The organism is Mesorhizobium oxytropidicola (genome assembly GCF_056174625.1).
Genome location: NZ_JBWBWK010000003.1, coordinates 230686 through 346028 on the forward strand (window position 1 = coordinate 230686; position 115343 = coordinate 346028).

Annotated in this window: 100 protein-coding genes and 15 pseudogenes (1 of these 115 running past the window's edge); 60 read left to right on the forward strand and 55 right to left on the reverse strand. The window is 58.6% G+C overall.

Going from position 1 to position 115343, the window contains the following annotated elements:
• Positions 1–27: 27 nt before the first annotated feature.
• The 3 genes from AC0V8S_RS40520 (at position 28) to AC0V8S_RS40530 (ending at position 1288) form a co-directional block, all read left to right on the forward strand.
• On the forward strand, positions 28–228 hold the full coding sequence (locus AC0V8S_RS40520; RefSeq protein WP_475439205.1) for a hypothetical protein: 201 nt from the start codon (positions 28–30) through the stop codon (positions 226–228).
• A 61-nt stretch (positions 229–289) separates the two neighbouring features.
• Positions 290–490: a hypothetical protein gene (locus tag AC0V8S_RS40525; RefSeq protein WP_183454850.1), complete on the forward strand. Its 201-nt coding sequence runs from the start codon at positions 290–292 to the stop codon at positions 488–490.
• 525 nt (positions 491–1015) lie between these two features.
• A complete protein-coding gene (locus tag AC0V8S_RS40530; protein ID WP_475439206.1) occupies positions 1016–1288 on the forward strand; it encodes a hypothetical protein in 273 nt (90 codons plus the stop codon).
• Between the two features lie 736 nt (positions 1289–2024).
• On the opposite strand, the gene AC0V8S_RS40535 is transcribed toward AC0V8S_RS40530, so the two are convergent.
• The 3 genes from AC0V8S_RS40535 to AC0V8S_RS40545 form a co-directional block, all read right to left on the reverse strand.
• Positions 2025–2225 carry a hypothetical protein gene (locus AC0V8S_RS40535; RefSeq protein ID WP_475439207.1) on the reverse strand — a complete coding sequence of 67 codons (201 nt, stop codon included), beginning with the start codon at positions 2223–2225 and terminating at the stop codon, positions 2025–2027.
• Complete coding sequence (locus tag AC0V8S_RS40540) at positions 2185–2322, reverse strand: hypothetical protein (RefSeq protein ID WP_475439208.1); 138 nt, start codon at positions 2320–2322, stop codon at positions 2185–2187. The genes AC0V8S_RS40535 and AC0V8S_RS40540 overlap by 41 nt, the downstream gene beginning before the upstream one ends.
• Before the next feature lie 62 nt (positions 2323–2384).
• Positions 2385–2582, reverse strand: coding sequence for a WGR domain-containing protein (locus AC0V8S_RS40545; RefSeq protein ID WP_475439509.1), 198 nt, complete (start codon positions 2580–2582; stop codon positions 2385–2387).
• Positions 2583–3218: 636 nt separating this feature from the next.
• On the opposite strand from AC0V8S_RS40545, the gene pmtA reads away from it, so the two are divergent.
• Positions 3219–3812 (forward strand): phospholipid N-methyltransferase PmtA, encoded by a 594-nt coding sequence (pmtA, locus tag AC0V8S_RS40550; protein ID WP_475439510.1) that lies wholly within the window; start codon positions 3219–3221, stop codon positions 3810–3812.
• Between the two features lie 190 nt (positions 3813–4002).
• On the opposite strand, the gene AC0V8S_RS40555 is transcribed toward pmtA, so the two are convergent.
• Entirely contained in the window at positions 4003–4140 is a 138-nt protein-coding gene (locus tag AC0V8S_RS40555) for a hypothetical protein (protein WP_475439209.1), read from the reverse strand.
• A 135-nt stretch (positions 4141–4275) separates the two neighbouring features.
• Between AC0V8S_RS40555 and AC0V8S_RS40560 the strand changes: the two genes are divergently transcribed.
• The 4 genes from AC0V8S_RS40560 (at position 4276) to AC0V8S_RS40575 (ending at position 7081) form a co-directional block, all read left to right on the forward strand.
• On the forward strand, positions 4276–4632 hold the full coding sequence (locus tag AC0V8S_RS40560; RefSeq protein ID WP_475439210.1) for a hypothetical protein: 357 nt from the start codon (positions 4276–4278) through the stop codon (positions 4630–4632).
• 153 nt (positions 4633–4785) lie between these two features.
• Entirely contained in the window at positions 4786–5172 is a 387-nt protein-coding gene (locus AC0V8S_RS40565; protein WP_475439511.1) for a hypothetical protein, read from the forward strand.
• Between the two features lie 504 nt (positions 5173–5676).
• Positions 5677–6631, forward strand: a protein-coding gene (locus tag AC0V8S_RS40570) for an IS630 family transposase (protein WP_123170691.1) whose coding sequence is annotated in 2 segments (ribosomal slippage) — positions 5677–6015 and positions 6017–6631 — 954 coding nt in all. Because the reading frame shifts where the segments join, the coding sequence is not laid out codon by codon here.
• Between the two features lie 237 nt (positions 6632–6868).
• Positions 6869–7081 (forward strand): cold-shock protein, encoded by a 213-nt coding sequence (locus AC0V8S_RS40575; RefSeq protein WP_258598170.1) that lies wholly within the window; start codon positions 6869–6871, stop codon positions 7079–7081.
• A gap of 250 nt (positions 7082–7331) precedes the next feature.
• On the opposite strand, the gene AC0V8S_RS40580 is transcribed toward AC0V8S_RS40575, so the two are convergent.
• Positions 7332–7790 (reverse strand): Ros/MucR family transcriptional regulator, encoded by a 459-nt coding sequence (locus AC0V8S_RS40580; protein ID WP_258598168.1) that lies wholly within the window; start codon positions 7788–7790, stop codon positions 7332–7334.
• 613 nt (positions 7791–8403) lie between these two features.
• A pseudogene (gene ald / locus AC0V8S_RS40585) lies at positions 8404–9518 on the reverse strand (alanine dehydrogenase).
• A 1087-nt stretch (positions 9519–10605) separates the two neighbouring features.
• Here ald and AC0V8S_RS40590 point away from each other — a divergent pair.
• Positions 10606–10779 carry a hypothetical protein gene (locus tag AC0V8S_RS40590; RefSeq protein ID WP_475439211.1) on the forward strand — a complete coding sequence of 58 codons (174 nt, stop codon included), beginning with the start codon at positions 10606–10608 and terminating at the stop codon, positions 10777–10779.
• Positions 10780–10843: 64 nt separating this feature from the next.
• Here AC0V8S_RS40590 and panD read toward each other — a convergent pair whose 3' ends face one another.
• The 10 genes and pseudogenes from panD to AC0V8S_RS40640 form a co-directional block, all read right to left on the reverse strand.
• Positions 10844–11296, reverse strand: a complete 453-nt coding sequence (panD, locus tag AC0V8S_RS40595) for an aspartate 1-decarboxylase (RefSeq protein ID WP_475439212.1) — start codon at positions 11294–11296, stop codon at positions 10844–10846.
• Positions 11297–11361: 65 nt separating this feature from the next.
• Positions 11362–12345: a beta-ketoacyl-ACP synthase III gene (locus AC0V8S_RS40600; RefSeq protein ID WP_475439213.1), complete on the reverse strand. Its 984-nt coding sequence runs from the start codon at positions 12343–12345 to the stop codon at positions 11362–11364.
• Positions 12342–13607 carry an adenosylmethionine--8-amino-7-oxononanoate transaminase gene (locus AC0V8S_RS40605; protein ID WP_475439214.1) on the reverse strand — a complete coding sequence of 422 codons (1266 nt, stop codon included), beginning with the start codon at positions 13605–13607 and terminating at the stop codon, positions 12342–12344. The genes AC0V8S_RS40600 and AC0V8S_RS40605 overlap by 4 nt, the downstream gene beginning before the upstream one ends.
• Positions 13607–14242 carry a dethiobiotin synthase gene (gene bioD, locus AC0V8S_RS40610; protein ID WP_475439215.1) on the reverse strand — a complete coding sequence of 212 codons (636 nt, stop codon included), beginning with the start codon at positions 14240–14242 and terminating at the stop codon, positions 13607–13609. Before bioD ends, AC0V8S_RS40605 begins: the two co-directional genes overlap by 1 nt.
• Positions 14243–14295: 53 nt before the next feature.
• Positions 14296–14529 (reverse strand): annotated as a pseudogene (locus tag AC0V8S_RS40615) (8-amino-7-oxononanoate synthase); the annotation flags it as partial.
• Positions 14526–15467: a biotin synthase BioB gene (gene bioB / locus AC0V8S_RS40620; protein WP_475439216.1), complete on the reverse strand. Its 942-nt coding sequence runs from the start codon at positions 15465–15467 to the stop codon at positions 14526–14528. The gene bioB and the pseudogene AC0V8S_RS40615, both read right to left, overlap by 4 nt.
• A gap of 158 nt (positions 15468–15625) precedes the next feature.
• A complete protein-coding gene (gene nadC / locus AC0V8S_RS40625) occupies positions 15626–16480 on the reverse strand; it encodes a carboxylating nicotinate-nucleotide diphosphorylase (protein WP_475439217.1) in 855 nt (284 codons plus the stop codon).
• Positions 16477–18021, reverse strand: coding sequence for an L-aspartate oxidase (locus tag AC0V8S_RS40630; RefSeq protein WP_475439218.1), 1545 nt, complete (start codon positions 18019–18021; stop codon positions 16477–16479). Before AC0V8S_RS40630 ends, nadC begins: the two co-directional genes overlap by 4 nt.
• Positions 18018–18992 carry a quinolinate synthase NadA gene (gene nadA / locus AC0V8S_RS40635; protein ID WP_475439219.1) on the reverse strand — a complete coding sequence of 325 codons (975 nt, stop codon included), beginning with the start codon at positions 18990–18992 and terminating at the stop codon, positions 18018–18020. The genes AC0V8S_RS40630 and nadA overlap by 4 nt, the downstream gene beginning before the upstream one ends.
• A 66-nt stretch (positions 18993–19058) precedes the next feature.
• Complete coding sequence (locus tag AC0V8S_RS40640; RefSeq protein ID WP_475439220.1) at positions 19059–20018, reverse strand: NUDIX hydrolase; 960 nt, start codon at positions 20016–20018, stop codon at positions 19059–19061.
• Positions 20019–20244: 226 nt separating this feature from the next.
• Between AC0V8S_RS40640 and AC0V8S_RS40645 the strand changes: the two genes are divergently transcribed.
• The 3 genes from AC0V8S_RS40645 (at position 20245) to AC0V8S_RS40655 (ending at position 21846) form a co-directional block, all read left to right on the forward strand.
• Positions 20245–20493: a hypothetical protein gene (locus AC0V8S_RS40645; protein ID WP_475439221.1), complete on the forward strand. Its 249-nt coding sequence runs from the start codon at positions 20245–20247 to the stop codon at positions 20491–20493.
• Between the two features lie 72 nt (positions 20494–20565).
• Entirely contained in the window at positions 20566–21165 is a 600-nt protein-coding gene (locus tag AC0V8S_RS40650) for a cold-shock protein (RefSeq protein WP_475439222.1), read from the forward strand.
• Positions 21166–21525: 360 nt separating this feature from the next.
• On the forward strand, positions 21526–21846 hold the full coding sequence (locus AC0V8S_RS40655; protein ID WP_258598202.1) for a hypothetical protein: 321 nt from the start codon (positions 21526–21528) through the stop codon (positions 21844–21846).
• A 662-nt stretch (positions 21847–22508) separates the two neighbouring features.
• Here AC0V8S_RS40655 and AC0V8S_RS40660 read toward each other — a convergent pair.
• Together AC0V8S_RS40660 and AC0V8S_RS40665 are read right to left on the reverse strand one after the other, a co-directional pair.
• The gene (locus AC0V8S_RS40660; protein WP_475439223.1) at positions 22509–22970 is read right to left on the reverse strand and encodes a hypothetical protein; all 462 of its coding nucleotides are present in this window, start codon (positions 22968–22970) and stop codon (positions 22509–22511) included.
• Between the two features lie 895 nt (positions 22971–23865).
• Entirely contained in the window at positions 23866–24327 is a 462-nt protein-coding gene (locus AC0V8S_RS40665; protein ID WP_475439224.1) for a phasin, read from the reverse strand.
• A 131-nt stretch (positions 24328–24458) separates the two neighbouring features.
• Here AC0V8S_RS40665 and AC0V8S_RS40670 point away from each other — a divergent pair.
• The 5 genes and pseudogenes from AC0V8S_RS40670 to AC0V8S_RS40690 all read left to right on the forward strand — a co-directional run.
• Positions 24459–24715, forward strand: a pseudogene (locus tag AC0V8S_RS40670) (transposase); the annotation flags it as partial.
• A 159-nt stretch (positions 24716–24874) separates the two neighbouring features.
• The gene (locus AC0V8S_RS40675) at positions 24875–25537 is read left to right on the forward strand and encodes a DUF6946 family protein (protein WP_475439225.1); all 663 of its coding nucleotides are present in this window, start codon (positions 24875–24877) and stop codon (positions 25535–25537) included.
• A 13-nt stretch (positions 25538–25550) separates the two neighbouring features.
• A complete protein-coding gene (locus AC0V8S_RS40680) occupies positions 25551–26000 on the forward strand; it encodes a hypothetical protein (RefSeq protein ID WP_475439226.1) in 450 nt (149 codons plus the stop codon).
• 296 nt (positions 26001–26296) lie between these two features.
• Positions 26297–26545, forward strand: a complete 249-nt coding sequence (locus tag AC0V8S_RS40685) for a type II toxin-antitoxin system Phd/YefM family antitoxin (RefSeq protein WP_475439227.1) — start codon at positions 26297–26299, stop codon at positions 26543–26545.
• A 3-nt stretch (positions 26546–26548) separates the two neighbouring features.
• Complete coding sequence (locus AC0V8S_RS40690) at positions 26549–26983, forward strand: PIN domain-containing protein (RefSeq protein WP_027038690.1); 435 nt, start codon at positions 26549–26551, stop codon at positions 26981–26983.
• 479 nt (positions 26984–27462) lie between these two features.
• On the opposite strand, the gene AC0V8S_RS40695 is transcribed toward AC0V8S_RS40690, so the two are convergent.
• The 3 genes from AC0V8S_RS40695 to AC0V8S_RS40705 all read right to left on the reverse strand — a co-directional run bounded on the left by AC0V8S_RS40695 (position 27463) and on the right by AC0V8S_RS40705 (position 30743).
• A complete protein-coding gene (locus AC0V8S_RS40695; RefSeq protein WP_475439228.1) occupies positions 27463–28389 on the reverse strand; it encodes a LysR family transcriptional regulator in 927 nt (308 codons plus the stop codon).
• Positions 28390–28437: 48 nt separating this feature from the next.
• Positions 28438–29559 carry a helix-turn-helix transcriptional regulator gene (locus AC0V8S_RS40700; protein WP_475439229.1) on the reverse strand — a complete coding sequence of 374 codons (1122 nt, stop codon included), beginning with the start codon at positions 29557–29559 and terminating at the stop codon, positions 28438–28440.
• An 86-nt stretch (positions 29560–29645) separates the two neighbouring features.
• Entirely contained in the window at positions 29646–30743 is a 1098-nt protein-coding gene (locus tag AC0V8S_RS40705; RefSeq protein ID WP_475439230.1) for a helix-turn-helix transcriptional regulator, read from the reverse strand.
• Positions 30744–31748: 1005 nt separating this feature from the next.
• Here AC0V8S_RS40705 and AC0V8S_RS40710 point away from each other — a divergent pair.
• Positions 31749–32348: a hypothetical protein gene (locus AC0V8S_RS40710; RefSeq protein WP_475439231.1), complete on the forward strand. Its 600-nt coding sequence runs from the start codon at positions 31749–31751 to the stop codon at positions 32346–32348.
• 154 nt (positions 32349–32502) lie between these two features.
• On the opposite strand, the gene AC0V8S_RS40715 is transcribed toward AC0V8S_RS40710, so the two are convergent.
• From AC0V8S_RS40715 to AC0V8S_RS40770, 12 genes and pseudogenes are all read right to left on the reverse strand, one after another.
• Entirely contained in the window at positions 32503–32787 is a 285-nt protein-coding gene (locus tag AC0V8S_RS40715) for a PAN domain-containing protein (RefSeq protein WP_475439512.1), read from the reverse strand.
• Positions 32788–32838: 51 nt separating this feature from the next.
• Positions 32839–33378: pseudogene (locus tag AC0V8S_RS40720) on the reverse strand (PAN domain-containing protein); the annotation flags it as partial.
• A 97-nt stretch (positions 33379–33475) separates the two neighbouring features.
• Complete coding sequence (locus AC0V8S_RS40725) at positions 33476–34126, reverse strand: PAN domain-containing protein (protein ID WP_475439232.1); 651 nt, start codon at positions 34124–34126, stop codon at positions 33476–33478.
• Positions 34127–34495 carry a hypothetical protein gene (locus AC0V8S_RS40730; protein WP_475439233.1) on the reverse strand — a complete coding sequence of 123 codons (369 nt, stop codon included), beginning with the start codon at positions 34493–34495 and terminating at the stop codon, positions 34127–34129.
• Positions 34496–34523: 28 nt separating this feature from the next.
• Entirely contained in the window at positions 34524–35591 is a 1068-nt protein-coding gene (locus AC0V8S_RS40735) for a PAN domain-containing protein (protein WP_475439234.1), read from the reverse strand.
• Positions 35592–35635: 44 nt separating this feature from the next.
• Entirely contained in the window at positions 35636–36535 is a 900-nt protein-coding gene (locus tag AC0V8S_RS40740) for a glycoside hydrolase family 3 protein (RefSeq protein ID WP_475439235.1), read from the reverse strand.
• A complete protein-coding gene (locus AC0V8S_RS40745; RefSeq protein WP_475439236.1) occupies positions 36523–36819 on the reverse strand; it encodes a hypothetical protein in 297 nt (98 codons plus the stop codon). Before AC0V8S_RS40745 ends, AC0V8S_RS40740 begins: the two co-directional genes overlap by 13 nt.
• Before the next feature lie 3 nt (positions 36820–36822).
• Complete coding sequence (locus AC0V8S_RS40750; RefSeq protein ID WP_475439237.1) at positions 36823–37695, reverse strand: PAN domain-containing protein; 873 nt, start codon at positions 37693–37695, stop codon at positions 36823–36825.
• A gap of 52 nt (positions 37696–37747) precedes the next feature.
• Positions 37748–38500 carry a PAN domain-containing protein gene (locus AC0V8S_RS40755; protein ID WP_475439238.1) on the reverse strand — a complete coding sequence of 251 codons (753 nt, stop codon included), beginning with the start codon at positions 38498–38500 and terminating at the stop codon, positions 37748–37750.
• Positions 38501–38560: 60 nt separating this feature from the next.
• Entirely contained in the window at positions 38561–39508 is a 948-nt protein-coding gene (locus tag AC0V8S_RS40760; protein ID WP_475439239.1) for a hypothetical protein, read from the reverse strand.
• Entirely contained in the window at positions 39505–40686 is a 1182-nt protein-coding gene (locus AC0V8S_RS40765; RefSeq protein ID WP_475439513.1) for a virulence factor SrfB, read from the reverse strand. Before AC0V8S_RS40765 ends, AC0V8S_RS40760 begins: the two co-directional genes overlap by 4 nt.
• Positions 40601–41653, reverse strand: coding sequence for a S1C family serine protease (locus tag AC0V8S_RS40770; protein WP_475439240.1), 1053 nt, complete (start codon positions 41651–41653; stop codon positions 40601–40603). Before AC0V8S_RS40770 ends, AC0V8S_RS40765 begins: the two co-directional genes overlap by 86 nt.
• A gap of 166 nt (positions 41654–41819) precedes the next feature.
• Here AC0V8S_RS40770 and AC0V8S_RS40775 point away from each other — a divergent pair, with 166 nt between their 5' ends.
• The 3 genes from AC0V8S_RS40775 (at position 41820) to AC0V8S_RS40785 (ending at position 45437) form a co-directional block, all read left to right on the forward strand.
• Positions 41820–43448 carry an IS1634 family transposase gene (locus AC0V8S_RS40775; RefSeq protein ID WP_475439241.1) on the forward strand — a complete coding sequence of 543 codons (1629 nt, stop codon included), beginning with the start codon at positions 41820–41822 and terminating at the stop codon, positions 43446–43448.
• A gap of 302 nt (positions 43449–43750) precedes the next feature.
• On the forward strand, positions 43751–44335 hold the full coding sequence (locus tag AC0V8S_RS40780; RefSeq protein ID WP_475439242.1) for a hypothetical protein: 585 nt from the start codon (positions 43751–43753) through the stop codon (positions 44333–44335).
• Between the two features lie 463 nt (positions 44336–44798).
• Positions 44799–45437, forward strand: coding sequence for a PAN domain-containing protein (locus AC0V8S_RS40785; RefSeq protein WP_475439514.1), 639 nt, complete (start codon positions 44799–44801; stop codon positions 45435–45437).
• Positions 45438–45651: 214 nt separating this feature from the next.
• Here AC0V8S_RS40785 and AC0V8S_RS40790 read toward each other — a convergent pair whose 3' ends face one another.
• Complete coding sequence (locus AC0V8S_RS40790; RefSeq protein ID WP_475439243.1) at positions 45652–45873, reverse strand: hypothetical protein; 222 nt, start codon at positions 45871–45873, stop codon at positions 45652–45654.
• 852 nt (positions 45874–46725) lie between these two features.
• Between AC0V8S_RS40790 and AC0V8S_RS40795 the strand changes: the two genes are divergently transcribed.
• Together AC0V8S_RS40795 and AC0V8S_RS40800 are read left to right on the forward strand one after the other, a co-directional pair.
• Positions 46726–48687 carry a putative bifunctional diguanylate cyclase/phosphodiesterase gene (locus AC0V8S_RS40795; protein WP_475439244.1) on the forward strand — a complete coding sequence of 654 codons (1962 nt, stop codon included), beginning with the start codon at positions 46726–46728 and terminating at the stop codon, positions 48685–48687.
• Positions 48688–48885: 198 nt separating this feature from the next.
• Entirely contained in the window at positions 48886–49032 is a 147-nt protein-coding gene (locus AC0V8S_RS40800; RefSeq protein WP_475439245.1) for a 2OG-Fe(II) oxygenase family protein, read from the forward strand.
• Positions 49033–49580: 548 nt separating this feature from the next.
• Here the strand turns inward: AC0V8S_RS40800 and AC0V8S_RS40805 are convergent.
• Together AC0V8S_RS40805 and AC0V8S_RS40810 are read right to left on the reverse strand one after the other, a co-directional pair.
• Entirely contained in the window at positions 49581–51209 is a 1629-nt protein-coding gene (locus AC0V8S_RS40805; protein WP_475439246.1) for an IS1634 family transposase, read from the reverse strand.
• A 240-nt stretch (positions 51210–51449) separates the two neighbouring features.
• A pseudogene (locus AC0V8S_RS40810) lies at positions 51450–53079 on the reverse strand (IS1634 family transposase).
• A gap of 307 nt (positions 53080–53386) precedes the next feature.
• Between AC0V8S_RS40810 and AC0V8S_RS40815 the strand changes: the two are divergent.
• The 3 genes from AC0V8S_RS40815 to AC0V8S_RS40825 all read left to right on the forward strand — a co-directional run bounded on the left by AC0V8S_RS40815 (position 53387) and on the right by AC0V8S_RS40825 (position 54332).
• The gene (locus AC0V8S_RS40815; protein ID WP_475439247.1) at positions 53387–53566 is read left to right on the forward strand and encodes a hypothetical protein; all 180 of its coding nucleotides are present in this window, start codon (positions 53387–53389) and stop codon (positions 53564–53566) included.
• A 166-nt stretch (positions 53567–53732) separates the two neighbouring features.
• Positions 53733–54014, forward strand: coding sequence for a type II toxin-antitoxin system RelE/ParE family toxin (locus AC0V8S_RS40820; RefSeq protein ID WP_475439248.1), 282 nt, complete (start codon positions 53733–53735; stop codon positions 54012–54014).
• A gap of 12 nt (positions 54015–54026) precedes the next feature.
• A complete protein-coding gene (locus AC0V8S_RS40825) occupies positions 54027–54332 on the forward strand; it encodes a HigA family addiction module antitoxin (RefSeq protein WP_475439249.1) in 306 nt (101 codons plus the stop codon).
• Positions 54333–54717: 385 nt separating this feature from the next.
• Here the strand turns inward: AC0V8S_RS40825 and AC0V8S_RS40830 are convergent, their stop codons facing one another.
• Together AC0V8S_RS40830 and AC0V8S_RS40835 are read right to left on the reverse strand one after the other, a co-directional pair.
• Complete coding sequence (locus AC0V8S_RS40830) at positions 54718–55746, reverse strand: sulfate ABC transporter substrate-binding protein (protein WP_475439250.1); 1029 nt, start codon at positions 55744–55746, stop codon at positions 54718–54720.
• 403 nt (positions 55747–56149) lie between these two features.
• Positions 56150–57779, reverse strand: a pseudogene (locus tag AC0V8S_RS40835) (IS1634 family transposase).
• Between the two features lie 648 nt (positions 57780–58427).
• On the opposite strand from AC0V8S_RS40835, the gene AC0V8S_RS40840 reads away from it, so the two are divergent.
• Positions 58428–58730: an RES family NAD+ phosphorylase gene (locus AC0V8S_RS40840; protein ID WP_475439515.1), complete on the forward strand. Its 303-nt coding sequence runs from the start codon at positions 58428–58430 to the stop codon at positions 58728–58730.
• 245 nt (positions 58731–58975) lie between these two features.
• On the opposite strand, the gene AC0V8S_RS40845 is transcribed toward AC0V8S_RS40840, so the two are convergent.
• Positions 58976–59563, reverse strand: coding sequence for an RES family NAD+ phosphorylase (locus AC0V8S_RS40845; protein WP_475439251.1), 588 nt, complete (start codon positions 59561–59563; stop codon positions 58976–58978).
• Complete coding sequence (locus AC0V8S_RS40850; RefSeq protein ID WP_475439252.1) at positions 59560–60249, reverse strand: hypothetical protein; 690 nt, start codon at positions 60247–60249, stop codon at positions 59560–59562. Before AC0V8S_RS40850 ends, AC0V8S_RS40845 begins: the two co-directional genes overlap by 4 nt.
• 312 nt (positions 60250–60561) lie before the next feature.
• On the opposite strand from AC0V8S_RS40850, the gene AC0V8S_RS40855 reads away from it, so the two are divergent.
• The gene (locus tag AC0V8S_RS40855) at positions 60562–61902 is read left to right on the forward strand and encodes an IS1380 family transposase (protein WP_258597197.1); all 1341 of its coding nucleotides are present in this window, start codon (positions 60562–60564) and stop codon (positions 61900–61902) included.
• A 170-nt stretch (positions 61903–62072) separates the two neighbouring features.
• Here the strand turns inward: AC0V8S_RS40855 and AC0V8S_RS40860 are convergent, their stop codons facing one another.
• On the reverse strand, positions 62073–62318 hold the full coding sequence (locus AC0V8S_RS40860; RefSeq protein WP_475439253.1) for a DUF982 domain-containing protein: 246 nt from the start codon (positions 62316–62318) through the stop codon (positions 62073–62075).
• Between the two features lie 611 nt (positions 62319–62929).
• On the opposite strand from AC0V8S_RS40860, the gene AC0V8S_RS40865 reads away from it, so the two are divergent.
• Positions 62930–63214, forward strand: a complete 285-nt coding sequence (locus AC0V8S_RS40865) for a hypothetical protein (RefSeq protein ID WP_475439254.1) — start codon at positions 62930–62932, stop codon at positions 63212–63214.
• Between the two features lie 10 nt (positions 63215–63224).
• Here the strand turns inward: AC0V8S_RS40865 and AC0V8S_RS40870 are convergent, their stop codons facing one another.
• The 3 genes from AC0V8S_RS40870 to AC0V8S_RS40880 all read right to left on the reverse strand — a co-directional run bounded on the left by AC0V8S_RS40870 (position 63225) and on the right by AC0V8S_RS40880 (position 66161).
• Positions 63225–63887 (reverse strand): GGDEF domain-containing protein, encoded by a 663-nt coding sequence (locus tag AC0V8S_RS40870; RefSeq protein ID WP_475439255.1) that lies wholly within the window; start codon positions 63885–63887, stop codon positions 63225–63227.
• Positions 63851–64258, reverse strand: a complete 408-nt coding sequence (locus AC0V8S_RS40875; protein ID WP_475439256.1) for a PAS domain S-box protein — start codon at positions 64256–64258, stop codon at positions 63851–63853. Before AC0V8S_RS40875 ends, AC0V8S_RS40870 begins: the two co-directional genes overlap by 37 nt.
• 85 nt (positions 64259–64343) lie before the next feature.
• Positions 64344–66161 carry a sensor domain-containing phosphodiesterase gene (locus tag AC0V8S_RS40880; RefSeq protein WP_475439516.1) on the reverse strand — a complete coding sequence of 606 codons (1818 nt, stop codon included), beginning with the start codon at positions 66159–66161 and terminating at the stop codon, positions 64344–64346.
• A gap of 270 nt (positions 66162–66431) precedes the next feature.
• Between AC0V8S_RS40880 and AC0V8S_RS40885 the strand changes: the two are divergent.
• Positions 66432–66702: pseudogene (locus AC0V8S_RS40885) on the forward strand (DNA -binding domain-containing protein).
• Positions 66703–66800: 98 nt separating this feature from the next.
• Here AC0V8S_RS40885 and AC0V8S_RS40890 read toward each other — a convergent pair.
• The 3 genes and pseudogenes from AC0V8S_RS40890 to AC0V8S_RS40900 form a co-directional block, all read right to left on the reverse strand.
• Positions 66801–67064 (reverse strand): hypothetical protein, encoded by a 264-nt coding sequence (locus tag AC0V8S_RS40890; protein ID WP_475439257.1) that lies wholly within the window; start codon positions 67062–67064, stop codon positions 66801–66803.
• Between the two features lie 373 nt (positions 67065–67437).
• Positions 67438–68335, reverse strand: a pseudogene (locus tag AC0V8S_RS40895) (MFS transporter); the annotation flags it as partial.
• A gap of 725 nt (positions 68336–69060) precedes the next feature.
• Positions 69061–69636: pseudogene (locus tag AC0V8S_RS40900) on the reverse strand (ABC transporter substrate-binding protein); the annotation flags it as partial.
• A gap of 187 nt (positions 69637–69823) precedes the next feature.
• Here AC0V8S_RS40900 and AC0V8S_RS40905 point away from each other — a divergent pair.
• Complete coding sequence (locus tag AC0V8S_RS40905; protein WP_475439258.1) at positions 69824–70117, forward strand: hypothetical protein; 294 nt, start codon at positions 69824–69826, stop codon at positions 70115–70117.
• A gap of 766 nt (positions 70118–70883) precedes the next feature.
• Here AC0V8S_RS40905 and AC0V8S_RS40910 read toward each other — a convergent pair.
• Positions 70884–71138, reverse strand: coding sequence for an exopolysaccharide production repressor protein (locus tag AC0V8S_RS40910; protein ID WP_475439259.1), 255 nt, complete (start codon positions 71136–71138; stop codon positions 70884–70886).
• Positions 71139–71648: 510 nt separating this feature from the next.
• Here AC0V8S_RS40910 and AC0V8S_RS40915 point away from each other — a divergent pair.
• Together AC0V8S_RS40915 and AC0V8S_RS40920 are read left to right on the forward strand one after the other, a co-directional pair.
• Complete coding sequence (locus AC0V8S_RS40915) at positions 71649–71858, forward strand: hypothetical protein (protein WP_475439260.1); 210 nt, start codon at positions 71649–71651, stop codon at positions 71856–71858.
• Positions 71845–72282: pseudogene (locus AC0V8S_RS40920) on the forward strand (carbohydrate kinase family protein); the annotation flags it as partial. The gene AC0V8S_RS40915 and the pseudogene AC0V8S_RS40920, both read left to right, overlap by 14 nt.
• Positions 72283–72683: 401 nt before the next feature.
• Here the strand turns inward: AC0V8S_RS40920 and AC0V8S_RS40925 are convergent.
• Positions 72684–73826, reverse strand: a pseudogene (locus AC0V8S_RS40925) (IS701 family transposase); the annotation flags it as partial.
• Positions 73827–74548: 722 nt separating this feature from the next.
• Here AC0V8S_RS40925 and AC0V8S_RS40930 point away from each other — a divergent pair.
• The 5 genes from AC0V8S_RS40930 (at position 74549) to AC0V8S_RS40950 (ending at position 79142) form a co-directional block, all read left to right on the forward strand.
• Positions 74549–74797, forward strand: a complete 249-nt coding sequence (locus tag AC0V8S_RS40930) for a hypothetical protein (RefSeq protein WP_475439519.1) — start codon at positions 74549–74551, stop codon at positions 74795–74797.
• Positions 74713–75123, forward strand: a complete 411-nt coding sequence (gene nusG / locus AC0V8S_RS40935; protein ID WP_475439261.1) for a transcription termination/antitermination protein NusG — start codon at positions 74713–74715, stop codon at positions 75121–75123. Before AC0V8S_RS40930 ends, nusG begins: the two co-directional genes overlap by 85 nt.
• A gap of 140 nt (positions 75124–75263) precedes the next feature.
• Positions 75264–76538: a nucleotide sugar dehydrogenase gene (locus AC0V8S_RS40940; RefSeq protein WP_475439262.1), complete on the forward strand. Its 1275-nt coding sequence runs from the start codon at positions 75264–75266 to the stop codon at positions 76536–76538.
• Entirely contained in the window at positions 76538–77572 is a 1035-nt protein-coding gene (locus AC0V8S_RS40945) for an NAD-dependent epimerase (RefSeq protein ID WP_475439263.1), read from the forward strand. Before AC0V8S_RS40940 ends, AC0V8S_RS40945 begins: the two co-directional genes overlap by 1 nt.
• A gap of 307 nt (positions 77573–77879) precedes the next feature.
• Positions 77880–79142: an ABC transporter permease gene (locus tag AC0V8S_RS40950; RefSeq protein ID WP_475439264.1), complete on the forward strand. Its 1263-nt coding sequence runs from the start codon at positions 77880–77882 to the stop codon at positions 79140–79142.
• 162 nt (positions 79143–79304) lie between these two features.
• On the opposite strand, the gene AC0V8S_RS40955 is transcribed toward AC0V8S_RS40950, so the two are convergent.
• Positions 79305–80648: an IS1380 family transposase gene (locus tag AC0V8S_RS40955; protein ID WP_475439265.1), complete on the reverse strand. Its 1344-nt coding sequence runs from the start codon at positions 80646–80648 to the stop codon at positions 79305–79307.
• 223 nt (positions 80649–80871) lie between these two features.
• Between AC0V8S_RS40955 and AC0V8S_RS40960 the strand changes: the two genes are divergently transcribed.
• The 19 genes and pseudogenes from AC0V8S_RS40960 to AC0V8S_RS41050 all read left to right on the forward strand — a co-directional run bounded on the left by AC0V8S_RS40960 (position 80872) and on the right by AC0V8S_RS41050 (position 107959).
• Entirely contained in the window at positions 80872–81678 is an 807-nt protein-coding gene (locus AC0V8S_RS40960; RefSeq protein ID WP_475439266.1) for a P-loop NTPase family protein, read from the forward strand.
• Positions 81679–81982: 304 nt separating this feature from the next.
• Complete coding sequence (locus AC0V8S_RS40965) at positions 81983–82888, forward strand: KpsE/RkpR family capsule polysaccharide export protein (RefSeq protein WP_475439267.1); 906 nt, start codon at positions 81983–81985, stop codon at positions 82886–82888.
• 216 nt (positions 82889–83104) lie between these two features.
• The gene (locus tag AC0V8S_RS40970; RefSeq protein ID WP_475439268.1) at positions 83105–84262 is read left to right on the forward strand and encodes a polysaccharide biosynthesis/export family protein; all 1158 of its coding nucleotides are present in this window, start codon (positions 83105–83107) and stop codon (positions 84260–84262) included.
• A gap of 266 nt (positions 84263–84528) precedes the next feature.
• On the forward strand, positions 84529–86016 hold the full coding sequence (locus tag AC0V8S_RS40975; RefSeq protein ID WP_475439269.1) for an AMP-binding protein: 1488 nt from the start codon (positions 84529–84531) through the stop codon (positions 86014–86016).
• Positions 86013–86264 (forward strand): acyl carrier protein, encoded by a 252-nt coding sequence (locus AC0V8S_RS40980; RefSeq protein ID WP_475439270.1) that lies wholly within the window; start codon positions 86013–86015, stop codon positions 86262–86264. Before AC0V8S_RS40975 ends, AC0V8S_RS40980 begins: the two co-directional genes overlap by 4 nt.
• Before the next feature lie 58 nt (positions 86265–86322).
• The gene (locus tag AC0V8S_RS40985) at positions 86323–86925 is read left to right on the forward strand and encodes a GNAT family N-acetyltransferase (RefSeq protein WP_475439271.1); all 603 of its coding nucleotides are present in this window, start codon (positions 86323–86325) and stop codon (positions 86923–86925) included.
• Positions 86926–87057: 132 nt separating this feature from the next.
• On the forward strand, positions 87058–89409 hold the full coding sequence (locus tag AC0V8S_RS40990; RefSeq protein ID WP_475439272.1) for a hypothetical protein: 2352 nt from the start codon (positions 87058–87060) through the stop codon (positions 89407–89409).
• A gap of 30 nt (positions 89410–89439) precedes the next feature.
• Complete coding sequence (locus AC0V8S_RS40995; protein WP_475439273.1) at positions 89440–90810, forward strand: tetratricopeptide repeat protein; 1371 nt, start codon at positions 89440–89442, stop codon at positions 90808–90810.
• A gap of 69 nt (positions 90811–90879) precedes the next feature.
• Positions 90880–93033, forward strand: a complete 2154-nt coding sequence (locus AC0V8S_RS41000) for a glycosyltransferase (protein ID WP_475439274.1) — start codon at positions 90880–90882, stop codon at positions 93031–93033.
• A gap of 217 nt (positions 93034–93250) precedes the next feature.
• Positions 93251–95320 (forward strand): glycosyltransferase, encoded by a 2070-nt coding sequence (locus AC0V8S_RS41005; protein WP_475439275.1) that lies wholly within the window; start codon positions 93251–93253, stop codon positions 95318–95320.
• Positions 95321–95637: 317 nt separating this feature from the next.
• Positions 95638–96076 (forward strand): annotated as a pseudogene (locus tag AC0V8S_RS41010) (transposase); the annotation flags it as partial.
• A 71-nt stretch (positions 96077–96147) separates the two neighbouring features.
• Entirely contained in the window at positions 96148–97803 is a 1656-nt protein-coding gene (locus AC0V8S_RS41015; RefSeq protein WP_475439276.1) for a tetratricopeptide repeat protein, read from the forward strand.
• Complete coding sequence (locus AC0V8S_RS41020; protein ID WP_475439517.1) at positions 97752–98144, forward strand: glycosyltransferase; 393 nt, start codon at positions 97752–97754, stop codon at positions 98142–98144. Before AC0V8S_RS41015 ends, AC0V8S_RS41020 begins: the two co-directional genes overlap by 52 nt.
• Positions 98141–99712 (forward strand): tetratricopeptide repeat protein, encoded by a 1572-nt coding sequence (locus AC0V8S_RS41025; protein WP_475439277.1) that lies wholly within the window; start codon positions 98141–98143, stop codon positions 99710–99712. The genes AC0V8S_RS41020 and AC0V8S_RS41025 overlap by 4 nt, the downstream gene beginning before the upstream one ends.
• A 287-nt stretch (positions 99713–99999) precedes the next feature.
• Entirely contained in the window at positions 100000–101046 is a 1047-nt protein-coding gene (locus AC0V8S_RS41030) for a polysaccharide lyase domain-containing protein (protein WP_475439278.1), read from the forward strand.
• An 811-nt stretch (positions 101047–101857) separates the two neighbouring features.
• The gene (gene glmS, locus AC0V8S_RS41035; RefSeq protein ID WP_475439279.1) at positions 101858–103684 is read left to right on the forward strand and encodes a glutamine--fructose-6-phosphate transaminase (isomerizing); all 1827 of its coding nucleotides are present in this window, start codon (positions 101858–101860) and stop codon (positions 103682–103684) included.
• 767 nt (positions 103685–104451) lie between these two features.
• Positions 104452–104847 carry a hypothetical protein gene (locus AC0V8S_RS41040; RefSeq protein ID WP_475439280.1) on the forward strand — a complete coding sequence of 132 codons (396 nt, stop codon included), beginning with the start codon at positions 104452–104454 and terminating at the stop codon, positions 104845–104847.
• A 401-nt stretch (positions 104848–105248) separates the two neighbouring features.
• Entirely contained in the window at positions 105249–105599 is a 351-nt protein-coding gene (locus AC0V8S_RS41045; RefSeq protein WP_475439281.1) for a DUF2958 domain-containing protein, read from the forward strand.
• A 1019-nt stretch (positions 105600–106618) separates the two neighbouring features.
• Entirely contained in the window at positions 106619–107959 is a 1341-nt protein-coding gene (locus AC0V8S_RS41050; RefSeq protein WP_183456652.1) for an IS1380 family transposase, read from the forward strand.
• A gap of 263 nt (positions 107960–108222) precedes the next feature.
• Here AC0V8S_RS41050 and AC0V8S_RS41055 read toward each other — a convergent pair whose 3' ends face one another.
• The 3 genes and pseudogenes from AC0V8S_RS41055 to AC0V8S_RS41065 form a co-directional block, all read right to left on the reverse strand.
• Positions 108223–108720 (reverse strand): hypothetical protein, encoded by a 498-nt coding sequence (locus tag AC0V8S_RS41055; protein WP_475439282.1) that lies wholly within the window; start codon positions 108718–108720, stop codon positions 108223–108225.
• 362 nt (positions 108721–109082) lie between these two features.
• On the reverse strand, positions 109083–110021 hold the full coding sequence (locus AC0V8S_RS41060) for a hypothetical protein (RefSeq protein WP_475439283.1): 939 nt from the start codon (positions 110019–110021) through the stop codon (positions 109083–109085).
• A 597-nt stretch (positions 110022–110618) separates the two neighbouring features.
• Positions 110619–110777, reverse strand: a pseudogene (locus AC0V8S_RS41065) (IS110 family transposase); the annotation flags it as partial.
• Here AC0V8S_RS41065 and AC0V8S_RS41070 point away from each other — a divergent pair.
• A pseudogene (locus AC0V8S_RS41070) lies at positions 110761–111639 on the forward strand (Mu transposase domain-containing protein); the annotation flags it as partial. The pseudogenes AC0V8S_RS41065 and AC0V8S_RS41070 sit on opposite strands and share 17 nt — an antisense overlap.
• Before the next feature lie 12 nt (positions 111640–111651).
• Positions 111652–112428: an IS21-like element helper ATPase IstB gene (gene istB, locus AC0V8S_RS41075; RefSeq protein WP_475439284.1), complete on the forward strand. Its 777-nt coding sequence runs from the start codon at positions 111652–111654 to the stop codon at positions 112426–112428.
• A 40-nt stretch (positions 112429–112468) separates the two neighbouring features.
• Here istB and AC0V8S_RS41080 read toward each other — a convergent pair.
• Positions 112469–113338: pseudogene (locus AC0V8S_RS41080) on the reverse strand (ISNCY family transposase); the annotation flags it as partial.
• Positions 113339–113718: 380 nt separating this feature from the next.
• On the opposite strand from AC0V8S_RS41080, the gene AC0V8S_RS41085 reads away from it, so the two are divergent.
• Positions 113719–114489 (forward strand): sulfite exporter TauE/SafE family protein, encoded by a 771-nt coding sequence (locus AC0V8S_RS41085; RefSeq protein WP_475439285.1) that lies wholly within the window; start codon positions 113719–113721, stop codon positions 114487–114489.
• Here AC0V8S_RS41085 and AC0V8S_RS41090 read toward each other — a convergent pair whose 3' ends face one another.
• Positions 114490–115343, reverse strand: the 3' portion of a protein-coding gene (locus AC0V8S_RS41090) for an ISNCY family transposase (protein WP_475439286.1). Its footprint extends 589 nt past the window's final position; 854 of the gene's 1443 nt are visible here — the last part of the coding sequence; its start codon lies beyond the right edge, outside the window — the gene reads right to left on this strand; the stop codon is at positions 114490–114492.

The following is a 115343-nucleotide window of genomic DNA, read 5'->3' on the forward strand; positions in this document are numbered from 1 at the left end:
GCTTCGCGTTACAACAGGGAGAGAGCGATGACCAATTCGGAAAAATCCCCAAGCGGCATAGCCTACCCTGACGACCTCGCGTTGCTGAAGCGGGTCTATGATCGGATCTGCGAAGAAAGAGGACTCCGCGCAGGCTCTGCTGAAGCGGATCGGCTGGCCGCTCGAGCTATGGACCTATTTGGTATGGGCATTTTCGAAGAAGATGCTCTTTACAAGAACCTGGCATAGCCAGCTAATCATTTTTTGGGCCCAAAGAGGGGATAGTCGCGAACACGGGAGGAAATGATCGATGGACTACGAACTTGGTATTGGCAATCAAGATGACGATCAGCCTTACGAGCTTACCTGTTTCGCTAAAAAGCATGGCCTGACGCTCCCGATTGCGGATGCCGTACTGTTCGCAAAAGGGCACTCTCGAACGGCGTGTGACACCGCTGCTTTGGCTTTCCTCTGCGCTGTCGCCATTGCCAGAAAGCAATCGGCGCGCTAGTTTTCGTCGAAAATCCAAGTAGCGAAGCGCGGCGCAAGTCCGGTTTCCCTGACAGGTGTCTGATACGGCCGCTCAGGCTGCCTTCACCCATTGTGTGGCCGGCGCCTCAGTCTTTCCGTACTAGGCGGGGGCTGTCCTCTACGTGCTTGCAAAGCCAATCCGGCATCTCCCGTTCAAATTGATTAGGCGCTGCCGACATGACGGTCGGATTTGGCGCTCCGACATAGGCGCAAAAGCCGGCTGAACTCGCGTTTGGACGCCAAGCAGATCGTATCAACGATCGGGGAGGTCATCTCGCCAGCCGACGGCAGACCCGGGCCGTTCATCTTGCCTTCAACCACGTCATCCAAGGTGCATAGTTGTGGGAGCCCGGGTTCTCGCTTGTCGTTTCACTCATTATGCTTCATCAAAGGTCACTTTGCTGAGCGATGCCTTTTTGCGAGACGCGACCATGTTCTTTCGTTGGAAACTCACTCACCAGCGGTGTTCGATGCGCTGAGTATGTCTTGGGGAGAGTGAGGACGCTTGCAGATCTTCGACAGAATTGACTCGCTGATTGACGCAGAAGATTTCGGGGCCGCGATCGAAGAGACGCGTGCCCTGCTGCTTCAGCTTGAACAAAGGTCTGACGCGCTCACTCATGCGAACGACGACTTTCTGCTCGATCTGATGACGCTGGCTTTCATTGTTGAATGTTACGGACGGGGCTTTGAACTTCTGGCGCGAACGCTTGCCCGTAGAAGACTGGCAAAGGTCAGGCTTCTGTCGGGAGGGGTCGACGCCGCCAGGCAGAAATGACCCAAAAGTCTGATGGCTGAAGCGGCGGTCGCCCGGCGTTGCGCACAGCGACGAAGGTAATGGTACCGCCAAAAAAATAGGGCCATCGGAAAACCGAGGCCCTTTAGGTGCGAAGGTTAAAAACCTCCAGAGGAACAGCTGATACGATGGAATGGGAGGAGACCATCGCGTGCATCAGCCGTAGGCTTAATGGCTAAAAATTGTGCGATGCGCAAACACATTTTGTGCAGTGCAGCTATGCAAGAACGGTGAGGCTCCCCGCCGGCCCCAAATTTGCGCCTGGAATGTTCGTGCTGTCCGCTCTGTGCGTGCCCGGCGCAATGCGGGGGTCACCTGAAAAGCGTGATCCCGGCAGGGAGGCTTTGCCTCGTGCGGCTCGCAAGATTTGGCTACATAGGCGCTCGTCCAGCTCCCACAAGAAGGTGAACCATCATCGCTCGATCGGCGGCTTCGATCTCGAATATGAGGGTCAGCGCTTGGGTATCGCTATAGCACCATCCTGATGTGGACCGGCGCGGATTACGACATCGAGCTCCGCATGACGGTGACGCCGCTTGGAGCCGTCTCCCTGCCTCGATCATGCTCTCGACGATTTCGAGGTGAGGGGGCGCTTGCGCGGTTGTCAGCGCCAAGGTGGAGGCAGCGCTAGCGACCGACATCGATCTCGGCATCGAAGGCAAGGTCACTTGAACGAAGGGCGACTCCGATCGGGCAGATGAGGGGATCGCGTTGCCCATCAATGCACTGCCGGCTTGGACAAGGGCAGCTCCCTGAGTATCTTGTTAATGACCTTGCCGAGCTGCCGCCAGATGGGGAGGTTTCGTTCGTCCACCCGCTCCTCAATGGCCGTCAGCGTCCAACCGACGCAGGCAATATCGTCCACCTCCCTATAGGTATCAGACCGCTTGAAGCAGGCGCGCAATGCGCGGGCGAGCATCGCCACTATCCTTCGGGATGCTGGCAACCAGGGTTTGCGCTTCCTGATAGGCGAGCGCGATACGCTGCCGATCCTCGGGACCGCTTTCCAGGATCATGCGGCAAGTCCACGCGAGGGTGTTCGATATTTCCTCGGATTCATCGCAAGCAAGATGCGCCCTCAGGCGGCGCCGTTATCGCGATATCCACGTCGGCGCTTCGAGCGTTCAAGTCGCTTCGACGCGGTACCGGCATCGTCGCTGCTGTCGAATGTCTCCATCATCGATTGGCCATTCGTGCCGATCCGGCCCCAGTTGCGGATCACGGAGGCGCCGCCAAACAGGGTAGGCTGGATCGCGAGCGTATAGAAGCGCCGCATGTTCTGCGCCGGATCGATGCGGCGAAGATGAACCGAGCCTGTCTCCTCTTCTCCATGGCCGGAGTCTCGCTTCCTTTGGAAGCGGCGTCCAACGACTTTCATGAATCGGTCCGTCGCCATCGGATTCTTCATCTTGATGGATCAGTGGCACGAGCGTCAGCGCTCACGCCCTTTCGCCATTCGCGGATGATGCGTTTCATGATCGCTTTGAGCATCTCGCGGTCTTCGCTGCGACAGCGAACACCGACGCGCGCCATTTCGAGTGTCCAATCGAAAACCGAGGCTTAAACTCTTGCATTGATACCGGCGTCAGGCTCTCTCCAGACTATAAGCAAGGGTTGCTCAAGTCGCATGTGCTGCCGTTCACGCCGAAGCTCGCCGACAAGAGTGGGCTTTGTAGGAGCTGCGCTGGTCAGGAAGTTCGCCGGCGCAACAAGGCGTGGACTTCGCCTCGAATATCTGGGGCTTGCCGGCGCTATGCGGCATAAGGCAGCGATTGCCGCTTCGATCGGCAAGGGCGTGCCGGCCGGCATCACAGACGGTGGGCGGCGATCATCTCGCAGTGTCAGGCTTGTTTATGTAGCAAAACTTCGACAGAAAGCCGCTCGGACTCAGGATCGGGAGAAGGGAGCAGATATGGTCTTTCGATTGAAAGAGCGACTTGGCAAGAAATTTGAGGAAGAAGTGCAGTTCTTCAAGTGTTGGCAGAAGGATAAGAAAGGTGTGGGCGCACTCATGCCCACCTCGATCCATACGGCGCGCCGCATGGCTGGTGTGGTCAACCCGCATTCTGGATTGCCGGTCTTGGAGCTGGGTGCCGGGACGGGCGTCATCACCAAGGCCATCCTGGAAAGAGGCATCAAACCGCATCAGTTGACTTCGGTCGAATATTCCAAGGATTTCTATGATGGCCTGGTGCGACGCTTTCCGGGGGTGGATTTCCGCTTGGGCAATGCGTTTGCCCTGGAAGAAATTCTGGGGGAGCGCCGGGAACAATTCGATTGCGTCATAAGCGCGGTGCCTATGTTGAGCTTTCCGATGCAACAGCGCATCACGCTGCTGGAGGACTTGCTTGCGCGAATTCCCGCCGGGCGGCCCGTGATTCAAATCACCTACGGACTTCTGTCACCGGTGCTCAAAATGCCCGACCGCTACATCGTTTCTCACCATGATTTCGTCGTCCGCAACGTTCCCCCCGCACAACTCTGGATCTATCGACGAGCTGTGTGACCACAGGGGGACACCAGCAACAAGTGGGCTTTTGGAATCCTCGTACAGGACCGCAGGCCGAACTGAACTTGGTGCTGGGCGTGCCTAGGTGGCCCGCCTTTCCATTGCGCATTTTGCCGGGGATCGATTGATCGCAATGGAGAGGTGAGGTTCGCCATACAAGCATGCTTGGCGTCCAACTCGTCAAGGGCTATTGAAAACGTTCCAGGCAGACGGCGCGGCGGCTCTGAGGCAGCAGCTGCGGGTCGATAGTATCGGGCACGTCCTCGTAGACGACATAGGCAAGAGTGCCGATGACGAGCAGACAGAACATGGTTGCAGGCTGCATTGGGCTTCCCCTCCGACCAGGTCGCACCAGGGCAGATTGAGAGCGGCGAAGCTTCCGCTAACGCGCCCCTCTCTCCGATATTCCGGCGATGCATTCCTCCAGGCATTCGAGGCGGAACTTCGCATTGCGGAGTTCATGTCCGGCTCCGAAACGTCGATGGCGTCCTTGAGGTGTGGTCGCCATGAGGTCGCGCTCCAGTTCCGCAATGCGCGCACGCACCTGCCGAGCGTCGTCCTGACGCAATGCCTTGATCCATCCACGCCCGCGCATCGGTCTTCCTGCCAGTACCCCAAAAGCCATGCGGATTTATCCACCGAGACCCTAATTTCCGCCAAGCCGAAACGCTCGAAATTTAACTTTGGCTATTTTAGCGAAGACAAAGAGGTTCTTGGGAGAAGGGCGGCGGCGCTTGGGAGGACGAACGAAGTGATATCAGAAGGTCGTCCGTCCTATCGGCCATCTTCGGCTCTGATGCCTGCGCAATCTGTTTGAGGAGCGCTGCAACGGCTTTGGGCATGCCGCGGACAAGCGAAGTAGCGCCGGTCAAGCGCAGTTGCGATGTAGGCATCGGGAGCGCGGTTGGTGTGTGGATAGTCAGCCCTGGCCTATTGTCCATTGAGCCAGCCGGCGCGCATTTTCGCAGCCATGGTGGCGGAGCATGTTGAATTGGCATTGTTTGAGCAGTCACTCGGCAATATCGAAGGCCTGCATCGGCCGTTCTGTGATCGTGTGGCTGACGCTGCGGAGAAAACTGCTGGATCGGTTCTTTTCGATGTCCGTGTCGACGGCGATATCTGCGTTCAGCGCATGGCTGCGATTGGATATGGCGTGACCGGCACGGCAATAATCGTAATGGAGAAGAATGGACAACTCAAATGCGCATCAGTAAACGGCGACACCGCCCTTTTGGTGGCAGAGTTGGCTGCCTGGGAAGCGTCTCCGCTGCGTGATCAAGCGAAGATTGACCCCTGCGGAACGGCCATCATCCTGCTAGCGAAGCTTCGGAGCTCAGGTCACTTCGCCCTTTTCTAACCGGGTGAACGCCGCTTCCTGCCTTGCGGGCCAAGCAGCGGAGAAATCATGTCCGGCTGCAAGTGTGCCTGGCGTCCAACTCGTCAATTTCACTGGCTATCGAAAACGTTCCAGGCAGATGGCGCGGTGGCGATGAGGCAGCAGGCGCGCGAACGGCAGCCAGCAGCAGCCTCTCGGCAGTGAGACCCGGCTTCGTCCCCGTCCTCAAACTGCTCACGTTGAACGCGAGACGCGACGGGCTCGATCCGAACCACCCTGGCATCACCGTCGGGCCAAGAAACCGGCCGTGACCTGAGACCCTGGCGCATCCTAATTGCAAAGGTTTACGGTCACCTGCAAGGACTATGTGTTGCGGCGAATGCGCCGGACGGCTGTCCTCGGGGGAGATCAGTCTTCAAGAGCCATAGACATGGCTCTGCTAGAGCGTCGGACACTCAGGTTGAATCGCAAGGGATTCCGCTGATGTTGGGTTTGTGATTCACTTCCCTATGGAGGTGATTTGCCATGCCCAAGCCCTATTCGCTCGATTTGCGTGAACGTGTGGTGCGGTTTGTCGAGGCTGGTCACTCACGGCATGCGGCGGCGGCACATTTTGGGGTGTCGGTTTCGTTCGTCGTGATCCTGATGAGGAACTATCGAAAGACCGAGAGCTTGGCGCCCAAGGCCAGCGGTGGTCGCCGCCATTCCAAGCTCGACCCGCATCGTGCGTTCCTGCTTGGCCGCGTGGCCGCGAAGGATGACATCACCATGCCGGAGCTTGCCGCCGAACTGGCCGCTGCTGCAGGCGTCCAGGTCGCTCCTGCCTCGATCTCGCGCTGGCTCATCAGGAACGGCTATCGCTTCAAAAAAAACGCTGCTGGCCAGCGAGCAAGATCGTCCCGACATCAGCAAGGCGCGACAGGAGTGGCAGGCCAGGCGTCAGCCGCGGATGCGGCTTGAGCCGCACCGGCTGGTGTTCATCGACGAAACCGGAACCACTACCAAGATGACACGCCTGCGCGGCCGCTGCCTGAAGGGCCAACGGCTGCGCTCAAAGGCACCGTTCGGACATTGGAAGACGCAGACCTTCATCGCCGGGCTGCGCTGCCATGGGCTCACTGCCCCTTTCGTGATCGACACGCCGATGAACCGGCGCATCTTCGAAACCTACGTCGAAACGCAGCTCGCTCCGACGCTGGCAAAGGGCGATGTGGTCATCCTCGACAATCTCGCTGCCCACAAGAGCCCGGCCGCCGAGAAGGCCATCCGGGCCAGAGGTGCATGGCTGCTCTTCCTGCCGCCTTACAGCCCAGATCTCAACCCGATCGAAATGGCCTTCGCCAAGCTCAAGGCGCACCTGCGCGCAAAGGCCATCAGAACCATCGACGCCCTGTGGCAGGCAATTGGCGATATCTGCAATCTTTTCTCTCCAACAGAATGCAGAAACTACTTCGCAGCCGCAGGATATGGACTCACATGAAAGTCCGACGCTCTAGGCTTCAGATCCCGCGGTTTCTTGGGCCATGTGAGCGGCGAAAACGGAGGACGTGCCTCCTGGCGATAGGGTCATGATGGAGCGCGCGAGTTGCTGCCGCCCGATCAAACCGGGCCTTGCAAATTTTTCGTTTTTGCTGCGCCTAACGCAGAAGTTTCGGTTATGAATCGGGACTGGCCTAACGGCCTGCCCACGTTGCAATTGTTAAAAAGGAACGCACATATGGCGACCGGAACCGTGAAGTGGTTCAACAGCACCAAGGGATTTGGATTTATCCAACCCGACAATGGCAGTCAGGATGTTTTCGTCCACATTTCCGCCGTTGAAAGAGCGGGCCTTTCGACCCTCGCTGATGGTCAGAAGATCAACTATGAAGTCGAACAGGACCGCCGCACCGGCAAGTCCTCAGCTGGCAGCCTCAGCAAAGCTGGCTAATTTTCTCCTGCCTGCTGGCAACCGCCGGATGGACGCGGTACGTCGAGGAAGGACTGATGGCCGCCCAATAAGAAGCGGGCGAGAACAAGGCTCGACCGGAACGCTGGAGCAGGAGATTGCTGCAAGCCGGCGCGAATCCTGGGGAAACCAAGCTGTTTGAAAGGGAAGGCGGGGTTGGTTCCCCGCCTTTTCATATTCCGCGCAGACTTTGTTCTGTTGCGCGCGCCACAACGAACCTCGAGAGATAAAGTCAGGCTGCGGCTTTCTTGCGGGTCTTCGCCGGCTCCGTTTCCGGCTCTTTCGGTTTGCGGCCGAGCCCCATCGTCTTGGCCAACGCCGAGCGCGCTGCGGCGTAATTCGGCGCGACCATCGGATAATCTCCCGATAGACCCCATTTGGCGCGATATTCGTCCGGCGTCAGCCCATAGTCGGTCGACAGATGGCGCTTTAGCGATTTGAATTTCTTTCCGTCCTCAAGGCAGATGATGTAGTCCGGGGTCACCGACTTCTTGACCGGGACTGCAGGCTCGAGAGCCTCCGGCTCTTTTGCGGAAACGCTGCCGGCCGTGCCTTTCAGCGCTGTGTGAACCTGGCCGATCAGGGCAGGGAGTTCACCTACCGGGACCGGATTGTTGGAGACATAGGCTGAGACGACATCGGCGGTGAGCTCGATGAGGACGTCGATGTTGTTGTCGGCTTCTTCTGTCATGGAACTCTCCGGGTCGCTTGAAAGACAGCTGGCGAAGTGTCGCTACATAGTGGCGGTTGCTGTTGAAAGCAATAAAGCCCCGGCAAGACTTTTGCCATGCTCGTCCTGCACCGTGGTCAATAGCGACGCATCCCGCCGTCTTTCGTGCTGATCCGACCGCGGTTGGAGCATCCATGCTCGATGTGATGAGGAGGCGATCCTGAAACGCTGCCAAGCCCGTTCTAGATCTCTTCTATGCTGAAGATCGGAATAGATCATTCGGAGAATTCATGTCCGGCGCGCTCGACAATGGCTACCCCGAGAGCAGAGCTGGCCGCCTGTAAAGCAGCAGGATCGAACTCACAACGATCTGGGATCTGGTCGAGACGGCAACGATTGAACAAGCACCTCGGGCGCCAAGGCGCGTGCTCACGGGGGAGGGGCCCGGTGCCCAGCATCTGGAAGAGCCGGCGGCTGGCGCGTTCAGCTTCATCCTCGACCAGGCTTCGCCCCGACGAGCTGCACCGCGACATTGATGAAAAGGAGAGGGAAAGACGCCTCTGGCCAATCGTCGCCAAAAAAAGCCCGCCGGAACGAACCGGCGGGCGACGGGAGGAAACTCTTTTTGTTGAAATCAGGCTGCGAGCACCGCCTTCGGCTCGACCAGTTCATAGCCGAGTGCTTCGGCCACGGCGCGGTTGGTGATCTTTCCCTTGTGGACGTTGAGGCCGTTGCGCAAATGGTGATCGTCGACCAGCGCCTTCAGGCCCTTGTCGGCGAGCTGCAAGCCATAGTGAAGCGTCGCGTTGTTGAGCGCGTGGGCTGAGGTGACCGGCACCGCGCCGGGCATGTTGGCGACGCAGTAGTGGATGACACCGTCGACTTCGTAAGTCGGATCGGCATGGGTGGTGGCATGCGAGGTCTCAAAACAGCCGCCCTGGTCGATGGCGACGTCGACCAGCACGGAACCCTTCTTCATGCCTGACAGCATTTCGCGCGAAACCAGCTTTGGTGCCGCGGCGCCGGAATGAGCACTGCGCCGACGACGATATCGGCCGAAAAGCACTCTTCTTCCAGCGCTTCAACCGTCGAGTAGCGTGTGTGGACTCGACCGGCAAAGAGATCGTCGAGCTGGCGCAGTCGCGGGATCGAACGGTCGATGATGGTGACGTCGGCGCCGAGACCCACTGCCATCCGGGCCGCATGCAGGCCGACGACGCCGCCGCCGAGCACGGTGACCTTGCCGGGCAGCACGCCGGGCACACCGCCGAGCAACACGCCGCGACCGCCATTGGCTTTCTGCAGCGCCGTGGCGCCGGCCTGGATCGACAGGCGTCCGGCGACTTCCGACATCGGCGCCAGCAGCGGCAGGCCGCCACGGTCATCGGTCACGGTTTCATAGGCGATCGCGGTCACGCCGGAAGCGAGCAGGCCCTTGGTCTGCTCCGGATCCGGAGCAAGGTGAAGATAGGTATACAGGATCTGGCCCTCGCGAAGCTGCGCCCATTCGTTGGGCTGCGGCTCCTTCACCTTGACGATCATGTCCGACTTGGCGAACACGTCGGCAGCCGTCTTGGCAATCACAGCACCCGCGGCGCGGTAGGCGTTGTCATCAGCGCCGATGCCGGCGCCGGCGCCGGTCTCGACCAGCACTTCATGGCCGTGGGCGACATATTCGCGGACCGAGCCGGGTGTGAGGCCGACGCGATATTCGTGGTTCTTGATTTCCTTGGGGCAGCCGACGCGCATTGTCTTCTCCTGATCCGGCCCATTGGGGCTCGTTCCCTGTATGGGTGGAGTGAACCACGAATCGCTGTGCAGGTGTTTGCGAATGCGCTTGCACGAACAGCCCGGTTTCGATAATCGTTGCGCGAAATAGCGAAATATTCGCAGGATTCACGACAAATGCCGCTCGACACGATTGATATCGCCACTCTCGACAGGATCGATATCGCCATTCTTTTGGGACTTTGCAGAAAGATGCGCGCCGGATTCAGTCCGGCGTGAACGCCATGGCTGCGCATGACGGCTCGGCAAAACCAGGGCGATCGTGACGGGCTGCTGTGAAAACCACGGCTTGCTGACGATGTCCTGCTGCCCGCCGGTCGCGACCTGTTTGCGGCGCAGCGATTAGATTGCACCGCCTTCTCCGCGCCAGCGTTTCACAGCCGAAAAACCCGCCACTCTTGGGCACGAGCGGCGGGTTTTTACAGCGTTACTCGGACTGAATACGCGTCCTCAATCACATTGACCGCGCGTAGTTAAGTCTGCATTAACATGCAAGATCCGGGCATCTAAATCGATACGAGCGCAAGATGCCGCGCGGTCGGACGTTCCGGGCCCAAATCCTTTTCGCCGTCAAATCGGCAAGGCGTCAGCTGTCACAAAATCCGCGCTTGACGTTACGTAAGCTCTCGTGTTTTTCGCTGTGCGGGGAACGCCTTCCAGTCTCGGTCGAGGGCGACGAAATGAGGGGCAGCGATGGTGGTTGGCGAGCCAAATGACGTGCGCGTCAAACGCGCCGGTGGGGGATGGGTCGTTCATATTGTCGAGGACGGCAAACTGACAGTTCTTCGATTCATGACACAGCCTCCCGCCGAAAATTCCGCCGATGAGCAACGAGCCAGGCTCGGCCTTGCTAGCAAGCCACCAATTGACGAACGCTGATGTCTGCACCGGATTTGGGGAGACGTTGGATGGCTGGTGAGCCTTTACGCCGGCGGGAGGAACACATCGCCGAAGGGCCATTTCAACGCTCTTTGCGGCCGTTCGGCTGGCCATATTCACGATGATGGTTGGCGCCGCTGGCGATGGGGAAGACGACTATGGGACCCGCTTGATCGACACGTCGGCAAGGATCACGAAAAGCCAGATCGTCAAGGACCCGGCCGCAGCGCTGGAAAAAGCAGCAGGAATTTGCAAGCGGCCGCCGCAACTGACTTCAGACAGGGAATCGAGCCGCGGGGCTGTTGGCTCAGCCGTGGAGATGCCGACATTGCGCGATCCGTGAGGCTCCTCTCTTCAGCGCTGGGCAAGTTGCAACGGGCGGAGACTTTCTCACATGTGCGGAGGTGTCACGCCCCGGAGACCAGGGCAGGAATGGCCAAAGCCTCATCCGCCTCATCAAGGATCGAGAAACTGTAACGGCCGTCGGCATCGAGATCGACGGAGTAACTCAGGCGGTCGAGTATGTTGTTATCCTGGTCGAACGTAACGATCCGCGGCTTCAGAGAGGTAATGTGCGCTTCGTCCAGATAGATGGAGTTGCAGACAATGATCTGGTCCTCGGGCTGGCAGGTGCGGGCAGCTGCTCCGTTGAGAATACAGCATCGTGACCCGCGCTCACCGAGGATGACATAGGTCGAAATCCGCGCTCCGGAATTCTTGTTCCAAATCTCCACGAATTCCATCGGCAGGATCCCTGCTTCTTCGCAGTGGTCAGGGTCGAGCGTTATCGAGCCGTGGTAATTGAGGTTCGCTTCGGTGATGTAGATGCCGTGCAGCTTGCCGGCGACTAGTTTTCGCATTGGTCTGTTGTCCTATCCGTCATGAATGATCAGTCCTGCCGCCCTCGGAGCAGCCAGTTATTCGGCTAAATTCCGACGACGAGTGCGCCGCCGCTGAGACCGGCACCCGCGGCGGCTAGGAGAATCTTCTCGCCCTGCCGGAACGGCTCCGCTTGGTTGGCCAGCGACAGCGACAGTGGGATCGTCGCGGCGGAAGAGTTGCCGTAGTCGACGATCGTCTTGACGATCGCATGATCTGCTATGCCGAGGTTTCTCCCAACGGCATCGAAAATGCGGGCATTGGCCTGATGCGGCACGAACCGGTCGATGTCCTGCGGCCGCATTCGGGCAGCAGTGAGCGCGTCCTGCGAGCAGGCAGTCATCATCTCGACCGCCTTGGCGAACACTTCACGGCCGTCGGTGATCGTCATTCGAGTCTCCTCGAGGTCGAGGTCGCCGTGGAACGGCTTGTTGCTTCCTCCAGCGGGAATCTGGATCAGCCCGTAGCGCGAGCCATCGGAATCCACCGAGGCGCTGAGAATACCGCGATCCGGGTCCTCGCAGGGACCAATCACCACGGCGCCGGCGGCATCGGCAAACAGCACGGCGCTGGCACGCTCAGCGGGATTGATGCGACGGCTAAGGATGTTGGCGGCGATGATCAGCGCTGGTTTGCCGTGCAGGCAGGTGAAGCCGTCCGCGAACATCAGCGCATAGATGAAACCGGCACAGGCGCCGGTCAGATCGACCGCGCCCGTGCGGCCAAGGCCTAGCTTGTGCGCGACCAGGGGTGCGCTGGGCGGCAGAAGGTGATCGGGCGTCGAGGTGGCAAGCAACAACAGCCCGATGTCGCTGCGGTCAATACCGGCGTTCGCCAGCGCCATGTCGCCAGCCTGCGTGGCAAGACCAGACAGCGTGTCTTCGTCCGTTGCCCAGAAGCGCGAGCGAATTCCGGTGCGCCGTTCGATCCACCCGGGTTCGAGGCCGAGACTGTTCTCGATTTCCGGGTTCTCGACCCTGCGCGCCGGCGCATGATGGCCAAACCCAAGAATGCGCGACGATCTGCTCATGGCTTTGAGCCGAAGCGTTCACCGGCCTCCTCGATTGCGTCATAGAGTCCGTCCAACTCGTCTCCGGTGATGCAATAGGGCGGGAGAAGATAGAGGACATTGCCGAGCGGACGAACAAGCAGCCCCCGGTCGAGGAAGAACGCGCGCAGCTTCGGCCCGATCTCGGCGAGATAACCTGCGGAACCGGTTCGGAGGTCGAGCGCTGCGATCGTTCCCGTGGCTCGGCAGTCGGCAAAATATGGATTGTCGCGAAAGCGTCGAAGCCCGGCGGCCTGCATCGCACTCAACGCCGCGATCCGCTCGGCCACGGGCTCGTCGCGCCAGATCTCGACATTGGCAAGTGCTGCCGCGCAGGCAATCGGGTTGGCGGTGTAGGAGCTCGAATGGAAAAGCGTCTTCTTCCGGTCCACCGAATAATGAGCCTGAAAGATCGCATCCGTGGCAAGCGTTGCGGCCAGCGGCATTACGCCGCCAGTCAAGCCCTTCGAGGTGCACAGGATGTCCGGAGAGATGGACGCCTGCTCGCAGGCAAACATGGTTCCGGTGCGTCCCCAGCCGGTCATAACCTCGTCGGCGATCAGCAGCGTGCCGGAGGCCTCAGTGATCTTCTTCAATTCAGCCAGAACCCAGGCCGGATACATCAGCATGCCGCCGGCGCCAAGCACGAGTGGTTCGACGATCAGCGCGGCGGCGCGCCGGTCGCGGCTGACGGCCTCGAAACGATCCAGCGTTTCCTGTTCGTGCCCGGCGGCCGGGAAGGGGATGGTGTCGACCTCGAACAGCAAAGGCTCGTAGGCGGCGTTGAACACGCCGCGGGCGCCAACGCTCATCGTGCCGATGGTGTCGCCATGATAGCTGTGCTCCATGACGACGATGCGCGAGCGCGGCGCGCCGATGTTGCGGAAATAACCGAGCGCCATCTTCAGCGCGACTTCGACGCAGGTCGAGCCGCTGTCGGAATAGAACACCCAGTCGAGGCCCGATGGAGCGAGACCGACAAGCGCCTTGGCCAGGCGTTCGGCCGGCTCGTGGGTGAAACCTGCGAAGATGATCTGGTCGAGGCTCGACGCGGTCGTCTCGATGGCCTTCATGATGCTGGGATGGCGGTGGCCATGGGTGACGACCCACCAGGACGAAATGGCGTCCAGGATGCGCGTACCGTCGGCCTTGTGGAGATAGGCGCCTTCGGTCAGGACGATTTCAGGAATCGCCGGCTCGAGCGCATGCTGGGTGAAGGGGTGCCAGACATGGGACTGCGACATCAGTCACCTCCCGCAATCGAGGCGAAGGCGAAGCCGGCAATCATTGCGTCTCGCAGCGTTTTGTCCGTCAGCGGATCGAGATAGGGCAGCCTGCCGAGCTGCGGCACCCCGCCCATTTCCACGATTGTCCGTTGCGTATCGGCCATCTCATCGCCGATGAAAGCGATGCCGGCTAGCGGGATGGAGCGCGCCCGCAGCGCCTCGATCGACAGCAGCGTGTGGTTGATGGTGCCGAGCGTGGTGCGGGCGCACAAAATGACTGGCAGCCGCCACTCAGCGAAGATGTCGATGAACCTTGTGCGCCGGTTGAGCGGCACCATCAGCCCACCCGCGCCCTCGATGACGAGCGGTGTCGGCAGGACGGGAAAAGTAAGATCGGCAGCCTTGATCGCGACGCCGTCGATCTCGGCCGAACGATGCGGCGACAGCGGGCTCCGCAAGCGGTAGGCTTCCGGCAGCACGCGACCCGACGGCAGGCCGGCAAGTCGCGCGACCACCTCGCTGTCTGTCTCGTCGTCGAGGCCCGATTGCACCGGCTTCCAGTAAAAACCGTCGAGCAGACCGGCGAGCCCAGCCGCAAATACGGTCTTGCCAATTCCGGTGTCTGTTCCGGTGATCACGATGCGTTGGGTCATGCCTTGCCCATCACCTCGACGATCGTGTCGACCATGGCGGAAATGTCCGGTTCGGCGACATGCTCAGGTGCATTGCCGCGCAACAGCCTCGACCCGGTGGCGCCAACCGGCGTGCCCCGCGCGATCGCCGCCGCGACCGCATCGCCTAACCTTTTGGAGGCGGCAAGCCCGAGATAGTCGTTCGACGAGAAGTCGAGGCCGGCGCGCGGCACAATCGTCCGCAGCCGGTCCTTGCGCGCCAGTCCCTGCAAGGTCGCCTCGTACCGGGCCAGCGGTGCCCCCTTCACTGCGCCTCCAGTTCCATCGGCTCGATGCCGAGGCGCCGGAACAGAAGGGTATCCTTGTCCTCGCCGGGGTTGTCCGCCGTCAGCAGCGTGTCGCCGACGAAGATCGAATTGGCGCCGGCAAAGAAGCACAGCGCCTGCATCTCGTCGGTCATGGCGGTGCGGCCGGCAGAAAGACGCACATGCGATTTCGGCATCATGATGCGCGCCAGCGCGATCACGCGCACGAATTCGATCGGCTCGATCGGCTTGGCTTCGGCAAGCGGGGTGCCGGCGATCGGGATCAGCATGTTGATCGGAACGCTTTGCGGATGTTCCGGCAGGTTGGCCAGCGTCACCAGCATGTCGATCCGGTCCACCGGCTCTTCGCCCATGCCGACAATGCCGCCACAGCAGACCTTGATGCCGGATTGGCGAACCTGTTCGAGCGTCTCCAGCCGGTCGGCAAAGCTGCGCGTGCTGATGATCTCGCTGTAGTAGCGTTCCGACGTATCGATGTTGTGGTTGTAATAGTCGAGACCGGCTTGTTTCAGACGAGCGGTCTGCTCAAGATCGAGCATGCCGAGCGTCATGCAGGTCTCCATGCCCAGCGCCTTGACGCCTTCGACCATCGCCACCACTGCATCCATGTCGCGCGCTTTCGGGTTTCGCCAGGCCGCGCCCATGCAATAGCGGGTGGCGCCAGCATCGCGCGCCTTGGTGGCTTCGGCGATGACGCGCCTGACCTCCATCAGCTTCGAGGCCTTCAACCCGCTTTCGTGATGCGCGGACTGGCTGCAATAGCCGCAATCCTCCGGGCAGCCGCCTGTCTTGATGCTGAGAAGCCGGCTGAGCTGGACCTTGTTGGGATCGAAATTCTCGCGGTGGACGGTTTGCGCGAGGAAGAGGAGATTGTTGAAGGGCGCGTCGTGAACAGCCCGAGCCTTCTCCAGGGTCCACATCCCGCCATCGTTGCATTGCGCCTGTGGCATTGTCTTCGTCGAATTCGATGCGTGCATCCCTGTCCTGTTCCCTGGGTTCTGGCGTTACGGCTTCTTTGCTGGCGGATTGACGGCGACTGGAAGGCTTATCGGCCCGCTGCCGTCCGTTTGTCAGTCGATCATGAGTCCCGATAATCAAGGCCGATATCCAGGATCGGCGCGCTGTGGGTAAGCCAGCCGATGGAGATCATATCGACGCCGGTCGCGGCGACTGCTGGCGCCGTGGCGGCGGTGATACTGCCCGATGCTTCGGTGATGCATCGACCGGCGACCATCGATACCGCATGGCGCAATTCGTCGACCGACATGTTGTCGAGCAGCACAGCGTCGGGGGCGAGAGCCAGGACATCTTCCAGCTGGGCCAGGGTATCGACTTCGACCTCGATCTTGACGAGATGGCCGACACTCGCACGCGCTCGTTCAATGGCCGGGCGGATTCCTCCGGCCATGGCGATATGGTTGTCCTTGATCAGGATGGCGTCGTCGAGGCCGAAACGGTGATTGGCGCCGCCACCAGCGCGCACCGCGTATTTTTCGACTGCCCGCAAACCGGGCGTCGTCTTGCGGGTGCAGACGATTTTCGCCTTGTGGTTGTGGATGGCATTGACGATCGATGCCGTCGCCGTGGCGATGCCGCTCAGATGGCTGAGGAAATTAAGCGCGGTGCGTTCGGCGGTGAGAATGGCTCGGGCTGGCCCGCTCACCGACGCTATGGTCTGTCCTTGCGCCACCTCGCTGCCGTCCGGGCACTCAAGCGTACTCTCGATCCTCTCATCGATCAGCCTGAAAGCGAGCATCGCCAGATCGAGCCCCGCGACAACTCCACTCTGCCGTGCCGAAAGCACGGTCGTTGCCCGAAGGTCCTTCGGAACGATGGCGTCGGTCGTCAGATCACCGGCCCGGCCGAGATCTTCCAGAAGCGCTGCCCGCACCAGGGGCTCGAGCATGATTGCGGGAAGCGGCGAGAGGTTCATGGCTCGACCTCTTCAAGCGTTGACGAACATGCGAGTTCGTCGGATGTCGCTAAAGCTTCATCAAGCCTGAGCCTGGAGCGGCGGGCGATGGCAGCACGATCGGGAAAGTCCGTGCGGTAGTGAGCGCCGCGGCTTTCCTGGCGCAGCAAGGCGGCAACCGCGATCATCAGTCCCACTGCGGCGGGATCGGACGCCACATTGTGGCGTCTGGCCAGCGGAAGCAATGTCCGAACGGTCTCGCGCAACATCTCGCCATCACGCTTCACGCCAAGGGCGCGTGTCAGGAGGGGACGCAAGGAGACTGAATCGGGCGCCGGAATTTCGCGTGCCGTCGATCGTGTTCTGACGCCGATCGCAGATCCCGCCACGCTTTCGGCGACCCAGCGCGCGCACACCACAGCTTCGGTCAGCGAGTTGCTGGCAAGCCTGTTGGCGCCGTGCAGTCCAGTCGAGGCGACTTCGCCGCAAGCCCACAGTCCGGCAACGGAGGAGCGTCCCTCCCGATCCACCGCGACGCCTCCCATGTGATAGTGCTGGGCCGGCCGTATCGGAATGAGGTCGCGCTCTGGGTCGATGCCGGCGCGCCGGCAGGTTGATGCGATCGTCGGAAACTGCCGTGCGAATGTCGGGCCGGGCTTTTCTCGTCCATCGAGAAAGACGCGGTGGCCCTTCGAAAGATGGGTCCAGATGGCGCGCGCCACGACGTCGCGCGGCGCGAGTTCTGCGTCATGCAAGTCTTCGAGGAAGCGTTGGCCAGTCTCATCGACAATCGTCGCGCCTTCGCCGCGAACCGCTTCGCTGATCAGCGGCATCGGGCGAGCCGGCCCGTCAAGCGCCGTCGGGTGGAACTGGATGAATTCCAGATCGGCAAGGACAGCACCCGCGCGGGCTGCAAGTGCTAGGCCTTGCCCGCAGCTGCCGAGCGGGTTTGTCGAGTCGCGGAACAGGCCGCCAATCCCGCCGGTCGCGAGGACGACCCGTCCCGTACCCAGGAACACAGGGCTCATCGAACAGCTTGCCCAAACGCCCCGGACCGTATTGTCCTCGACCGCCAGCCGCCGCGCCTCCACACCCTCGACCACCACAATCGACGGAGCGTTTCGTACGGCGGCGACCAGCGCGCGCATGATTTCCTGTCCGCTGCCGTCGCCGCCGGCATGAACGATGCGCCGGCGGCCGTGCGCGGCCTCCAAGCCAAGACGCAGTGCTCCTTCAGGCGTCCGATCGAAGCGGACCCCAAGGTTTTCCAGGGCCTCAATCGCGTTAGGAGCCGCATGGAGAATGCGGCTTGCGATGTCTGCGTCGCACAGCCCATCCCCGGCGGCGAGCGTATCGGCGAGGTGCAGCGCCGGATCGTCGTCAACGCCAAGACTGGCAGCCAGCCCGCCCTGTGCCCACGCGCTCGATGCTTCAGATCCGAGCGGCGTCCTGGACAAAACAAGCACGGGTTCTGGCGCCAGATGAAGCGCGGTCAATAATCCAGCAATGCCGCCGCCAATGATGATGGGCCGGCCAAAGAAGCTGCGCACATCCGCACTCATACGGCGAGCATCCGCTCGACGGCAAGTCGCGCGCGCCCGGCGATCTCCGGCTCGATGGTCACGATATGGCGGTTCTCTTCGAGTGCGGCGCGGATGTTGGCAAGCGTGATGCGCTTCATGTGCGGGCACAAATTGCAGGGCCGGATGAACTCGAGCTCTGGATGCTGAAGCGCCACATTGTCGCTCATCGAGCATTCCGTCAGCAGCACGACGCGCGGCGGCTTTTGCAGCCCGACATAATCGGACATGGCGGCGGTAGAACCGGAGAAGTCCGCTTCCGCGACCACTTCGGGCGGGCACTCGGGATGCGCCAGCACGATCACACCGGGATGGTCCTCGCGCAGCTGGCGGATGTCGGCCGGCGTAAAGCGCTCATGTACCTCGCAATGCCCTTTCCAGGCGATGATTTCGACGTCGGTCTGGGCGGCGATGTTCTGGGCCAGATACTCATCCGGCAGCATGATCACCCTGGGAACACCAAGCGATTCCACGACGGCTTTCGCATTGCCTGACGTGCAGCAGATGTCGGACTCTGCCTTCACTTCGGCCGACGTGTTGACGTAGGTGACGACAGGCACGCCCGGATAGCGTTGCCGCAGCAGCCGGATGTCCTCGGCGGTAATCGAGTCCGCCAGCGAACAGCCTGCGCGCAAATCGGGAATGAGGACTGTCTTTTGCGGGTTGAGCAGCTTCGCCGTCTCGGCCATGAAATGCACGCCGGCAAGCACGATGACATCCGCTTCAGTCGACATCGCCTTGCGGGCAAGAGCCAGGCTGTCGCCGACGATGTCGGCGACGCAGTGGAAGATCTCCGGCGTCTGGTAGTTATGCGCCAGGATGACGGCATTGTGCTGCCGCTTCAGATCGAGAATGGCATCGATATCGCCGGCAAATACCGGCCATTCGATCGCGGGGATAACGCGCCGGACGCGGTCGTACAGGGACGCACCCGAAGGCAGGACGGCGCTCATCGAGCCTCCAGTTATAGTCTACATGAATATAAGTGATCTATATATTCGTTGTGACTATAAGCGATGTCAAGCCCGCGCAAGCGGCAATTTTGTCCCAGCCACGGGCCTCTCGTCGAGAATGTCGTGGCGGAAGCGGTAGAGGCGCGCCGGCCGGCCGCCGGTTTCCGCCGTCGTCTCACCGGTCTTCTCAACGAGGTCCTGCTGCTCGATGAGCCGGCGGAAGTTTGGCTTGTTGATGAGCCTGCCGGAGAGCGCCTCCACGGTTCGCTGCAGCTGCAGAAGTGTGAAGAGCGGCGGCATCAGCTCGAACACGACCGGCCGGTATTTGATCTTGGAGCGCAGCCGCGCCATAGCCGTTGCCAGGATGCGGCGGTGATCGGCGATCATGGATTTGCCAGATACCGAGGTAGGCGCCGCCGAATGTCCGCCGCGCATCGCTTCCTCCACCAGGGCGGCTTCGTAGAGCAGCTCATAGCGTTGAAGCGTGAGTTCCTCGTTCCAATGGCGGTCGTCGAAGCCGAAGGCGATCGCCGCCCGCCGTCGCCGGTCGAGGCGCGTCGCGCCGTCGTCAGCGCCGTCTGCCCATTCGATGAGGCGCAGCCGCAATTCGTCCACGACCGCGGGTGTGCCGGAGCGGTGATCCTCCCACGGGAAATAGTCGTACCAGCTTCCCCAGTGGCGCCCGTCCGAGCCGCCAGCTTTGTCTGGATGGGTGAGCGCGAGGTAGCTGATCGAAATCACGCGCTGTTCACCGCCGATCCGGTCGCGATCGGCGAAGGTGTAGAGCTGTTCGATATAACCGAGCGGCTGGCCTGTCTGTTGTTCCACCCATCCCCTGAGGCCCGACTGCGGCGAACGATGAGCAAGCTCGAATGGCCCCGAGGGCAGCGCGGCTTCCTGTCCAACGGTGAGAACACAAGGTCCCCCACCGTTCATTGCCACAACGACGGCGATCAGGTCGGCTTTGACGTCGTTGGCCTTAACTGCGGCCTTGCCTTTCCTGATGCCTTTTGCGCGATCGTCCATGGTCCCCGAAGTGGTTGGGCAGAGCTTTGCCGCGTAGGCGGCTGAACCGATTTAATTCGGTATTTGTACGATAATTGTCGGCCCGTCAACACCACGCGTCGTGGCGATTTTCGGCTTTTGGCGGCTACACAAAAATGTGCCAAATGCGACAGCCGTGGCTGGTAACGTTGGGGAAGGACGCGTCCATCGAGTGCGGTTGCTAACTCCAACGCGATCACGCCGCCAGATGTTCGTTCGAAAAAGGCGGGACGACGTTCGTCTGCTGACCGCCTATGCCACGCCGATTGCAAAGCTCGTCGATCGACATTGCGACATTCTTCTCCAGTTCGCCCGCGCCGCCATCAATGCATTCGAGCACAACCTGTACGAGTCAATAAATCGACTCGCCGGCACTATTGTTTCAGGTGAAATGAATCTAGTTTCAAAGGGTTCGACCGATAGGCCGGGCACAGCTGCGGCCATCACGGCCATTTGACATAAACGCGTCGCCCGATTGAGATTGTCTTGACGGTAGCGTAGTTCGCCATCCATGCCAGTCGAGATGATCATGGGCAAATATCGAGACCATCGCGAGCCACGCGGGCATCGCCATGACGATGACCCCGTTTCCTTTTCGGGACGGACCTCCGAGCCAAGCTACTTTCAGCGCCCGGCGACCGTGACCGCGCAACCCGTCGACGCCGAGGTATTGTGGTTCACAGTCAGCAAGGGTTTTGGCTTCGTCAAACTGTCGGACGGCACGGAGGCCTATCTGCACGTCCGAGTGTTGGAGGCTGCCGGAAACCGAGATGTTGCCGAGGGGACGCTTCTGAAGGTCACGGTCGAAAAAAGTCCAAAAGGTCATCAAGTCGCTCAGGTGCTGGAGATCGGCGATCCGATCGCGAAAACTCCCTCGCATACCCGCGTCCCTGGAGAGACGAGCGTCGAGACGGGTGCGCCGCCAGAGAGCGGGGGCACGGTCAAGTGGTACAAACCCGAAAAGGGCTTCGGCTTCATAGCTCCTGACAACGGTGAGAAGGACGTCTTCGTTCATGCCAGCACCCTGACCCGTTCAGGGCTCAGTGCGCTGGTGGAGGGACAGAAGGTGGTTGTCGCATGCGGGCAAGGCAAGAAAGGCTTGGAAGTCCGGAGCATTCGCCTCGCCTAGTAAAAATTGAGCCCGATTAAGATGCCGATATCGGCCAACCTCGCACCGAGACTTTGGCTAGGCTGTGGCGCAACGGCCGCTATGCTCTCAAACTGGAAGGCGAAGGCGGTACGGGCGACAAACAGAGCAGCAAGAATGGTCCAGCGGCTTCGCATTTGGATCTTCCCAAGTACTGTGAACTATGCCGTTGGCTTGGCATTTGAGTGTCACGCACCCGGTCCTTGCCGGTCTTGGCATAGACGCTTCCGGCCTACATTAGCGCCGACTTATGATGTATAAAGGCTGTGACGACCTTAGCCGCCGCTTAGGGGACCATTGGTGAATGCGGTCGGAACACGACGCATAGCGGGCTTGGCAGGCGTGATCGTCGCGGCTGCCGCGCTCAAGGATGTCTCTGCGTTTGCGCATAGCGCTGATAGCTGGACCTATCCACCGGCCTGCTGTCACGGCGACCCGGTGACCGGAGAGTGCGGTAAGATTCCCAGCAAAACAGTAACACCGCGACCCGATGGCTATGAGATCATCTTGCGACCAGGCGACCATCGGAAAGTCACTCATCAGAATCGCTACTTCGTGCCATACGACGTGGTCATTCCGTCCGGCGACGACAATTTCCACATCTGCCTGCATCCGACCGAGGAGCACGAAAACTGCTTCTTCGCACCTGCAAACGCGATGTAGGCTCGGTTACATCCCGTCGATCTAACCTGTGCCCATTGGTGCGAAGAAGCACGTCCATCTGAACCTGTGAAAGGTCTCGTACTTCATATGTGGAGTGACCGTCCGATAGAACGTCATCAAACGCTCGCAGATATGGTATCGATCATCCGGCGCCGCCTGGACGCGCTCTCTGGGGATAAACCACTCCCCTCCTTGTGGCTCATTCATGTAGGTGGGACGAGTTAGCCTGACGTAATAGCCGTCTTTGGTCGCCCTGACGTCGCTGGAATCGATTGGGTGACAGTCTTTGTTGCCGCAGCAGTTATAATGAAGAATGGGATCAGTCTTGCCGGTGTACCAATCGTGGGCCTCCGCATCGCCAGCCAGGATAAGCCACATCAGTGCAATATGCCTTTGCGACTGCCCCATGGAATTAACCCCTCACATTTTTGCATATAGCATATTAGTAATCGCTAAAGGAACTGGCAGAATGCTGGCAGGCACCAGATCATGACCGGTCGCGATGCCATTTGATGTTGCTCTTGATGTTGCAGCCGGCGGATGAGCCGATTGCGCTTACCGCGATCACCAGATCGGATGAGTTTCTGCCATAAGCAATTTCCAAACCCCGCGTCCGCCAAGGCACCGACAAAGATCCAAGCATAAGGCGCCGGCGAACGTTGCTAATTCTTCGATGTCGAGCCATCGCCGCGTTTTGACCTGACAAGGGACGAAATCCTCTTGTCCAGTTCATCCAAAGTCGCCATCAGACGATTCACTTGGGACAACGTGTTCGTCATCTCCGGACCGTACCGGGTGACTACATACTCCCGTGCGGATGTCATCTGCTCGAGATGCTGCTGCGTGCGCTTGCGCAGAACCAGACCGGACTTCTTCGCACGTTCCACCCGCTTGGAAAGGTCGTGCTGGAAGCCACGTATTTCGGCGGCATGAACGCCGGCTTCCCGAAGAAAAACGTTTAAATAGAGTTCAATGGCATGAACAGCGACAAGCCGGCACGGCGCTAAGGATAGCCCATTCAGTTTACGGGCGAGGAGACTGTGCGCAGCCTCACGATATTCATTTGCCAGCCGAATGATCTGCGCTGTGTCGGCGCCTTCGCCTGGGTAAGCCCCTTCGCCCATCTACTGCCCCCACGGTATGCTCTAGTGGCGAGCATTGCCCAACTGCTGCTGTTCCGCAAGGTGAATGGTTCCGTTCGTACCCGCACAAGCTGTGCTTGACGCCGAGGCCGACGAGCGATCATCATCTCGCGAGTCTATAGGGCGCGCGGCAATGCTTATGTTGGTTGCTGACAGGTGGCCAATCTATGAAAGTCGATGGATCCTACATCGATCGACGAGGTATTCCACAAGCGCAATTCCTCCTACCGTTGCTTAGAGTGCGATCCGGCGAGGTGCTATTTCCCGAAGCAGAGCTCGTCGTCGCCGCTACCGACTACGCCTTCTGGCAGAAGGTCAGCACGCCGTTGATATGGTCGGGATGCATGAGTGATCAGCAAAGTATCGACCTGGTCCGGAGGGACGGCCGGCAGCCCGCATAGCCGCATCCTCGTCAATGCCTATCACGCTAATCTAGGCAACCCTGTGCTCATCGACGCCGGTATGTCGGACAGCAGGGCCGGCGCTGGGCCGTCCCCCGGCGTGCTCCGGGCTTGTTGAGGCTAGCCGCTCTTGTTCGCGAAGGGTAGTCGCGGCAATGTACCCTAGCTTCCAGGCGAACACGTCGCTGTCGACCTTGGTGCATTGGCAGAGACCCCGAAGCGGTGCGCAGCGCGATTGTCGAGACGGCGACAAGCGGTGCATTCCCCGACTTGCCGCGCACCACCTCATTGCATGAAAAAATCGCACGGCTTGTCCGCCTACAGCGGGGAGAACCAAGAAGCGCCGAAAACCGTGAGGACGACGTCACTGCGATGAGGTCGGGCAGACAAAGCCGTCCGACCAAATGGAAGAAGACGAGCGCGAGGTGCCCCAGTGGACGAGGTACTGACTTTCGGTCTCGCGTTGCCTGAAAGAATCAGGCGGCCTTGTGTACCTTCAAAGTCTTCTCAAAGGCATCCTTGATCGGCTTGGACACGTCCTCCGTGGCTCTCAACATCAATGCCTGGAGGGCCTTGGCCTGCTCGGCGGACTTCTCGATCTGTTTGCGCAGGAATGCGGTCTGCAGTTCGAAAAACTCGGACGGCGACTTCACGGCAACCAGTGCTTCGAGGTGCGTGAAGCCGGCTTCGGCATTGGCTTGCAAAGCGGCAATCGTCTTCAGGAGCATCTCGTTGCTGGTGGTCTTGGCCATTTCAAAGGTGGAGTCGAAAGCCCTTTGAGCCGTTTCGGCGTCCGAACTCAATTTGGAAAATGCCTCCTTCGACCGCTCAATGCCCTGTTCGGCGACAGCACGGATTTGCTCGACAGACTTGGAGGGGTCGAAGGCAGAGGAGCCGGCGTTTTCGATCGTTTCGGTATTTCCGATGATCTTGGACATTGTTCCATCCTTTTCCAGGGGCGGCCTCAAAACAAAGCCGTCTCCTTCATCTACGAAATCGCCGCAACGGATTTATGAAGCTGCCATGAATTTGCGCGAGCGGCTGTGCCTGGCGCTACACAAATACCCCCAAGAACATTCTCGAACGCTGGCCGTGGCTGCGACACGTCTTTGCCGACGGCGGCCATGTCGGACCGAAGCTTAAGGGCGCGATGCAAAAGGCTGGCACGTTCACCCTGGAGATCGTCACGCGGACGGATAAAGCCAAAGGCTTCGGGATCCTGCCGCGCCGCTCGGTCGTTGAGCGCACATTCGCACGGCTGGGGCGTGCCGCAGGCTCGCCAGGGACTGGGAGAAATCCATCGCTTCCATAGAAGCCTGGATGTAAGTCGCTCGCCTTCGCCTGCTCACCGCAGGCTCGCAAGAGCTTGATGGTTCCAGCCCTCGTTTTCGTGAAGCCAAACCTTCCAATTCTAACAATCACATCAACTGAGTTATGATCTGATTATGATAGCCATGGCTCGCATAGTTCGAGAGGCTTGTCGGCATGTCGCAAATTTATGTTCCCAGCTCAGGGCCGGATAGCTGGCAGGCGTTCTTGGCTGATCCCGCCAAGCATTGGCGAATGGGCTATTCGGCTCGAACGCTCGCGCACAGCTGGGAAAAGGCGAAGGGTCTGCCGTCCGAAATCGCCGCCATGTTCGACAAACCAGCTGAACTGTTGGCTGCCTTTCCCGAGCACAAGGTGCCGTTGGCCGGTGGGGGCCGTGACAGCCAAAGCGATGTCTTCGCTTTGATCCGATTTGGCGAAGAGACATGCGCGGCTACCATTGAAGGCAAGGTCAAGGAACCATTCGGGCCAACAGTCGGCGAGTGGTTTGCAGAACCCTCAGTTGGCAAGCGACTTCGCATGCTTCAAATCCGCGATCTGCTGGGTTTAGACGCCGTACCCCCATCGGACGTGCGCTACCAACTGCTGCATCGAACCTCATCAGCATTGTTGGAGGCGAAACGCTTCAAGACGGACGAAGCGGCGATGATCGTACATTCCTTCTCCGTGTCCCGGATGTGGTTCGCTGACTTCGAGCGGTTTGCCAGCCTTTTCGGCGTGTCGGCTCGACCAGACCAACCAATCATCATCGTTTTGAAAAGTGGCCGACGCCTTCGGTTGGGTTGGGCGACCGGAAATCCAGAACATCTCTCACATTGAAGGCTCCATCATCTTGCAAACGAGACTGTACACGTCAAAGCAGATGGGTGACGCCTGCGAGATGGTGGTCGCCGCTGAACTGACCCTTGCCGGAGTGCCGGCTCTCAAAGTTCCTGACAACTGGCCTGGCTATGATGTCATCGCTCAGCCAGTCGGGCATTCCCCGCAAAGGGTGTCTGTAAAATCTCGAACGTTCAAACACGGGCCGTCCTACGTCACCTACGACGACTTCGATCAGTTCGATTGGCTTGCAATCGTTATCCTTCTGCCAGATGTAACAAATGGCAGGGCAATTTACCTGATCCCGAGAGACGTTTCCGACGCCCTCGCGCGCAGGGATAAACCAACCAGCAAGACGGCTGCCGAGCGCTATTTCCGGGTCGATCAAGTTGAGAGTTTGTTTGAAAAATATCGCAACAACTTCGTTCTCAACCCTGTCGGGCGAGACCTTGTGGCAGCGTAGTGCCGTAAGATGAGATACTTTCGACTAACCGGCTCCGCGATTGCGGAGCGGCAAGGAGGGAGTGCCCCGCCGGCGTGGTGATTGTGGCAGCCTTGAGGTGTCGTGCTGCTCTCGGAACGTGAGTACGACTGAGCTCGCCGAGCAGAATCGGCGGCAAATTCCATCGTCCGGGGTTGCGGCGATTTCCGCCCACGGCAGCACTCCAGACGTCAATTGAAGATAGGACAAAGATCCTATCTCTTGAACCTGTCAACAAAACAGACTATGACCATTGGTAGTCATATGGAGACGTCGACATGAGAGAGATTCAGCTGAAGGACGCGAAGGCCACCTTGTCGGCGGTGGTCGACCAGGCCGTTGCCGGGGAGCCTTCCGTGATCACCCGCCACGGCAAGCCGGAGGCCGTGCTCGTGTCTTTCAAAGAATGGGAGAGGGTTTCCAAGGTGCCCAGCTTTGCAGACCTCCTGCTAGCCTTCCCGGGCGACCCCGACGACATTCCGGAACGGAGGCGGAAGCCCGCCCGCGCTTTGCGCAAGGGCTTTTAGCCCGTGTATCTACTGGACACGAATATCGTGTCGGCCGACGCGCCGACGAAAAAGGAAGTCGGCTTGCAGCCGTTCGCCGACTGGCTGCACAAGAACAATAACCATCTGTACATGTCGACGGTCACGGTCGCGGAAATCGAGGCGGGTATTACCCGCGCCGTCAGGATCGGCGCGACGACGAAGGCGGCACGGCTGCGCCGCTGGCTCGCCGCCGTCGAGCAGCTCTATGCTGGCCGCATCCTGCCGTTCGGCATCGAGGAGGCCCGCCACGCCGGCGCGATCATTGACCGGGCGCGGGCGCATGATCCCGGCTTCGAAGACATCGCGATAGCCGCCACGGCGGCAGCGCGAGGCTACACGGTCCTGACGGCAAACGAGCGGCATTTTCAGCCGCTCGGGGTGCCGTGGGCGAACCCGCTCAAGGAACTCCCGGCTTAGTCCACGCGCTCGAAACGAGCGACCGCGAAGCGGGGTGGTCTCGAACCAAGATTGATCGCGGTCGTAGATGTAATCTGCCCCCACTGATCGCGGTGGTTCGCCCGCGCCGAAATTCGCACCGCGAGGATACTTGTTTTCTTGCGGCGCGCGGGTCGTTCCTTCCTCAAGTTGAGGTAGCCGAGATCGCCCGGCGTTGTAACTTGGCTCGTTTCGAACAACCTTCAGGTAACCGTTCAATGGCCAGAAAGCCCCCATAATCCCCTGATGACCGTGCCAGCTCGATGGATATCAATCCATTTCCTGCCAGATACGAGAACGGCCGATATCCGAACCGAGCCTCGCTGTTCTGCGATTTCATCGCGATAGTCGCATGCGGTCAAATATCGTATGTCGCCCAAAACCATCTCGAATCCACATTAATGCGGCTCAAGCAGTGGCGGAGGAGCGGTAGCAGCTGGAACTTGGTTTGAAGGATGGGCCTAAACCCGGTCCGGAAGCGTGGCTGACCAGTGCCTGCTCTCGATCAAAGTCCTTACGACCTTGGGGATCAGCCTGCGGACCGCGGACACGGCTGGAGAGCGCTCATCTTTTGGGTTGACGGCAAGCACAACGGAACGGGTGATCACTGGATCAATGATCTGAACCGTGCGGACTTGGCCTTGAGACGCCTCTTTCTGAATGGCCGACGGGGTAAGGATGGAATACGCCTTTCCTTCCATGACCATATTGATGATCGTGGAAAGGGAGTCGACTTCGAATCTGACGTCCAGCACACAGCCGTGCTGGGCAACGACATCAGCCACCGAACGCCTGGCATTGTTGTTGCGCATGGGAACCGCCAGCGGAAACGCGTGCAGGTCGGCGAGCGCTATTGACCCTTCGAAAGGAGGTTGACCAGGCGGCACTACAAGGCAAAACTCTTCGCGGGCCAGCACCGTCATTTGCCGCACGCTCTCGGCGGTGCGGTACAGCACAGCCAGGTTAAAACGGCCGCCCGCCATCCACTCCTCAAGCGGTCCCGTCATGCCCTCGATCATCTTAAGCGAGATCCTCGGCAATTCGCTCCTTACCGATTCAAGCAGGGGACCACTAAGGACGCGAGCGGCGCCAGACGGAATACCAATGGTCACCTCTCCGGAAGGAGCCGCCACCGAGTTGGTCAGTTCCGCCTCAGTGAGCTGAATTTCCCTAAGGATGCTCCGACCGCGCTCAAGCAATTTTGCACCGGACGCCGTGACACTAACGCCGGTCCTATCGCGAACCAGCAGCTGGGTGCCAAATCCTTCCTCCAGTTGCCGCACATGCAGGCTTAGAGCACTTTGAGCAACGTTGAGGGTCGCAGCTGCCTTCGTGAAACTGCCGGCTTCGACGACGCCGACAAAGTATCTTAACTGCCTGATGTCCACGATGAACAAATCCAAACGGGGCATGATCCCCAGTGCTTTGATCCCAAATCAGGGTTCTGTTCTCCTGCCAAACGACGGCAGATTTTCCAGGCGCACCTGAAGGGCTGAGCCAGCTTTCATCCCCGAAAGTAACCGAACAAGATCCACCTGCCGATGCATACCCGTCTTCTCGAATATCACCTTAAGTTGCCCACGAACGGTATCCATTGCCACCCCCCGAATGCTGGCGATGTCGCGGAGTGTCTTGCCCTTTGAAAGCTCGCGTGCGACGGCTGCCTCAGCGGCCGTCAAATCAAACAGTCCCTCCAAGATTTTTGGGTCTATTGCAGCATCTTCTTCTGCGGAAGTGATGATCAAGAGCAAGTCAGCAATCGCGAAAATATCGCGGCTCGCACCGACGATCGGCAAGGCATGTACGATCATGGCGCCACGCTCGGGGCCGGCCGCGATTGGAAAGGTGCCTCCGCGACAGAGCGATGCTTCAAGCAAATTATGCCAACTCACATCGGCCGCGGATTGCGTGAATGTCAGCCGCGCCCTTCGATCCTGCACGACGTCAGGCAGCAGCCTTTCGAAACCTTGGTTGGAGGCGACAAGGCGTCCGCAATTCAGGGCGGCGGTGGGCAGGCCGATCATGTTAAAGGCTTCGACGGCCCCTCGGACCTGTTCGAAGCGCAGGCGCGCGGTTATCAAGGAAGAGCGGGCCAGATGCGGCCGCAATGCCGTCAAGCGATTGGTTACGTCTGCACCTAGCGGGCCCTCATCGTATTTCCGATGCACGGACAATTTGATGACGTCGCCGGTTGGCGATGTAATCGACGTGCCGGCATGCCAATAGACTCCTTGAGGTCGCATGAACTCCCGGTAGTATCGGCTCTGCTGCATTTCCTCGATGGACATGACCTCAGTATCCAGAAGGAATCTCGGTTCATCAAAGCGCGCTTGCCGCTCCGATGTGAGATATGGGTTACTCGCAACCCAATTCTCGCGAACGTAAACTTCCATCTTTTGAAGACAGGGCTCGTTCGCCGTCCAGCCGCTAATCCCCTTCGTGTTCACCGCGAAGAAGGCGGTATCCGTGCAATCACCGACCTTGGCGAGCAGATCCAGGACACCGCGACCCGTCCAAAGGCTTGGCACGACTGCCGCCTCGTAGATACGATCGATCAAGTCGCCATCCATGACCAACAATTCCCTAAAATGTGTCCCAAGCCGGCCGAGTTGTTTTCTTCACTGTGCGCTCACGCTTGAAGCGATCAACGCCGGCCGATCGTCAGCCCCCCTAGCAGAGCTACAAGCTCCGCCTGCCTATGCGTCTCGGTCTTGGCGAAAACGGCCTTGAGTTGGGTGCGGGCAGTCTCATATGAAATTCCCAACTGGTCAGCGGCAATCGTAATTTGTGTTCCTGAGCAAATCTTGCCAGCCAACTTCGCCTCGGCCAAGGTTAAGCCGAAACAGTCTTGCAAAACGGATGCGGGTGGCGCGCGACGACTGGCCTGATCCACAAGCACAATCATCGCCTGACAAGGCGCTAGGGGATTATACGAAACGGTCGCAAGACGCAGCAAATAAGCAAGTAGCGGGCGCTTGCCGATCCGAGGCAGCAGGACGGGCGTCGTGGAATCCGCCGGAACCGCCATCCAAAGTATTTCACGCAGCCTCCGTCTCAAGGCGTCCGTCGCGTTCTTGTCAAACGATACCAGTTGGCGATGGGTAATCTGAATATCGTGTCCAAGTAACTGGTCCGCCGGACGATTCGTCCGCAGCACACCACCCTCCCGGTCTAGCATTACTGCTGCTGTTCCGCTCACATCGAAGGCTTCGAGCGCGGCTTCCGCCCGAGCAAAGCCTAGCGCTCTTGCCACCGCTACCATTGAGCCTAGTCGCTTGGAAAAACCTGCCAGTTGTCGGAGTTCATCGTCAGAAAAAGGACCCTGTTCTCCAGATCGCTGGATCGACATGCACCATAGGTCGCCATCGGCGGCGGCCTTGACGCCAGCGAACCACCTGAGATCAAAAGGCGCCAGAAATTCTTGATAGTATGGATGCTTGTTCATTTCCTCGACTGTCAGCAGGTCAAGGTCTGTCGCAACCCCCCGACGCTCTATCAGGGGTACGATGCGATACCGCTCGTCGTGGTGGATCCAGCCGTCGCGGACATAGGCCTCGAACGAGGGCTGCATCGAAGCGCTGCGCGGGATGCCCGGCAAGCGTCCCTTGGTGTCGAAGAGGACAGCGCCGGCGCTGCCTGTCAGCTCGGTAACCGCCTCCATTGCAGCGTTCCATTGGGTAGGGTCAACTGCTGCTTTTGCGAAGGAAGCACCAATTGCGTCAAAATCAAACGCTGCGCCCACACTGGTTCCCTCTCAGATAACCCAAATGGGTCATGCACGGCCCAATACTAGCTGCTTATAGTCCTCATTGGCACTTCTGCCCACGATCAAAAATGGTCAAAACTGTGCGCAGCCAAGCCGCGATGAACAAAGGAAAAATGAAATGCGAGTTCTGCTCTCATGTACAGGCTTTGCTCTGTTGCTTTTAGTGGCAGGTAGCACTCTGGCTACGGCCGTTTCTCCCGCTCGCGCTTGCTCATGCGAACAGGGGAATGGTTGTCAAAAGGACGACGGAGGAGGCACCTGCGCGGCACGCTGAGAATGGGCATCTCAATCGCGCTGTGTTTCTCAATGAACCCCCTGGGGGTACTGTGCAACAATTGATTCGACAGATTTTGGCGATCGCGGCGGCAACAGCGCTAGCTCTGGCACTTCTGGCTGAGACAGGCTGTGTGTCACTCCCAGAAGATCAGGCTGCCTACAACGCCTGTACACCAAGCCACAATAATATCTTTCTGAGAAAGCCTGGACACAAGGCAATCGTTTCCGGAGTGTCAGGTAGCTCATCAAGATGTTACTGGAACTGGTCCCAGCCCAGTACTGACACGGCCATTGCCAGGGCAATGGCGGATTGTCACAAGTCGTATGGCCGATGCTTTCTCTACGCATCAGACCGAGGCTGGAACAACTGGGTTGCGCGGATATCAAACAATGGTGGCGTCACCAACGAGGCGCGCAACATCCAAGCGGACAACGACGCCGCCGCCAATGCAATTCTAGGCGGCTTGGCTGCAGGTCTTGCAGCGGGGAATGGCGGATATACACCACCGGCTCAAAGGCGATCCACGGGGGGCAGCAGCGGCGGCAACTGCGGGGGCAATGTCGCCGCTGATCCCGTAACGTGCAAACCGCTTCACTAACCTTCATGCAAGCACGGCTAGTGGAAGTGGATGATTGCGGCCAGGACGGAGCGGAGGCAGCAACTCTCCGCAAGCGCCCCTAGCCGAAACGAGGAGATGAGGGAACGTGAAGAAGCGTGATTCAGTCAGCATCGCCCCGAGGTTCGGTTTTCTCTACCGGATCGGCCGGTGTCCCAGATGCATGCGGGAGTCCCTCCTGTTTGCGGCTGCCAGCCTGTCGCTATGGGCGGCTAGCCTCGCGATCGCGGCCGTCTATGGCGATGCATTCCGCAATCTGAGCGTGGCCCGCCACCTGCTGGCGGCGCTGTCGGCGGTGGCGGTTCTCCTTTGGCTGTTGCATGTCGGCGTCTACGCCATCCGTAGCGCCTACGGCCACGCGTCCACCACACCATCCCTGGTCGAGCCTGCGGAGGGGGCCAACTCCAATCAGTTCGTCCGCTCCGCACGGCGCCACGCGTTGCGGGCGCTGGTCAAGGCCTTCATCGGTGCGGCCGCCGCCACCGTTCTGCCGTCGATTGCGCTGGCGTCCGGTGAATGCCCCGGGCGGCTGAATTGCGGCTGGTCCTCCTGCACGCCGCCCGATTCCACAGCCTACTGCTGTCCGAAGGGCTATCCGATACTCAGCCTCTGCGACTGCCGCTGCTACTCCAGCGTCCAGGGCATGCGGTGCAACCAAACCGGATCATGCTTCGACGAGAATTTCTGAGTTCGAATCTTGTCACGTCACAAATCTAAACGTCGAGAAACATCAACCGCCAGGTAGCATTGTCGGCAACGTCAGGCGGACAAACTCAGACGCTGCCGTCCACTGTGTCGTGGGTCGCGGTGTTCGGCGGCCGACGACGGCAAGCGTTAAGACCTCAGTTCTGGCGTTTTGCGCCACTGTCGGTGCCCCGGCTGCTGAAATATTCCCCGGGCTGCTCAAAGAGAACGCAGCGTCTTTGCGCAGGGGTGAACCCGAACGCCACGCATTGTTCCAGCTTCCAGCATTCATTTCCGCAGGCGTCCCGGTTCGGAGATGCCAAGACACGGAAGCCGTTTCCGGAAAAGGCCTTGTTGTTGAAGTATTCCATCTGCATTGGCGCGCCCGACGAGCTTGGTGTGCCGAGGTTTGAAATGGTTCCGCTTGTGGCGCGGGCGTTCATCAGGAGCTGGCCAGTTTCCCCCTTCAGGAAGCACTTTCTGTTCCAAGCGTCGTAAGTGTAGGCTCGACACGAGGGTCCCGCGTTTCGGCAAAACGCCTCGCACTGGTCGACATCCTGTGCCGCCATGGAGGCGGTCGAACTGCCAGTGAGGTCCCTGTTGCGGAATCGCGTGAAACTGGCCGACGGTGGGGGTACGGCAACCACCTGCTCCGGCGCGGGCGCCGCAGGCGGATTGGTCGGCGGCCGGTATCCAGCGATTAGGCCGCGGGTGCCGGCGGTGTGCGCCTGGCTGTCTCCTGCGCCCACGACGGCCGAGAAGAGCCTGCAAATGTCGCCGGATGACGAATGGTCGAAGCCGACGCAGCCTGATCGCGTGGAGCAGAGCTTCCTGCAGGACTCCGACGGGACTTTGACCGTCGCGCTGACGGGTCCGTTCAAGACAGTCTGAGGATAGTCGAAGAGGACCTCGACCGATTGAGCATTCGCCGGACGACTTCCAGAGCACTGGAGGGCAGTGGCCACAGAAGCGACGGCAAAAAGAAGTCGGGCTCGCCGAGCTTTCATTGGCAAAGGCCCATTTATGGTGAGCATAAGAACCTCATTCTAAGAATCGGAAGTCCCCTCGTGACGAGAATGATTGCCTTTGGCATGCAATCCGAGGCGTGACCGGCTTCCCACTGATCGGGGGTCAGGGGTTTTCATTGACTCTGGACCTACCCTGCGGACATTTCTGGGATGCCGGGATCTGAAAGAAACCTTGGCTACCGCCGCATGAATGGAACTTGATTTTCGGAGTGAGCGTGTCGGGGGCGACCGAATCTGCCGTTGACTGTGCGCCAGGTGGCCGCCGCTTCGCCTCTTTCTTCGGCTTCTCACCGACGAGTGGCGTGCCGGAGCGCGGCCGTTGCCGCTTCTTCGGCTCAATGTGCGGCTTCTTGACCTGAGCCTCCAAAGCTCGCTTGGCATGATCGTGTATCTTCGCCGCTGGTGGCGCAGGTGGACTGATCGGCGGGCGATACCCTTCGACAGGGCTTCGGGTACCAGCCGTGCGCAACGAACTTTCCTCAGCACCATCCACAGCCGAGAAAAGCCTGCAAATATGGTCGGAAGAGGAGTAATCGAATCCCGCGCAGCCTGAGCGATCGGAGCAGACCTTCCTGCAGGGCTCCAGTTGAATGTTGATCTTCGCGCTGGCGGTACCTTTCAAGCTGGTGTGCGGATATTTGAAGAGCACCTCGGTTGATTGAGCGCGACCTGGCCGGACTCCGGTCCAAAAGGTAGCGGCAGCAAATGCGATGCCGAAAAGAAGCCAGATTTGCGGAGTGTTGATTTGTAGCATTCAAGTTGCCTTTAATGGCGACTGGCCAGGAGAGCCCCGACCAGAGCTGTTAGTTAGTACTGCGCAAAACAGGGCTTTCCATCGCCATTCGTATATTGGTCGAGCTATGCGGACACGCGATTTTTCATCGTTGGTGCCAATGTCGCGAGCTCGCATCCCCAGGTAGACTGCGATCAGAAACAGGCTAATTGCGGCCCACCAGTGGGCGAAACTTGCATCTGCCATGTGGAGCTGTACCCAATTAACAAGGTCTTGGTCACGGATGAACAGGAAGAGGCCCGGAATGTAGATTGGAGCGCTATGTTGAAGCGGGAAAAGAGCCACCGTAACGACGAGAACGCCGAAAAGCCTTTCGAATTTCCATTTCATGGCGGCCTCTCCTTTAAACTTAAGCACCTCATTCGTACGGGTCGGGTGCCTGGCACGTCATGTACTTCGCGCTCGACCAGCCGCCCGGAACGGCTGCCCATGGATGCCCTCTCGGATCCCACGAGAACTGGGTCACCTTGATGGACCGGGAATTCTGGAGGACTTCTCCCGTCAGCTCCCCAAAGGGTCGGTTTCTGATGTTGAGCGGCGTGCCGCTTGGGTCCGTGATCCAGCACACCAGGGATGGATCGCGAAGTTCCTGTGGCTGAGTCGTGGAGACCGTCACTCTGGGATTGAGCTGGCGTAGCGCGACCGTTGCGTTCAATGCAGCGTCGGCGTCGCAGAACCGAAGCCTCTGTCGGCTCTTGCTGGCTTCGGCGGTCCAAGGTTGCCCGCCGCAAAAGCCGCGACAGTCGGTCGACAGGCTGGTCGACGAGAGGGACCGGATGCAACTGTCACCGTTGGCGCATTGAAGAGTGACTAGGTTTCGGTCAATCTCGACCGTCCCGAGCTTCGACAAATCTACCTGAAACGTTGTCTCCAACGACAGCGTAGTGATGACGTTCGCATCGGTGTTTCGGACAGTCTGAATCCGACGATCGATGAAAACGGCTTCGCTGTCGGTCTTCCTCCAGCCGCGGTCGAAAAGCACGTTCCACGATAGGTGCAGCTTATTGGAGTTTTCGCTTGCAGGCAGGCATGCCCAAGAACGGCTAAGCATCTCGGCTGCGGCGTCGTTCACGGGCGGATTGATTGGCGGGCGATACCCCGTAAGGCGACTGCGAGTGCCTGCCGTATGCGATTGGCTCTCCGTCGCGCCGACGATGGTCGCGAAAATCCTGCACATGCCATCATCTGGCGAATGGTCGAAACCAACGCACCCCGAACGTGACGAGCAGAGTTCCTTGCATTGGCCGAGCGGTACACTGATCTTGGCGCTGATGACCCCGTCGAGTGCAGTCTGGGGATAGTCGAAGAACTGCCCGTCCGACTGCGCTTTCGCCGGCGGAGCTCCGGACGCAAGGGCGATGGCTATAGCGACCGCCACGCCTGGAAGGCGTCCCGCGACCGCGTGAAGAGATGCAAATGCCGGCATGAATCTTGCTTTCCCCACCGGTTGGCTCACAGCCTGAAACAGCGCTACCGTTGCCGCACGAACGTCGCGTCCTCGGAAACGACCGACCCCAGCTTCCTTTTCAGGCGCATGACGTTTTCATAGGATTTCGTGATGCGTTCGAGCATTTCGGGATTCCGCCGCGCCTCTTCGGAAAGGAGCGTGGCGACCTTTTCCGGGATCGCAGGATCAGGGTGTTTGTCGTTGGCGAATATGAGGATGTCGTTCCCCGCGAAAACCGCTCTGAGCACTGAGTCCTCGAAGCTGACGTTGTCGGTGATGGCCTGCATCTGCATGTCATCGCTGATGATCACGCCCTTGAAATGCATGTTGTCCCGCAGAAGCCCGGTCAGCGTCGCCCGGGACAGCGAAGAGGGGATATCGTACGAAAAGGACAGCTTCTCGTTTATGACGTGCGCGGCCATGACCATGTCGACGTCCCCCGACGCGATCAGACCCTTGTAGGGAAGAAGCTCCTTCTCGCTCCATGTCTTGGTGACGTCAGCCATTCCCTTGTGGCTGTCCTTGGTGCTAGAGCCGTGTCCAGGGAAGTGTTTCAGGGCCGTCAGCACTCCCTTTGTCCGATGCGCTTCGATAAAGGCCCTGGCGTACGCTTCAACCTTCTGCGGATCGGCGGAAAAGCTCCTGCCAAGCTTGCCGATGATGGGATTCGCCGGGTTGACGTTGAGGTCGACGACGGGAGCCAGATTGAGGTTGAATCCCAAGCTGGAGAGATCAGACGCGAGGTTCTGGTAAACCACGACGGCCGCGTCGGGACTCATGGTCTTTGCGACTGTCGCCTCGCTGGGCACCTCCTTGAACCCGACCTCGCCCGTAAGCCTCTGGATGCGGCCACCCTCCTGGTCGATGGCGACAAGCAGGCGGGTCGTGGCGTATTGCTGCAGGCCTTTGTTCAGTTGCCGCACTGCCTCAAGGCTCGAGATCTGCGCCCCAGATAGATGACGCCAGTTATTTCACCTGCCTCTGCCTGTTTGACGACCCGCTTGTATCCATCATCGTCCGGACTGTCGCCGACGAAGCCGACCAGCACCATCTGCCCGATCATCTGCCGCAGCCTGCCATCTTCGACGGCGCGGTACAGGTTGGCCTTCCGCAGGTGGGCTTCCGGCGCCGGGTCAGCGCGCAGCGGTGCGGAAATGCCAAGGAGCGTGCAAGCGACAGCAATGAAGGTTGCGATCCATCGCGACATGGTTCAATTCCTTGGGCTTACAGGACGGACGAAGTCGGGCATGACTGTCCGGCTGTTTTTCCGCGCCGAGGTCATGCCCTTTCTGCGCACTGGATAGAGGTTCGAGCCGTAGACCAGATAGCATCGGTTCGGCCGCGCGATGGTCCATGTGAAGCCTCCGCAGCGGCCGTCCGAGTCACATTGCTGCATGCATTCCTGGTACGAGACTGCGGATGACTGCGTGCCATCTCCGATGAAACCGCTTGTCGTGAAAAGTTCCCATCCAACGGTCAGGCTTGGGGGAGGGGCCGCGGGCGTGGCCTTGAAGTAGAGGCCGGATCTCCCCAGCGAGTAGGACTGCACGAACTCGAAGCCCGATTTCAGGAAGCAACGGTTGGCTTCGAGGTTGTAGGTGAATGCCCGGCAGGAGTTCTGGCTGTCACATATCGCCCGACAATTTTCCGCATCGCGCGCTGCCATGCCTTTCGGAACGAGGTCGCCACCCCAGAGGTCGACGCCGCTGTAGGACGCGTAGTACCAGGACTCGGCGTTGGCGGGATCGTGATAACCCGGAATGCGTTGGCGAGTGCCAGCCGTCGAGAGCGTATCTGCCTGCGCCGAATTTATTCCGGCGAACAAGTGGCAGATATTGGTTGCCGAGGAATGGTCGAAGCCTGCGCAGCCTGAACGCGCCTGACAGATTTTCCGGCAGTCATCCAGGGGCCGGCGGAACTCTGCGCTGGGAGAGCCGCTCAGCGCGGTACCGGGATAGTCCAAAAAATCTGACTGCCCTTGGGCCGACACCCTTGGCGCAATTCCAGAACCAGTTAGCGACAGGAAGAGCAGCGCGAAAGCGATCCCTGCTGCGCGCGCGCGGCCCCGACGACTTTGTTGCATCCCCTCAGCTTCCCCAATTGCCCAAACCACTACCGATATGCATCGCGCTCGGTCAGGGATTGATCGACCCCTCGCAGTAGGTGGTGCGAAGGAAGCTTTCGTACGCCGCGGCATGGCTCGAACTGCTGTCGGTTGCATCCTGGCAAAGCGAGGCGAGGAGCTTGTTGGCTTCCGAATTGCCCTCCAGGGCAAGTTCGAAATAAGACCTGCCTGCCTTGTTGGCATCTGCGGCGTCTACGCGGTCCTGCGCGAACGTCCTCGGGTCGTACCAGCGCGCGATTTCGAGCTTGGCGTCCTGGCTGCCTCTCTGCATCGCAAGGTTGATCGCTTGCATGCCGACATCGCGGTTGCCGCGATCGAAGGCCACTTTGCTCAAGGCGAAGAGCTCATGGCCATCCGAGTCTGTCGTCTTGAGCTTTTCCAACCTGGCCGCGAGCGGAGGGTTAGTTGGATCGCGGTAGTTCGAAAGCAAGCTTCGTGTTTCCGCGGTCGATCCCGTATCGGAACGACCTCCACCTACGCTGGCGAACAGGCGGCATTCGTTTTTCGGAGAATGGTCGAAGGCCATGCAGCCTGTGCGTCCCTCGCAGAGTTTTCGGCATTGTTCCAGTGACAGGGAAACCTGTGCGCTGGTGATGCCGTTCAGGAGCGTGTCAGGGTAGTTGAACAGTTCTTCCGCGGGAGCGTTCTGCGCAGTCGTTGGCGCGGACGCTCCCAGTAGCAATATCGCGGCCATGGTCGCGACGGGCATGCCGAAGGACATCGTTCGCAAGACAAGGCACTTCGCCAATCCGTTCTTCCACATGCCTCTATCCTCCGATGGCTTCGTAGGCGGCGGGTTGCCGCGCCATGCCGTTTCTGGTTGTCATTCCAAAGTTCCCTCGCAATAGGTGTTCGTCAGGAACCCGTTGAAGGTTGGGTCTTGAGGGGAGCTCGCGCTCTTCGCGCAAAGGGAGCGAAGCAGGTTCGCTGCCTCCGCCTTACCCTCGATCACCAGCTCGAAGTAGAACCTTGCGGCCTTGTTTGCGTCCGGACGGTCTGCCTTGGCCGGATCGAAGGAGTTCGGATCGTACCAGCGCGCGATTTCGAGCTTGGCGTCCTGGTCGCCCCGTTCCATCGCAAGATTGATGGACTGCAAGCCAATCCCTCCGTCGCCTTCGCGGTATGCGTCGCCGCTTAGCGTGAACAGTTGAGCTCCGGTGGTATCCGTCCGTTTCAACCTCTCGAAACGCGCCTGTAGGCTCTCTGGCTTGGGCATCAGCTTATACGCTTCGTAGCCTCCCGCGGCCGCCACGAGCAGTGCCAGGGGGATCAGAAGGTATAGGTATCGCCACCTGCTCTTCGACGGCAGGACAGGTGCCGGGTCAGGCACCTTGATTATCGGAGGAGGCAATGGCGGGTCCGGCACCAGATCGATGATGCGTTCAGGCAAAGCAGGGAGGGCCGTCGGAGGAGCGGTCAGCTCCTGTGACCACCCACCAGGTTGTGGCGTAACCGGGGGCCAGAACGCATTGCCCCAAACGTTCTGGCCGTCGACTTCGATCTTCACCTGTTGGTCGACCGGAATTCGATCGCAGACTTCAGGCCCCACGGACAACGTGGTCGAACCCGCGGTTCGGTTTGCGACCTCCGCCGCCACGGTAGCCGGGCGCGCCTGCCATCCGCCATCGCCGAGGTACGGTGTGTCCGCGGACTTGCGCGTGATCGAAAGGCGCAAGCGCTGGGTACTCCCCAGTTCTTGCGGAAACACGATCAGGGCATGCCCGAACAGGCGTGACTCATCCTCTGTTACTTTCAGCGGAACCTGCGTCATCGAGCCGTCTCTGTGGACTCGGCAGAAGACAGCGACGACGAATTGAGAGTCTCCAGGATCGCTCTCAGCCGTTCGTTCTCGTCGACGTTCACTGTGATGCCCTCGCCCGAGAGGACATTGTCGGTCACGAGCTGGTTAAAGGCGTACATCCATTCCGAGAGCGCCAGGTAGGAGAAGTTCCGCCGTTCCTTGCCAAGTCCGTCGCAGTTCGAGACGTTTGGTCGGCGGGCGAATACCCTGATCTCGCCGTCTTCGGTGCCGTCCGGGGCCATTGGCCGCTTCTCCTCGGGCAAGGCCTCGAAGCCAAGCGTGCTGACGAAACGGTTGATGCGGCTCGTCGCGAGGAAACCTGCCCTCTCGAGCAGGATGTCAGGCCTCTCGACCGAACTTCCAGAGAGCTTGGCGAGATCGTCGGCTATCTGCTCCTCGACCCCGGTGCGGCGGGCCGCCGCGACAAGCTCGGCGATCAGCTCTCCTGCCAGTTTGTGGGTAAGGCCAACGGCCTGAAGCGCGCCGTCATTCCTTGATAGCGCCAGAAGCCCATCCAGCCAGTGGCGCATCGCCGAGCGGGCGAGGTAGGCTTCGCGGGGCAGCGCCTTTTGCGAGACCGACGGCCCGGAAGGCGCCGCGGCGGCGACCGTCTTCTTCTTGTTCCCTGGCAGGGGAGGGGCGCCCGGCCGCAGTGGCGGAGTGACGCGCTTCTTCACGACGGTATCGGCTCGGCCATCCGAGCCGTCGTCGGGGGCGTTCTGGCGCTTGATGCGGTTGCCGTACTCGATGTGGAGGTGCTCGGAAATCCCGTTCTGAGAAATCTGGAGCATCTTCATCGCCACGCCGAACTGCTCCCGCTCCCATGTCTCGGTGAGACACGCAAGAATCTGGTCCGATACTTCCCGGCGCTCGGCGATACGCTTGTTGATGTCGCTCTCGACGAAATAGGGAGCGAGCACGCGACGTATTTCGTGGGCGATGTTCCCGAGGCGGCCCCGTATCTGCCCATACTTAATCTCGGGACGGCAGATCGCCGCGAGGTTTTCCGCCAGATATCGTTTCGGCGAGGAAAGCCCGGTCGCAGCCTCGGTGCCTTCCGATTCACCGCGCAGGCGCGATGCCTCCGGGCCGATGCGGAGCAGGCTTGGCCAGAAGAACGCCCGGGGACGGCCAGATCGCCTGGCGATGCCCTGGGGTTATGCCTGCTGTCGGGATGCATGGCTTGTCAGCCGTGGTTACCGTCACGCCGTTTGACGACAGAAAGCGGATTGCGTCGCGAGCGCTGAGAGAGAAGTTCAGCTTCTGGGCGTTCTCTCCGTCGAGGATTATGAAGGTGTTCACCCCGACCGCCCGGCCGCAAGCGTCCGAAAGCGGGCCTCCGCTGTTGCCGCGCGAAATGTTCGCGGAATGGGTAATGACCTTCGTGGCGCCGTCCTGGGGCATGGCCATCACGTTGCCTTGCGTGACCACCATCTCGAGATTGCCTATGCCGCTGGTGTCGCCATTGATGATGTCCCGGTACGTCTTGTCCATGGACATCACGAAGCCAGGAAATCCGCCTGCAATTACGCTGTCGAGCCTTCCGATTCCGGTCGAAAGCTGCAGGGCCGTCACGCCGCTGGGCGCGTCGTCCACGCGCAGGAGGGCGAAGTCCGGGTCTCCAGTCGCGCTTGCGGCGGCTTTCGCGACGACATGCGCGGGAACCGCGCGCCCAAGCGCCTTGCTGGCGACGAACACTGTTTCGCCTGCGCCTTCGACGACATGGTTGTTGGTGAGAATCTCTCTCTTGCCTACGAAGAAGCCACTTCCGGTGCTGAGCGTGTTCCCCGTGAGAGGCGCGAGCACCAGGACGGTGGCCGAGTCGAGGGAGGCTAGAAGGGCTTGTGGTGAACCGGGCGGGGCAGGCGGCCCGACGGCCGCCTCGGGCTGTTGGGGGTCCAGTATCTGGGGACCCAGAACTGAGGCGTCCGCATTGCATGCCGCCTTTGCGAGTTCCGCTTTGATTTTGCCGATCCGCGCCTCGAGGCTTCGGTTGACCTCCGCGTTGTCCACCAGGGAAGGCGGCTGCGACGGCTGAAGCGCCTTCGGATAAAGGAGGTTTCCCGGCCATGCCGCGTAGATCAGGCAAGCCGCGAATACGAGCGATATCGCCATGACCCGACTTGAACAGTTGGAGGTGAACGGATGGCGAACACTGTCCGTTAAGCTATTGAATTCACTTGCCTTGGATTTCCGGCACGAAAATGTGTGGTAACAACATTTGTGCTGTTGTCCCTGTTTTGTATGGATTTTACGGCATTTATTCGCTAACAACGCTGGCATGTTTGTCGTTGAGAGAGTCGCGCGCGGCCACCGCTATCTCTACCTCGTGGAAAGTGTCCGCGACGGCAAAACCGTTCGCCAGCGCACGATAAAGGCGCTGGGCCGCAAGGATGCGCTGGTTGCCAGCGGCGAACTTGACAGATTGGCGGCCTCGATTGCGCGCCATGGCGAACGCAGCCTCATCCTGTCCGACATTGACGCGGGGCGAATTGCCTCTCGCCGCATCGGCGGTCCGCTGTTGTTCGGGCGGCTGTGGGAGCGGCTCGGGATCGGCGAGGTGCTGGAAGAGGTGCTGGAAGGGCGCCAGTTCGGCTTTGCGGTGGAACGGGCGGTGTTCGTTGGCACGCTGCATCGGCTGTTCGTCTCGGGCTCGGACCGCGACTGCGCGAACTGGATGGCCGATTATGGTATCGAGGGCGCCGAGGGTCTGGCGCTCCATCACTTTTACCGGGCAATGGCGTGGCTGGGCGAGGAACTCGGCGAAAAGGCGCAAGGCGCGCTGGTGGCGCGCTGCGTGAAAGACGCGATCGAGGAAAAGCTCTTCGCGCGCCGGCAGGACCTGTTCACCGACCTCAGCCTTGTGTTCATGGACACCACCTCGTTGTCCTTCCATGGCGCGGGCGGCGAGACGCTGGGCAAGCGCGGGCATTCCAAGGACTTCCGCCCCGATCTGGCGCAAATGATCCTGGCGCTGGTCGTTGATGCCGAGGGCCGGCCGATCTGCACCGAGATGGTACCCGGCAACACCGCTGACGTGACCGTCCTGTTGCCGGTGGTCGATCGGCTGCGAACGCGCTTCGGCGTCACACGCGCCTGCGTTGTCGCCGATCGCGGCATGATCAGCGCCGATACCATCGCCGCGCTCGAAAAGCTGGGCATGGAATACATTCGGGGGGCCCGCGAACGCTCGAGCAGCGTGATCCACAACGTCGTGCTCAATGACGCGGCACCGATGGTTCCGCTCGTTCTCGAGCGCCAGCGCGGTGAAACTCAGTTGTGGGTCAAAGAGGTCAAGGTCGGTAAAGACCGCTACATTGTCAGCCGCAATGACGCCGAGGCCGAGAAGGACAAGGCCGACCGCCAGGCGATCATCGCCGGCCTCGAGGCACAGCTCAAGAAGGGCGACAAGGCACTGGTCGGCAACTCGGCCTACCGGCGTTACCTCAAGGCCAGCGGCAAGAACTTCAAGATCGATGTCGGCAAGCTTGCCGAGGAAGCCCGCTACGACGGCATCACCGTGGTGCGGACCAACGCGAAGGTGACCCCGCTCCAGGCCGTGCTGCGGTATCGCGATTTGCTCGAGGTCGAGAGCCTGTTCCGCGCCGCCAAGGCAACCTTCAATACCCGGCCGATCTTCCACCAATCCGATGCCGCCATCCGCGGGCATGTGTTTTGCTCGTTCCTGGGGCTCGTACTCAGCAAGGAACTGTACCGCCTCTGCCGGGCCAAAGGCCTGACGCCCGAATGGCAGCCGCTTCTACGCGATCTCGACCGCCTCCAGGAAGCCACCATCGAAAAGGATGGTCGCATCGTCACCACCAGAACCCACGTTACGGGCCAAGTGGGCAACGTCTTCAAGGCAGCTGGCATCGCTCTGCCACACAACCTCGACGAACAACTCGCCTGAGATCATCCCCAAAATGTAGTGGTAACACGCGCCGGCGCGCGCCTAACGTGCTGATATAATAACATATTCTTACAGGCGGTGTTGAAGTGGGGCATGACAGGCCAAAGCGAGATTCGCCTGGGTTTTGTCGGGACCATTGGCTGAGGCCCCTGCGGGGACGAGCTTGCAGGTTTGGGCGACTCGGCGCGCGGCGGGGGAGACAGTTTTGCCGAGCCTGGACCACCTCCGCCTACAGTCCATGCCTGGCCAGGCACTCGCGGCGATATTCCGGACGGAAGGTAGGAGCCTATAGTCCTTTCGCCGTGCCGGACGAATGCAGCGGGGGAGGCGCGGGCTTCCTCCGGCAGCATTCCCCAGTTCGTGAGGACAGCGTTTTCCCCGACCGCCACGATCGAGCTTTCGTCGGTGACGTTGAGCATCGCGGCGACGGTCTCGCCGATCTCCCGGTCGGCCAGCGCTGGTCGAAGGGCCTCAATCCGTGCCGTCAACGCCGACACGACCCGCGCCCGCATCCCACGGTCCAGCGCTTCCAGCTGCTTCGCATCGTCGTCGAACGCGCTGAACCACGCAACGACCAGGCGGCCACCGTCCTGCTCCTTGACGTTCGGCTCGGCGAACAGACGCGAGGCGCCGTCCCCGCACAGTTCGTCTATGCGGCCGAATGTCGTTTCACAGTCATGCCACAACGACCTCCCAGCAACGGCCAATACGTCAACGGCACGTGCCTGCGTGGTGCGAACGAAGTGGACGTTGCCCCGTCCAGCCATCAGGTCTTCCCCTACCGCACGTGTTGCCTTTTAACGATGCGCGGCATCCCCGGCGGCATCCTTCGACCGAAACAAACTTTGTGTCAACAAGCGCTTAATGGATTTGGCCGCCATGCTTAACCTGATGAGGCTGAAGTCATATTTGCTTTGCGATTAACTCGCTTGGCGAGGGTCTTACAAGCCTCACGTTGCTGCATACCCCATTTGGGTTATCGCGCGGCGAAAGTTGATGAAATATGGTGGCCGTGTGGCTGTCGCTGCCTCAGGCCAGACAGTTGCCGTGGCCTCGCAATGATGGGTTCAGTCAGATAAGTCTCGTGGCGGGATTGCCATGACTCTTCCAGCCTGCTCATTTCCGTCAGTTCCGGCTGGGACTGTTTGAAATTTGATAGAGCCGACGGCCGTTTTGGTTTTCAGGATGGCTCGCTACCGAGGGGGACATATGTTTGCTCATCCGGCTCGCCGTAGAGTCGTTTTCCTCGCGGCCGCAGCGTCCAGTGCATTCCTGGCGTGCGGAGTTTTACCTACGACCGGTCAGGTTACCGCAGAACTTTTTGATTACCCGGGGACAGCTTTGAAGGGGGTGACCTCCGCGCAGATGGTCGTTCCATTGCAAGAGTGCCGTTCGATCTGTTCTTCGCGTTCGGGATGCGTCGCTTTTGAATATCGGTCTGACGCGAGCGCCTGCAAGCTTTTCGCGAAGGTGGAATCCGCCTTCGAAAGTCCAATGACCACAGCAGGAACGAAAGACCTGGTTCCTGGTTACCGCTCTCCATCAAATCCGGCCACGCAACCTGCCGTGTTAACCCCCCAGGCTGAGCCGGCCTTGGAGGCGCCGGATGCCAGCGGCCGCAAGGTGACCTATCACGGGATCCCCGGAGACCCTCGACCGATCGGTTGGGTCTATATCAACGTCTGCAGCGGAGCGCCGGTGAACGCGACCTCCTTGCGCAATTCGGTCAACGATTTCGTTTTCGAGTCATTGCGGCTCATCCCTGGGAGGATCGAGCAGTTTGACAGGATCACGACACCGCAATGCGCGCGGGTACCCAAGGCCATCGGCTATGCGGCCGAAGATACTGAAGAATGGAGAGTCGGGGCGGCCCTGCAGGAAATGGGTCCGATCCTGCGTCCTTTGGGGATTGGGATCCGCGCGGACGGCAAATTACGATCGGGAGATGCCGACCGTTACCGCATCGATATATGGCTCAGCCATCAGTAGGAGTTCGCGGCTCGGGCAACCTTCACGAAGGACGTCCGGCTTGGTACTCCAATATTATCGCCGGTAACACCGGAGAGCCCGTAGCCTTTGGTGCCGGCACTCTTGCGTTGCTGAGCGGAATCCGTCGACCCGGGCAGGACGCCCGGTGAACACGTCAATGATCGACCAAAGATACGCTCTTCATTTCATAGCGCTTGGTCATGCTCGACTATCTCTATAGTTCTCGGCGCGTTTGAGATTGCCACGCCCGTCCGTTATTTTTCGTGCGCCTGAACTCGATCACCTTTGCCGGTTGCTTGCAATGCTCGGCGGTGATCACCGCCTCTATAAGCAGGTCAATAGCCAAGCGAGAATCCCGGCTGACTTGATCATGTCCGCATAAATGGTTGAGGGCCTCGTTGAGGTGGACGCGCGCTGCGGCGAAATCGCTGTTCAATTAATTCTCCGATCAAGTAACCCAACCTACGTCGGATATGGCCGCCCGCCTCTCAATGGCTTGGAAATATCCACAACCGTTTTTGATTCAAATCGGCAGGATCCAAGTCGGCGGCGCCAGAACAGCCGCAAGCAAGAGTGCATTTGGGCGAGCGCGAAGGCCGGCGCCACATCATATCCGAGACTGATGCAAGGCCGGCTAGACGGATCGACAGGTCCGCCACGCTCCCACACATGGCGGATTCGTCGGGTAGGAATTATTTATCGCGCGATCGCGGAAGTCCGCTTTCAGCGCTCCCGTCCGTCTCGTTTCCCTCGGTAGCCTAAAACGTGTCGAGATCAGTTGGCCTCATATCCGGCAGCTTTGAAGAAGTTTTTGCACTCGGTTGGCTTGAACAGGTGGCCGATATCCCGCATGCCGCTCCGGGAGGGCAAGAATGCGGGCCTTTGGTAACCCTTGATTGATTATCGGCCCCATACTGCGATGCATATGTGGCCAATTCGCTCTCATTGATCGACAAGAAAAAAGCCCTGCGGCTTGGCCGCGAGGCTTTCTTGGACGTCTGCTAATATTGAAGCCCTCGCATGAAGCTGCTCAAACGCGACGCGGTTTAATTTCAGACGATTCAATCGGCTCATTTTCCAGAAACGAAAATATTGCGAAGGCATGGATCACGTTAGGTCGGCGATGTCCTAAGGGAGCATCGCGTTTTTTGCTATCTTCGAATTCGGGGAGTCGTTTGGTTTCCCAACCGGGCTGTCAAAATTGGGGTTGAAATTTACTTCCGAATTGTTCGGTGCTAGGGGACCCACCAACACGCAGCTAACTACTCTACCGCGGGGGGGTGAAAGAGTGACGCAGCGTCCGTCTGCCGTAAGGCTCGGTGACCTTCTGGCGGGAGACCTGCGGGTCTTTGGCGGCCCCACGACGACCGAACCACTCGCCGGCCGAATCAGGGCGGAGCAGGTCAATATCGTGCTTCGCAACACGCCTCTTGGCATGGTTGCGAACATACTCAATGCGGCCACTCTTGTTATGGCGCTTTGGGGTTCGTCCGACCAAACGAATGCGGTCCTCTGGGCGAGTGTCATTATCGTCGCCGCCGGGTTCGTAGGCCCAAGAGCGAGATCATCGTTTCGGTCAGTCAAACCAAGGTCAGTGTCTCGCCGGACTACGCAAAACCTGGTGCGGAACGCCCTCTTGTTTGGCATCTGGTGGGGCGCACTTCCCATTCTGTTCTTCAGTGGGGCAACAAGTGCCGCCCAGGTCGTCATCACCTGCCTGAGCGCGGGGATGATCGCAGGCGGTGCCGCCTCCTTTTACACGATTCCCATTGCGGCCATCGCGTATACGCTGCCGATCTTCGTCGGTTCGGCGGTTGCGGTTGTGTGGCTGGATGGCGCCGTCAATCTGCCCGTCGCAATCCTGTTAGTGAGCTACGCCATCACGCTGTTTCGTGCAGTGCTTGCCCACGCGTCCGAATTTACCCAACGCTTCATTCTACAAGCTGAAAGCGAAAACGCCATTCGCAGGGATGTTCTAACGAGTCTGCCAAACCGGTTCAGCTTCAACGAGCGGCTGGAGAACGCGTTGGTGGACGCTAAGCAATTTGACCAGAACTGTGCGTTACTGTTGTTCAATCTTAACGGTTTCGACAAAGTCAATGATCGTTTTGGCCGAGCAATGGCGGATGCCCTGTTGGTCGAGGTGGCTGCGAGACTTCGCAAATCAACGCGGGAGACCGATGGCATTGCCAGATTGGAGGGCGGCGAATTTGCAATAATCGCTACGCGCGATACCAGGCCAGATCAAATCGGGTCCTTGGCCAAACAGATTATCGATGCCATGCGCCCCCCTTTCTTGATCGAAGGACGCGAAATATATTGCAGGGCCTCTATTGGTATCGCTTTGGCGCCCACGGACGGTTTGGATGCCAACCAACTCTTGCGGTGCGTCGACACCGCGCTGTACAGGGCTAAGACGCTGGGGGCGGGCTCCATCCAGTTTTTCAGCGGAAGCGACGGTGAAGCTGCTGCAAGGCGCCATGCCCTTGAACGCGATCTGGCATCTGCGCTCGCCAATGACCAGCTTTCGCTGGCATTTCAACCCTTTCTCGACCTCGGGAGCGATCGCATCCGAGGTTTTGAAGCGCTTCTGCGGTGGCAGCATCCGACCCTTGGCGCGATCCCACCGTCGGAGTTCATATCTATCGCTGAAGAAACGGGTTTGATTCACTCAATCGGACACTGGGTCGTCAAAACGGCTTGCTTGGCCGCGGCGCGCTGGCCGTGCGACTTGCGGGTCTCCGTCAACTTGTCGGCAGTGCAGCTTAAGAATAAAGCCTTGCTGGATGGAATTGTGGCGGCGTTGGCTGAAGCCGGTTTGGAGCCCCGAAGACTCGAGGTCGAAATCACAGAAACTGTGCTGATTTCGAATTTTGAAGAAACGATTTCATTATTACAATCGTTAGGTTCTCTATCCGTAACAGTTGCTCTTGACGATTTTGGAACCGGCTATTCATCACTCACTTATCTTCGTAAATTGCCTCTTTCGCGGCTCAAGATCGACCGATCTTTTGTCCAGGATATGCTCACCGATGCGGACTGCGCCGCGATTGTACGATCATTGATTGAGTTGGCGCATGAGCTTCGAATTGAGGTAACAGCCGAAGGCGTCGAAACTCCCGAACAGCTCGACTATCTTCGCCGCATCGGATGTGACGAAGCTCAAGGCTATTTAATCGGGAAACCTGTCCGGATAGACGACATTCTTTGCATTGCTGCGAAGCCGTTTGGTCAGCAGCTAAATACATGAATCGCACGACCCGCACTTTGCCGGCGCTGGTCTGGTTTTTTCTCGTAGGCCAACGGTGACGAGGTGAGGCAACAGACTCCACCCGGTAACATTTTTCTTGAGGCAATGCGCAGTCGTAGGATGAGGAACTTCGAGGCCCTTATTGCGCGACCTGACACCATAAGAAGTCGCCCGAGAATGCGATGTGATGGCGGGTGGGTGGATGTGGACCCGATCCCCGGAACGCTGGTCGTCAAAATCGGCGCGGTGCTCGAACTGGCGTCGAATGGCTATTTGCGCGCGACCGTGCATCGCGTCGTGACGTCGCCCGCCGGCGTCTATGGGCCTTCCGTTCCCTTTTCTTAAGCGCGGCGGGAATGCGACCATGCCGCTTCTGAGCCTGCCGAAAGAATTGGCGGCCGAGGCCCGCGGACGGGCAAATGATCGAGAAACCCGTTGTTCCGACATGCCGCCTGCAAAGCCACAGCGCTCCTATGCCGATGTGGCACGCCGGTACTATGTCGATCTTCAGGTTTGCGGTCGGAGCACGAATCTTTGCCGTTTCGCGCTTCCTTTGGAATGTCATTCATCGCCAAAGCCCTGAAACGAGCTCAGAAAGGCAAAACCGTTCGGCGGTTTTCCTCCCATTCCGCTAAACGGTGTTCCCCTCTGAAGGCTTTGACCTTCCTTTGGCCGGGCCGCATTCGAGCCCGGCCTTTTTTGTTTCACGGACTGCTTTGTTCAGATCTGCTGGAACGCGTTTCGCTGGGTCAATCTTTCGGAAACAAGACGGTTCGCATTCGCAGCCGATGTTGCGTCATGCCCCACTTCAACACCGCCTGTAAGAATATGTTATTATATCAGCACGTTAGGCGCGCGCCGGCGCGTGTTACCACTACATTTTGGGGATGATCTCAGGCGAGTTGTTCGTCGAGGTTGTGTGGCAGAGCGATGCCAGCTGCCTTGAAGACGTTGCCCACTTGGCCCGTAACGTGGGTTCTGGTGGTGACGATGCGACCATCCTTTTCGATGGTGGCTTCCTGGAGGCGGTCGAGATCGCGTAGAAGCGGCTGCCATTCGGGCGTCAGGCCTTTGGCCCGGCAGAGGCGGTACAGTTCCTTGCTGAGTACGAGCCCCAGGAACGAGCAAAACACATGCCCGCGGATGGCGGCATCGGATTGGTGGAAGATCGGCCGGGTATTGAAGGTTGCCTTGGCGGCGCGGAACAGGCTCTCGACCTCGAGCAAATCGCGATACCGCAGCACGGCCTGGAGCGGGGTCACCTTCGCGTTGGTCCGCACCACGGTGATGCCGTCGTACCGGGCTTCCTCGGCAAGCTTGCCGACATCGATCTTGAAGTTCTTGCCGCTGGCCTTGAGGTAACGCCGGTAGGCCGAGTTGCCGACCAGTGCCTTGTCGCCCTTCTTGAGCTGTGCCTCGAGGCCGGCGATGATCGCCTGGCGGTCGGCCTTGTCCTTCTCGGCCTCGGCGTCATTGCGGCTGACAATATAGCGGTCTTTACCGACCTTGACCTCTTTGACCCACAACTGAGTTTCACCGCGCTGGCGCTCGAGAACGAGCGGAACCATCGGTGCCGCGTCATTGAGCACGACGTTGTGGATCACGCTGCTCGAGCGTTCGCGGGCCCCCAGAATGTATTCCATGCCCAGCTTTTCGAGCGCGGCGATGGTATCGGCGCTGATCATGCCGCGATCGGCGACAACGCAGGCGCGTGTGACGCCGAAGCGCGTTCGCAGCCGATCGACCACCGGCAACAGGACGGTCACGTCAGCGGTGTTGCCGGGCACCATCTCGGTGCAGATCGGCCGGCCCTCGGCATCAACGACCAGCGCCAGGATCATTTGCGCCAGATCGGGGCGGAAGTCCTTGGAATGCCCGCGCTTGCCCAGCGTCTCGCCGCCCGCGCCGTAGAAGGACAACGAGGTGGTGTCCATGAACACAAGGCTGAGGTCGGTGAACAGGTCCTGCCGGCGCGCGAAGAGCTTTTCCTCGATCGCGTCTTTCACGCAGCGCGCCACCAGCGCGCCTTGCGCCTTTTCGCCGAGTTCCTCGCCCAGCCAGGCCATTGCCCGGTAAAAGTGATGGAGCGCCAGACCCGCGGCGCCCTCGATACCATAATCGGCCATCCAGTTCGCGCAGTCGCGGTCCGAGCCCGAGACGAACAGCCGATGCAACGTGCCAATGAACACCGCCCGTTCCACCGCAAAGCCGAACTGGCGCCCCTCCAGCACCTCTTCCAGCACATCGCCGATCCCGAGCCGCTGCCACAGCCGCCCGAACAACAGCGGACCGCCAATGCGGCGAGAGGCAATCCGCCCCGCGTCAATGTCGGACAGGATGAGGCTGCGTTCGCCATGGCGCGCAATCGAGGCCGCCAATCTGTCAAGTTCGCCGCTGGCAACCAGCGCATCCTTGCGGCCCAGCGCCTTTATCGTGCGCTGGCGAACGGTTTTGCCGTCGCGGACACTTTCCACGAGGTAGAGATAGCGGTGGCCGCGCGCGACTCTCTCAACGACAAACATGCCAGCGTTGTTAGCGAATAAATGCCGTAAAATCCATACAAAACAGGGACAACAGCACAAATGTTGTTACCACACATTTTCGTGCCGGAAATCCAAGGCAAGTGAATTCAATAGCTTAACGGACAGTGTTCGCCATCCGTTCACCTCCAACTGTTCAAGTCGGGTCTGTAAGAATATGTTATTATATCAGCACGTTAGGCGCGCGCCGGCGCGTGTTACCACTACATTTTGGGGATGATCTCAGGCGAGTTGTTCGTCGAGGTTGTGTGGCAGAGCGATGCCAGCTGCCTTGAAGACGTTGCCCACTTGGCCCGTAACGTGGGTTCTGGTGGTGACGATGCGACCATCCTTTTCGATGGTGGCTTCCTGGAGGCGGTCGAGATCGCGTAGAAGCGGCTGCCATTCGGGCGTCAGGCCTTTGGCCCGGCAGAGGCGGTACAGTTCCTTGCTGAGTACGAGCCCCAGGAACGAGCAAAACACATGCCCGCGGATGGCGGCATCGGATTGGTGGAAGATCGGCCGGGTATTGAAGGTTGCCTTGGCGGCGCGGAACAGGCTCTCGACCTCGAGCAAATCGCGATACCGCAGCACGGCCTGGAGCGGGGTCACCTTCGCGTTGGTCCGCACCACGGTGATGCCGTCGTACCGGGCTTCCTCGGCAAGCTTGCCGACATCGATCTTGAAGTTCTTGCCGCTGGCCTTGAGGTAACGCCGGTAGGCCGAGTTGCCGACCAGTGCCTTGTCGCCCTTCTTGAGCTGTGCCTCGAGGCCGGCGATGATCGCCTGGCGGTCGGCCTTGTCCTTCTCGGCCTCGGCGTCATTGCGGCTGACAATATAGCGGTCTTTACCGACCTTGACCTCTTTGACCCACAACTGAGTTTCACCGCGCTGGCGCTCGAGAACGAGCGGAACCATCGGTGCCGCGTCATTGAGCACGACGTTGTGGATCACGCTGCTCGAGCGTTCGCGGGCCCCCAGAATGTATTCCATGCCCAGCTTTTCGAGCGCGGCGATGGTATCGGCGCTGATCATGCCGCGATCGGCGACAACGCAGGCGCGTGTGACGCCGAAGCGCGTTCGCAGCCGATCGACCACCGGCAACAGGACGGTCACGTCAGCGGTGTTGCCGGGCACCATCTCGGTGCAGATCGGCCGGCCCTCGGCATCAACGACCAGCGCCAGGATCATTTGCGCCAGATCGGGGCGGAAGTCCTTGGAATGCCCGCGCTTGCCCAGCGTCTCGCCGCCCGCGCCGTAGAAGGACAACGAGGTGGTGTCCATGAACACAAGGCTGAGGTCGGTGAACAGGTCCTGCCGGCGCGCGAAGAGCTTTTCCTCGATCGCGTCTCTTCACGCAGCGCGCCACCAGCGCGCCTTGCGCCTTTTCGCCGAGTTCCTCGCCCAGCCAGGCCATTGCCCGGTAAAAGTGATGGAGCGCCAGACCCGCGGCGCCCTCGATACCATAATCGGCCATCCAGTTCGCGCAGTCGCGGTCCGAGCCCGAGACGAACAGCCGATGCAACGTGCCAATGAACACCGCCCGTTCCACCGCAAAGCCGAACTGGCGCCCCTCCAGCACCTCTTCCAGCACATCGCCGATCCCGAGCCGCTGCCACAGCCGCCCGAACAACAGCGGACCGCCAATGCGGCGAGAGGCAATCCGCCCCGCGTCAATGTCGGACAGGATGAGGCTGCGTTCGCCATGGCGCGCAATCGAGGCCGCCAATCTGTCAAGTTCGCCGCTGGCAACCAGCGCATCCTTGCGGCCCAGCGCCTTTATCGTGCGCTGGCGAACGGTTTTGCCGTCGCGGACACTTTCCACGAGGTAGAGATAGCGGTGGCCGCGCGCGACTCTCTCAACGACAAACATGCCAGCGTTGTTAGCGAATAAATGCCGTAAAATCCATACAAAACAGGGACAACAGCACAAATGTTGTTACCACACATTTTCGTGCCGGAAATCCAAGGCAAGTGAATTCAATAGCTTAACGGACAGTGTTCGCCATCCGTTCACCTCCAACTGTTCAAGTCGGGTCATGCGAAATCTGGCGGTCGACCCAGGATTGCCAAGTCCGCTCGCTTCGCTAAATTGAGGCGCTAGAGCAGTCCAATCGGGAGGCCATTCTCGGAGCCCAAAGGATGGCCTGTAACCTCTAGATATCCCGCCCAAACCCCCAATGGCCCAGCGTTACGACATAGAGAAGACGCCCGAAGGCACGTGGGACATTATCGACGTCTTCACGGGGCTGCCGGTCGTCGAGGTGGGCGTCCCCTTGATCGACATGCCTATCGAAGAGGCCGACCACTTGGTCGACCTTCTCAACTGCCGCGACAGGACACGGCGGGGCGATACTTAGGCTCTCTCGGTCGGTAGGTCGAGAAGTCGGCCCGGTTAATGAGGGGACAGCCTTCCGCCATCCCAGCGGAGAACCGCCTTCGCGATCAGAATTGTCTCACGTCGTGATACATTTCCCTTGTGCCTCATGTTGTATCATGGCATGATTCACTTATTGGGGGACGACGATGATCCGCTCTTACAAAAATGGCCTGACGGAGATCGTCGCTTCCGGGAAATGCCCGAAAGGATTTCCGGCCGATATCCACAAGCGTGCGCTCAACAAGCTGACGCTGCTCGAATATGCGACCAGTCAGGAAGATTTGATGTCCCCTCCGGGGAACAAGTTGGAGCAGCTTTCTGGCGACCGCGAAGGTCAGCACTCGATCCGCATCAACGATAGATGGCGCATCTGCTTCGTATGGACGGACGGCGGTCCCGAGATGGTTGAAATTGTCGACCACCACTGAGAGGATAGACCAATGACCAGCATTCTGCCTCCGATCCACCCCGGCGAGATCCTTCATGAGGAGTATCTCATCCCCCTCAAGATGAGCGCTGGCGCCTTGGCGAAAGCTTTGAACGTGCCTCGCACCCGCATCGAGCGCCTGGTAACCGGGGCAACGCCAGTGACCACGGATACGGCTCTTCGGCTGGCCAAGTTCTTTAAGACTTCTCCGGAACTCTGGATGAACATGCAGGCCGGATACGACCTGAAGATCGAAGCCGAGGAAAAGAAGGAAATCCTCGCCCAGATCCCGGTCTTGGAATATGAGCACACCTCCTGATAGAACGCCGCCCATCTTTCGTTACGAAAACCGTCGTTGACGAGGATGGGAGCCAGCGTTGTGGCCTTCTCCCCGGGCGGGATGCCCGCCTCATCGGTTACCTGTATCCGATTGGCGGCGCATGGCTCTTCCGTCAATTGGCGGATCCAGATTTCGGCAAGCAACGCACTGCCGCGACGTCGGTGCCAGTTGGCCAGGGCGAAGTGGCCCAACACATACGTCGGATGAGCGGCCTCATGTGCGATCTCCCGCCAGCAGTGCGTCAAAGACTTCCTGCGCAAGAGAGCCGAGCGTCAGTCCGAAACCCGGAATGACACTCGGCTGCCTGAATCGCCACCCCGCCTGCGCGGGTGCTGTGGTCATATCGTCCTGATCTAGATCTAGCTCACTGGGCCGGCTTGTAGATCTGGTCGAATATACCACCGTCGCCGAAATGATAAGGCTGTGCCTTCTTCCAGCCGCCGAAAAGCGGATCGTCGATGGAGATCAGCTTGATATCAGGTGTTTTTGGCAGATCCGCCGGCGCCACGAGTTCTGGCTTGGCCGGACGGTAGTGGTTCTTGGCAATGATCGTCTGGCCTTCCTTGGAATAGAGCCAGCCGAGATAGGCTTCGGCGACCTTGCGCGTGCCCTTGGCGTCGACATTGGCGTCGACCACCGCCACCGGCGGCTCGGCCAGGATCGATGTCGGGGGATAGACGATCTCGAGATTGTCGGCGCCGAATTCGTTCAGTGCCAGATAGGCGTCGTTTTCCCAGCCGATCAGCACGTCGCCGAGGCCCTTTTGCGCGAAGGTCACAGTCGAGCCGCGCGCGCCGGTGTCGAGCACCGGGGCATGGGCGTAGAGCTTGCCGACGAATTCCTTGGTCTTGGCCTCGTCGCCGCCATCATTGGCGTTGGCGTAGGCCCAGGCGGCGAGGTAGTTCCAGCGCGCGCCGCCGGAGGTCTTGGGGTTGGGCGTGATCACCTGGGTGCCGTCCTTGACCAGGTCGTTCCAGTCGTGGATGCCCTTGGGATTGCCCTTGCGGACCAGGAAGATGATCGTCGAGGTGTAGGGCGCCGAGTTGTTTTCGAATTTGGTGCGCCAGTCGGGATTGATCTTCTTCGACTTCGAGACGATGGCGTTGATGTCGCCTTCGAGCGCCAGCGTCACCACATCGGCGTCGAGGCCGTCGATGACGGCGCGGGCCTGTGCGCCCGATCCGCCATGCGACTGCTGGATGGTGACCGTTTCGCCGGTCTCGGCCTTCCAATGCGCGACGAAAGCTTCGTCATAGGCCTTGTAGAGCTCGCGTGTCGGATCATAGGACACGTTGAGGATGGTGGTGTCGGCCAACGCGAAACCGAGCGTACCGAACTGGACAGATGTGGCGACCAGCGCGCCGAGCAGTTTCTTGAAATAAGGTTTGGTCATTCCCGCCTCCGTTGAACTGGAGCGAACTCTACCGAATTTATAGAATTTAGATGCATTCAATGTTGCCTTTTTGCCCCTCGGAAGCAAATGTTCGCCGATCTTTGTCCTCACGAGGAAATATTTTCCTCGCGCCGCGTAGCGCGGATTCCGCGCCCGGCAAGTGATCTATCTGAAACAGGTGGCGCTTCGGTAAGGCCGTGCGAAGTCAGGAGATGTCGGCCGGCGGCTCACTCGGCGGTGACGGGGAAGTCGAATCGTTGCATTGGAAACGGCTCGTTCTCCGCGCGAAGTGCCACCATTGGCGCGCAAGACCCCACTTCAACACCGCCTGTAAGAATATGTTATTATATCAGCACGTTAGGCGCGCGCCGGCGCGTGTTACCACTACATTTTGGGGATGATCTCAGGCGAGTTGTTCGTCGAGGTTGTGTGGCAGAGCGATGCCAGCTGCCTTGAAGACGTTGCCCACTTGGCCCGTAACGTGGGTTCTTGTGGTGACGATGCGACCATCCTTTTCGATGGTGGCTTCCTGGAGGCGGTCGAGATCGCGTAGAAGCGGCTGCCATTCGGGCGTCAGGCCTTTGGCCCGGCAGAGGCGGTACAGTTCCTTGCTGAGTACGAGCCCCAGGAACGAGCAAAACACATGCCCGCGGATGGCGGCATCGGATTGGTGGAAGATCGGCCGGGTATTGAAGGTTGCCTTGGCGGCGCGGAACAGGCTCTCGACCTCGAGCAAATCGCGATACCGCAGCACGGCCTGGAGCGGGGTCACCTTCGCGTTGGTCCGCACCACGGTGATGCCGTCGTACCGGGCTTCCTCGGCAAGCTTGCCGACATCGATCTTGAAGTTCTTGCCGCTGGCCTTGAGGTAACGCCGGTAGGCCGAGTTGCCGACCAGTGCCTTGTCGCCCTTCTTGAGCTGTGCCTCGAGGCCGGCGATGATCGCCTGGCGGTCGGCCTTGTCCTTCTCGGCCTCGGCGTCATTGCGGCTGACAATATAGCGGTCTTTACCGACCTTGACCTCTTTGACCCACAACTGAGTTTCACCGCGCTGGCGCTCGAGAACGAGCGGAACCATCGGTGCCGCGTCATTGAGCACGACGTTGTGGATCACGCTGCTCGAGCGTTCGCGGGCCCCCAGAATGTATTCCATGCCCAGCTTTTCGAGCGCGGCGATGGTATCGGCGCTGATCATGCCGCGATCGGCGACAACGCAGGCGCGTGTGACGCCGAAGCGCGTTCGCAGCCGATCGACCACCGGCAACAGGACGGTCACGTCAGCGGTGTTGCCGGGCACCATCTCGGTGCAGATCGGCCGGCCCTCGGCATCAACGACCAGCGCCAGGATCATTTGCGCCAGATCGGGGCGGAAGTCCTTGGAATGCCCGCGCTTGCCCAGCGTCTCGCCGCCCGCGCCGTAGAAGGACAACGAGGTGGTGTCCATGAACACAAGGCTGAGGTCGGTGAACAGGTCCTGCCGGCGCGCGAAGAGCTTTTCCTCGATCGCGTCTCTTCACGCAGCGCGCCACCAGCGCGCCTTGCGCCTTTTCGCCGAGTTCCTCGCCCAGCCACGCCATTGCCCGGTAAAAGTGATGGAGCGCCAGACCCTCGGCGCCCTCGATACCATAATCGGCCATCCAGTTCGCGCAGTCGCGGTCCGAGCCCGAGACGAACAGCCGATGCAGCGTGCCAACGAACACCGCCCGTTCCACCGCAAAGCCGAACTGGCGCCCTTCCAGCACCTCTTCCAGCACCTCGCCGATCCCGAGCCGCTCCCACAGCCGCCCGAACAACAGCGGACCGCCGATGCGGCGAGAGGCAATTCGCCCCGCGTCAATGTCGGACAGGATGAGGCTGCGTTCGCCATGGCGCGCAATCGAGGCCGCCAATCTGTCAAGTTCGCCGCTGGCAACCAGCGCATCCTTGCGGCCCAGCGCCTTTATCGTGCGCTGGCGAACGGTTTTGCCGTCGCGGACACTTTCCACGAGGTAAAGATAGCGGTGGCCGCGCGCGACTCTCTCAACGACAAACATGCCAGCGTTGTTAGCGAATAAATGCCATAAAATCCATACAACATACGGCTAGCAGATCAAATGTTGTTACCACACATTTTCGCGCCGAAAACTCAAGGCGAGTGAATTCAATAGCTTAACGGACAGCGTTCGCCATCCGTTCACCTCCAACTGTTCAAGTCGGGCAATAGCCGGCACTATCCGGCTGCCAGGTCACGGTGCGCCGCCGTTCGATGCCGACCAGTGGCCTGCCACTGGCAAGCAAGCGAAAGGGCGCGCGGCGCCCTGCAGCTTGAGCACCAGCGGTGGCGCTCGGGCGCGGCGCCCAGCGTTTCCGCCATAGAGATGATTTCGAGCGCCACATTAAGTCCGGCCGGTCTCACCAACGCCTTCTCGGGCTTGACGAAATCTCGCTGCCTATTGACGAATCGAAGTCGGTCAGGTGTTCCACCGTATTCACCGATCTTCGCTCGATCCGATTTTCTTCGGCCCAGGACGGGGCGCGCCGCCGACGAGTCGTTTGGACGGTTTGGAGTCCTCTATGCCGGCTGACGCTTCGCGGCGCGCTGGCCAAAACACTGCTACGCAATCCGGAACGCCTCGTTGTCGGCATGGCAGATATACTGGAGCGCTCGTATCGGGGCTTGTCTCGGACCGGTCCTTGCAGGTGTGCGTTTGTATGGACCGGGACTTCAAACCGTCGGCACGGCCAACGCGATTTCGACCGGTCCCTATGAGCCTTGCGGACTCTGGTCTGATGCGCTGTGGAGCCATCGAGATCAGCCGGATGGATTGGCCTACCAATCACGACACGGTTCCAGCGAGATTTGCCTCGCTCTCTTTGAGAGAGCTGGCTTTCAACTTCTGCCTCAGGAAACTTGTCGAGCATGTTCGACGAAGTTGCAGGGGTGCTCGACAGTTATGGGAGATCCATTTCGCTATCCGCCAACTAGGCATCAGCGAGCGCTGTAGCAATCGCGTCGGGGTCGTCCTCGTCTGCACCGTCGGGCTCAACCGCAGCTCCCGCCTCCTCGGCGAGCTCGCCATCCGGTAAGTGACCGGCCGGGGGCGCTACAGGGCGGGCGGATTTTATATCCCGATCTGGGTGGCCTGTCCGCCAACTATTTCCAGGCCAGTGGTTGGACATCGCCCCGCGTGACGGTGGGCCTAGGCTTTCTTGAACTGGATCTTTAGTACGTCATCGATCTCCGGCGCTCTTAATGAGGCGCCAAGCCTATTTTGTAACGCTTGGCGAGAGCCCAAAACCAGTCCGCGTCTAGATCAACCACTCGTTCTTCTTCTCGGACCGCATGACCCGCGCGGTCAAACAGTGCATAGCAAAGTGCTTCATCATCGTGCCGGGCGTAGTAGGCGATTCCATCTGCATCGATATGGGTCGACAGGGCTTTCGACCAAACTTGGGGTACGTCGTAGGGCAAGCCGCCATGTACAACCTCCGCCGTCGCGCCCAAGACTGCAAGGCCCGAGCCCGCGAGCTTGATCAGCCTTAGCTCAGCAGTGATTGAGAGCCGAGCGTAAGCCTTCTGGCGGAGGAGGTCCAGGTCGAGAAGCGTCCGACCGGGGCGTCTCAAAAAAGTCTCGGCGAATGCGCCTGTTGCGTCGCGTGCGGCGTAAAGAACGCCGTAGCTTGCGTCAGGTGCATTGAGGCGACCATCGCGCGACTTATCGAAGTAGATGGGGTCGTACCTGGCCGTGAAGAAGCGGTGAATACTCGTGCCAGCCGCAACTATGATAAATTCCGGCTCTCGTCTCGCGATGTCGGCGGGCGGAAGAGGAGCGCTCACGCCCCCTGCTGACCTATGCGTCTAGCCGCCTCGACGACCATCTCGATCTTGCCCTCCTTAAGGAGATCGATCGGTTTCCGACCCTTAAGCCGATCATCCGGATGGACAAGGAAATTTAGCATCGCCCAAGGATTCCGTGTGGGAACGGCTGCTTGAACAGACTTTAGGCCATCAACTATCGTGCCATCACGATTGAATTGCAGAGTTGGAAAACTGCGTCGGTTGCTAGGGCCGGGAACCGCAAGGAGGCTTCCCTCCTGTACCCTTTTGTCGACGGCTTGCCGTGAAATGCCCCGCAGCAGTGTCTGTACCTGCTCCAGGTCATATGCGCCCCCAGCAGCGCGGAGGTCCTCTTGAGAGATGCGGACTCCTTCGAGAACCGCCATTGAGCGAGCGTCCGGTTCGAAAGCATCTTGATTGATTACGGTGACTTTCGGGAGCGACCCACCAGCATAGACAGTTCTTGGTCTACCAAACCGCTTCTTGCCGATGCGCTGCACCTTCTTTACCGCATCCGGACTGGAGGAGACAATTGCGACCTTGGCGCCCGCTGGAAGTCTGACGTCTTTCAACGTGACGGCCGGGTCGCCGCTTACCATTAGCATGGTCATAACGCCGCCAGCGGCCTTCACACGAGAAGGCCTAGCTCGGTGTGCTGAAACTTGAGATTTGACCTTGGGTGCCATTGCGATCTCCTGAGCGCCCAAAGTGGTCATACCAAGCAACTTTGTCAACTGTGACAACTTATGCTAGGCCTTGTCGTGATTGGAATTCCGTCGGGCGGCAAAAGGGGCTCAAACAACGGCGCACCAGCTCGAACTGGCTGACCTCATCGAATTCGTACTCTCGCGGCCGATCGTGACAGAGGTGCGGAGAGTACAGGGGTGCCTAGCCTGAAAAATTCATGGGGGTTGGTGGATGTGGCGCAAGCCGTTGAAATGACTTAGGATTTGGTTGCTTAAGCCGATCCGAACCATTTCCCGGAGACCACACCCACCATGAACGATCTTACGCTGCCGCTGAGCGGTTTGTCATCAGTCGGCGGCAAGTCCGTCGTCGCCCGTTTCGACGGCGGCATGCTGTCGTCCAACAGCGGCGTTCTGGCTTTGGCCGAGGTGGAAAAGCGGTTGCGGGTGGCCGAGCGTCTGGCGCGTTGCATCGACGATCCGCGCTGCCCGGACCAGGTCGTCCACAGCCTGGCGGACATGATCGGCTTTCGCATGAAGATGATTGCCGCCGGCTACGAGGACGGCAACGACGCCAACCGGCTGCGCCGCGATCCGGTCTTCAAGATGGCCCAGGATGCGCTGCCGTCGGGTCGGGATCTGGCGTCGCAATCGACGCTGTGCCGGCTGGAGAACCTGCCCGGCGTGCGGGAGCTGGTTGCGATGGGGCGGGCGATGGTCGATCTCTATTGCGCCTCGTTCCGGCAGGTGCCGAAGCGGATCGTACTCGACATTGACGACACCTTCGACGCTGTGCACGGAGGCCAACAGCTTCGCCTGTTCAATGCCCACCATGACGAGTACGGCTTCCAGCCGATCGTAGTGTTCGATGGTGCGGGACGGTTCGTCAGCGCGATCCTGCGACCGGCCAAGCGGCCGAGTGGGGCTGAGATCCGCCCCCACCTGCGCCGTCTGGTGCGGGCGATCCGGATCAACTGGCCGAACATTCGAATCCTGCTCCGCGGCGATAGCCATTATTGCAGCCCGCAGGTCATCGACTGGTGCCGCGCCAACGACGTCGACTTCATCTTTGGCCTCGCGCCCACCACGACCCTGCGCAAGCATGTCGCGGATCTGGAGGCCAGCACGACGGCGCGCTTCGAAGCGTCGGCCAAGACAGGCAAGGTCCGCAGGTTCAAGGAGTTCGTTGACGGCGCCGCTAGTTGGAGCCGCGTCGAGCGCATCATCGCGCGGGTCGAGGTCGGCGCCCAAGGTGCCGATACCCGCTTCGTCGTCACCAACCTTGCCGGTGGGAAGGCCAAGGCGCTCTACGAGGATGTCTACTGCCGGCGCGGCGCGGCCGAGAACCACATCAAGTCGTGGAAGACGCATCTTGCCGCCGACCGCACATCCTGCACCAGAGCGACGGCCAACCAGTTCCGGCTATTCCTGCATGCCGGTGCTTACTGGTTGATGTGGGGCTTGCGGGCCGCGATGCCGAGGCGCTCGAGCTTTGCCGTCGCCCAATTTGACACGCTGCGATTGCGCCTCATCAAAATCGCCGCGCGGGTGGTCGAGATGAAAACGCAAATCCGCCTGCACCTGCCGACATCCTGCCCCGACCAGCGTATTCTGCGCATCGTCCTCGATCGCATCCCCCAACTCGTGACATAGCGACGGGGCCAAGATGCCCCGAACCGAACCCGCCAACATCAACCCGCAAACCCCGCCTCCCATCACCGACGGATGCCCCGCCGCCCGACCAGGCTTGTCAAAATGCACCCACATCGCGACCAAATCGTAGCTTCAGGCCGCCGACAACTCATCGCTGTGCATCAAGGCGGCTAGATACCGGCGAGCAGTTTGCCTTCCTCTTCGGCGGCGGCAATGAACGCCTTCCGGACATCCTCAGCTGTCATCTCGCCGGCCAGACAGGACATACAAGCGCGCACTGCTTGGTTCCACATGGGGCCGCGATTGTTCCACTCCATGAGTTCCCGAGCTGCACCCTCAACATTGTTACAGCTATACCGGACACCCGGCTTGCCAGTCGAGACGGTGACCGGAGGGTTGAACCAATGGAGAGCCATTAGGGCTCTTTGAGGTCGAAGAGGACGAACTGTCCGTGAAGCGTGGCACGGTCCATGATGATCTCGACCAACTCACAGTCGGTCTCTTTAAGGTGGGGGCCTGCTTTACGAACCGCCGCTACGGTTCCCCTAACGGAAACGGTGCTACCGGCTCGAACGTGTATGTTAGCCGCGTCCACCAATTCCTTGGCGGTGCCCATGGGTTTGCAGTTCGTTTGAGCATCCATACGGCGCCTCCCTGTGGGAGAAACCACATGGGGTATCTGTGGACCACCAACGGGAAAAATCAAGGGGAATGTTTGCCGCAAATTCCCGTGAGGGCTCGCCAAGCGGGACACCTGCTACATGGTCATCTTTCCTTTGCGCTTGGGAATTTTTGAGATGGCTTCCTCTCGGTGGCGACCAAAGTCTTCCTGTCGCACTTCGGCCTCGACCCGCTGCGTATGCAATGGCATGCGACGGATCTGACCGGCAGCGCCACGGCCTTGGCGCCAGAACCCGGAAACATGCCGTATTCTCACGAACGCCGATGTTCCACCCGCTTGTAAGATGGTAAACGCCTGGTCGACTTCCGAGGGCATGCGACCGGTGACGATCGGGAGTAGCTGCGCATGTTTGATTCGAATTGCTCAAAAACGCTCATCTCACTGATAGAAAAGATATTGTCGGCCATCGGTGTCAGATCTCTTTCCTATTTGACGCAGGCAGCCGCTGCTTTGCTGCTTTTGATTGCCGAGGCGATACCGTTCGCCCCGCTCATATTATACGCTTCGTTCCACATGCGACCAAACACGCCGGCACTTCATCCCAAAACGCCTCGTCAATCTCGTCGGGAATGGGTGGCCCAGGCCAACGAAATCGCGACCTTCTGGCTGAGTCGGTGCGCGAGGCTGTAGCGCCCTCTGATCAGACCGCGTCGGGGCCTTCCGATGCGAGGAGCAGTGCGACTTCGACGCGGTTTCGGCCTTTATGCTTGGCCTTGTAAAGGGCGGTGTCTGCGGCGAGAAGCAGGCCTTCCGGCATCCTGATCGTCCCGCCCGATCGTGACAGTGCGGTCGCTGAACCAATGCTGACGGTGACGCGTCCGCCGCCTTCCGGATTGTCGCCATGAGGCAGGCCGAGGTTTTCGATTGCCAGCCTCAGCCGTTCCGCTATTTCAAGTGCTTCGTCGCCATCGGTATCAGGCAAGATGACGGCGAGTTCTTCCCCGCCATATCGCGACGCCAGATCCCCAGGACGATTAAGCACGTCTCTTATTGCGGCAGCGACGGCGCGAAGACAATCATCGCCTACCTGATGACCGTATTTATCGTTAAAGCCTTTGAAACGATCGATATCGAGCAACAGCAAGGACATCTGTCCAGCGCTGCCAACGGTGCGCCGCCATTCCCTGTCCAAGGTCTCGTCGAAGGCTCGGCGGTTGCCCAGGCCGGTCAGCCCATCCGTCATCGCAAGCGAGCGGAGTTGTTCTTCGAGCCGTTTGCGTTCTGTTATATCTCTCATGATCAGCACGAAGTCGCCTGGAACGCCAGTTAGCGGATCACGGACGATGCGCGCCTTGCTCTCCACCCAGACTGTTTTCCCATCCTTGCGCCGGATCTCGATCGCAAGCGGCTCGCCTTCATCTGCCCGGCAAGCAAGAGCGCGGCTGCCGCAGCGATGTTTTGAAGATGCTCCGGCGGGACGAACACCTCCGGACCATGCCCCACCATTTCCTCCGGCAGCCATCCCAGAAGTCGGGTGCATGACGGTGAAACGTAGCGTGCCTTTGTATCCGGCCCGAGTTGCATGATGACGTCACCGCTGTTTTCAGCGAGCATCCGGAAATTCGTTTCCTCCGGAAGAATGTCCGAACGGATTGCCAGGCCTGCGGGCGATCGCTCGGAGCCGGTGCGACCAAAAGCCTTGCGAATAAGCTGTGACGCGGATGGCAGGCGCATATTTATCTCCTCTTCGGACACTTTTCTGGGGGGCGCCGCAGCATTCTTTATCGGTTGTTCAAGCCACCCCCAGGGAGGGTTTCTGTCAGGCGATCCGATCGATTGGGTTCGCTATCCCGCTCGCTACCCTAGTCTCCTCAGCAGGTGGTCGCCCGAACTGCTTCAAAAGGCCTTTCGCTATTTGACGTGGTACCGCTTGCGAAAACAGATACCCCTGACCCAACTGGCACCCGATCTCCGCAAGTAAGACGGCCTGGGCTTCGTTCTCGATGCCTTCGGCGATGACCTGGATGTCGAGCTTGCGAGCGATGCCGACCAAGCCCTCGACGATCGCCAGGCTCGGATCTCCCTGGACAAGGCGATCAATGAAGGATTTGTCGATCTTGACGATATCGACCGGCACCGTCAGCAGATGCGTGAGCGAAGCGAAGCCGGTTCCGAAATCATCGAGCGCGACGCGCAGGCCATGGGCCCGCAACGCCTTGATCTCCCGAGCGACGACCGGATCGCGCTGGCCGAGATAGACCGACTCCGTGACCTCCAAAATGATATGTTTCAACGGAACGTTCTCGCGGCCGAAGGCGGCTTCGAGACGCGCGTAAAGAGTGCCGCTATGAAAATCGGCTGAGGTAATGTTGATGCCGACATGCTGCAACGGAATACCTTGATCCAGCCACGAGCGCACGTCCGCTGCGACAATCGCTATCATGCGTTCCGTCAGATTCGAAGCGACGCTGACATCCGACGTCGCCTGGTGAAACGCAGCGGCGGAAACGACCTCGCCATCCGGCTTGCGAAGGCGGCAGAGGGCCTCCATGCCGACGATCGCGCGGGTGTCGAGCCGCAGGATCGGCTGGTAGAACGCGTCGATCCGCCCTTCGCGCAAAGCCACGTCAACATCGCGGATCACCTCAATCCGGGTCTTGATTGTGCTGCCGATCCCCGGCGAGTACAGCACGAAGCCGCCTCGGGAAGTTTCCTTCGCGTGGTAGAGCGCGAAATCGGCGTTTTGGCGCACGCTTTTCGCATCGATGTCCCCCGCCGACAGCACTGCGCCGCCGATGGTAGCCTGTGCCAGGATCATGTGCCCGTCGCAATCGGCGGGCACAGCCAGAGTGTCGAGAATATGACGCGCCGTGCTCTCGATGCCAGCGGGCGCTCCGGCTCGCTGAAGGATTACGACAAACTCGTCGCCGCCCATGCGGAACACACGGTCAGGCGCTAGGCTTTCGGCGAGACGTGACGCCACCGCCTGTAGCAAAGCGTCGCCGGCGGCATGGCCGAAGGTGTCGTTGATGGTCTTCAGGTTGTCGAGGTCGATGATCAGGACCGCCCAGGCGCTCGGTTGGCCAAAGGACAGCCGCTCCAGGGCGACGTCCAAACTCGCCCGGTTCGGCAGGTTGGTGAGGGCATCGACATAGGCGCCGTGCTCTCGCTCGACGACCCGCCGGTGACGCTCAAGCGCGATGGCGCACAGGGAGGTACACGACGCGACAACCTTCTCCTCGCGCGGGGTGGGGCCGCGTTTCTCTAGAAAGTACAGGGCAAAGGTGCCGAGCACAGCGCCCTCTGCGGCGCAGATCGGGCTCGACCAGCAGGCCTTCAGGCCCAGCGCCAGGACGGGCTCCTTGAAATTGATCCAGCGCGGGTCGGTCGCGATGTCCTTCACAGCCACGGCTTTTCCGAGATAGGCCGCACTGCCGCAGGAGGCCACCAGCGGGCCGATCATCAGGCCTTCGAGACGAGCCATAAATTCATTCGGCAAGCTGGAACCTGGGAGGGGATGCAGCAAGCCGTTACCGTCAACGCGCAGAACGGAACATCTGACGTCCGGCAACAGTTTCTCGATCTGGTGGCAAAGACGGTCCGTCGTCGCTTCGAGCGTCTCGCCCCTGGCGATCATTTCGAGAATATTGTTCTGGAGATGCAGCACGTTAACCGCCAATCCGCGTTCCTAATACCCTGCAGGCATTCCTGGCGAAATCCCTTTGAGGAGACGCAGTGTACGAGATGATAATGTCAGGTAATTCTTTATAAGTTGGACAAACCCGTTTCCGCGGAGGATTCGCGTTGAGCGCCGTGTATTCCCCCTTGAAGCCAGCCAGTGCCTCTAGTCCCGGGACCACCGGCACGGCGATGTGATCCATCCCATTTCGGAAGAGCTGCCGGCAAGATGGTGTTGCTGCGCGCAGTTGCCGACGAGGCCCCTATCTCCTCCGAAATTACCGGCTACGGGGAAGAAAGACTGGTCATTTTACCTCCGGCTACTCGACGCCGCGGCCGAAGATGCTGACTGGCGAGAGGTCGCAAAGATCGTCCTACACATCGACGCGGAGAAAGAACCGGATCGCGCACTACGAGCATGGGAGACCCACCTTGCTCGCGCTCGCTGGATGACCACGAAGGGCTATCGCTACCTTCTCGCGGGCGGGGCGCCGCACTGAAAAAGTTTCCGCTCCAAATCGGCAATTGGCCATCTCAGAAACACGCCAGGCCGTTCTGTTTAAGGCACCCCTAAGCGTAACCGTTTGTCTGGCTTGGCTCATCGATCAGCCGGACAGGGCAGGTAGGCGTTGGTTTCCAGCCACTCGCGAACGATTATCTGGATGAGGTCCGACCGACCGATTTTCAGTTCGCTGGCGATGGAGTCCAGTGCGTCCTCAATGATGGGTTCCAACGGCACCCCCTTCACGTTTCTGAGCATTAACGCAGCACGCCGGAGAATGATCTGCAAATCCGCGCGCGAAATGTCTGCGATCCGACCGGCAGCGCTTTCCAACTCCTCGGCGATTGATTGGCGCGTCATCGACATCCCCTGATTTTATGCTGAAACTCTACGCGGCTTGCCGGTGTTGTTGAAGACACGCATTCTTGACACCCAAAACTGCCCCTCACATATCTTCCACCCTGCCTTCGACAGGCGCCAGAGGGGGCTGCTTTGACCATTGATTGTCACACACTCGTTCCGGCCGACTGCAGGAATTTTGGCCGGTCCGTGTTCGTGAAACGATGCAGTTCATGGCAGCGCTGTGCCACAAGCGATGGGGCGACACGTGCTTCGAGTGAAGGGTGCTCAATGTTCGCGCGCCTGGTGTCGTCAGCGTCCGCCACGCGCTTTGAGCGCCATACGTTAGCGATCGCTGGCACTCCAGATATTGGAAGGTCAGGCTCGATGAACGGGGAAGGTGAAGGATTGACTGGTCGGGTTTGCGGGCCGAGCTTGTCGGCCGCTCAATCGAAAGCGTCATTTGGGGCACTTCCTCCCCCGCGTGCAACTGGAAGACATGCTCGTTCAGTTCCTTGTCCACTTCCGCGAGACGATGGTTTATGCACATGCCGGCGCTCGAGCATGAGGTCGAGAAAAGCCTCGAGGTTTTTCTCATGTATCAGATATTCGAACTTGACCACGATCGGGCCGCTTCTCGGCTTCAAATTGAGAGCGACAGCTGGAGCGTCGAATTCCTTCAAAGGATCGGGCTCGGACTCGCGGCGCTCGCGAAGAGGAAACAGAACGCCGGCTGCGGCAACCAACAGCAGAGCACCAGCGGAGCCCTCCAGCGCCCCGCTCAGGGAATAGGTCTGGGAAACGGTGCCCCATACCCAACTGCCGGCCGCGATGCCGCCATCTATCAAGGCATAGTAGATCGAGATAGTGCGCCCCACGACCCAGCGCGGGCTGGCCAGTTGCACACTCACGCCAACCCCGGACCAGGCGGTGACCCAGCCCGCGCCGCCCAGGGCAAGCGCCATTGCCGCCACCGCAATGGAAGAGGTCAGTGCAAGGGAAAGGGAGCATGCCGCACAGGCGACGCAGGAGAGCCTCATCAGCCATTCTTGCGATAAGCTCCATCCGAATGTGCTGTTGGAGATGCCAGCGACGACGGCGCCGGTCCCGAAACCGGCCATGAGCGTGCCATAGGCGAGCGGTCCTCCCCCCAAATGATCGCGGACAACCAGCGGCAGCAGCGCGAGGACGGCGATGCTCGCCAGGCCAAAAAGGGTTCCGCGCGCGATCGCCGCCTTGATGTCCGATGACATCGCCGTGAAGCGCAGCCCGTAATAGATCGCAGTCCTCATCGATCGGCTATTCTAGCGAAGACAAAGAGGCTCGTGGGAAAAAAGGGTGGCGGCGCTTGGGAGGACGAATGAAGCGATATTAGAAGGACGTCCGTCCTATCGGCCATCTTCGGCTCTAACGTCAATGCGCAACAAGCGAACTAGCGCCGGCGAAGCGCAGTTGCGATGTAGGCATTGAAAGGGCGGCTGGTGTGTGGTTCCACCAACTCTCCCAATGATCCGACGGCAATGTTCAGCTAACTCCCAAGCCTTTGGACAGCGAACCGATGGTCATTCGACAACTTTACCCGGCCATTGCTGGACTTTGCTTTTCAGTATGTTTTTGCGGGTTTGGCTCACGTAAGTGAGGCGGATTGGCCAATCTGGTGCCCAGTCGTCCCGTCGTCATGGCTGCAGAGGACATCTTGGTTGTCGATACCATCCCGGAATGGGTGGAACCCTGAGCACGCCATATAGCCGATGTCGCGGGTCCGGGCTGGCTGAACCAATGAACTGCTCCACGGCGCAAACTGAATCCCGCCTTCCGACTGCTTTTGAAATTTTCTCGCTCATTTAATTCTACAAGATCGGTAGTCTTAATGGAAATGCATATGCGAGGAGAGCCTGAAATGACAAAGAAGCTGGTCGTGGGGATGTCGGGCAATCTGACCCGGCCGTCGAAGACCAACGCGTTCATCAGTCATATCGCCGGCGAGGTGGCGGACCACATCGGGGCGACGTCGACTGTAGGCGTCGCCTTTGCTGGGCAGTTCGATGAGATTGACATCCTCCTTCTTGAGGCCGGCGGCCTGCAGGACCCTAAGTACGAGCGCGCCTTGTGCCTGACCGGGGCTGAACGCAATCCGTTTGCCACGCAAATCCGCGAGCGACTTGACCTCGACGCCCGGCGCAATGCCGAGTTGATAAATCGGGTGCGCAACCGGATCCTTGCGGAACTTCGCGGCAATGATCTTGACCTTGAGGCCCGTCCAGGTCGCGTGGATGGGCGGAATGTCGGCGACGGATCCGACGTCCAGTGCATTGGCGCGAAAAGCTTCGATTGTCTGGGGACCGCCGCTGATATTGGCCCACTCCACCTTGAACGGCAGTTTGTCGATCAGACCCGAGAGCTCCAGTGCCCTTTGCGTCTCAGGATCGCCGATACGAAGCACGGTGCCATCCAGGATCTTGGTCGGCAGTTTACCCGCGGCCGGACTGCCCGCCTGGGCACTGAAAGCGAAGGAAGAAGCGACCAAGGTTACCACCAAAGCGGTGACCAGTGCGCCAAACCTCCTTCTCGAAAATCTCTCCACAGCTGACATCATCGTCTTGCTCCAATTTTGGAAATGGCTCCTACTTTCGCTGTTCAGTATGTCTATCAATTATGTAGACGATAAAGTATCGGATGCTGTTCTTTGCCATCCGAGGGAAACGCTGTTCGCCTCCAATGCTCATTTGGGGCACGTGTCCCTCAATGCGCTGAGTGTGGCTTGGGGAGAGTGAGGACGCTTGCAGATCTTTGACAGGATCGATTCACTGATAGACGCAGACGATTGCCGGGCCGCGATCGAAGAGGCGCGCGCCCTGCTGCTTCAGCTTGAACAAAGGTCTGACGCGCTCACACATGCGATCGACGACTTTCTGCTCGATCTCATGACGCTGGCTTTTATTGTTGAATGTTATGGACGCGGCTTTGAACTTCTGGCACGAACGCTTGCCCGTAGAAGACTGTCAAAGGTCAGGCTTTTGTCGGGAGGGGCCGATTCCGCCAGGGGGAAATCACATCCAAAGACTGCTGGCTGAAGCGGCGATCGCGCCGCGTTGCAGACAGTGACGAAGGCGGAAAACCGAGGCCCTTTTAGGTGTGAAGGTTAAAACCTCCAGAGGGACATCTGATGCGATGGAACTGTGGCCGCATTCTGCAGCACGCCGTACTTCTAGACGGTCCGGTAGAGTAGCAGATCGAGCGCAAATGGTATGATTTAGGTCGTGGTACGTCTGCCCAAGAACTAATGATTGTGGGACGGAGCGCAGCCGACACTCCGTCCCGTAGGCAGCGCCCCTTGCCCCCGCGAGCAGGGGGTTAGCTGGCTGCCTTGGGCGGTAGCGGGATCATGTTCGCGCTGTAGGAGCAGACCGCCCAGCCCCGGTCGGAAGCGTGGCCACCCGGCGAACGGGCATGCGCCTGCAATTCGATACTCCGCGGCTGCGGCAGGTCGGGGATCACCTCGATATTGTCGGTGAACCGGACGCGATATTCCTATTCCGAGTCGTTGCCAGAGATCAGGCCGCCCTTTGCCGTCTCCTTGGCAAGTGCATAGCCGTGCGGGGCCGTGATCCTCTGCACCTGGCTGTCGCACGCGGCTCGACGGCCATCGAGACCGGTAGCGTCGGTGGTGCATTGGGCCGTGACATTGATGGCCTGTGGCGCTGCGGCCTGTACCGCAAGCCAGACCGGCCAAGGCGGTCAGCCCAAGCAGGCTCACTCCGAGCACGTAGTTGCGCATGATCGTAACTCCTGGATCGATTGGATTCCTCCGAAGATCAGGTGTGACATCGGATTTTCAATTTAATGGAACAACGATCCCGTCCCATCAAATAGGTTGACGCGTTCTTCGTCTCTTGCAGATAATTGTTCCAGTTTTTCCGCGCCGCTGCGAAAAATGAGGAAACCAACAGCCAGAAAGTATCCAAGTTGCAGCACCAAAGCGCCGAGTGCAGTCCAAATCAATGAGTACCAGCACGATCCGGTCACATAATATGTCCAACTCAGAAGAACTGCCAATACAACTGTCGCGATAACTAAACACCTTGGAAAATACATATTTCCCTCCAAGCTTCTGCCCAAAAAGGTTCCGTTTGCTCGATCTCATTGCCTACCGTCTCATCTTTTCCATTCGGCGGCAAGAGGGTCAGAGAATATTGCTCCAATTGGATGGTATATCATTCGAAAAAGTAAAATGACAGCTACGTTCTGAGGATACTAGACCCTCCACCAAGTGGCGAATCCTATCGCGAAGACTGTTACGACGATCCAGAACACACACGTCTGATCTCCGCTTCGGCCCGATTTCCCATCGTCGAACAAATCGTAACCGCGCATTCCTCCAAGCGTCAGCATTCCACAGGACAATAGCAACAATATCGATAAGCTCATGAGCGAGGGGAGCAACATGGCTCGGTCTAGTCTCCGCTGGAAAACTCTCTGGACATACGATTAGAGTCGGTAACGCGTATCCACGGCCTACCGGGTACTCGACCAGGCTTAAGCGGTCGCGGGATCGCTTTCACCACTGCGTGAACATGGCTCTGTGCCTCGACAGACACGCTACGGATGATCTTCGTGCCGTCCATCTCCTCGACCTTGAAACTTTCCATCGACCTGCTTTCCTCGCTCGGACCAATTACCAAAATTCCGAAACGAAAGACCTCCATGGACCGCATCTTTCGTGAGCAAGAACGCAACGAATCGCTAGACGCATTCCTGGCCGGCGGGGTAAGAAGCCCGCGGGTTTTTGGCGGAGACGTTGATGCCGGATTTTGACGTGCCTTGCATCAGCAATGCCATTGTCGACGTCATCGCCCAGTCCGACGAGGAATTCCTCGAGACCAACGGCATCATCAGGGGAGCGATGAACCTGATCGACACGGAGCGCGCCGAACTGCTTTACAGCCGCTTGGGCCCGGCGATCAAAGCCTCCCGCGGCAGCGCCGGTAACACGGCGGCAGACGTCGCCAGCTTCGGCAAGGTCTCCAACGATGTGCTCGGCGAAATCTGTGCACACGACATCCATGCCCCGGGCGTCGCTTTCGACACCAAACCACTCAAGGGCGACCCTCCGACCGCGCGCTCGATGAACCCGTATCTGGGCGCTTGCCTCGAGCCCGGACCGTGGGATGGCGAGGCCGACAAGGCTTCGGGCGCCAAGATCACCCATTTCGTGGGTTATCTGTGGGACCCGCCGCGCGACAGCTACCGCTGCCCCGACTCTGCGAGCGTTTAGTAGCTTCGCCTTGGGCCAGGTCGTTCTCGTGAACTGGGGCACACCGATTACGGCATTTTGTCGCATGACCATCTCTTCATTTCTGTCGATCAAGGCGAATCCGGTCCTTTCGGACTCGATCCGAAATACGGCGGAGGAGGTCTTTTTCATGGATAATGTCACGGTTGAGACCTCCCTTTTATTGCTTTTCGACCGGCAAGTTCCTCCGGAAGGGCTTGCGGCGACATTCGCCGGATTGATCTTGTCGTGCGATGGTGGCCGTCGGCGCCGAGCGATCCCGGTTTCGGCTTCTCGGAGCTCCTCGGTAGGCGTTCGAACCGGCGACTGGTCAGCGTGAGCCTTCCGACCGCTTCGTGGCGCTCGTGGCTTGCCTTGTGACGAACCGTTGACATCATCGCGAATGCCAGCATGACCAGCGAGACGTGCCGATGCCATCCGTGCCAAGAACGGGTTATGTTATGGTCAAGGCCCAATTCTCTCTTTGCAGTGCGAAGGCCTTCCTCGATAATCCCGCAACATTGCTGCACTGCGATCAGTGTTTCGATCTCGGTTCCCGCTGGAGACCATGTTGAAAAGTAGGAGAGGGCCTGGTTCGCATCGCGTCGGATCAATAGCCCCGGAGTCCAGAGCCCAGAACGCGTTCTGTCGTATTCCGCGACATCCAAGTCAGAGAACCGACAGTAAGCCCATTGCTGGGGTCCAGAGTCGTCCCGGCCATCTCCTGGGTGGAAATTCCGCCACAAAGAGGGATCGAGGTTCCCTGCGATATCTTCGGCCGCTCCCTCTGCAGGGAGCACGCTATTTCGGGAAGCAAAATGGTGGTTAGCGCTAACGCCGAGCACATAGCCCTTGCACCAGCGTCGCAAGGCCATTTCGATTTCGACGCTGCCATAGATGCGGTCAGCAGCCACCCAGCGTAGCGGTACATCGGCAGCCACGTTGCGTGCGATCATATTCAATGCCAGGCGGGACTTTGTTGCGAAAGTTGTGCCGGCAGGCGCGTAGGCCCGCGCCAAGCGGGTAGGGTCATCCGTCCAGGCCCTTGGAAGATACAGCGCGCGATCAACGAAAGCATGCCCGTGCCTGGATGCATAGCCCGCGAACATGCCGATCTGGCAGTTGGCCATCCTTCCCGTCGAGCCGTCGACCTGCCGCGCTACTCCGCACGAAGTGTTGCCTTGCTTGATGAAACCCGTCTCATCGATCACGAGGACCGCTTCGTTGTCCGCCAGCGTTTCAAGCGCGTATTTGCGCACTATGTCGCGTAAGGCGTCTGCGTCCCATTTTGCCCTTCCGAGAATGGCCTGCAGACGCCACGGCCCGGGGTCTCCCGCAGCCTCGACGCGCATCCCGCCAGTCTTGCGGTGCTCGTCTAGGAGTAGGCCTTCAAGGAACAGTCCGGCCGAAATCGCCACGCGTTCCTGAGGGAAAAGACGCCTAATCCGCGATTTCACCTCGCGCAATGACGCCGCCCACATTTCCAATGTCGTTTCAATCGATTCAATCATCACCAATAACCCCTTTGCCCGCCTGTCCAGGAATCGAAAAAATGAGTAATTCAACTCCGAAAACGCAATCGGAATACTCTCCTCTTTCTCGATTGCTTTTTGCCGATAACAGTAAGGCCATGGCGGCAATTTAGGTGGCGAACAAATCACATATTCTCTTGTTAGAAACAAGCTTGACTTGGCAAATTTCGATTGCCATAACCCCGGCGCGATCAAGAATGATAGCATAGCGGCGAATGGTGGAAGGATAAACGTGAGGATGGCTATGGGTCTCACGATACAATATTAGCTGCCACTAATAAAAATTGGTTATACCGTCAATCTGGAACTCGTGTACGCTTACATGAATCCCGAACGATTAAGTATTGCCATTCAGAAAGTCGCAACAGTATGTGGAATTCCCGAGATGCTGACCTCTATGTCCATGACGTTCTCTTATGCCTGCGAATGGGATCTTCAATGAGGCAGGAAGCCGATGGAAACCCGTGAAATTATGCTTGTCTTCGTGCATTGGATTTTTGTCTAAATCAACCAAGTTGATTGCAGGTGAGTACTTTCGAGAGCAAGGGAGAGAACTGGTGACCAGTTGTTGGATATTGTGCCGCTTGCGAAGATTTATGATCAACGCAAGCGAAACCTTTTCAAGAGGCTCGCGCTTGCGACGGCGTATATTGGTCAACGGGTGAGCATGGCCCACCAACATGAATAGAACAGCTGAGACCATGGCCGTGTTTGAAGTGCCGATGCCGATGACGGCAGCCGGCGTCAACGGCGAGCATGAGAAGGCACGCGCCGACCTTGGTGTCCGTTGGCATGTGGCCGGCGTACTTCAGGGTAAGGAGTCCATCGCTGAACAACATCTTCGCCTGCAGGGTTTTGCTTCTTCGTGCCACGTGGGGAGAGAACAGTTCGTCACGCCCGGCGGCTCTCAAAACGAATATCAGCGTATTTTCCCGGGTACATGTTTGTAGCCTTCGACGTCACTCAGCAACGCTGGCGCTCTGTCAACGGGACTATCGGTATCCGCTCTTTGATCACGCAAGGGGATAGGCCGCTTCCGGTCCCTTTTGGCTTAGTCGAGCGGTTCATTGCATTGACCGGCAAAGACGGCCTGCTTGATTTCAGCGGTGGCCTTTTGCCGGGATCTTCGGTTCGAATTGTATCAGGTCCTTTTGCCGAGTTGATAGGTCGCCTTGATCGGCTTGACCCTACAGGGCGGGCCCGGGTTCTGATCTCTTTCATGAATGGCGAAATCCCTGTCGATCTGGAGTCCAGGGGTCTTGTCGGAATTGCGTGATCAGAGGGCGTTCGTTCTCGTCTCGCAATTTCACGACTGCATGTGAAAACTTCCGGTTTCACCCGGAAGTGCGGTAGCTGTGGTTTGGCTACGTCCGATAATTCTGAGCATGAACAGGTAAAGAGACGGAGCGGGGACAGGTGAAACTGGATGATAAAAAGATAGCGATTATCGGGCTCGGCTACGTCGGGCTTCCACTGGCCGTCGCCTTTGGCGTGAGGCGGCCCGTTATAGGTTTCGACATAAGCGAAGCGCGGATTGCCGCCCTAAGGCGCGGTGAGGATTCCACGCTCGAGACCGACGGAGCCGAGATATCTGCCGCTACAGGCCTGGTTTTCACGACCGACAGGACGGAACTCAAAGCCTGCGGGATCTTCATCGTCACCGTGCCGACCCCCATAGACAAGGCCAATCGCCCCGATCTGGCACCGCTTGTTGCCGCATCAAAGACAGTGGGCGAAGCGATCTCTCCGGGCGCTGTCGTTGTCTTTGAGTCGACAGTCTATCCCGGCTGTACCGAGGAAGTCTGCGCGCCGTTGATAGAGAAAGCCTCAGGCCTGCGTTTCAACAAGGATTTCTTTTTGGGATACAGCCCCGAACGCGTCAATCCAGGCGATCGCGAACACCGCCTGCAAACGATCGTGAAGGTGACCAGCGGCTCGACCCCGGAAGCAGCCAACGCCATAGATGCGCTCTATGCTTCGATAGTGTCTGCGGGGACACATCTGGTCGGCAGTATCGCCGTGGCGGAAGCCGCCAAGGTCATCGAGAACACGCAGCGCGATCTCAACATCGCGCTAATGAATGAGCTTTCGCTGATCTTCGGCAGGCTGGGAATCGACACATCCGAGGTGCTGGCCGCCGCCGGTACCAAATGGAATTTCCTGCGCTTCACGCCCGGCCTGGTTGGCGGCCATTGCATAGGGGTCGACCCCTACTATCTCACACACAAGGCGCAGGAGCTCGGCTACCACCCCGAGGTGATCCTGGCCGGCCGCCGCATCAATGACGGCATGGGGCAGCATGCGGCGGACCAAGCGACGCGCCTGATGATGCGCAAGGGCATATCGGTCGTCGGCAGCAGGATCTTGGTTATGGGCGCGGCCTTCAAGGAAAACTGCCCGGATCTGCGCAATTCCAAAGTCGCCGACATCGTCAGTCGGCTTCAAGAATACAATGCCGTAATAGATATCTGGGACCCTTGGGTTTCGCCAGAAGAATGCGCCTATGAACTCGGCCTTCCCAGCACGAGGAGCAAGCCCGAAGGCCGCTATGACGGAATCGTCGTGGCGGTTGGGCACAGAGAGTTCCAGACGCTTGGCATTGTCGGCCTGAAGGAGCTGCGCAAGAATCCCGGAGTTATCTACGATATAAAAGGCATCTTCCCTAAGGAACATACGGATGGGCGTTTCTGATGAAGGTTCTGGTCACCGGCGCGGCCGGCTTCATTGGCTATCATGTCGCTAGGCGATTGCTGGAGCGCGGCGACGAGGTCGTTGGCATTGATAGCGTCAACGCCTATTACGACCCAGGCATCAAGGAAGGGCGCCTGAAACTCCTTCAGGAATTCAACAAGACGAACAATTCCGGCTTCCATTTCATCCGCTCCAACCTGGCCGATCGCGCCGCCGTCGAATCCTGCTTTGCCGAGCACGAATTCGACCGCGTCATCCATCTTGCCGCGCAGGCAGGCGTGCGCTTTAGTTTAGTGAATCCGCATGCCTATGTTGAGAGCAACATCATTGCTTTCACCAACATCATCGAGGCATGCCGCCATGCTAGCATTGCGCATTTGACCTATGCCAGCACGTCCAGCGTTTATGGTGCCAACACAAACATGCCGTTTTCCGAGCACAGGCCAGCTGATCACCCCTTGCAGTTCTACGCTGCCACCAAGCGTGCCAACGAGCTGATGGCGCACAGCTACAGCCATCTGTTCCGGCTGCCGACCACAGGCCTGCGCTTTTTCACGGTCTATGGTCCTTGGGGTCGACCCGATATGGCGCTGTTCCTGTTCACCAGGAACATCCTTGCTGGACTCCCGATTAAGCTGTTCAACAATGGCAACCACACGCGTGACTTCACCTTTGTCGAGGATATCGCTGAAGGCGTGGTGCGCGCGAGCGACCAGCCAGCCACACCCAATGATGCGTGGGACTCCGCCAATCCGGACTCGTCCACCAGCAATGCACCTTGGCGCGTTTTCAACATCGGCAATAACAATCCGGTTAAGCTGACCGACTATGTCATGGCGCTGGAAGCTGCGCTGGGCAGAAGGGCGATTGTCGAACTGTTGCCACTGCAGGCTGGCGACGTGCCCGATACCTTCGCCGACACCTCGGCGCTGGAGCAGGCCGTCGGCTACCGCCCGGGCACGTCCGTGCCCGAGGGCGTCGGCCGGTTTGTGGACTGGTATCAGGCGTATTTCGGCGGCAGCGCATTCCGATGATGAACGCTCCATGCTTTCAGCAATTTTGAAAGACTTTCATCTCGCTCCGGCGTCGACGTCAACTTGGGCCTCTCCCGACATTGATGCCCGCTGACGCATCGGCCGAATTGGCTTCGATCGGGGCGATCGTGTCGTTCGTCGTCGCCGGTCCGAAAAGCCGATTGCCACCGATCCACTTCAGTCGGCGTTCCACATAGGCCGGCGTCGAGGCTCCGACACGAGGTCGTACTAGCTGCGGCGCTCGTGAAACGCCGGCTCAGACGAACAAGGCTCAGTTGGCGACCACCTGGCTGCTTGAGGATGAGGAATGGAATCTACGGTCGGCGGCACATCATCAAGAAGAGTCCCATATTTGAGGATAATCCTTCGAATTCTGGCACGTAACCCGAATATAAAGATGGGCGAGCGGCGCGAAATCTATGATAAAGCTCAAGAGCAACTTAAGATCGCCATGGGAAATATGCGCGCTCCGCTCGACAGTGAGCTGCAGGATATCGAACTTAGGATACTAAGACAGACGATCCGTCTCTTGGAGCAAGACATTCGAGCCGGCGTAGATGTTTGGCGCGCGGGATACCAACCCGCGGAATTGGACGCGCTCATTCAAAAGAACGAACAGGCTAAAATTAACATCCAGGCACGTCGCGATTTAATGGTGATACGTGCAGAGCGAGAGACACTTAGAGCAAAGAAGGACCGCGACTACGCCGCGCTAATACAAAGCCAAGACGAAACACTAGAATACATGGAAGCCATTACGAACTTCAATACCAGCCTAGCAGGTAACGCAAACGACGCTCACAAACATAACTTGAGGTCGATAAAAATAATATGGGCGCTATTTATCCATAATTTCCACGCTATAAACGGAGACGGCCCATTTGCTTTTATATGGCTATTGATTCAACCGATGATTATGTTGGGAATTATTAGCTCGGTCTATTTGTTGGTCGGAACTCACTACATTCTCAATATGGACGTTCCTACATTTGCCCTGCTTGGATCAGGAACGTGGGTAGCCTGCCGCATGACGATTTTTCGCGTGAGTGGGCAAATAGCTCACAACCGCGTAATGTTAAACCTGCCAATGGTTTCCCCTTTCCACCAGGGCATAACCACAGCAATACTGTACTTGATCGTTTACATGGTTTCTATGGCGCTTCTCTTCGGTATCGGCCGCTATCTTGGTGTGATATCATTGCCGGACGATATTCTTACCGCGTTTTTTTACTTCGTTGGTATGTGGCTGTGTGGCGTAAGTATAGGTTTCATATTTGGTGTTATTATCGGGGTGTGGCCGTTTTTTGCGCGATTGACCGGCGCCGTCGAGCGTTCGTTGCAGATTTTTTCTTCGGTGTTTTACGTTACGGAGCAATTCCCAGAAGTATATAGAAAATATGTTCTTTGGAACCCCTTGAGTCATGGCATGCAACTTTTACGTGGCGCGTATTTCCATTCATATCCATGCACTGACGCAAAGCCTTCATATTTTTGGCTTGCGGTTATTTCCTTGGCTTGCTCTGCCCTTATTTTGGAGGGATGGTTCCGGCGACACGTGCAGCCGGTCTAACTGGTCTCTAGCCCGTCCTATTCATGACGGATCTGGGTTTGTTTGCCGCTGAGCGGCGGACAGGTGGCGGCTCGGCGTCTTTTTCACCGCGGCTGAGACTGGACTTTGGAACGCGCTGGAGGGTCAAGGTATCGGGTTCGGCGGGGCCTGCTGCCCCGGCGGTCATGGTCCTGCCGGTAGCAGATTGCTGGCGATCGCCCGGAACAGACTTGCCTCGGGACAGGCGGCGGCGAAGGCCAGGCGGATGCGCGAGACGGTTTCGATGACGCGGGCGCCGCGCTTGAGCAGCCTGAGCCGCAGCGTAGCGAACTCGGCGTTGCGCAGATGATGGGTCGTTGGCACCGCCTCGCGCAGGGTGAGCATCAACCAGTATGCGGCGGTGTGCAGGACAAGACGGACCTGGTTGGCAATCGGTGAGCGGCAGGAGGTTCGGTCGGATGCGAGCTGGCTCTTGTGCATCTTGATCAGGTTTTCGGCCTGGCCGCGGGCGCAGTAGATCACGTCGTAGATGTGCTCGGCAGAGCCTTTGTCGAGATTGGTGACGACGAAGCGGATGTCGAGGCCGAGGGTGGTTGCCTCGATGCGAGCGCAGGTGCGGCGTTCGGCCTTCCAGGACTTCGCCTTGTAGCGGGTCTCGGCATAGCCGCGCAGCACAGGCTTGCGCTCGAGCGCGCGGCGGGTGCGGATGTCGTCGGCGCTCTCGTCGACGAGCCGCTGCAGAACCTTGTTGCCGGGTAGGCCGAAGAGGTAGTCGATCGCATTGTTCTCGCACCAGGCCATGACTTGCGCCCGGCCGTAATGGCTGTCGCCACGGATCAGGATGCGGGTGGTCGGCCAGCGGGCGCGGATGCGGCGCACGAGACGGCGCAGATGGCCGCGGATCTCCTTGCCCGCCGGGGTCTTGCCAGGACGCAGGATCATGGCGACCGGGCGTCCTGTCGCGGCGTCGTAGATGTGGATCGGCAGGAAGCAACGCTCGTCGTAGTGGGCGTTGAAGAGCGAGAGCTGCTGATGGCCGTGAACGACATCCAGCGTATCATCGATGTCGAGCGTGACGCTTGCGGGCGGCGCGGCATAGCTCGACAGCCAGAGATCGACCAGCACCCAGCTGAGCCGGATGACGGTGCGCAGGTCAGGCAGGTTCTCCAGCCGCGAGCAGGTCGGCTGCGAGCACAGATCAATCCCGCTGTCGGGCAGCCGCCCGCAGGCGAGCTTGAAGGCCGGGTCGGTACGCAGTCGGTCGAGATCATTGGCGTCCTCGTAGCCGCACGCGATCGCAAAGATGCGGGCGCGCAGAATGTCGGCCATGGCGTGCGTCACCCGCTCTGGATCGCGCCGATCGTGGATCACCGCGGCCAGCCTGTCGGCCAGTTGCAGGCGACGCTCGGCTGCGGCCAGAAGCATGACGCCGCCATCCGAGGTGATGCGGCCGCCGTCAAACGCAGCTGTGATCTTCTTGCGTCCGACGGCTGGAAAAGACAGCGGCAGCAACGTATTCTCGGTCATGGCGGGTGTGGCTCGCGAGATGAGGTGGAAGGGTTGGCCTAAGCAACCGAATCCTACGCCATATCAACCGCTTAAGCTACATCCGCCAGCCTCAAAAGCCCATCGTCGTGCATAAGACGGGCTAGAAACGCTCGGCGGCCTTCGACAACATGGGTGAGACTGACATGAATTGCTGGAGCTCCCAACTCCTAATGCCAGCAGTTTTGGCGCAAACGTGGATGAGATGGCCGCCGGCGTCCGCGGCGCGTGGCAGCACGGATATAACAAGACTGGTAGCAGAAATAAATCGCTGGAAAGCAACTGCATCGCCAGGGATGTGCTAAGTTTGATGATTTCCTTTCAACGAACATCAGACGAGCCTGAGATCGCTGGCATTCGTCGACAAATCGCTTCGTCTGTAGACCTCGATATCCCAACGGGACGATATGCACTGCTTACAAGTGATCCGCTTGCGAAAAAGCCCGCGGTTGATCTTCTGGCCGGGCTCAGGCCTCCGCAGGTGGGGAGGATAAGTTTCATTGGCTTGACGTCGTGGCCGATTGGCCGGCCGGCTTTTTTGCGTGGCAATGTGACTGGCCGACACGTGATTGCCTTGATATGCAGGCTTTACGGCTTGGATATGCATGTATCAAATGCGATGCTAGAGACGATGGTTACGGACCCTAGGCATATAAATGGGAAAGTAGAACATTGGCCGGCGGAATTTCGGTATGAATTCGGCCTTGCCGCCGCGCTTCTGCCGCCTTTCGATATTTATATAGTTGAAGCGGTATTCCCGTTCCTTAAAGACCGCTTCAGCTACCTGTGGAATACACTCTTCGAAAAGCGATCGGCTGGCAAGATGCTCATAGCAGGGAGCAATCGGGTTGCCGATCTCAGCAAATACTGCGACAGGGCTATTGTCGTTAATAGGGGACGAGTGACAATTGCGAATGATCTCAAAAAGGCCCTTGATCGGTATCCGCCTCGTGTTGCCTCTTACGATGCTCAGAAAGAGTTCGAAGACGACCTTGCCGACGACCCTCTCTGATGCAGAAACCCCAAACTTCCCGGTCTCACCTGCAGAGGCTCCAACCTTCCCAGTCTCACCTGGAGGGGTGGACGACCAAGCTCGATTTATCCAACTACGTCGCGTAACGCGCAGGCGATCAAAATGGGGTACCTGGGCGGCGGCTCTCTGTGTAACGCTGCCGATTTTGACGACGTCGCTGTTCGTTTTCTTCATCGCCACCCCGATGTATACGACGGAGGTGAGGTTCGCGATCCGCGGAGGATCCGACACCATGCAAGCGACGTCACCTGTCAGCTCGTTATTCTCGTCAGGTAGTGGACCGATGGATGGCTATGTTGATGGATATGCGGCCCGGGACTTTCTGGTTTCGCGGGAGGCTTTGGCGAGGCTAGGACACCGGATCGATATCCGGAATCTATTTATCAGAACGAATTCCGATCCCTTGGTGCGGTTACCGCAGAATGCGGATGACGATCAGCTCTTCGACGCTTATAGGGCGCGCGTGACAGCGCGCTTCAATATGCTGGAACAGATCGTCGTGATGGACGTCAGCTCTTTTAAGCCAGAGGACTCGGTGCTCATCGCGTCCTCTCTCGTTCGGATGACCGAGGAATTCGCAGATCAAATGAACCAACGCGCTCGTGAAGATGCTTTGCGATTCAGCGAGCAAGAATTGGCCCGCGCAGAGAGGCGTACCACAGAAGCCAGGCAGCAAATGGCTAATTGGCGGAGCGAGACCGGCATCGTCGATCCGACGGCTGACGTGACAATGCTAAACGGATTGATCAATCAATTGGAAACACAGCGGACAGCTGATCAAAACGAGCTCGCCACGATCGACGCGTCCGGTGCGAGCGATCATCCTCGGCGTCGACCGCTCCTCCTCGACATCAAGACATTGACGGATCGGATCGCGGAGACGCGCAAGCGATTAGGCGGCCCCAGTGGATCAGCAACTGACCAGATCTCCCGCTATGAGGCTCTGAACGCTGCCCTGGAATATTCCGAGACCAATTTGACATCGGCCCGGCAGGCGCTCGATTACGCTCGGCAAGCCGCCATCCGACAGCAAAAATATGTGATTGTGATCGCCGAGCCCAGGGCGGATGGAAGACCGTCTTATCCGGACCCGATCACAAGCCTACTGGCGGCATCGATCATCGGTGTCGGTCTCGCCTTTTTCGGCTCTCTGATAGTAAGCATCGTTCGATCACAATTCGCCGCGTGACGTCCGGCAGGCTTTGGCCAGCGCAACAGGGTCGATGACGACGGCGCCGCGCCTGCGCGCCTCAAGGTCAACATAGCTATGCAGTTCGCCATTACGATCGTCGCCGCCGCGGCCGATGGCGAGTGTCGGTCCGAAGTCCAGTGCAGGTCTCCTTCCGCTTGCTCTACGACGATTCCGTACCAATAGCTGCTACCGCTAGGGGACATTATCAAGCTGATGAAAAAAACAAGTCACTTATTATTACTTTTGCCCGCGCTGTTGATGGGCTGCGTTAACTTGCCGGCCTCGGGGCCCACGGCCAGTGCAGTGGTTAATGCGCAGGGTAAAGGTGCCGATTCCGCACTCTATGAGGTAGTCGATATCACTGATGCTACCCTGGCTGTGCTACGTAACCGCCCATCCGGTGATCTTGCCAGTCAATTCTCACGCCATCCGCCAGCGCCTTCGCAGGCACTCACGATCGGAGACCAGATTGTCGTGACGATTTTCGAAGCGGCTTCCGGCGGACTTTTCTCCGGATCATCGACGCCAGGTGCGCCCATGGGAAGCTCGCACAGCATTTCACTTCCACAGCAAACCGTCGACCGTGATGGATCAATCAGCGTGCCCTACGCAGGCCGTATCACTGCAGCCGGCCGCACGCCAGGCTCCCTGGCAAAGGCGATAGAGGCGCGATTGGCAAATAAAGCCGTTGAGCCACAGGTCATCGTTTCGACGCAGGGCAGCGCGGCTACCGCGACGGTTTCAGGCGACGCGACCGGCTCGGCGCGCGTGGCGCTTTCTTTGAAAGGTGATCGTCTACTGGAGGTTATTGCTCAATCTGGAGGCATAAGGACAATGCCGCAGGAGACCAAGGTTCGCCTAACACGCGGCGCCCTGAGCGAGGTGACTCTTCTCGACACGATCCTAAAAGATCCCAGTCAAAATGTCTTCGTATATCCGGGGGACAATATCTATGTGTATCGCGACCCTCCGATTTTTGTGGCGCTTGGTGCCGTTACCGCCCAAAACGACTACCCCATAGACAAAGAACCCATGTCTCTCCTTCAAGCCATAGCCAAAGCGGGCGGGCTTCAAGATGCGCAAGCCGACAGTAGTGCGATATTTCTTTTTCGGCGCGAAGAGGCAAGCTTAGTACGCGCATTGAAGCCCAATTCAACTCATCTTATGGGGTCTGACCCAGTTCCAGTTATCTATCGTCTGCGACTCAATAAGGCGGATAACTACTTCTATGCACAGCAGCTCGCCATTCGTGATAGGGACATCATATACGTCGCCAACTCGCCGGTGGTTCAGTTCAACAAATTTGTAACGATGGTCAGAGGGATTACCTCAACAGCAGGCTCGTTGCGAGGTGTCGCTTTCGCCAATTGAATTTGCCCCCGCCAGCCGTCGTGCTCGTGTGAACAATTTGCCTGCGACAAGCACGAGATACTCACAACAAGGCCCTACGGTTTCTCACACGCCTATGGTCGTCTACACACTTAAGGATCCTGTATGACGTTGCCGGTCATTCGGTTCGGATATGTCATGCATCGCGTCACCATTTGCAGTTGACAGGCGCGGGTGCAAGGTCAAGTGGACACTCCGTTCCGGAAGCCAACGGCTAATATTCTTATCGTTACGCGGAGATAGATGAAATGATGGTGGATGTAGTTGACAGGTTTCTCTCGGTAGCTTCTCGTCATCCTGGGCGCTTGGCCATAGACGTTGGCGCGCGTCAATATTCTTATGCTTGGCTTGAGGAGCGAGTCCGAATCTACGCACAGATTTTTTCGTCATTCGAGCAGCCGCGAATTGCGATCGCGCTCCCTCAAGAGGCCGATGCTTATGCGTGCATCCTGGCGTCCGGATTAGCCGGGGGCTTCCATACGCCCCTGAACACGGTTGCGCCGATACAAAAGCTTCGGCGAATCCTGCATCGGTTGCAACCTGATCTTCTCGTGGCCAAGCCACAGTTGGCGGCTGAAATTGCCACTGCAGTTCCTAACTTGAAGGTCTTGGATCCAGATATGATCAATACAGATCGCTGTTTCTTGGGTAATGGAACGCGCCACGAACTAGCCTATGTCATGTTCACGTCAGGATCGACTGGCGAGCCAAAGGGCGTAATGGTTTCACGCAAAGCATTGGCAAACTACGTTTCCTGGCTGGAGAGCCTTCATATCACCCCGGATGATCGTCTCTCGCAACAGCCAAATCTAGCATTCGATATCAGCATGACAGATATATTTGGGGCACTATGCCATGGCGCTTCGCTTCACCCCTTGCTGGATGAGGGCGACAGAATGTTGCCCGCCGAATTTATCGCGAGGCAAGCTATTACGATCTGGAATTCCACGCCTAGCGCCGTTAGCTTGATGATGCGGGCGCGGCACGTAACAAGGAAAAACCTAGGGAGTGTTCGGCTGTTTAATTTCTGCGGGGAACCGCTCGTCAGACAGCAACTGGACGCCATTTTTTCCGCATTGCCAGACACGCTCGCCCAAAATACCTATGGCCCCACCGAAGCTACGATCTCTGTAACTGAGCAAGTTCTGACCTCCGACAACTACGGATCTTACTGCCATACGTCTGCCGCCCTGGGTCAGACCATACCAGGCATGAAGATCTCGCTTATTGGCGGGCGTTCTCCCACCGAGGGTCAGATTGTGATTAGCGGTCCCCAACTTGCCGAGGGCTATTGGAACGATCCGGAAAAGACCGAGCAGCAGTTCCGCGTATTGGATGAGTTGTCGGGGGAGCGTGGGTATCTGACCGGTGACTGGGCGGAAATCCGTGACGATCGCTTGTTCTTCAAGGAGCGGATTGATTTTCAGGTTAAGGTAAAGGGATACCGGATCGAGCTCGATGAGATCGTTTCCGCCATTCGGCAGTGCGGGTGGCCTGTGGCTGTCGTCTTTAAACGAGGCGATGGACTCGCGGCTGTCGTGGAATCTAACGGGCTGGGACCGCTCAATGAGCGCGAGCTGAAAGCAGCGTTGTCAGAAATCGTCGAAGCCCATGCCATACCGACATGGATCCTTGAGATTCAGAGAGCACCGCGCAGCGAGAATGACAAACTGGATCGCACAGCAGCAGCAGTCTGGTTCGAGGACAATCTTATTATGAAGAAGGAGCGGACATGATAGAGGACAGCAAATTGTTTCAGACAGTCGTCGAAATCATAAACGGCGAGTTTCCTGAGAATGACACCGAAATTGCACGGGAGACCGTTGCGGAAGATGTCATTGGTTGGGACAGCATGGCGCATGTTAGTCTCATCGCAATGATTGAAGAGGCATTCAGCGTTCGTTTCAGCGGTGCGGAGATCGTCACTTTCGAGAATGTCGGCGGCCTTTTCGATGTTCTTAAAGAGAAGATATCGAGGAAGTAAGAAATAAGCTTCTTTATATTCAGCGTGCATTATTCTTATATTACAAGAGGTGGATACCTTGGACCAGAATATCAGGCGATTGGTGAAGGGAGAGATTGAGAACGACTTTTCAGAAGAGGGAAAGGCGTTTTTGGGTGACCTCGTATATCAAGCGTTGCCGGAGTTGTATGACAAGGTTCCGATCGACCGTCCGAAGCTCAACCTCATTTTAGCCGATCAAATTGATTCACCGTCGACCGAGCTCTCAGAAACTTGGACCCTGTGGGAAGAGGGTGCAATTTTGGGGCTTCTATCAGTTGTCGACGCAGGCGAACTGGATGCATCCCAGCGGATGGGAATGTTGGACATCGTGCGGCACCTGGATCGGGACGCTAGGATGAATTTCAAGAGAGCCCTCGAAGGCCATGGCTCGAATGTTGAAACCCTTGCATCAGGGGAGGGAAAATATCTCCCGCGTATGGCCGTGGCCGAGGCGGCTCGGGGAAAAGGAGTTGCGCGGCGGTTGATGCATCATGTGCTTGATCGCTATCCTAATACTCCAATATACCTACACGTTGCGAACACAAACGCGATCGTCATAAAGCTGCACAAGTCGCTAGGATTTCAGTTTCAAACTGAATCAGACTTTCCGATTCGCGTTCTGGTCCGTAATCCACAATAGTTCGGATCGAGAACTAGTCATTCACCTTGAGGAATGGCGAAGATCCATAGCGCACCGCTGTGCGAGCCAAATCGCGTCCCTTATTGGTGATGGATTGGCGTTAAAACGCTGTGAGCAGAGCCGTTGAGGCCGATGAAAGGAGTTATCGCATTGGATAATATTCGCCCGCTATCATTCGGTGGTTGCTTGCTCAATAATTTAATTTCGGCTCTGCATCAGAATAATAAGCTGGGCGGAATATACAAGGAGATGGGATTTCTCAGGACGCCGTTCTCTATTTCTGCCGCGAGTGCTGTCCAGCTCTTGGACTTTATATCGGGCAGCAAAACAATCCCGCCGCACGTGCGGCGGTTCTGTTATCTCGATAGCAGACGAGAGCCTAACAAAGAGCAGATGGCCATCCCATATACTGCCGATATAATAATTGTCGAAATGAGCACCTCCATCGATATCTTGTACGATGGCTTCGTTGTTAACACGAATCGATTTCAAGAAATCATCCTGCCAGAGCTTGAGCATCTAAATGTGCCGCCGCGAATAGTGGCCAAATGGAGGTCGTCTCTTGTCAAACAGAACGAATCCGAACGCGCCAAGTATGCGAGACAGCTCCTCGAATTGGTTCCTCCTACGGAGGAGTTCGAGTGGCTTCACGATCTAGTCGGACGAACGACTACGCGTCAATTGAACGTTGACGATATGACCAATTACATCGGGCGCATCAAAGAAACGCTAGATGTCCCGCTAGCGATGGTTCATCACAATTTTAGATACATGCCCGACGGGAGACCTATCTCTTGGCCCACTGAACTTAAGGACCAATCGATCGAGGTCGCACATCGGCTCAAAGCCTACGAGATGGACTTTGCTCCTTTCGTAGCACGCCACGGCGTGAAACGTGTCCTCGCCGATGATTGCCGCCATTGGAACCCCGGGTTTTTTTCCGAGATCGCCAACCATCTATATAAATTCATAAGCAGAGTCGCCGGGCGAGGGACGCCGGAGGATCTCATTGAGAGGACGTTCGTTCCAACCGAGCTCGAAAACGACGAACCACCACAGATCCCAAATAAGCGCCAGAGTCCAGACAAGCGCCTGAGCGAAACCACCAGCGTCGACGGGAGCGAGAAGGACAACTCAACGGTTGGGCGTGAGATTCCCCTGAGAGATGCTGGAGAGTTACAACCGGGCACAGACAGTGGCATGTTGAGCGCAGACGATCTCGTTTATCACCCGGAAACGGCGTCTCATTTCGATTTCGACGTGAATGTGCTCAACATGATTCTTGTCGTCGGCCAGTCTTGGGCACTTGGTGGCAATAACGATGAGGCAGGAGACGCGCCTCTTACCTCCGTGCCAGAACATCCTGGGCGCGCGCTGATGTTCGATGCCGGATCTGCTCCTCGAGGCAGGCGCGTGTCAAAACTGGTTGACCTGTTTGAGCGGGCCACCGGCTCGACCAAGGAAACACCCTGCGGAGGTTTGGCCGATTACTTGATGCGTACCTGCGAAAGTCGATTCGGAAAGAAGCCCACCGTGGTGTTTGCCTCTGTCGGACGCGGGGGCACAACCCTGAGCGGGCTTAATCAGGGAAGCGCTGACGGGTTACTTCGAGGATCGGCACAGCATCTGGAGGCCATGCGTTTGGTGGCGAAGGCAGCGGAATTTGCCCGTGCCGAAGGCAAACGTGTCCGAGTCCTGGCGATTTGTCTCGCACACGGCGAGTCCGACGCCGGACGGGGAACGCCCGCCGATTCTTATCAGCGAGGCCTGATCCTGCTCCGGCAACAATATGACGCGGATATCCGGCACCTAACTGGCCAAGTGACTTCTGTACCTATGCTCACATATCAAGCCAATCGCGGAGCATCGCGACCAGGAATAATAGCAGAAAGCGTCTGGTCACAGCTTCGGGTGGCAAAAGCTGACCCGCATATACGATGTGTTGGGCCTGTTTACCATCACGAGCCCGAAATGCGTTCCGATGGCCGGTCGGCTCATCTGAAAGCAATCGGCTACCGCCGCATTGGCTTCCAATTCGGCCGTTTTTTACTTGATGACCTTTTCGGGCCTGGATTGGAACCGCTACGCGTCAGTCAAGTGCGGTTGCTGCGACCAAATGTGATCGGTCTTGAATATTCCAGAACAATCACGCTCGAGCAAAACGATGACCGCATAAATGTATCAAATCTGGGGGCTGGGCTAGGTATTGATGCAGTAGGGATGGGAGCGGCTGGCCCGACAATAACTTCCCTCGCCATATCCGCTCGCGACGACAAACTCCTCGAAATACATTTTTCGAGCCCAATAAGCCGATCTGGCGCCAGGCTTTTCATAGCTGCACGCATCACTGGGACCAATTGCGGGCGACATGAAGGAGCGCGAAGCGGCATTCGTGCAAAAGTTCCGTACTATGTAGATCCGCACGACAATACTGAAATGTATGATTGGGCATGCTCAGAGACCGTCGATTTGCCCTACCAATAGCCAGTATACGCGAAAGTAGGATTAGGTAGCATGAAAGCCAAGTCTCGAAAGTACCAACCTAAAACGCAAATGAGGAACCCCGAAAACATGTTCGCCACCGCCAGTATATCACCTGATCTCGGATTTTTTGAAAGCGTCGTCAGCGCACACACGGAGTTGAAAGTCTCCTGGAAGCAGAGAGACTATGTCCGCGTCGGAGACGCCGCGGCAACGCTGTTGGCACTCATCCCCGACAACCAGAATGCGCTGAAACTCCAACTGAAAGCCGCCATTCGCAGAGGGGACGACACAGACCTCGTCGCAACTGCTCGCGCCGCAGCGGCCATTGCCGCGCCCGACGTGCAAAGTGCGGCTCACCAGCTCGCCGCGAAACGAAGGTGGGAGGATGCAGCCACGTTACTGCTAGCTCTACCGGAAAATGTAGAGAAAACGGAACAGCGCGAAACCTTATCACGGCGCATCGCCGCCCAATTGGCGGCCGCCGGCCTCCAGGCGAAAAACGAAGGCGACGAAGAGAAGGCTGCCAGGCTTTGGCAATTGGGACTGAGCCTCAGTCCCGGAGACGCCAGGATGAAGCGCAGGTTGCGCCAACTCATTCATGCCGCCGCCGTAAAGGCGATCGAGGCCAATTTTGAAACGGACGCAAATACCTATATTCGAACCTGGCACGGTGTCCTGGCGCTCAGTCCCGATCACAGTACCGCTTTGAAAAGATTGGCGACCGCGTATGAAAAAGGCGGACATAACGAAGCCTCTCTGGAGTTATGGGCGCGTCTGGTGCGCCTGACACCTGAAAATCCATCGGTGGTGCGTCGCGTTTTGCGGCTGGCGCTTTTGACTAACCAGGAACTGGACGCCCTTGTCCTTTTGGCGAGCGTAGGTGCTGCCGTGCCCGATGATAAGATCGGCGAAGCAACCCGACGCGCTGTCTTCCTTCAGCTTAGGGAATTCCTGCGCACTCACAACTATCTCTTGGCTGCCCATCGTTTCTCCGTCCTTAAGAACTCCTCTTTGGACTTGTCCAAATACGACAACATTGAGGAGCGCGTCTTCCGCGGCACCGTCCGTGAGTACAAACGCTTAATGAAGGAAGGGAGCGTCAAGGAAGCTACCCAGTTAGCAGAATTGGTGCTGGATATCGACAGCAACAATCGATTTGCGTTGGCGAACCTCGCCCAATACTCCTTCAAGGTCACCAATTTCGAACAGGCAGTATCCTACTATGAGCGGTTGGCATCCGTAGACGGTTCGAATGTGAAGGCTTGGATCGGACTGGCCCGCAGCCGCAAAAAGCTTGGCGATCTTCCCGCAGCTGTTGAAGCCGCAAGGAGATGCCTTTCCATTGAGCCTGGAAATCAAATTGCAGAGCAAATTGTCACCGCTTTTGCGCCAGTAGCTTAAGGGCGCGATGCCCAGCGCTCATCTTCTTGCGCATGGCGTCGCGGAAAATCGGATCATAAGGATTTCGACATGGCAGGGGCTAAAGATCATCAAAGCGGTCGTATGCTCAATAGTCTATTTGGGGAAGGTCTCGGGACGAAGTCGGTGTCGCGATTGATCGACGAAAATCTTCCGCCGCTCCCCAATGGTGCCAAGAATGAGGGACCTTTCAAGACAGCGCAGGTAGATGCGCTGTCAGTTGCGGAGCGAAAAGCTTATGAAGTGCAGATCGACCTGGCCAGCCAAAAGGAGGCCCGGGACCGGGAGCGTATCCGTGAGCTCGAAGCCAATATTCATGCGCTCACCATCGAAATATCGAGAGGCGATATTTCGTTACGAGTGAACCAGATCGAGAAGGAGCTGGACTCTTATAAGCAAGCGAAGAAGAATGTTGATGTTCTCAACCTCGACCTCCTGGCCCAGGTCAAAACTATAAATAATAAGCTCGAGACGCTGCGTAGTAGCCCGATCTTGAGTTTGGGTGCAGATATCTTGGCAATCAAAGGAGACTGGAAACGCGCTTTTTCGCTTCCAGCCAAATTCCGTGCCGCTCAAGAACAAGCGATGAAGGACAAGGCCGCTTTGCCGGTCGAGCTGGGCCTCGATCTGGCAACGGCCGAAGCCCTACAGCATGCCGATCGCGCTCTGGCCATCGCCGAGCAGGATGGCTGGCATTCTGCCGAGCAATGGGTTCGCGATCAGAGGCTGCCTGCGGGCATCTTATCGCGGGTGCTTTTGGAACTATCGCGTCGCGCGCGCTTTAGCGATATTCCCGTCGCCGTCTCGTTGGCCAAGGCCGCCCTGGCAGCCGATCCGCAACAGTGGAGAGTTAAGCATCTCGCATTCGTTCTCGCGGATGTTGGGGTGGTCAAAGAGGCTTTGGAGGTGATGCGATCGGCGATCGCCACCGGTGTCAACTTCAACCCGAGCGAACTCAAACGCTTCGACGAATTATCCGCGCTTGCCAGGCTCGAAGTGACTGGGCTTTCCTTGCCGAAGCGTAGCGCCAGCCAAAACGGCCGTCCCAACTCGGTCATCTTCTACTGGCCGAAATCTTTCCCTGGCCACTGGTCCGCTTCCAGCTTGCGCGGCCTCTCACTAGCTAGTGCCTTCCAGAAGGCCGGCAACGAAGTCAAGATAGTGACCGTCCCTGGCTACCCCGCAATCGACAATTCCGGCCGCGTCGAACTTACCAAGGATATAGTTGCGGGCATTGCCCACTTCCGACTGCCGGCTATCGAAGTCGACGGTAGCATACTCGACACCCACTCCTGGGATGCCAGCGAACTGCTCGCGGAGAGGATCGCTGCCGCGAATGCCGGGGCTGTTGTCGCACCAAGCTCGATTGAACTAGCCTATCCGGCGGCGATAGCGGCGCGCCTTAACGGATCTCGCTTCATTCTCGATTGTACGACTATGACTCGAGCGAAGAGCAGTCCAGCTAGCGAGCGCGAAGAAATCTTTATTGCGCTGGAAAACGCTCTCTTGGCCGAGGCCGATACGGTCCTGGTGCGTGACGACTTTTTCACTGACCGCTTAGCCGAAGCTGGCGTGTCGGCACATAAGGTTCTATCCATCGGAGAATCGGTTTTCCAATTCAACGCGGACAAGAATTCCGCCGACTGGTCCTCATCGCCGATTCTCAAAGGCGGCTTCGTCATCGGATATATCGGCGATGCTTACGACGAAGTGGATCTCGAATCTTTCCCGGCGATCCTGGATGAACTGGTCAAGCGCGGGCTTCCAGTTAGGCTGCTCATTTTTGGCGTCGGCACGCGCTTCCATCGGATTCGCGATAAACTGGAAGCCCTAGGCCACGGAGACCGATGCCTATTTCCGGGACGCCCGCGCAACGGACATATCGCAGCCGCCTTTGCCGCGATTGATCTGGTCGTCATCCCAGCGATGCCAGTGACCCAGCGCTGCGGGCGATCACGCTTCGAACTCGCAGAAGCCCTTGCGTATGGGCGCCCTGTACTCGCGGCAGGGCCGATTGCAAGCGCCGTGAAACCCAGCCTGAAAACCATCGAGGCTTTTGGAGAGGAGATGGTCGCGGCAATGGTTGACGCAGTCTCGACCTTCATCCTTCAGCCGGGCAGCCTGGAACAACTTTCGCAAGCAGCAACCAACGCAGCCCACGACATGACCGTCGCAGCCACCGCCGAACGCCTAGTGCAGGCATAGCATAATTAAGTAACAATGCGACATATTGTAAGTACGCCGTATAGGCAACCGCCAAAGTCGTTCCCCTTTGTTTGCGCGATACAGGCGCGATGGCTCTAATAGAGATAAGGCGTTCGCAACGCTCTTTTGGCCGGATCTTCTATTATTCTCTATTTTTGATCGGCTCTTTGAACCGCAATATTTGTTATTGATCGTCATACGAACTGGATCGGCTAATATGTTATTCACCGCCAAGAAGTGGTTGCGGGGTCCAAATCGGATCGACAAGGTACAATCAGTTGAGCGACATGATGTCGATCCCGTAACAGTTGCAGTTCTTCAGGGGCTACAAAGCCAGATCGCAGTACGTCCTGACACGAAAGTGGTTGGCAGGGCGCGAAGGCGAGTTAGTTCATTGCGAGAAATGGCAGAATTGCCTGACACTCTCTCTTATCTTCTTGGAGAAATCGCGCGGTTCCCCAACGAAGAGAGACTTCAACAGATAGCCGCGCAGGCACTCGAAAGGTTCCAAGACCCGCGTGCATTAGCCGTTTGGCGCGGCATCGACTCTCGATTTCCAAATTCGCGCCATGCATATGTACGCCTCTTGCGCTGGACCATACGGTTAGGCGGGACAGATGCCGGGCGGAATATCCACGCTGAGCGCTACCCTGAAGAGCCCAAGCACTCTGAAGGCATGTTCGTATTTGCGCGTGCGCTTATAGAACTAAAAGACTTCGAAGAGGCAGAGCAAGCTCTATCGAAAATAACCCAAATGGGGGATGTATCAGAGGCCATACTTCTTGACGTGGTGAAGCTATACTTATCCATAAACCAACCGCTTAGAGCGCGAGAAATCGTTAATGCGAGCCAGGATAGATTTGGCCCTACCGTAAAAAATCTAAGTGTCGCTTCACAGGTCGACGCGAATATATCTGCGCTAGAAAGGGCTGTCGAAAGCAGTAGCGGCGCAGACATTGATCCACAAGAATTTCTTATCGAACACGTCTTCAATGAAGCCAAGCGCCTCCGGCCGAGCGCCCCAACGGACAATAAAGGATTTTTGGGGCACCTAATTCTTGTCAATGGCGGCCTTGGCTCCGGTGGCGCCGAGCGCCAGTTAACCAATACCGCTCTCGCAATCAAATCGGCTATGGAAGCGGGGCGCTCAATTGACGGGAATGACGTGATTGGCCCGGTTCAAATTCTATGTCGATCGCTCAATTCCCGCTCGGGGTCCGATTTCTTTGCTCCGCTGATGTCGGACGCGGGGTTCAATGTTCACCAGTATGTGGAATTCGACAAGTTTGCCGGGCGACCAGGATGGTCATGCCTACGGGAGGTAATCCATTGTCTCCCCTACCTTCCATTTCCGATGCGTGAGGGCCTGGTTCAGGCGGCCGACGTTCTGCGTCAGGCATCACCGGATGTCATACACATCTGGCAGGACGGGTCTGTATTGGCCTTGGGACTAGCCGCGCTATTCGCCAACGTGCCGCGTATAGTGCTGGGTGTTCGAACTTTGCCGCCGGTCGACCGAGCCGAACGAAACAAACCTGAATATAAAATCGTTTATCGGTTACTATTGTCCGCTCCGGGAGTGGTGATCGTTTCTAACTCCCTCGCAGCGGCTAAGCGTTACGAGGAGTGGCTCGATCTACCGCGCGGAACCGTACGGATCATTCCGAACGGTTTGGAGCCGTTGTCTTTGGCCGCCGACGAGGCAACTTTAGTAATGGCGCGAGCCTTCAGTAACAATAACCCCCGCGACTGCTTTACCGTTGGCTCAGCAATGCGATTTGACAACAACAAGAGGCCATTGGAGTGGCTCGATATCGCGGCAACCTTCGCCTCATCTCGTCCCGAGGTGCGGTTCATAATGGTCGGCGACGGACCGCTTCGTAGCGCAGCGATGAACCATGCTCGAAAGCTAGGCATTGAAGATCGGGTTCTTTTCACCGGACGATCGCAACATGTGGGCTTTTGGCTTTCGCAGATGGATGTTTTCTTGCTGCTGTCGCGGCATGAGGGTTTGCCCAATGTCCTCATTGAGGCTCAATACTCCGGGCTGCCTGTGGTAGCCACGCCCGCTGGAGGTTCCGGTGAAACTTTTGAAAACGGAAGAACGGGAACGCTGCTACCCGGCATAGATAAGGTAGACCCGGAGCAGGTTGCTAAGGTGTTGAATTCTTGGTGTCGTCCTGTTCCTGAGCAGAAGCTTTTGGCGGAGCAAATTCGGGACTATGCTACCGAACGTTTTTCAATTGACAACATGCTTGCGCTAACTCTCGAGGCCTACCTTAACTGACTAGGAACCGGCCATAACAGAGGCGGAAGTCCAACTCGCCAAGATGTTCAGACGAAAGCGGCCATGTCTCCAAAACTCAAGAGGGTGTTACCGTAGATGTTAATCGGTTCGGAGTCACGCTCGGGTGATTTTGTGATTCGCCTCACAGTCGCGTTGGCAGAGCTCGCCGAGCGCCGGATCCTGCCAGCCCGATATCGGTGTGGCTGGCCCTGAAAGAATTCAGCTTCAAAAAACACTGCTCGCCAGCGAGTAGGACAGGCCGGTGACCGTGCGCGCAGGGCGCAACGGAGGAAGTACCGGGCGGGCTTGATCCACGGCGCACGCTGACCTTCCTGGCCGTGCTGCGCGGAGAACGCATCGACGCGCCCTGCATCATCGACGATCCCATCAATCGCAAGCTTTGGGCCTGGGTCGAGCAGTTCCTAGTGCCGACAATCTCGCCCGGTGGCAAATCTCGCCCGGTGACATCGTCGTCACGGACAACCTTGGCAGCCCCAAGGGGCAAGCCACTCGTCGCGCCCATTCGCGCCGCGGTCGCCATGCTCTCTTCTACCTGCCGCTCCATCTACAGCCGAGCCCTCAACCCTATCGAGCAGGTCTTCGCCAAGCTCAAGCACCTCACACGAAAGGCTGCAAAACGGACAGTCGAGGCCGCATGGCGACGTTTTCGGAACGCTCTTCGAAACCTTTCAAAGCACCGAATGCGCAAATATCCTGCTTTTAGCAAGTCGCAGCGCAGGTTTGTACCATTGTTGACCTTCCACTCGCGAGGGTTGTGATCATCGTTGTTATAAAATGGACTCCCGAATACTTTAAAGGGGCAAGCAATGTTGGACGTGAGCGCGGCACTCAAGGGAACCTCTCCACAGAGCGCCGATTACCTTATCGAAATTCGGCAATTGATGCATGAGACCGGAACCGCCACGGGCGCGCGGCGCGTGGAGCCTCGCCTACGGGAACTGGTATCCGTTTATCCGTTGGAATTCGATGCCAACTATAACCATGTCCTCGCCTTGGAGTTGTGTCGCACGAGGGATGATATGCTCCCGCTGTGGCTCCAGTTGCACGAACGGTTCCCTCAAGAACTCAAACCTTTGCGCTACATCGTCCGGTGGTTCTACCGGGAAAAGCGCGTGGACGAGGCGTGCGATTTCATCGAAGCCGTGCTGCCGTCCGTGCCGAAAGCCGCAGACGTCCTCTTAGAAAAGGGAGAACTGTACTGCGAACTGCGTAAAACCGAGCGCGCTCAGACTTACTTCACGCAGTTTATCGAACGATTTCCAGAGGATATGCGCGGAAGGATATCTTATGCGCGCCGCCTTAAGGACTGGGGCAACAGTTTCGTGGCGCTGTCCGTTTTGGACGGCATTGATCCCGCAACTGTCGGCTCCCATGCCTCCGGGCAGTTCATTAAGGAGCTGCGCGATGGCATGGCGGTCCTTGCAAAACGTTATGACGATGATTCGCTCAAGTCGCGAGACACTTCAGGATTGGCCCTAGCTTTAGTGATCGAGAAGTACGCATCCAAACGCGAGGAGCCGACGGCAACGAACCGACTTGGGAAAGTCTCGCTTATTACCGGAAGCTTAGCAGCGGGAGGGGCGGAACGTCAGATAGCGCGCGTCGGCATTCGCTTGACGGATGTTTTCCGGATGAAAAGACCCCTCGCGGGCATCGTATTAACCGAGCCGTGCCATGTCGTGCTTAAATCGCTCAAGAGCGCGGAAGGATACGATTTTTTCCTCCCAGCCGTGCGTCGAAACGACGTGGAAACACGTGAGATCGATGATTTTCCTACCGTACGCATTCAAGACCTTGCCTTGGGCGACGACGAGATATCAACTCTTCTGCCAATGCTTCCCAAGTCTGCGCTCTATGGCGTCCAGAGGATGGTGAACTATTTTCGGGAGGAGAAGATCGAAGTCGCATTTATCTGGCAGGATGGGGCAGTCTTATTTGCCGCCTTGGCCGCGCTAATAGCGGGTGTTCCTCGCATCGTAGTCTCCGTACGCGGCTTACCACCTTCACTGCGTGTACATTTGTTTCATCCTGCTTATCAAGATATGTATCGCGCACTCGCAGTGACTCCTGGTGTGCGCTTTTCCTCCAACAGTGAGGCGGCAGTGAAGGCGTATACGGATTGGCTTAAAGTCGACAACCTGCGTTTTAGCATTGTGCATAACGGCGTTCTTGTTCCGCTGCTTCCTGCCGCCGATGGCGATGTGGATTTGTGGCAAAAATTTCAGTTGTCCAACGCTGATGCGACGACCACCATCGGCAGCGTTTTTCGCTTCGATACCGATAAGCGGCCCTCTCTCTGGATAGATTTCGCTCATGCCTATCTTCAGCGCCATCCGCAGACGAAGATTGTGCTAGTCGGCGGTGGGCGCATGCTCAAGGAGGCAAAGAGAAGGCCGCTCGCCTCGGCATTATCGATCGCGTACTATTCACTGGTTTATCCGACAATGTCGGTTTCTGGTTGAAGAAAATGGATGCTTTCGTACTGCTTTCCCGGTTCGAAGGCTTGCCCAATGCTCTTATTGAAGCGCAGTTGTGTGGTGTTCCGGTTGTCACCACGCCGGCGGGCGGCGCGGCCGACACAGCGGTGGAGGGTATCACTGGCTGCGTACTGTCGGCGGTGGAGGAAGTCGATCTGGAGGAATGCTGTGACAAGGTCAACGAGGTGCTTGCATTCGCCCAGGCAGATGCTGAGGCACCGACCAGAATTCGTCTGATTGCCGAGGAGCGGTTTTCAACCGAAGCGATGGTTCTTCGTACCGTCCGATTGCTCGCAGGACACTACGAAGGTGGTTCGCTAACATGAGTGTGGAAATCGCTGCCAAAAAACCTGACGTGAGAGCCGTCGCTGCGGCATCGGTCGCCATTTTGCGCGCCGGTCAGGCCGGCAATATCGAAGAAGCGATCCACCTTGCTCTCGCCCACATCTCTTATGCTGCGGACTTTCCCCGGCTTGCGCAAGTGTCTCTGCAGGCGTTTTTGAGGGGTAATCGCAACGACGCGGCTTCACGATTGGTCGATAACGTCGTCGCAAAAGGCAACACATTGCCTGAAGTCGCCGTATTGGCCATTCGCCATTTGCTCGGCTCTGATCGAGCCGGCGAAGCCTACGCCTTTGCCCGCACTCTACTTGAGGGCAACGGAAAGGTCGAACCTCGTCTCGCCGAAGCGGCGGCGCGCGCCGCTCTCGCCAGCGATAAACCGGTCTCAGAAGCATTGGAGATCCTTGAAAATGCTAAAAGTTGCGCCGGCAACGACGGTATTTTCCTGCGCGCCTACGGCGAACTTCTACTGTCTGCCGGGCGTTACGCAGAGGCTGTCGATGTCCTCGCCCCTATTGTATCGTTGAGGCCTAACACGACTAATACCCGGCTTCTTTTGGCCCGTGCTCTCAAGCATGCTCACCGGCTCGAGGAAGCGTGTGCCGAGATGTTGGCCGTGGTGAAGCTCGATCCCTCCGTAACGAACAGGCGCGGCGCAGTTGCCTTGCTGTTGCAGGTCGGGCGCGAAGCCGAGGCAAAGCAGCTTTATGGCGACATGGTGAGCGAACGGAAGAACAAGTTAACAAGGACTTTCTCCGCAGGATTGGCTGCACTCGATGCACGTCTGGATGAGGTCAAGCTGCCGCAGAGGCGACTCGACTGGGCTTGGGAAATCGTGAGCCGGAAGCTTGGACACCCACCTTCACCCAATCGCGAGGACTGGGATCGGCGCGCGAAATGGGGACATCTTCTAGACAAACTTATCCAAGATTGGCTGGAGTGTTCTATTGATCAAGCTGGAGAGATTGCCAGCTTTTTCAATGTCAGCGATGCCAATAGAAACACGGTCATCGAGGCCAGTGACGAAGGCAAAGGCGTGTTGCTAGTCAGCGCGCATATCGGCCCGATGTTTGCAGGCCCTGTAGCCATCCACTCGTTTGGAAAGCCCTACAGGTGGCTATCGTCAACGCCAAGGATTTCGACCACCAGCTTTGCGAATACCTTGATCTCCACGGCCGACTTAAACGAAGTTCAAGTGGCGCGATGTGTCATCGATTCGCTGCGTGCCGACTGCCTCGTCACCCTCGCCGCCGACGGCGCGATGTCCCCCAATGCGCCACGCATCACCTGGGAGGGAAAGTCCATAACATACTCCCCGTTTTGCGCGATGCTCTCTTACAAGACCAAAGTGCCTACGATCTTTACCTCTCCCCTCTGGGCAGAAAACCAATTTCGGTTTGTTGTAAAAAGGCTGCCGACCGCCGAAACAGGTGAGGGGTTGAGACAGTTTTCCAGTCGCTGGCAGCAAGCCTTCTTCGAGGAGGTTAAGAATGTATTGGTAACGGGTCCAGAAAATCTACGGCTCAACGGCGGACTCTGGCGCAATATTTGAGCGTCCAACTTGGGTCTGCAAAGGTGTTACTGCTGGGCTACGTCAAGTGTTGAAAGCGATGCCATGATGCCGCCAAGTGTTGATCTAAACAATCCAGTTAGGTTAAATCACTCGCTGAAGACGTATCGGCAAGATCGACGGCCATCGCTGTACAAAATACCAGCTAGCGGACAGACATTTCTTTAGAATAAGATTTAGACAGAGTTGTTGCCGGCTTTTTGTTTGTTATGCAAGCTCCAGTTGGCCTCATGATCTGCCCAGAACAGGCCTAAAGACGAAAGTAATTCGTGGCAACATATTTCACAATATTGGTGGTCTCCTTCCGTTTATTTGCGCTGTCAGCGCTTTTGACGCCCCAGATCGCAATTTCAGCCTCCTCGGCAATTTTGGACGAATCTGCTCGAGCTCAAGCTATAGCACTTGTAAACTCAGCGAGAGCACGGGCTGAAGAAATTGGCCTTCACGATGCTTGCCAGCAAAAAAAGCAAGATTTTGACCAAATACCAGGATTTGCCGGAGACTCGCAAACGAGCGGTGGGCAGGGGGGGGTAGTCCTGCAGGTCCATTCAGACGAGGACAATCAACCGAGAACTCGGCCACTGCCGGGGACACTGCGAGAGGCTGTGGAATTCGGATATAGGCATCGCACGGCTACTCGTATCGAGTTTTCTCCGGAACTGAAAGGGCACGTGATTAAACTATACTCGGCGCTACGGCCTAGCGACAATACAACTATCGACGGCAAATGCACGGGCGTGACACTTATTGCAGACGCCGATATAGCCCTGATAATTCTTGCTGGCAGGCAGAATGTGATTATTTCTGGGCTCAAAATGAGGAAGTATCCTTATACGGGCGAGAACAAGGGACGGGCAGATGGGAAGGATTTTCGAGACTGTATAACCGTTTCCGGGTCGGTCGATCGGCTGGCCTTCCTTTATAATGATTTCGAGACTTGCGGCGATGGCGAACTCGATATCACATCCGGCGTGGGCAAACTTATGCCAAACGCTGGCGGACATATGACGATCGCATTCAATCGATTTGGGCATCATGATAAAGCTATGCTTTTGGGAACGGACGGATGCGGCGATGCAACCGTTGGTCCAGTTGACTGCCCTGACTATGCGAAAGCCAACTCTGAACCCCTAGCGCCGCTGTACAAGGTGACGCTTTTGCCAATTTCTTCGAATGGGCGGGGCAAAGACAACCGCGAGCCTTCGGCCGAGTGTTGCTGGACGCCACCAACAATGTATTTGCATTCACCCCATTCGATCGAGGGAATGGCACGTCAGGGTCGACCTATGGTATTTTTGCAAGCAACGGAGCTTTAGTTTCCGCTCAGGACAATCTTTTCATAGGTGTACCCTTTTCTGGCCGCCCAGCCTACGGCCTCACAACAACGACGTCGCCAGGGATATCCCTTTTGGAGTCGCAGGCCGCTATCCGCTCAGAAAATAATTTAGCCTATGGCAATGAAATTATTTCGCAAAACCGGCCCGAGCTGGTTCCGCAAATCGCATATGCTGGTGGCGCGGAACTTGAAAGGATCGATTTCAAGCCACTAGGCGCTCGCGATGCGCTTGCCTGCGTCATCACGCAAGTAGGACCGTATGGAAAACTCGAGTGGCCTTCGTCGTGCCAGCGAAGTGGCAGATGACCATCTGGAGTATCCGGATTAGTCAAGCCTCACTTGGGGCTTCCCCGGCCGACCTTGATGAGAGTGTTCGGGAGCCAAATTTGGTTTTTCATCACGGCCGTTTTGGCAGATCACGACCTTTGAGGGTTTCCCGGGCCTTGAGCTGATCATAGTTTGCTTTTGAGGTCCGACATGAGGCGGCAGGCGACCGGCCAGTGCTGGACACCTCGATTTACCTGAACGAGCAGCGATAGCCGGTGGAGTTTGATGGATGCGACGTTCAAGGGGCAATTTTCCGCTGTGCGGGCCGGTCAATTCGCCGGCGGCTGCCGATTTCACCGATTTGTCGTGATGCGGACGCAGTTCGCCCGTTGTGCCGGACGTAGCGCGTGAGGGTAGGCCAGATTGCTATGTTCTGGCTCGCTCGGGAACCGGAAAAGCAGTCGTGCTAAGCCCGCGATCGCTACAGGCTTTACCACAAATGACATTTTTTTGAGGATCATAGTATGTGCGGCATTGTTGGAATTCTGGGTAAGCAAGCAGTTGCGGCGAAGGTGCTGGAAGCGTTGCGGCGGCTTGAATATCGCGGCTATGATTCAGCTGGCATTGCTACGCTGGAAGGCGGGCTGCTCACGCGCCGACGCGCCGAAGGCAAGCTAAGAAATCTCGAAGTTCGGCTCTCGATGGAACCGCTCGACGGGTTAATAGGTATCGGCCATACTCGATGGGCGACGCACGGTAAGCCCAACGAGACCAATGCCCATCCGCACGCGACTGCAAAGCTTGCAGTCGTTCACAACGGCATCATCGAGAATTTTCGGGAATTGCGCGCTGAATTGCAGGCGGACGGCTGTGTATTTGACACTGAGACCGACACCGAGATCGTCGCACATCTCGTCACACGCGAACTCGATCGCGGCAGAACCCCGTTCGAAGCGGTCGGAGCATCCCTGCCGCTGCTGCGTGGCGCTTTCGCGCTCGCCTTCCTATTCCAGGGCGAGGAAGATCTGCTCATTGGGGCACGCAGGGGCTCGCCACTGGCCGTCGGCATCGGCGACGGCGAGATGTATCTCGGGTCTGACGCGCTCGCGCTTGCGCCCTTCACCAGTCTCATCGCTTACCTGCAAGAGGGCGATTGGGTCGTTCTCAACCGTGAGGGCGCCACCTTCTATGACAAGGCGAATGCGCCGGTCGAACGTCGCGCCCAGTGTGTCGCCGCTGGCGCATTCCTGGTCGACAAAGGCAATCATCGGCATTTCATGGGAAAGGAAATCTACGAGCAGCCCGAAGTGGTCAGTCACACGCTGACGCAATATATCGACATGGCCACAGGCAGCGTCCGATTGCCCGTCGACATCGATATCGACTGGAAGGCCTTGATCCGCGTGTCGATTTCAGCCTGCGGCACCGCCTATTATGCCGGCTTGACCGCCAAATACTGGTTCGAGCACCTCGCGCGCCTGCCGGTCGAAATCGATGTTGCCTCCGAGTTCCGCTATCGCGAGGCACCTTTACCGGAAAACGGTCTTGCGCTTTTCATCTCGCAATCAGGCGAAACCGCTGACACCTTGGCGTGCCTGCGCTATGCGCAACGAGAGAAACAAACTGTCCTCTCGGTGGTCAACGTAGCAACCTCGACGATAGCGCGGGAGAGCCACTCGGTTGCACCCACGCTTGCAGGCCCCGAGATCGGAGTCGCCTCGACCAAGAGCTTTACCTGTCAGCTGACGGTGTTGGCTTGCCTCGCCGTCGCGGCAGCGCAAAGCCGCGGGAAGCTTTCCAAAGAGGACGCAACACGTCATGTCCAAAGCCTGATCGCGCTGCCTGGCCTTCTGGCAAAGGCGCTAGAACTGGAGCCGCAGATCGAGAAGCTGAGTCACACGCTCGCCAAGGCCCGCCACGCGCTTTATCTTGGTCGTGGGACAAGCTTCCCACTGGCCATGGAAGGCGCATTGAAGCTGAAGGAAATCAGCTACATTCATGCCGAAGGCTATCCGGCCGGCGAGCTCAAGCATGGTCCCATCGCGCTGATCGATGAGGACATGCCGGTCATCGTCATTGCCCCACATGACGCGCTCTTCGAGAAGACAGCCTCGAACATGCAAGAGGTTGCCGCGCGCGGCGGCCGCATCATTCTGATTACGGATTCGGGGGGCGCGGCTGAATGTGGCATTACGCCCGAGACGACCATCATCATGCCTGACATGGATTCGCTGTTTGCTTCGATTGTCTATGCGCTGCCGATCCAAATGATCGCCTACCATACGGCCGCATGCATGGGTTTAGACGTCGATCAGCCACGCAATCTTGCGAAGTCCGTTACCGTCGAGTAGCAGGCGCCCTGCTAGAAGAACAATGAATTGCCTTGCTTCGACCCTGGCCGTGGCGTCAGATGCAGTTCACTCGGACTTGTCGCGCATGCCAGAAAGCGGCCGAGGGTGAAGGGATGCGTTTTGGTCTGCTCGAGAAGCGTGGCGAGCGAATAGACCGCATAGTCCTGGTACAGCGACTGATGGATACGGCCGAACGATCGGCGGGTTTCGTCCTTGCTCTAGGCAGCATGTGCGGTGGCGCGGTCGATGCCCCTGCTCTCCCAAACCGGCCGTCCTTCCCCATAGGTCGCCATATCGGCCGAAGACAGATTCGCAAGGGCGTAGAGGCCTCAGACCATGTTGTCGACCTCTGCCATCTGCTTGACCGGTTTCGTGCCACGGCTGCGCATCTGCCCGAACGCCGGCTCGCCTCGATTGGACCTGCGAACTGCTATCACGGGCTAAAGCATAGCGTGGATAATCCGATCGACACGATCGTCGAGTGCTGGGACGAGAATCCGTACGGCTCCCTCGATCATGCAACTGTAGCGCCGTCTATCACCCACAAGAGACTTGCCGTCTAGGCTCGGCCAGGGCCGCAGTGGCTACGTTTTCGGGCGACGGCTTTTTCGAGAGCTGGGTTTCGGCGGTCCGTGACGAGCAGCCCTGCGCTCGTCGACTATAACCGAGGGTTGTCGATGTCGTTTTCGGTCTAAAGGCCGATACCGCGGCTTGGGACGACGTCCACTGTCATTCCTCCCTCCTGATTGCTGAAACGGATGGCGAATATGGTTGCCGGAGAACCGAACGACGTGAGATTGAACAATCTCAACGGCCAATGGATTGTTCAGGTCGTCGAAAATGGCAAAGTAACTCGGCATTCATTCAACGCTAAAGCCGTTGCCGAGAGTTACGCCGAATTCCAGAGAGTTAGGCTTGGCCTGCCTGGAAAGCCACCAATCTGGGAGGATACCCCAGTGAATGGGCACCCTGAGAGGCTTCGTGAAATACCAGACTTCATCATCAACGATGTTCTCGACCTCGCCGAGTATTCTGATCGCGGCATTGTCACTACCATAGTTGATGCACGCGGAGTTCGCCTCCGTCTCCACCTCACAGTCGTGACATCAGAATTGCTTTGCGAGCGAATTGCAACCGCGCTGGAGCGCCGGTACGCCGAATAGCGACCTAAGTCCAAGCTGCTTTGCTGTGATATATGCCAATATCCGTGATCACGCTATGCGGCGTCTGCCCAACTCTTCTTGGCCTATTCGCCTAGCTGTGACTTCTCAGGCTGTCCACCCGGTCGGGCCGAGGAAGCTGAGGTTGCGAACCTTCAGTGCCGCTCGGTCGAGAGCAACTTGTTCAAGCGGTGCTGGGCGCATAGCTGCCAAAGGCCGCCGCACACGTCTGCCTGGCGACTGTCCGCGTTGGTTACGCAGCATCGGACAGAGGGTGCGACCGCCTGCAGGACCGCTCGTCGCGACCGCACCGCCACGAAGGGGGTGGATGACATGGCCGATCAACCTACAGCGTGCCTCTGGATGGCAAGCAGGCTGAACGACAGGCTCTCTGGAGGGGCAAGATGATTCCGATCGCAAAAATGGAAAAATTGCTCGAAAATGGCCGAGCCTCAGCAGAGCGCGGACGCTCTCTCGATCATTTCCCGGTCGTTCGAATTGTTTCGCTGGACACGGGATCGGAGTGGCTGCTCTCCGAAAGATCGCCACAAAACGACATGCTCGCCTTCGGTGCTTTCTTCCCCGGCGACGGCAGTGTACCGCTGATGGGTTGGGTATCAATCCCGGGGCTCATCTACAACCGCTCCAGAGCGGGCAGGCTGCTCGACTTCGATCCGGACTACCGCCCGTCCAGGCCGATCGGAGCGATTGCCCCCGAGGTCCGTTTCGTCGGCGAAATACCGTCGAAACCATAAGGAGAAGGGGCGGCTATGCCGGCACTTTCGCCGTGGCTCCGACGGTGGACCGCTTCCTCCGGAGGCGTTCCCGTCCTTCGGACCCTTGGCCCTTTCGGAATCGCTGTCGGCAGACGACCGTTAGATGAGATTCCGCCTGCGTATCCAGCAATGACTGTATTTCCGTGCAGGTTTCGCCCTGCCTTTGGACATGATGGCCCATTCTCGCGGCAACGTGCGGGGGCAGTTCCAGCATCATCAGCCCGAACAGCCGAAGCATGAAGAATGATGTGCTATTGGTTGTAAATCATCATGCCGAAGCCGACGAGAGAGCCGACGGATGCCGATCGACGACGCGAAACGCAGAAAGCGTTTGGTCAATCCGCTACGGGCTCGCCCACGGGCTCGGGCAATCTCTCGGGGAGATCGTTGCCGGGATTGGTTGCAATCGGGCCTTCACAACCCATGCCTCGACAGGGCCCGTCAAAAACTTCTTGTCTCGAACGGGTCGAATTCTCGAACCGCGGGTACTCCGGCAGCTGTTGGGTTTGGTTGGCCTCGTCAATCGTGCAGGGGGCGTCACCGCGCATACCCGCTCCGTGCGTCGCCGCCATCCGATAGCAACGTTCACCTTGACTTTGCCGAGTTCCTGGACCGCCTTCTCCACAGTGTGGCCTGCGCCCCGGGCTATGGTTCCCGCGTCTTTGCGAACTTGATGCCAGCTGGGTCCGTGTCCCCAACCTCCGGCATGAGCGGCGCCTATAGGGCTCGCGATGCCGAAGGCGACGAGCATGATGATAAAGGCACGCGTGGAAGCATCCTCCAGGATTGCCTCGGTTCCGCTTGGAACCTCACCTTTGCAACCCATGCCGCCGTGTAGCGTCCGCGCTTTGCCATTGCGGGGCGGTTCAGAAGTCTCGATTTTTTCTCCTAGCCCGAAAAATTCATGGGGGTTGGTGGATGTGGCGCAAGCCGTTGAAATGACTTAGGATTTGGTTGCTTAAGCCGATCCGAACCATTTCCCGGAGACCACACCCACCATGAACGATCTTACGCTGCCGCTGAGCGGTTTGTCATCAGTCGGCGGCAAGTCCGTCGTCGCCCGTTTCGACGGCGGCATGCTGTCGTCCAACAGCGGCGTTCTGGCTTTGGCCGAGGTGGAAAAGCGGTTGCGGGTGGCCGAGCGTCTGGCGCGTTGCATCGACGATCCGCGCTGCCCGGACCAGGTCGTCCACAGCCTGGCGGACATGATCGGCTTTCGCATGAAGATGATTGCCGCCGGCTACGAGGACGGCAACGACGCCAACCGGCTGCGCCGCGATCCGGTCTTCAAGATGGCCCAGGATGCGCTGCCGTCGGGTCGGGATCTGGCGTCGCAATCGACGCTGTGCCGGCTGGAGAACCTGCCCGGCGTGCGGGAGCTGGTTGCGATGGGGCGGGCGATGGTCGATCTCTATTGCGCCTCGTTCCGGCAGGTGCCGAAGCGGATCGTACTCGACATTGACGACACCTTCGACGCTGTGCACGGAGGCCAACAGCTTCGCCTGTTCAATGCCCACCATGACGAGTACGGCTTCCAGCCGATCGTAGTGTTCGATGGTGCGGGACGGTTCGTCAGCGCGATCCTGCGACCGGCCAAGCGGCCGAGTGGGGCTGAGATCCGCCCCCACCTGCGCCGTCTGGTGCGGGCGATCCGGATCAACTGGCCGAACATTCGAATCCTGCTCCGCGGCGATAGCCATTATTGCAGCCCGCAGGTCATCGACTGGTGCCGCGCCAACGACGTCGACTTCATCTTTGGCCTCGCGCCCACCACGACCCTGCGCAAGCATGTCGCGGATCTGGAGGCCAGCACGACGGCGCGCTTCGAAGCGTCGGCCAAGACAGGCAAGGTCCGCAGGTTCAAGGAGTTCGTTGACGGCGCCGCTAGTTGGAGCCGCGTCGAGCGCATCATCGCGCGGGTCGAGGTCGGCGCCCAAGGTGCCGATACCCGCTTCGTCGTCACCAACCTTGCCGGTGGGAAGGCCAAGGCGCTCTACGAGGATGTCTACTGCCGGCGCGGCGCGGCCGAGAACCACATCAAGTCGTGGAAGACGCATCTTGCCGCCGACCGCACATCCTGCACCAGAGCGACGGCCAACCAGTTCCGGCTATTCCTGCATGCCGGTGCTTACTGGTTGATGTGGGGCTTGCGGGCCGCGATGCCGAGGCGCTCGAGCTTTGCCGTCGCCCAATTCGACACGCTGCGATTGCGCCTCATCAAAATCGCTGCGCGGGTGGTCGAGATGAAATCGCAAATCCGCCTGCACCTGCCGACATCGTGCCCCGACCAGCGCATCCTGCGCATCGTCCTCGATCGCATCCCCCAACTCGCGACATAACGATGGGGCGCAGACGCCCCGAAACGAACCCGCCGACCGCAACCTGCAAACCCCGCCTGCCATCACGACGGATCATCGCCGGCGCCCGACGAGGCTTGTCAAAATGGACCCCGAGGGCGGCCAGATCGCCGATGCAGGCCGCCGAAAGCCGATCGCTGTGCATCAAACGGGCTAGGACTCCTTCGCCAGGCGAAGAGCGAATTCCGAATGAAGCGTTTTCAGTCCCTGCTCGATTCTGCTTGCTTGGTTGCGCTGGGTGTCATTCAGACGCACGATATCCTTGCTGCTGTCATCGGATTGTTGGCGGCAGACGATGCCATGCCAAACAGCGCCTCGCAGCGCCTCAGTGGCGGACTGGAAGGTCTGGTCGAGAAACAGGCAAGACTCTTATGCACCATGTCCGTGGTCGGGTGCTTTCGGTGCGCTTCTTCATGCTCAGCGACGACGAAGGCAGGGGCGTAATATCGGAACGGCAGCTTCTTTTCGTAGACCTTAAAGAACAGCTTTGCGCGCTCCCTTTCGAAATCATGGAGCGCGATATGGGCAATGCTGCCCATTTTCCGGGTCAAAACGCCCGGATTGTCGCTAGGGAGCGACCCACCGCCCGATCCAGAGCCAAAATCCGCTCTGAACGATGCCCGGGGGAAAAACGAACCAACCATGTTGCACCTCTGTAACGATGCGCCACCTACGCGGATGATGTGGGCATTGACGACGTAGGTTTCAATTCCGGCGAAATGATGCTTCGCGGGTTCGGTCAACCCGCCCCCTGCGGCCGCCTTGGAGGGCGGCACTGGCATAGTTCAAACCAGGCGCCGCCGCGATCTTCGCCCGATCCGTTCGGGACGTTGCCGTCCTAACAATCCGGGCTAGGACGCCGTTCGGGCCGATAATCGCCGCAGTGCTCCCTCTTACGATGTGATCGCTCGCTACCCCGACGCCGGTGAGGCCGGATCCATCCCCCACGAACGTGGCGGTAATGGTCGAGGCGCTAATAACCGGCGCGTCGGAAGGGCAACCGATGTCGCCCCGCCTTGCCTCGCCGAAGCACAAGTGGCCACCCTGCACGCCCATGGTGGCGCTAAACGTAGCCACTGTGCCCGGTCCTGCGATGCGCCCCTCGTTAATGGCAGCTCATGACACGCGGATTGGCGAAGCCGCTGCAACTACTTGGCTCTCCCGGATATGTCTGACAGACAAGTGTGGATGAGGAGAAAGGCCCAATTCCGGTCCCTCTTGTAATATTCTCGGTAGCTCCCACCGCGTCGGCTGCAATCGAAGCTGTCATGTCGCAGGTATTCGTGAATTCCAACTCATAGGTCATAGTCGCGGTGGTGGCGCCTGACTCAGGTGCATGGCTGGTCTGGGGGGCTACTGTTACACATTCCTGATGGAGTTTCTCGTTATAATTCATGCACTTGCTTTGAACTGACGTTCTATCTCCACCTTGTGGCTTTAGACCTCTCGCAAACTCAAATTGCCGCTCCTGCAAGGCGAGACAAAGTTGCGTGCCTTTATTCTCACCGTCGCAATGGTTTTTAAATTCTGCTCTGTTCACTTCCGCTATGGAATTCAGACTTTGCGGGTCAACGGTGTCAGATGGCGAAATGCCCCCTGACAGATCCGCTTTGCGTTTTGCAATTGCCATGCACTCGGCGGAGTAGATAGCCACTTTGCAGTTGAATTTGGTTTCTAGCGCGGGCAGGCCCTCAAGATCATACCCAGGATCAAATGGTTTCGGCTTGTCTGCTGCCGCTTGTGGCTGGTTCAGAGGCGCTTTTATTTTTGGGAACGGGGCGGGGGTTGCCGTTTTGGGGTTTTTATCTAGTTTTGCGAGGCAATCAGCGCGTTTGCTTTCTATTTCTCGGAGCTGCTCTAAGTGGTATTGGCAGTCCTGCGCGCTATAGCTGCAGTTTTGAGAGGCATAGTAAGCCTGTTCACTTCGCATACCCGCTGCGGCGCTTGCTCGATCGTGATAATGGCCTAAGCAGGCCAATTCAGCTTGTGTTGTGGCATGAGATGATCCGGCTAAAGTGGAAGCTAGAACAATCAACTTCGACACAATTAGAGCGCACGGCCTTTTCATGTGGTCCCTCTTCTCAAGCCGAAGCGACCATAGACCTTATTCTGCGACAAACTTGAGACATCGCGGATAAGGGGCTATTGTAACTTTACACGTGTGTTGCAACCAAGTTCGAATGTCGCTTGGCCAGCAAAGTAGAAATGTCGCCACGGGGAAATTCTCAGGGTTAGAAACGCGACAGTGACGCGCTTCTTGGCGCCGACGTGAGCGCCCGATCGGGCGTCAGTTGGTCCGGGTTACGCAGCCCGATCGGGTGCGTTCCAGCAGGGCTTCCTCGGCTTTAGCTTTGAGAGCCCTCTCTGATCGGGGTCGTTGAGGTCAAGATGCTCCTGCACTTTTTTCTGGACCGTTCCGTGGGTCACTCGCTTCTCTTCGCGGTCGGCGCTCTGGCCGCCGCATGATGGGGTCAGGAGAGCGAGGCGTCTCAATCTGTTTCACGACCTTGCCGAGTTTTGGCCGGCAGGTTCGGGACTCTCAACGAGATCGCCTCGCCCATCGTCCCACGGAACGATCCGGGCATCGCCCTTTCGGGCGAAGGCTCTGTTCGTGTTGCGTGTTCCTTTGATTGGCCTCGGTTCACGCCGCCACCGCGGCAGGCTCCTTTCCAAAGCGGAATTCGGTTGCCTCGGCCCACATGCGATGCAGGATGACCGCCAGCTTGCGGGCCACCGCCACACGCGCCCGCGCCATGCCCCGGCGCCTGGCGATGGTCATGCCCCAGGCCCTGTGGTTCGAGCCGACACTGACCGCGACGTTCGCCGCCATGGCGGAGCATTACGACACCACGATCCTGCCGACACGCAGCAGGAAGCCGCGCGACAAGGGCAAAGTCGAAGGCGCGGTGTTGATCGTCGAGCGCTGGATCCTAGCCCGGCTCAGGAACCGCACCTTCTTCTCGCTTGCCGCCCTCAATACGGCGATTGCCGAATTGCTCGAGGATCTGAACAACCGGCCGATGCGCCATATCGGCAGAAGCCGCCGCGAACTGTTCGAGGAGATCGAGCGAGCCGCCTTGAAGCCCCTGCCGACCACACCATTCGAATATGCGGAATGGAAGTCGGCAAAGGTCGATCCCGACTACCATATCGAAGTCGACAAGACCTTCTACTCGGTGCCGCATCGGCTGATCGGATGCACCCTCCAGGTGCGGCTCACCCAACGGGTGGTCGAGATCTTCCACGATCACCAGCGTGTCGCCAGCCATGTCCGACGCTCCCAGCGCTCCGGCCACGTCACAGTCAACGACCATATGCCCAAGGCGCATCAGCGTTACGCCAACACCACGCCGGCCAATCTGATCGGTCGGGCGACCCTGATCGGCCCCAACGCCGCCATCCTGGTCGAACGCATGATGCGCGACAGGCCGCATCCGGAACAGGGATACCGCTCGGCCATGGGGATTTTGTCGCTGGCGCCGCGCTATGGATCGCAGCGCCTCGATGCGGCCTGCAAGCGGGCGCTCACCATCAATGCCATCGCCTATTCCTCCGTCGCCTCCATCCTCAAATCCGGCCTCGACCGGCAGCAACCGCAGGCTGAACAAGCGGCGCCCACGCCTGCACACACCAATATCCGTGGCCGTTCCTATTACCAGTGAAGGAAGCAAAGAATGCTGACAAACCAAACCCTCGACCAGATGCAGGCCCTCGGGCTGACTGGCATGGCCGCTGCCTGGCGCGAATTGGCCGAACTGTCCGGCACCAATGAGCTCAGCCGCGATGAGTGGCTCGGTCTGATGCTCGACCGCGAGGTCACCCTGCGAGCTGACAAGCGCATCCGTAACCGGCTCGCCTCCGCCAAGCTACGCTTTGTCCAGGCCTGCATCGAAGATATCGATTTTGCCGCTTCCCGTGGTCTCGATCGGCGCAACACCCTGGCGCTCGCCCAGGGGCAATGGCTCACCGCCCGTGAGAACCTGATCGTGACCGGTCAGACCGGCACCGGCAAGTCATGGTTGGCCTGTGCCTTCGGCAGGCAGGCAGCCAGGCTCGGTCACTCCGTGCTCTATGTGCGCGTGCCGCGCCTATTCGAGGATCTCGCGCTCGCCCGCCTCGATGGTTCCTTCCCCCGCCTCATCGACAAGCTCACCCGTGCCCAGTTGCTCATACTCGACGACTTCGGCACCCATGCTCTCTCCGATCAGCAGCGCTTCCACCTCTTTGAAATCGTCGAGGAGCGCTATCAGAGAAAATCCACCCTGATCACCGCCCAGGTCCCCGTGGCAAGCTGGCACGACCTTATTAACGACAGCACGGTCGCCGACGCCATACTGGACCGCATCGTGCACAATGCACACCGCATCGCCCTCCAGGGCGAGAGCATGCGAAAGAAAAAAGCCTCGCCCCTCTTGACCGACTCCGAGAACACCGAAATCAATCAGCCCTAACAGCAACCAGGCTGCCGAGGACCAACCTCGTCAAACTGTCCGGACTTTTGTGAAAACGCTGTCCGGGAATTAGCGGAATCGCTGTCCAGCTTTTGCGAAGCGCGCAGATGCCGCGCAGGCGCAGCTCCTTCACAAGCCGGTCCTGCAGCGTCTGATTGGCGCGCTCGACGCGACCCTTGGCCTGCGGGCTGTTGGCGCAGATGATGTCGATGTTCAGTTCGTAGAGCGCGCGACCGAACTGCGTCAGGCCAGTCGTTCGATCCTTCTCCGAACCATGCGTCGTGCGAAACACGCCATGCTTGTCGCTGTAGAAGGAGATCGGCTTGCCCCATTCCTGCAAATACGCCTTGGTGGCGATCAGATAGTCGAACGTGTTCTCGGAACCGGCAAAGCGCAGATGCAGCAGCTTGCCGGTGGCGTCATCGATGTAGACGAGCAGGGCACACTTTGGCCCCCGGCTCTCGAACCACCAATGGTGCGATCCGTCGATCTGAACCAACTCGCCGAAGCAATCTCGCCTGCCACGCGGTTGATGAATCTGGCGCTTCCGCTCACGTCGCGATGTCCAAATGGCGGCTTCGGTCATCCATTTGCGCAGCGTCTCTTTGCTAACCGCTATCTGGTGTCGCTCGAGCAGCTTCTCGCGGACAAGCGTCGGACCAAAGTCGACATAGTGTTCGCGGATGAGCTCCAGGACAAAGTCGCGAACGTTGTCGACGATGCGATTGTTCGAACATCTGCCGCGCGCCTTGTGCCGGAGAGCCGCGGCACCGCCGTCTTGGAATGTCCTCAATAATCGTTGGGTCTGGCGGACCGTGAGCCCCAGAATCTTCGCGCCCGACGCAGTGGAGATGCGTCGTTCAATGACTTTCGACAAAACCTCGATACGCTTCAGCTCGCGTTCGCTCATCAGAACAAGTCCCAAGTTGCAATCTCCCGCACCGTCGAAGGCGGAGAGATTGGCAGCGCACAAGCAGGAGCGACATTCCTACTTTGCCAAACCCGGACATTTTAACTTAGCTCCTACACACGTGTGTCAAAGCGATTTAGAGACGCGACACCGCTAGCCAGTTAGAAACGCGACAGTGACGTGCGTCTTGGCGCCGACAGGAGCGCCCGATCGGGCATCAGCTGGTCGGGGTTGCAGAGCCCGATCGGGTGCGATCCAGTTGATCTCCTCGGCTTTAGCTTTGAGTGCCCGTGCTCTCGAAAAAACGCTGCATGGGCGTTCTTTCCGCGTAACTATAACGCATGACACAAGAGGCGCTCGCATCGACTACCCCTCGCAATATGCCAGCCGCATTCGGTGGCGGTGCAGTCATAGGTGCGCTCGGCGGGCTGATTGGTCTCGGCGGTGCTGAGTTTCGTCTGCCGCTATTGATTGGCATGTTCAACTTCGCTGCATTGGAAGCAGTGATCCTGAACAAGGCGATGAGCTTGGTCGTGGTGGCCACAGCTTTGCCATTCAGGGCGCGGACAGTGCCCTTTGCCGACGTGGCGGCCCATTGGCCGGTCATCCTCAATCTGCTTGCTGGTAGCCTCTTGGGTGCCTGGTTTGGAGCAGGGTGGGCGACACGCCTGAAATCGGAAGCTCTCTACAAGGTCATAGCCTTGCTCCTGGTCGTCATCGCCGTCGTGCTGTTGTTAGGGCACGATACCACGATAGGTCAGCCGCTGATCACCGGCACAGCCCAGCTGGTAGCGGGGGTCATTGCTGGCTTCATCATCGGCATCGTCGCCTCGCTCCTTGGAGTCGCCGGCGGAGAGCTGCTGATCCCGACACTGGTTCTGCTGTTCGGCGCCGACATCAAGCTGGCTGGCAGCCTATCGCTCGCCGTGAGTCTGCCGACGATGCTCGTCGGGTTCACGCGCTACAGTCGAGACCAGAGCTTCTCAGTCATCGGCCGCAACAAGAAGTTCCTTCTGATCATGGCCGCCGGATCAATCATAGGGACATTCATCGGTGGCCAGTTGCTTGGCCTGGTGCCGAGTTACGCGCTGCTTCCGGCACTCGCGCTGATCCTAGTGATATCGGCCTTAAAGGTCTGGCAGCATAAGTAGTCACTCGGCTGCCTCCAGTCGTCCGGCCGCATCCATCCGAGCCATCGCCTGTTCCCGCCGGGCAATGACGGCCGGATCGTTCATGAAATCCGTTCTCTTGCCGGGCTTGCGACCGCGCTTGACGTAACCGTTGCTCTGGCTGCCATCGGGAATGCCGAACATGTGGTTCGCCTGGCCCGTGCGGCGCGGGCCGTGCTGGCTGCGCTTCAACTCGCGACTGGCCTGCATCTCGGCAACCATTGCAAGCGCTTCGTCCAGGCGCTTGTTCTCGACAATCTGCGGTCTGTGAACCGAGCGCAGCTTGTCGAAAGTTCTGTAGGGCAGCGACGTGCTGCCTTCCATGATCTCGAGCCGGCCATCAGGATAATCGCAGACGACCACCTTCTTGCCGGCTAGGCTCTTCGCGAAGTCGCTTGGGTCGAGGATGAACAGCACCTTGTCGTAGCGCAGCGTCAACGCTTGCGACAGCGTGCGGAACTCCTTGCGGCACATAGCGCCGTCCAGGTTCTCGTGATCGGCGAGGGGACGGTGCATGTTCTTCGGATTGCGTGGCTCCTTGCCGAAGCGGACATTGAAGTCAGCTACGAACTCGGCCGAGTAGGCGTTCGCCGCCTCGATCGTGCTGATGTTGCGCAGGCGCAGTTCCTTCACAAGTCGGTCCTGGAGAGTCTGGTTGGCACGCTCGACACGGCCCTTGGCCTGCGGGGTGTTGGCGCAGATGATGTCGATGTTCAGCTCGTAGAGCGCACGTCCGAATTGCGTCAGGCCGCTCGTCCGATCCTTCTCGGACCCATGCGTCGTGCGGAAGATGCCATGCTTGTCGCTGTAGAATGAAATCGGCTTTCCCCACTCCT

What these genes read in the sequence shown, in the direction of transcription:
- AC0V8S_RS40520 (WP_475439205.1), top strand. Translation starts at nt 28, where the DNA reads ATGACCAATTCGGAAAAATCCCCAAGCGGCATAGCCTACCCTGACGAC.
- AC0V8S_RS40525 (WP_183454850.1), top strand. Translation starts at nt 290, where the DNA reads ATGGACTACGAACTTGGTATTGGCAATCAAGATGACGATCAGCCTTAC.
- AC0V8S_RS40535 (WP_475439207.1), bottom strand. Translation starts at nt 2,225, where the DNA reads ATGCTCGCCCGCGCATTGCGCGCCTGCTTCAAGCGGTCTGATACCTAT.
- AC0V8S_RS40540 (WP_475439208.1), bottom strand. Translation starts at nt 2,322, where the DNA reads ATGATCCTGGAAAGCGGTCCCGAGGATCGGCAGCGTATCGCGCTCGCC.
- AC0V8S_RS40545 (WP_475439509.1), bottom strand. Translation starts at nt 2,582, where the DNA reads ATGCGGCGCTTCTATACGCTCGCGATCCAGCCTACCCTGTTTGGCGGC.
- pmtA (WP_475439510.1), top strand. Translation starts at nt 3,219, where the DNA reads ATGGTCTTTCGATTGAAAGAGCGACTTGGCAAGAAATTTGAGGAAGAA.
- AC0V8S_RS40555 (WP_475439209.1), bottom strand. Translation starts at nt 4,140, where the DNA reads ATGCAGCCTGCAACCATGTTCTGTCTGCTCGTCATCGGCACTCTTGCC.
- AC0V8S_RS40560 (WP_475439210.1), top strand. Translation starts at nt 4,276, where the DNA reads ATGTCCGGCTCCGAAACGTCGATGGCGTCCTTGAGGTGTGGTCGCCAT.
- AC0V8S_RS40565 (WP_475439511.1), top strand. Translation starts at nt 4,786, where the DNA reads ATGGTGGCGGAGCATGTTGAATTGGCATTGTTTGAGCAGTCACTCGGC.
- AC0V8S_RS40575 (WP_258598170.1), top strand. Translation starts at nt 6,869, where the DNA reads ATGGCGACCGGAACCGTGAAGTGGTTCAACAGCACCAAGGGATTTGGA.
- AC0V8S_RS40580 (WP_258598168.1), bottom strand. Translation starts at nt 7,790, where the DNA reads ATGACAGAAGAAGCCGACAACAACATCGACGTCCTCATCGAGCTCACC.
- panD (WP_475439212.1), bottom strand. Translation starts at nt 11,296, where the DNA reads ATGCGAAAACTAGTCGCCGGCAAGCTGCACGGCATCTACATCACCGAA.
- AC0V8S_RS40600 (WP_475439213.1), bottom strand. Translation starts at nt 12,345, where the DNA reads ATGAGCAGATCGTCGCGCATTCTTGGGTTTGGCCATCATGCGCCGGCG.
- AC0V8S_RS40605 (WP_475439214.1), bottom strand. Translation starts at nt 13,607, where the DNA reads ATGTCGCAGTCCCATGTCTGGCACCCCTTCACCCAGCATGCGCTCGAG.
- bioD (WP_475439215.1), bottom strand. Translation starts at nt 14,242, where the DNA reads ATGACCCAACGCATCGTGATCACCGGAACAGACACCGGAATTGGCAAG.
- bioB (WP_475439216.1), bottom strand. Translation starts at nt 15,467, where the DNA reads ATGTGGACCCTGGAGAAGGCTCGGGCTGTTCACGACGCGCCCTTCAAC.
- nadC (WP_475439217.1), bottom strand. Translation starts at nt 16,480, where the DNA reads ATGAACCTCTCGCCGCTTCCCGCAATCATGCTCGAGCCCCTGGTGCGG.
- AC0V8S_RS40630 (WP_475439218.1), bottom strand. Translation starts at nt 18,021, where the DNA reads ATGAGTGCGGATGTGCGCAGCTTCTTTGGCCGGCCCATCATCATTGGC.
- nadA (WP_475439219.1), bottom strand. Translation starts at nt 18,992, where the DNA reads ATGAGCGCCGTCCTGCCTTCGGGTGCGTCCCTGTACGACCGCGTCCGG.
- AC0V8S_RS40640 (WP_475439220.1), bottom strand. Translation starts at nt 20,018, where the DNA reads ATGGACGATCGCGCAAAAGGCATCAGGAAAGGCAAGGCCGCAGTTAAG.
- AC0V8S_RS40645 (WP_475439221.1), top strand. Translation starts at nt 20,245, where the DNA reads ATGTTCGTTCGAAAAAGGCGGGACGACGTTCGTCTGCTGACCGCCTAT.
- AC0V8S_RS40650 (WP_475439222.1), top strand. Translation starts at nt 20,566, where the DNA reads ATGGGCAAATATCGAGACCATCGCGAGCCACGCGGGCATCGCCATGAC.
- AC0V8S_RS40660 (WP_475439223.1), bottom strand. Translation starts at nt 22,970, where the DNA reads ATGGGCGAAGGGGCTTACCCAGGCGAAGGCGCCGACACAGCGCAGATC.
- AC0V8S_RS40665 (WP_475439224.1), bottom strand. Translation starts at nt 24,327, where the DNA reads ATGTCCAAGATCATCGGAAATACCGAAACGATCGAAAACGCCGGCTCC.
- AC0V8S_RS40675 (WP_475439225.1), top strand. Translation starts at nt 24,875, where the DNA reads ATGTCGCAAATTTATGTTCCCAGCTCAGGGCCGGATAGCTGGCAGGCG.
- AC0V8S_RS40685 (WP_475439227.1), top strand. Translation starts at nt 26,297, where the DNA reads ATGAGAGAGATTCAGCTGAAGGACGCGAAGGCCACCTTGTCGGCGGTG.
- AC0V8S_RS40715 (WP_475439512.1), bottom strand. Translation starts at nt 32,787, where the DNA reads ATGAACGCCCGCGCCACAAGCGGAACCATTTCAAACCTCGGCACACCA.
- AC0V8S_RS40725 (WP_475439232.1), bottom strand. Translation starts at nt 34,126, where the DNA reads ATGCTACAAATCAACACTCCGCAAATCTGGCTTCTTTTCGGCATCGCA.
- AC0V8S_RS40730 (WP_475439233.1), bottom strand. Translation starts at nt 34,495, where the DNA reads ATGAAATGGAAATTCGAAAGGCTTTTCGGCGTTCTCGTCGTTACGGTG.
- AC0V8S_RS40735 (WP_475439234.1), bottom strand. Translation starts at nt 35,591, where the DNA reads ATGCCGGCATTTGCATCTCTTCACGCGGTCGCGGGACGCCTTCCAGGC.
- AC0V8S_RS40745 (WP_475439236.1), bottom strand. Translation starts at nt 36,819, where the DNA reads ATGTCGCGATGGATCGCAACCTTCATTGCTGTCGCTTGCACGCTCCTT.
- AC0V8S_RS40750 (WP_475439237.1), bottom strand. Translation starts at nt 37,695, where the DNA reads ATGCAACAAAGTCGTCGGGGCCGCGCGCGCGCAGCAGGGATCGCTTTC.
- AC0V8S_RS40755 (WP_475439238.1), bottom strand. Translation starts at nt 38,500, where the DNA reads ATGTGGAAGAACGGATTGGCGAAGTGCCTTGTCTTGCGAACGATGTCC.
- AC0V8S_RS40760 (WP_475439239.1), bottom strand. Translation starts at nt 39,508, where the DNA reads ATGACGCAGGTTCCGCTGAAAGTAACAGAGGATGAGTCACGCCTGTTC.
- AC0V8S_RS40770 (WP_475439240.1), bottom strand. Translation starts at nt 41,653, where the DNA reads ATGGCGATATCGCTCGTATTCGCGGCTTGCCTGATCTACGCGGCATGG.
- AC0V8S_RS40775 (WP_475439241.1), top strand. Translation starts at nt 41,820, where the DNA reads ATGTTTGTCGTTGAGAGAGTCGCGCGCGGCCACCGCTATCTCTACCTC.
- AC0V8S_RS40805 (WP_475439246.1), bottom strand. Translation starts at nt 51,209, where the DNA reads ATGTTTGTCGTTGAGAGAGTCGCGCGCGGCCACCGCTATCTCTACCTC.
- AC0V8S_RS40815 (WP_475439247.1), top strand. Translation starts at nt 53,387, where the DNA reads ATGGCCCAGCGTTACGACATAGAGAAGACGCCCGAAGGCACGTGGGAC.
- AC0V8S_RS40820 (WP_475439248.1), top strand. Translation starts at nt 53,733, where the DNA reads ATGATCCGCTCTTACAAAAATGGCCTGACGGAGATCGTCGCTTCCGGG.
- AC0V8S_RS40825 (WP_475439249.1), top strand. Translation starts at nt 54,027, where the DNA reads ATGACCAGCATTCTGCCTCCGATCCACCCCGGCGAGATCCTTCATGAG.
- AC0V8S_RS40830 (WP_475439250.1), bottom strand. Translation starts at nt 55,746, where the DNA reads ATGACCAAACCTTATTTCAAGAAACTGCTCGGCGCGCTGGTCGCCACA.
- AC0V8S_RS40850 (WP_475439252.1), bottom strand. Translation starts at nt 60,249, where the DNA reads ATGGCACCCAAGGTCAAATCTCAAGTTTCAGCACACCGAGCTAGGCCT.
- AC0V8S_RS40855 (WP_258597197.1), top strand. Translation starts at nt 60,562, where the DNA reads ATGAACGATCTTACGCTGCCGCTGAGCGGTTTGTCATCAGTCGGCGGC.
- AC0V8S_RS40860 (WP_475439253.1), bottom strand. Translation starts at nt 62,318, where the DNA reads ATGGCTCTCCATTGGTTCAACCCTCCGGTCACCGTCTCGACTGGCAAG.
- AC0V8S_RS40865 (WP_475439254.1), top strand. Translation starts at nt 62,930, where the DNA reads ATGTTTGATTCGAATTGCTCAAAAACGCTCATCTCACTGATAGAAAAG.
- AC0V8S_RS40875 (WP_475439256.1), bottom strand. Translation starts at nt 64,258, where the DNA reads ATGCGCCTGCCATCCGCGTCACAGCTTATTCGCAAGGCTTTTGGTCGC.
- AC0V8S_RS40880 (WP_475439516.1), bottom strand. Translation starts at nt 66,161, where the DNA reads ATGATCGCCAGGGGCGAGACGCTCGAAGCGACGACGGACCGTCTTTGC.
- AC0V8S_RS40890 (WP_475439257.1), bottom strand. Translation starts at nt 67,064, where the DNA reads ATGACGCGCCAATCAATCGCCGAGGAGTTGGAAAGCGCTGCCGGTCGG.
- AC0V8S_RS40910 (WP_475439259.1), bottom strand. Translation starts at nt 71,138, where the DNA reads ATGTATTTTCCAAGGTGTTTAGTTATCGCGACAGTTGTATTGGCAGTT.
- AC0V8S_RS40915 (WP_475439260.1), top strand. Translation starts at nt 71,649, where the DNA reads ATGATCTTCGTGCCGTCCATCTCCTCGACCTTGAAACTTTCCATCGAC.
- AC0V8S_RS40930 (WP_475439519.1), top strand. Translation starts at nt 74,549, where the DNA reads ATGGCCGTGTTTGAAGTGCCGATGCCGATGACGGCAGCCGGCGTCAAC.
- AC0V8S_RS40945 (WP_475439263.1), top strand. Translation starts at nt 76,538, where the DNA reads ATGAAGGTTCTGGTCACCGGCGCGGCCGGCTTCATTGGCTATCATGTC.
- AC0V8S_RS40950 (WP_475439264.1), top strand. Translation starts at nt 77,880, where the DNA reads ATGGAATCTACGGTCGGCGGCACATCATCAAGAAGAGTCCCATATTTG.
- AC0V8S_RS40955 (WP_475439265.1), bottom strand. Translation starts at nt 80,648, where the DNA reads ATGACCGAGAATACGTTGCTGCCGCTGTCTTTTCCAGCCGTCGGACGC.
- AC0V8S_RS40960 (WP_475439266.1), top strand. Translation starts at nt 80,872, where the DNA reads ATGGCCGCCGGCGTCCGCGGCGCGTGGCAGCACGGATATAACAAGACT.
- AC0V8S_RS40965 (WP_475439267.1), top strand. Translation starts at nt 81,983, where the DNA reads ATGGATGGCTATGTTGATGGATATGCGGCCCGGGACTTTCTGGTTTCG.
- AC0V8S_RS40970 (WP_475439268.1), top strand. Translation starts at nt 83,105, where the DNA reads ATGAAAAAAACAAGTCACTTATTATTACTTTTGCCCGCGCTGTTGATG.
- AC0V8S_RS40975 (WP_475439269.1), top strand. Translation starts at nt 84,529, where the DNA reads ATGATGGTGGATGTAGTTGACAGGTTTCTCTCGGTAGCTTCTCGTCAT.
- AC0V8S_RS40980 (WP_475439270.1), top strand. Translation starts at nt 86,013, where the DNA reads ATGATAGAGGACAGCAAATTGTTTCAGACAGTCGTCGAAATCATAAAC.
- AC0V8S_RS40990 (WP_475439272.1), top strand. Translation starts at nt 87,058, where the DNA reads ATGAAAGGAGTTATCGCATTGGATAATATTCGCCCGCTATCATTCGGT.
- AC0V8S_RS40995 (WP_475439273.1), top strand. Translation starts at nt 89,440, where the DNA reads ATGAAAGCCAAGTCTCGAAAGTACCAACCTAAAACGCAAATGAGGAAC.
- AC0V8S_RS41000 (WP_475439274.1), top strand. Translation starts at nt 90,880, where the DNA reads ATGGCAGGGGCTAAAGATCATCAAAGCGGTCGTATGCTCAATAGTCTA.
- AC0V8S_RS41005 (WP_475439275.1), top strand. Translation starts at nt 93,251, where the DNA reads ATGTTATTCACCGCCAAGAAGTGGTTGCGGGGTCCAAATCGGATCGAC.
- AC0V8S_RS41015 (WP_475439276.1), top strand. Translation starts at nt 96,148, where the DNA reads ATGTTGGACGTGAGCGCGGCACTCAAGGGAACCTCTCCACAGAGCGCC.
- AC0V8S_RS41025 (WP_475439277.1), top strand. Translation starts at nt 98,141, where the DNA reads ATGAGTGTGGAAATCGCTGCCAAAAAACCTGACGTGAGAGCCGTCGCT.
- glmS (WP_475439279.1), top strand. Translation starts at nt 101,858, where the DNA reads ATGTGCGGCATTGTTGGAATTCTGGGTAAGCAAGCAGTTGCGGCGAAG.
- AC0V8S_RS41040 (WP_475439280.1), top strand. Translation starts at nt 104,452, where the DNA reads ATGGTTGCCGGAGAACCGAACGACGTGAGATTGAACAATCTCAACGGC.
- AC0V8S_RS41045 (WP_475439281.1), top strand. Translation starts at nt 105,249, where the DNA reads ATGATTCCGATCGCAAAAATGGAAAAATTGCTCGAAAATGGCCGAGCC.
- AC0V8S_RS41050 (WP_183456652.1), top strand. Translation starts at nt 106,619, where the DNA reads ATGAACGATCTTACGCTGCCGCTGAGCGGTTTGTCATCAGTCGGCGGC.
- istB (WP_475439284.1), top strand. Translation starts at nt 111,652, where the DNA reads ATGCTGACAAACCAAACCCTCGACCAGATGCAGGCCCTCGGGCTGACT.
- AC0V8S_RS41085 (WP_475439285.1), top strand. Translation starts at nt 113,719, where the DNA reads ATGCCAGCCGCATTCGGTGGCGGTGCAGTCATAGGTGCGCTCGGCGGG.